This window comes from Xanthomarina maritima, from assembly GCF_008084905.1.
GTDB classification, from domain to species: Bacteria; Bacteroidota; Bacteroidia; order Flavobacteriales; family Flavobacteriaceae; genus Xanthomarina; species Xanthomarina maritima.
The window spans coordinates 16,132-131,474 of sequence record NZ_VSFC01000032.1 but is presented as its reverse complement, the minus strand read 5'-3'; the positions used below and the strand labels follow the sequence as shown (position 1 = coordinate 131,474).

Here is a 115,343-nt window from a genome sequence, read left to right as displayed (position 1 = left end):
TTAGCTACATTCCAATCCTCTTTCATTATAATAACCTTTTCAACTTTTTCATGTTTTTCAAGATTAGGATTAATGCTATTTACTGTAGCAATCAACCCTTCAACTAATTGTGCTTTCAATTTTATTTTGCCAGTTTCAGATAAGGTTATTAAAGCTATGGGTTGAGGTATTCCTGTTCCTACAATACATATTTGCTCAATATCTGTATTACTTGAAAGCATTAATTCTATATGTGAAGGTGAAATGTATTTTCCTTTATCTGTTTTAAATTGATCTTTTACACGACCAGTAATAGTAAGAAACCCATCGTGATCATACTCGCCAATATCGCCAGTTTTCAAATAGCTTTCTTCATCAAATACATCTGCAGTTGCTTCTGGGTTTTTATAATATCCCACCATCAAGCAATTATTTAGCAAACATATTTCTCCTTCAGCAGATAGTTTTGCTTTTACTCCCATTAACGGTTTACCAACAGTACCAATTTTGGAAGCCTGTGGTGTATTAAAATGAGAAACACAACAATCTTCTGTCATGCCATACCCTTGATGAATAACTATTCCTAACTTTCTATACCATTTAACTAAACTAGAAGCAATAGGAGCAGCAGCAGATACTATAAATACAGCTTCTTTTAAACCCAGCTTTTGTCTTAATTTATTTTTAACTATCGAGTTTAAAATAGGAATATTTAATAAAATATTCAATTTTTTTTGAGGCATAGAGTCCAGTATTTTGTCTCTAAATTTGGTCCAAATTCTAGGAACTGCAAAGAAAATGTGAGGTTGCGTGTCTTCCAGATTTTTAGCAAATGTCTCTAAAGACTCTACAAAAGATATAGATGCACCTAAAGTTATTCCAGAATTACACATGGCACGTTCTGCTACATGTGCTAATGGAAGATATGAAAACATTCTAATATGCTCTTGCAATTGCATAACCTCTCTAAAAGTTTTAGAGCTTTCAGCAAAGTTATTTACCGTATGCATTACTCCTTTAGGATTTCCAGTAGTTCCAGACGTATAAATAATGGTATGTAAATCGTCATGCTTTGGAATATAAACATCCTGCAAAGGACTATGTTTTTGAACTAAATCTTCCCACAAATCTCCTTCATATCTACCAAACATGCCAACACTAATCATAGGCATTTTTGGAATGCCTGATTTTTGAGTTTCAAAATTTTCCAATTTCCCTACAATAATCGCTTTTGTTTCACTATGCTCTAAAATTTGTTTTATAGACGCATCATTTAAAGTTGGATAAATAGGAATAGACACATGTCCAGCCATCATAATAGCAATATCTGCCATCATCCAATGTGCGCAATTATTAGATAATATAGCAACATGACTTCTGTTAGGCAAATGATAAGATTGTATAGCAGAAGCTATTTTTCGAGCCTCTTCACCTGCTTCAGCAAATGAATAGGTTTTTATTTTACCATGAATTGGTTGCTTTAAAAAAATATTTTTTGGTGCTTTTGCTTCCCAATATAAGAAAGCTTCCAATGGTGAGTGAAAGTCTGGCATTTGTTAGTTGGTTGAATTTCTTAAAGATACTAAAGATATTTTTATTCTATAATTACTTCCAAAGAATTATAAACAAAAGTATCTGGCAGTTATTTTAAAGAGACAACTAAATTCTCACCTAGTTTGTTATTATTATTTATTTACTTGGAAAGTTTAATAACGCTTTCAATTCAATAAATCTAGGATTATTTTGAATGTCTTCACTTAAAAATAAATCTAAACCATACAAATAAACACTTGGTGATTTTTCTTTAATACTTTTTTCCATCCAATAAAAAAATAAATCTAAATCGTCTTTAATTAAATAAACGAAACTAACAGCAACTGGGTCGTTATAATTTGTTTCATTAACTTCGCTTAAATAATTAGTAATGGCAGTATATTTTAATTCATCAAAATTACATACACCATATATTTCTATAAATGTACTCTCTAATAAATCACCTCCTCTGCCATTAATTAGGCTTCGTGCTTTATTCGTGTCTTCTAATGCTAAATCACATTTATGTAGAAACATTCTGGTATAGCCTCTTTTTATATAACCCCAAATCCAATTTGGATGAATATCTAGAGCTTCACTAAAAGCTAGTTCTGATGTTTCAAAATTCCGAGCCAATAAATTAACCCAACCTAAATTATGAAGACTTGAAATAGATATAGGGTCTAACAATATAGCTTTATCAGCTAAAATTAAAGCTTCATCATATCGTTTCATTGCTGCTAAAAATGCCGAATATCTAATTAAAGCATTTACATTTAGAGAATCTAAATCAAATGCTTTTTTATAAGACGCTTCTGCTTCGCTCCAATTAAAATCTCCATAAAATTTAATAGAACCATCAACAACATAAGCTTCAGAATATTCTGGATCTAAAGCTATTGCAGTTTGAACCGCCATTCGAGATTCATTGAAAATTTCATCTCTTGTTGCTGTAGAAAACATAGCTTGGATAATTTTTTCATTTGCAATAGCAACGTAAGCTGGCACAAATTTCGGATCAATTTCAATAGCTTGCCTAAAGTGATTTAAAGCTTTTTCTGCTTCCTCAGATGTAGAACCATAACTTAAAGCGCGACCTTTCATATAATGTGCTTGTACTTCAGGATTATTGCTTTTTAATTGTTGTTTTGATTGATTTTCTTTTCTTGAAGAGCTTGGTAAAGATTTCAATAAAGAATTAGTAATAAGATCTTCAAGTTCCACAACATTATTATTTTTAAATAAAAACTTGTCTCCCCAAATTTGCGTTCCATCACCAACATTAACTAACTGACAATTCACCATCAATTTATTATCTAATTGTTCAATTCTACCTGAAAGCATTAAATCAGCATCCAACTTTTTTTGTACTCCTTGAGCATTTCTATCTGATTCGTTAAGTATGAAAGTTGAATTGCGAGATAAGACTCTTAAATTTGTTAATCTTGATATATGATTAATCAGATTTTCTGGAATTCCATCAGATAAATAAACAAATGATGCATCATTTGTTTTATTTTCAAATGGTAAAACTGCTAATTTTCTAAAATTAATTGATGCCTGAGATTTAGAATAATTATTAAAATCTTCAGCATTTGCCCAATAAAAACTAGCATACAAAACAGTTATAATTGTTATCAAACCATAAATTAATTGTTCTTTTCGGGTTACTTTTTGAATACCTTTCTCTCCATGATTCCAATTCCATAAAACTGAAATAAAAAAGCCTCCAATTAATAGTATTAGGGTTAGGGTTAGCATTTTTGAGTTTAACCCATATTTTGAAATAAAAAAATCTACTGCTTGAAGAATAATAAAAGAAGCTGCTGGATAGGCTACAAAAGACTTCCAAACTTGGCGATTCTTTAATTTATCAATAAATGAAGTATTCATATATAGCTAATATCTGAATTTTATTAGTAATTACATATAAATTAAATAGTTAATTATTAAAACGAATAGTCAAAGAATAATAAATATTTAAAGTACTTCGGAAAAAATTAGCTGTAACTTTGCAGACAATTAAAAATGACATACTATTTGTCATTCTACAAATACAATATATGTCATTTAACAAATTAGGTCTTTCTGAAGCTATTCTTAAAGCTGTCAGTAAAAAAGGATACAGTGAGCCATCTCCAATACAACAAAAAGCCATTCCACCCATTTTACAAGGAAAAGATGTTTTAGCATCTGCACAAACTGGAACTGGAAAAACAGCTGGTTTTACATTACCAATGCTTCAAATACTTTCGGAAAGAGAAAAGTCTAAATTCAGACCTATTCGTGCTTTAGTATTAACACCAACACGAGAATTAGCAGCTCAAGTGTATGCGAATGTTAAAGAATATAGTGAGTTTTTAAACATAAGAAGTGTTGTTATTTTTGGAGGTGTAAATCAGAAACCACAAGCTGCTGCCATACGTCAAGGAGTTGATATATTAGTTGCAACTCCAGGAAGATTATTAGATTTAGAAAGTCAAGGGGTTTTATCATTAAAACGCATTGAAATTCTAGTTTTAGACGAAGCAGATAGAATGCTAGACATGGGATTTTTACGCGATATTGAACGAATTATGGATAAAATGCCTGCAAAACGTCAGAATTTAATGTTTTCTGCCACATTTTCAAAAGATATTAGAAAATTAGCAAATGGTATTTTACACCATCCTATTCAAGTGGAAGCGACTCCAGAAAATTCGACTGTTGATGCTATTAATCAAAAAGTATATCGTGTAGCAAGTGGTAAGAAAACAGATTTAATCATTAAGTTAATTTCTGATGGTAATTGGAAACAAGTATTAGTTTTTACTAGAACGAAACATGGAGCCAATAAACTTTGCAAAAAAATGGTAAGTGCTGGAATATCGGCAGCTGCTATTCATGGCAATAAAAGTCAAGGAGCCAGAACTAAAGCATTAGCAGGTTTTAAAAACGGAAGTGTTCGTGTTTTAGTTGCAACAGATATTGCTGCTCGTGGGTTAGACATTCCTTTATTGCCACATGTTGTTAATTTTGAACTTCCAAATATTTCTGAGGACTACGTTCATAGAATTGGTAGAACAGGTCGAGCTGGAGCAAGTGGCGAAGCTATTTCATTAGTTAGTGCAGATGAAACAACCTATTTAAAAGATATTGAAAAATTAGTAGGCATGAAAATTCCTAAAGAAATTTTGGAAGGTTTTGAGCCAGATCCAAATGCTTCAACAGAACCTAGAAAACAAGGTGGAGGAAGAAATTCGCGTTCAAACAATAATAACAAACGCTCGCAAAATTCAAACAAATCTAACAACAGTAACAAACCAAGTAATTCTAGACGTCCTAAAAGAAACAAAAGACGTTCGGAAGACAGAAGAAATTAATAAATGACTCAATCTCTTAAAGAAAAAATAGTAGACGTTTGCAATAAAAAGATTGAACAAAATGGTCCAAATGTTGGCTTATCTTTTTATGCTTTTTTTTCTAATAAGAACGATAACCCTGAATTACTTATGGAAACTGCAACTTGGTGGATTTTAACTCATAAGTTAGACCATTTTGAAAAAGCTGTAAAAATTAAAAAACTAGTTTTAGAATTATAAATGGAAACACAACCAAACAATCCGTTGCATGGAATAAAATTAGAGCAAATAGTTACTGACCTTGAAGCGCATTATGGTTGGGAATATATGGGACATAAGATTAATGTTCGTTGTTTTCAAGATAACCCTTCAATAAAATCGAGTTTAAAATTTTTAAGACGAACACCTTGGGCTAGAACAAAAGTTGAAAACATGTATTTAAACATGTTGAGAAAAAAGATATAATCTATTTTTTATTGACTCCCAATTTGTATCCAAAAGCTAATTTTGCTTTAGATAGGTTAAAAGTATATTTATTACCATGATCTAAATTAGTTGCATAAAAACCATCGTTATAAATTAGTGTTAAGTAATATCGCTTGGCATTATAACCCAAAGCCAACGTGTAATCTAATTTATAAAGCATCGGTTTTAAAGGTTTATAAGTGTCATCTTGTATCTCTATGTGTTTATTCATTAGCGCTATTCCTGGCATAATATTACACGATGCAATAAAGTTTTTAGGTAACATAAAAACAGATAAAAACCCTCCTAAAACTCCTACTGCTGCACTATTATATCGCTTAATTTGCGCATACTCGTCAAAATACAATTCACCATTTTCAGGCATGATATCATTATCAGCAGAAAAATAATCGTACACCCCAAAAAGTCCAAGTCCTCCTGTAATGTAAACACTTTTATTTCTTTTAGCTAAACCAGCTTTTAAGAGCGAATATGAAAACTCTATTTCAGATAAGGTAAAAAGATAATTAAACCCAACAGTTACAGATCTAATATCACTTCTAAACTCAGTAGGTTCGTTAAAATCATTTTTAATATTAAACCCTTTATAGGTCTGTACAAACCCATTGACATAATGGTTTTTTCCAGCAATTAAAGTGCCTTGCGCATCAAACCGATTGGTAACATCTTCTTTATTTGTTTTTAAATTAAAAGCTATATCTATTAAAACCTTACTACTGGCAAAACCAAAACCAATACCATACTTATTGTTAGGTACATATTTTAATTTTGAATCATCATTTCGAATACTAAACTTTTTAACCTTATAATTAGAAAATAATCGAAGTGAATAGTTTTTAATATTTCGATCTATAAATAACGAATCTGCTATTTGCATAACACTTATAGATTCATTATTCTTTCTTAAAGAATCTGCATCTTTTAATATTTGAGACTGCACTGAAGCCGAAACTATAAAAAATAAAATAAGCAGGAAGAATCTATTTATCATGTAATATAAAACAACTAAATTTGAGTGTATTTATTTCGTTCAAATCAACAAAAGCTAAAATTACATTAATTCAACTAATATGCAACTTGTTTTCGCAACCAATAATTTAAATAAACTTAAAGAAGTTCAACGTTTAATTCCACAACAAATAAAACTCCTAAGTTTACAGGATATTGGTTGTTTAGAAGATGTTCCTGAAACCCATGATACTATTGAAGGCAATGCCATTCAAAAAGCCGAATATATAAAAAAACATTATGGCTACGATTGCTTTGCAGACGACACAGGTTTGGAAGTTGAAGCTTTAAACAATGCTCCTGGTGTTTATTCGGCACGTTATGCAGGACCTCAACGTGATGCTACAGATAATATGAACAAGCTTTTAGACGAACTCAATCTCTCTAGTAACCGACAAGCCCAATTTAAAACAGTTATAGCTTTACATTTAGATGAAAAATTACACACTTTTACTGGTATTTGTAAAGGAGATATTACTACCGAAAAACATGGCGAACAAGGGTTTGGTTACGACCCTATTTTTAAAGCCAAAGGGTACACAAAAACCTTTGCAGAAATTTCTTTAGATGAAAAAAACCAGATTGGACATCGTGGAAAAGCAATAAAACAGTTGGTTAATCACCTTAATAAGATGTAATTATTATGTTTCATTCAAAAAGTTTATTTGCTAATAAGTTATATTTGAGTTTATATTACAAGTTGTGTGTAATTTTGGAGCAACTTATTGAAAATTGAATCAACTAAAACAGATTAAATAACAGTAATTTATTGATTGAATAAAACAGTTGCTATCACCTCATATAATTCAAACTTACATTTGAACTAGTATAAACAACAAACAATCAATACGTTTAATCTATATGAATTGCACCTACTTTCTATATTTTAGGGATTTCAATTGATATATCCATTATGTTGCATCGATTGTTTATTAGATTTTATTTTTCTTATTATTATTATCTTTATCCTTAATTAAATTTCCAACTTTATGAAAAAATTATCGTTAAAATTTGTAACAACATTCATTGTTCTGCTATTTTTAGTAGGCTGTGAACAAAAAAAAGCAGTCGTCTCTTCAGATGAGCCTACAGAAGCTGAGTTAATGCGTGGCTTTAAAGGAAAGATTGAATTAGACACCCGTGATTCCAAACCAGATTGGGAACCATTTCTTCCTAAGAAGGCACCAAAAGGAGCCCCAAACGTTCTTTTTATTTTATATGATGACACAGGGCAAGCTGCATGGTCTCCTTATGGAGGTCGCATCCAGATGCCAACATTAGACAAACTTGCTGCCGATGGGTTATTATATACGCAATGGCACACTACTGCATTGTGTGCACCAACGCGTTCTACGCTGCAGACTGGACGCAATCATCACTTGAATGGATTTGGATCAATTACCGAAACCGCTAGCGGATACCCAGGATACAACGGTCGCTTCCCTAAGCAAGTTACAACCGTTGCTGAAGTCTTACAAAATAATGGTTATGCTACTTTATGGGTTGGTAAAAACCATAATGTGCCTGAACAAGATGTTGCTCCTGGAGGATATCGTGGTGAATGGCCACTAAATCAAGGTTGGGATCGCTTCTATGGATTCCTTGGTGGTGAAACCAATCAGTGGTTTCCTGACTTAGTAAAAGATAATGATTTTATTGATCAGCCATATATGCCTGATGATGGTTATCACTTATCCAAAGATCTTGCTGACCAAGCAATTGAAATGTTACGTAATAAAGATGCATCCAATCCTTCTAAACCATTCTATATGTGGTTTAATCCAGGAGCCAATCATGCACCTCATCAAGTTCCTCAAGAAGAAATAGATAAATATAAAGGTAAATTTGATGATGGATATGATGCTTATCGTACATGGGTAACTGCGCGTATGAAAGAGAAAGGGGTTATACCAGAAAATACAGTTAATACAGCCATTAATCCTATTCATGGTGATTTAGCGAATAAACTAGATCAAGTACGCCCTTGGGATTCCTTAAACGACAATGAAAAGAAACTTTTTAACCGTATGGCTGAAGTATTTGCTGCCTATTCAACATATACAGATGCGCAGGTTGGACGTGTTATTGACTATTTGAAAGAAACTGGTCAATACGAAAACACACTTATTATATATGCTGCAGACAATGGCACCTCTGGAGAAGGCTCTCCAGATGGTTCTGTTAACGAAAATAAGTTATTTAATGGCTGGCCAGATACATTGGAGGAAAACATGAAGTACATTGACAAATTAGGAGGTCAAGACACTTATGAACACTTCCCTACCGGATGGGCATCTGCATTTTCAGCACCTTATAAAATGTTTAAGCGCTACGCCGAATATCAAGGAGGTACTGCTGATCCACTAATTATTTCATGGCCTAAAGGCATTAAGGCACGTGGCGAACTGCGTCACCAATATCACCACTCAGTAGATATTGTACCAACAATCTTGGAAGTGATTGGTCTTGAAATGCCAGAGGTTAACCATGGTGTAAAACAGTATCCATTATCAGGTGTTTCTATGGCTTATACTTTTGATGCTAAACCAGATGACCCAACAGAGAAACATGTACAGTATTACGAAATATTTGGTACACGAGGAATTTGGAAAGATGGTTGGCATGCAGCGGCTATCCACGCACCTATTAACGGTACTAGTGACTTTGATCAAGATAAATGGGAACTTTATAACTTAGAAGAAGATTGGTCACAATCAAAGGACCTCGCTGCTCAGCATCCTGAAAAATTAGAAGAATTGAAAAAACTTTGGATGGAAGAAGCAAAAAGAAATAATGTGTTGCCATTGGATGACCGTGTAGCTGTTGAAATCCTAGGTACTCCTCGTCCATCTGACGAAGCTCCGCGTGACACTTACATTTACTATCCAGATACAGAACCAGTTCCAGAAGGTGTAGCCGTTAATGTGCGTGGTCGTTCATACAAAATTGTTGCAAACGTTGAAGTTACAGATAATTCTGAAGGTGTAATTTTCGCTCACGGATCACGATTTGGTGGACATTCACTGTTCATTAAAAATAAGAAACTGTATTATGTTTACAACTTCTTAGGTATTGCTCCAGAACAGGTGTTTGAATCAGACATTACATTAAAACCTGGCAAATACACCCTTGGAATGGAATTTAATATGACTGGCAAAGGTGAACATGGAAAAATTCTTGGTAATACTAATCTATATATTAATGATAAGGTAGTAGCCTCTGGTAACATGCAAACTCAACCAGGTAAATTTACACTTTCAGGTGACGGATTGTGTGTTGGGTATGATAGCGGTGATGCTGTTAGTGCTTTGTATAAATCTCCTGCTAAGTTTACAGGTGGTCAAATTCAAGGTGTTGCGGTATCTGTAAAAGGAGAACCTTACGAAAACCTAGAATCTGAAGCACGACGTGCTATGTTGAGTCAGTAAAAATTATTTTAAATAACAGACCTTGAATATCAAGGTCTGTTATTTACTTTTTCTTTAGCTAAAGATTATTCCTCATTTCTTCATTGTTTATTAAATACTAATACATATGTCGGCGTATAAATATTAATACCTGAAACTGTTGTTGAATTATTTAATATTTAATTACCCGAAAATGCCACTTACAAATATAATTTAGTAAATGAATACCCTTGGATGACTATTCGTGGTGATTTTCCAGATAATGACTATAAATTTGGCATTGAATCTTACTTACAGGAAACTGTCTGACTTCAATGTATTGCCTATTGTGCGAGGCATACAAATTTCGTTGTATTATGTTTATTTAATACTTCATTACAATTTTCACAGAAAAGAGCTATTATATATCTATCTGTTTTGATGATAACTATTCTTGAATCTTCTTCCTTTCATTTTCGTAAGGCTCTGTTGCTGGAGACAGATAAATTGTTCTAAACATGAATAAAGTTTGTGTTCCACATTATTCAAATTAGTATTACATTCCAAAATTTTAAAAGTAGGTAACTATGATAAATCAAATAGCCTTCTAATAAGCTAAATCAATGTTTACTTATTATATTAATGTAAAATTGTTAATTATGTTTTTGTTTATCAACTAAGGCTACTTGTTTTACACTCGTCATTTACCACCCTTTTGACGCGTCCTGAATAAAGCACTTTTTCAGGCTAAAAAATTATTTACCTTATTCATAATTCAAACAAAAGAATACTGTATTGTAGCTATGTATGCACACAGATATTTAAAAGAAATAAGATAAATATTAGTAAGACCCAAGGAAATATTGCTATGAACCAACTTGTATACTGACAGGAATATCACATGTCTGAACGCTTAAACGGCAACTTAAAAGATGAATTTTATTTCGACAAGACCTTTAAAAAGGTGGATTATGCCAAAAGAGCTGCAAAAAATGCCATTAATTTATACAATGAAGTAAGATTACAATTATCTTTAGACTTTATAAAACCTAATATGGTGTACCTGCCCGACTGGCAAGCAGGTAAATTTTCAGCTTAATTTCAATTTTAATCTATAGACATATTTCAGGATGAGACACAAACCACTAATCTATGATTAAATTCTTTAGAAAAATTCGACAAAACTTGTTTATGGAAAATAAAACTGGAAAGTCTACCTTGCCGGTAGGTAGGTATTTGAAATATGCTATTGGCGAAATAGTACTGGTTGTTATTGGTATTTTGATAGCTTTACAGATTAATAACTGGAATGAAAACCGAAAAAATAAGATTGCTGAAGCTGATTATTACTGTTGAATTTTAGATGACTTTGAATTAAATGAAAAAATAATTGATGAAACTTCTAAACTGACAACCAACAAAATAAAATTCTGCAAAAAACTTTTAAGAGATTTAAACAACATACCAAATGATAGAAGTAAAATTCTAAATGATTTTGTTGTTGCTGTAAGACAAGATGTTTTTGTACCTAGTACAATTACTTTTGACGATTTAACATCTTCAGGACAATTGAAACTATTAACAGACATTAAATTAAAAAACAGACTGATTGAGCATAGTACATTTATAAACAATACTTTAGATCTACTTCAAGAAAATAGGAATGAACTTATTAAAAGAATGATGGACTATGAATCCACAATTGAATTTGGGTATCAAGATATTGATAATTTAAACCAAGAACTCGATGAAGAAATTATTGCTCTATTTCCAAAAAATAACTGGACAAATAACCCTAATCACGCAATATTCTTAAAGTTTCAGGATAATCTAGTATTTATGGTTGCCATGTTCATAAGACAGAAACAACATCTTTATAATCTAAAAAAGGAAATGCAAGAACCTATTGAATTATTAAAAGAAAAAAAGTGTAAAAAACGAAAGCACAACAACGTGTAGATTAATTACTAAATTTCAAGCTAAACAAAAGGCATTGTATTTTTATTTACAGTGCCTTCTGTCTACACTTTATAACATATCTATCTTCATATTAATATGCATCCATTTAGTTGGAACAGAATCTGATTCTCCATAAACAATTTTATCATAATCAATTCCCCAATCAAGTAAATTCATTTGTCCTTCTACTACTAGAGAACTAGCCATCATGTCCTTTGGATATCTAATTCCAGTTACAAATAACTTAACATCTTTTTCTACTCCTTTTATTGACAATTTACCATTAACCTGATACCAATCAAGTCCCATAGTATAAACTTGAGTGGATTTGAAAGTCATGTTATCTTTATTCTCGTTAATAAATAATCCAGGTGTTTTTACTCTTTCTGTTAATTCGTCTCCAGCACATACATTAAACGTGTTTGGGTCTACTTCAAAAGAGATTTCCATGTTTTCAAGAGGATTGCCAAAGTCAAGCCTTTTAGAAACATCGACTTTTAAATTCTCAACAATTCCTCTAAAAGGTGTGCTGCAATGTCCATGTGTTACAAACAAATTAATAGTCTGAATTTGATTGGTTACTTTCAATAGAACGGTTTCATTTTTTGGTAAAACCGAAGTGCTTTTAGTATAGCCACTAACAACAATAATAATTAATAAGGCAACAAATGACCATACAATATTTTTGATTTTCTTCATGATATAATATTTATTATTTCTACGAATATAAGACGAGTATCTTTTTAAATCTGTCAAATAAATGTAAAAAAAGTGTAAATTTATGTGTTTGAAACTCAAATAGGATTCTTCTACAAATTATAAAAAATCGAATCTAAACTCCTAATTTAAAGATTCTTAAAGTCTCTATATTAAAATCTCAAATAAATACGTACCTTTGCACCTTGAAAATTCCTCAGAGTGAGGATGTGTTACTAGAAGTTTAGGTTTAAGTATGTCGATTCACTTCTTTTGTAACACTACAAAACATAATCGATTACTTATTAAACACGAATGAGCACATTCCAAGATTTAGGTCTTAATGAAGATCTATTACACGCAATTACAGATTTAGGCTTTGAAACTCCAAGTGAGGTCCAAGAAAAAGCAATCCCAATTTTATTAGAAAAAGACACAGACTTAGTAGCATTAGCGCAAACAGGAACAGGTAAAACTGCTGCTTTTGGCTTTCCAATGCTTCAAAAAATTGATATCGATAGCCGAACAACTCAAGGATTAATCTTGTCTCCTACTCGCGAACTTTGTTTGCAAATTACAAACGAGATGAAACAATATGGTAAATATTGCAAAGGCCTTAACGTTGTTGCCATTTATGGTGGTTCTAGCATTACAGATCAAGCACGTGAAGTAAAACGTGGCGCACAAATTATTGTTGCTACTCCTGGTAGAATGAAAGATATGATTAGTAGACGTTTGGTTGACATCTCTAAAATACAGTACGCTGTTTTAGATGAAGCCGATGAAATGCTAAACATGGGTTTTAAAGAAGATATAACAGATATTTTATCGCATACACCAGCAGATAAAAACACCTGGTTGTTTTCAGCAACAATGCCTAAAGAAGTTGCTACAATTGCAAAAAAATTCATGAAAAGTCCACAGGAAATTACTGTTGGAAATAAAAATGAAAGTACCAATCAAGTCTCTCATGAGTATTATTTAGTGAATGCTAGAGACAGATACCAAGCTTTAAAACGTTTGGCAGATGCTAATCCAGATATTTTCTCTGTAATTTTCTGTCGTACAAAACGAGATACTCAAAAAGTAGCCGAAAACTTAATTGAAGATGGTTATAGTGCAGGTGCTTTACATGGCGATTTAAGTCAGAACCAACGTGATTTAGTCATGAAATCTTTTAGAAATCAACAAATACAAATGTTGGTTGCAACAGATGTCGCTGCTCGTGGTATTGATGTAGACGATATTACTCACGTGATTAATTACCAATTACCTGACGAAATTGAAACTTACACACACAGATCTGGACGTACAGGACGAGCTGGAAAAACTGGTGTTTCTATGGTTATAGTTTCTAAAAGCGAAGTACGAAAAATAAAAAGTATTGAGCGTATTATTAACCAAAAATTTGAGCACAAAGAAATTCCAGATGGCATGGAGATTTGCGAAGTACAGTTAATGTCGCTTGCTAATAAAATTCATAACACAGAAATCAATCACGAAATTGATAAGTATTTAGATAGTATCAACGAACTTTTTGCAGATACTACAAAAGACGAATTGATTAAAAAATTCTTTTCGGTAGAGTTTACCAGATTCTTTAATTATTACCAGAAAACTAAGAACCTAAATGTATCAGATACTTCTCGTGGAGAAGACAGAGAGCGTGGAGGAAGAGGTTTTAGTGAAGGTTCTAGTGGACCTCGTTACTTTATAAATGTAGGTAGAAAAGATGGTTACGATTGGATGAAATTGAAAGATTTCTTAAAGGAAATTTTAGACCTAGGAAGAGATGATGTCTTTAAAGTAGACGTGAAAGAAAGTTTTTCTTTTTTCAATACAGAGGAAGAGCATAAAGAAAAAGTATTAGCATTCTTTACAGATTTTAAACATGAAGGACGTTTTGTGAATGTTGAAATTAGCGAAGATAAAGGAAGAGGCACTAGCCGAAACAAAAGACGTCGTGATGGTGGAGGAAGTAGAAGACGTAACGATGATAAGCCAAGAGGTGACAGGCGTTCAAGTTCTAGTAATGATAAACCAAGAAGTGATAGGCGTTCAAGTTCTAGAAGCGATGAAAACAGAAGCGAAAGAAGAAGCTCTAATACTGAATCTCGTTCAAGACGCTCAGACTCTGGATCAAGCTCAAATTCTGCCAGACCAAGACGTTCTAGACGTTAAACCTTTTTGTTAATTTTAAGTCAAAATATAAGATACCTAAATGTATTCTCGTTTAGTTTAGTACTTTTATACTCAAATTGCTTTAATGAAAAAACTTTTTTTTCTTTTTATTCTTTTAATTAGTACCACTTTTACATATAGTCAGGAAGACACTACAGTAAAAGGAGTTGTTATTAATGCTTCTGAAGGAATCCCTTTAGAAAGTGTGAATATTGTTAATTTAAATCAAGTAAAAGGAACGATAACAAATGCTAGAGGTGAATTTGAAATAAAAGCGAAAGCAACAGATACGCTTCATTTCTCGTATTTAGGGTTTAAATCTATTAAAGTACGTGTTACAAACGACTGGATAAAATTTGGAAGCTCAACCATTCAATTAACCGAATTGGCATTTGCTTTAGAAGAAGTTGTTATTAACGAATTTAAATTAACAGGTTTTCTTGAAGTTGATATTAAACAAGTGCCTATTAATACAAATTATAGGTATAATATTTCTGGGCTTCAAACAGGTTATGAAGCTGGAGGTTCATCTACAAATGCTGTAACTCGAGTCCTTGGTGCTGTATTTAATCCTGCCGACTTTCTGTATAGCATGTTTGGCAAACAACCAAACGAAATGCGTAAGTTAAAGCAAATGAAGCAGGATGATGAAATTAGAACCCTTCTTGCCAATAGATTTGATAGAGAAATGCTTACAGCACTATTACAAGTAGATCGTGCAGATTTAGATGAAATAATCAGGCAATGTAATTATTCTAAAAACTTTATTCAAACAGCAAACGATCTTCAGATTTTAGATGCTATTAGCGAATGTTATGAAGAATATAAAGTTTTAAGTAGGAGTAAGAATAAAGGAAGACTATAAAAATAAAAAGCGAAAGATAATCTTTCGCTTTTTTTATGTTCTAGAATGTAAAGCAATTCTATTCCCTTCGGTATCTATAAATGCAGCCATATAGCCATGCTCTGCCGATATTTGTGATTTTGGTTGATAAATAGTTCCACCTGCTACTTCTACTCTATCTAATTCATTTTGTACATTTTCACTTATAAAATAAACCAATGTTCCTTCTTGACTTGGCAAATAAGTATCTTGTTTAATTAAGGTACCTTGAGCTCCTGGCACCTCTCCTCGATCTGGAAACCATCCCATTAATATACCACCAAAATCATGTATAGAAATCTCAACTTTAAAAACAGTTTCATAAAATTTTTTGGCTCTTTCCATGTCATTTACTGGCACTTCAAACCAACCTATCATATTATGTTTCATACTCTTATTATTTTTCTAATATGTCTTTTAAACTGGCTAATCCTTCTTCAAAATCTTTACCAACCGCTTTTTCAAAATTAAAAAACAACATGAAAATATTCATAGGTATTGGATTATTACCTGTAAAACCCCAAGTAACATTGGTTTGGTTCGCATCTACTTCAGTCACTTTTATATAGGCATCTGAAGTTGATTTCCAAGGCTTAAAAAACCTAAGTTGAGTTTTAATTTGCTCATTATGTTCAACATGAAGAATTTCTTGCTCTCCTGATCCAACTTCTTTATTACCATCCCATTTAGCAACAAAGCCAACTTCTCCATCTATTCCAACAGATTCTTGTTTCATATGTGGGTCTTTCTTTTTCCAAGGAGACCAATTATCTTGGTTTTTTACAAATTTTAAATACTGAAAAACCTCTGGAAGTGATTTGTTTATAATAACACTTCTATTTACTTCGTATTGCTTTGGAGCTATTAAAGCTAAAAGAATAATTAAGCCTATTAGTCCGAGTATTATGTAAAGGAAAATCATGATTATTAGATTGTTAGTTCTTATAAATTTACAAAAATTATTTTTTATAAAAACAGGTTACTATCTCGTCATAGCTTTTTATTGTTTTTTTAATCCAATCTAATCTCTTCTCTTGTTGCTCTTCTATAGATAATTGCCAAGAAACATCTGATAATCTTAATTTAGTTGTAACATGTTGCAAAATAATAGCTGCTGATACAGAAATATTCAAACTTTCAGTAAATCCTGACATGGGAATTTTAAGAAAGCAATCAGCTTCATCTAAAACTTCTTGAGACAGGCCTTCTGTCTCTCTACCAAAGAAAAAACAAGCTTTTTGTGTAATATCAAATTCATGTAACAAACAATCTTTTGTATGAGGTGTTGTTGCTACAATTTGATATCCTTTTTGTTTTAAATCTTTTATAGAATCTTTAACAGAGTGGTATCTGTTTAAATCTACCCATTTCTGGGCTCCCATGGCTATTTCTCTATCAATACGTTTAGTATTGGTTTCTTCAATAATATTGACTTCTTGAATTCCAAACACATCGCAGCTTCTAATAACTGCACTTGTGTTGTGCAGTTGATACACATCTTCTGTGGCTATTGTAAAATGCTTGGTTCGTTGTGAAAGTACTTTGTCGAATCGTTGTCTTCTATTTTCTGTTAAATAAGTTTCTAAATATTCAAGAAGTTTTAAATCTACCATGTTTTAAAAATAAAAAAACCTGATCTATCATCAGGTTTTAAATTCAAATTTATTTTAGGTTAATCATTTGAACCAATGTTTCCTTGGGCAATAACTGTAGGCTGCACATTGTTTAAATGCACTTTTATATTTCCATTAACACCTAAGACATCTGTAAATCCAAATGGAGTATCATCATCTAATGTAGCCAAATTAGTTTGACTGATTCCAGTATTTCCATCTACAGGACTAAAAGAAAACAAAACAGTTCCTGGTGTATCAACATCATTGGAATACATAAAAGCTGGATGAATACCATCTATTGGTGTGTTTTGTAATAAAATGACTGCTAAAGCTTCACCACTAGTTCTTCCATAAAAAGTAGCGCTACCACTAATTCCAGACATATCAACTTCGTTTAAATTATACGAAATAAAATCACCTGTAAGCTCATTTTCTCCAATATCACCTTGCGCAATAATAGTGTCTAAATTCATATCACTTTCATGTACATTAATGTAGCCATCAAAACCTATAATATCTATATACAAAAAAGAAGTAGCATCGTCTAATTCTTTTACATTGGTATAACTTTTACCTGTCTCTCCATTAACTGAATTGAAGGTAAATGCAATATCTCCACCTTCTACAGCAGTATTAAAATGTATATGTGCAGGGTGCAGCTCTCCTATAACCGTATTTAATAATTGTATAACTGCTAGAGATTCACCATTTTCGCGTTCAGAAAAAACAGCTGTTCCAGAAATTCCAGGAATGTCTTTTTCTCCTAATGTATAGGTTTTTGAAACTCCAGTTAATTCATTCTGACCAATATCTCCTTGAGCAACTATTATATTTAATTGAGATTCGCTTTCATGTACATTTATATAACCATCAAAACTCATCAATTCATCATAGGTAATAGGTGTTCCATCATCTAAAGTTGTAAAAGAAATGGTACTAAATCCTGTATCACCATTAACTGTTCCTAATGTAATTGCAATGGCTCCACCTTCAGCTGCAGTATTATAATGAATATGTGCAGGATGCGAACCTCCTGTTGGAATAGCTGTAAAGTCTAATTCTACTGTAGTTGAATTATCATCGTTTTTAATAAATTTAGCTATACCAGAAACGTTATTATCATCAATAGAACTTAATGAAAATGATTTAGAGATTTGACTAGAAGGGAGTGGTGTTATATTATCGTCCCCACTACAATTAAATAAAAATACTAGTGGCAAAACTAAAAATAGAGATTTAAAAATATGTTTCATAATCCATATTAATTTATTTGTAATATTACACATAATATATAAATTTTTAAAGTCTGAAAGCAGACCTTTTTAATTTTATTTTACGAATTTTAAAATAAAGCCTATAAAAATGAAACATATAGTTGTACTTACAGGAGCTGGAATAAGTGCCGAAAGTGGTATTAAAACATTTAGAGATGCTGATGGTCTTTGGGAAGGACATGATGTTATGGAAGTAGCTTCACCTGAAGGATTTGCTAAAAACCCTGAATTAGTTTTAAATTTTTATAACGAAAGAAGGAGACAATTATTAACTGTTCAACCAAATGATGCACATATAGGTTTAGTTAATTTAGAAGCTAAATTTAAAGTAACAATAATTACTCAAAATGTAGACGATTTACATGAGCGAGCTGGAAGCTCAAATATAATTCATTTACATGGCGAATTATTAAAAGTAAGGAGTAGTTATTTTGAAAATGACATTAAGCAATGGAATCAAGATATTTGTTTAGGTGATTTATGCGAAAAGGGATTTCAGCTTAGACCACATATTGTATGGTTTGGTGAAGCTGTTCCTAAAATTGAAGATGCCATTGTTAAGTGTGAAACTGCTGATATTCTAGTTATAATTGGTACATCTATGCAAGTATATCCAGCTGCAAGTCTTTTAGATTTTGCTCCAAGAAATATTCCTATTTTTTATATAGACCCAAAACCTGCTGAAATAAATAATAAAAGAGTCACAGTCATTTCAGAAACTGCTACACAAGGAGTTAAACAGCTTTTAAAAATGTTATAAAACTGAAGGAAAATATATTAGTTTTTCTTTTTCTTCTTTTTAGGTGGCATAGTTCCAAATACTTTATCCCAAAACGTATTAGATACACCAAAGGCTTTATTAGGATATTTATAATGGTGTAAACTATGGTGGTGCCATAATTCTTTAAATCGTTTTGGAGGACGCATCACATGAGTAGCTCTATGAACAAAAGAATACATTAAATAACCAATAAAAAAACCTGGGAAAAAACCGTAAACTAATTGTGAAAAGCCTGCAATCCAGAATATTATAAAAAACATTCCAAATAACAAAGAAGCTAAAATAATTCCAGGAACGGGTGGCATTAATAATCGCTCTTTATCTGTAGGGTAATTATGATGCGCTCCATGCATGATAAAATGAAACCTTTGTGACCATTTAGCCTCTGTAACCCAATGAAAAACATAACGATGCAACATGTATTCTGCAAAAGTCCAAAAGAACAAACCAAAAACAAATAAGCCTAGGAAAGACCAAACGCTTAGACCCATTACTCCAATAGCTATGTAAACTAAAAATGCATTTACCAATCCGTAAACAATTATATTAGAAACTGGATCTGTTTTTGTAAGCCGCTCCAGTATGGGATTTTTAAATATTTCAGCTTGACCTGTTTGAAAATCAGTAGTTACTTCTGGTTTCATTTTAATTAAAATTTATTTTATGCAAAATTATAAAAATTTAGAATATATTGTTAAAATAAATTCTATCTAGAATAATTAGGAGATTCTTTAGTAATTGTTACATCATGTGGATGACTTTCATTAATGCCAGATGCTGTAATTTTAACAAACTGACCTGTTTCTTTAAGAGTTTCTATATCTTTAGATCCACAATAACCCATACCTGCTTTTAATCCTCCAACGAACTGATGTATACTTTCATTAAGTTCTCCTTTATATGGAACTCTACCAACAATACCTTCTGGTACTAATTTTTTGATATCGTCTTCAACATCTTGAAAATATCTGTCTTTACTACCTTGTTTCATAGCTTCTACCGAACCCATACCACGATATGACTTAAATTTTCTTCCTTCGTAAATAATTGTTTCTCCTGGACTTTCTTTGGTACCTGCTAATAAAGAGCCAAGCATCACACAATCAGCACCAGCTGCAATGGCTTTAGGTATGTCTCCAGTATAACGAATTCCTCCATCAGCAATAACAGGAACTCCAGACCCTTTTATGGCTTCAGCAACCTCTAAAACTGCTGAAAATTGAGGGAATCCAACACCAGCTACAACACGTGTTGTACAAATAGATCCTGGACCTATTCCAACTTTTACTGCATCTGCTCCTGCTTCAACTAAATACTTAGCTGCAGCTCCAGTTGCAATATTTCCAACGATAACATCCAATTTTGGGAATTTTGATTTTAATTCCTTAAGCACAGAAACTACACCTTTTGTATGTCCATGAGCAGTATCTACAATAACAGCATCTACACCAGATTTTACTAATGCTGAAGTTCTTTCAACAACATCTGCTGTTACTCCTAAAGCAGCAGCAACACGTAAACGACCAAAAACATCTTTATTAGAAATAGGCTTCTGTGTTAGTTTTGTTATGTCTCTAAAAGTAATTAAACCAGCCAACTTGTAGTTATCATCAACAATCAATAATTTTTCAATTTTGTTTTGTTGCAAAATAACTTCTGCTTGCTCTAAAGAAGTTCCAACAGGGGCAGTAACTAAATTTTGACTAGTCATTACTTCAACAATTGGTCTGTTATTATTTTTTTCGAATCGTAAATCTCTATTTGTTACAATTCCTTTTAATGTACCAAGTTCATCAACAATTGGAATCCCTCCAATACTATGCTCTGCCATGTTTTGCTTAGCATCAAAAACTTTTGCATCTAAAGTTAGAGTTACTGGATCTGTAATCATCCCACTTTCAGCACGCTTTACTTTTCTAACCTCATTTGCTTGATCTTCAATACTCATGTTTTTATGCAATACACCTATTCCACCTTCTCGAGCCATAGCAATAGCCATAGCACTTTCTGTAACCGTATCCATAGCAGCAGAGACTATTGGAATGTTAATGGTAATGTTTTTAGTAAACTTTGTTTGAATATTTACTTCTCTAGGTAATACTTCTGAGTATGCAGGAACTAAAAGGACGTCATCGTAGGTTAAACCTTCTCCTACAATTTTGTTTGAATGTGATGTCATGTTGCAATTACATTTATAATTGCGTGCAAATATACAATATTAATAACGATAATAGATTTATGCTTACATTAAATTAATCATAATTATTAATACAATAGGTCCTTAGGGTATTTATAGCGTAGTTATATCTGTTTTCTTTATCAGATAAATCTCCTGAAAAAGCAACTTCTTTAGGTACAATGAAGGTGTAAATACCTTTACCTTGTGCCATTTTATCAATAGTCTTCAATGTTTTGGCATCTATTCCATTATATATTTCTTCCAGCCAATTGTATTGTTCTTTATAAATTATTGATTCATCCCAAGTTAAAGCGTCTTCTTTATTTAATATTGATTCTGAAAAATATAACTTTTTTATTATACTAAATGCCTTATTGAAAACCGTTTTACTTCCTTTTGTTGCATATAGTTTTACCTCTTTTCTAGTGAACATATTAAAAGGGAAGGAATTGATGTTTTCTAATTTATTTGAAATGAAATGTGCCATTTTTGGCCATACTACATCTCTTTCATTTAAAGTAGTATATAACCACAAATAAAAATCGGTTCGCTCTTTTATTGTTAAATATTCTGCTGGTAAGTTATGTTTTAGATTATATTCATTTGCTTGTTGCCAAACCAAGGTATTGTTTTTTCTGTCTTTACTAAGCCAATCTGAAGGTTCTAATAGTATCTTTCCGGATATCTCATGATACTCCTTTAAGTTTTTATATTCTTTAGAATAACTTATTGTGGTTAGAGAAAGAAAAAATAAATAAAAAAATGACTTCATATGGATTAAATGAAGTCTAAAAATACAAGAATATTCTAAATATTTACTTTTTTAAAAAATAATAGTTGTTTCAGAATTATCAATATTGAAACAGTAAAAGTGAGTGTCATTAAAATACCTGAAAGCATGACAATATATTTCATCCATGAAAGGCCTAACCAAAGTAAATAAAGACCTCCAAAAGTAAGGGTAACAGACAGAAATGGCTCTATAATTAAAAATAGCTTTAGCTTGCTATTTAGTTTGGTAGTACTTAGTATTAAACCCACTAAAAAGAAAATAATAGACATTGATAATATGTGATTATGAACCAACGTAAGCATTTCTTGCTCGCTTTTTTTAAACTTCATAACCATAGCATCCTCATTAGATTCATTTCCTAAATATTGTTCTTCAATACCATTTGGTTTTGTTGTAGATGTTTCGCCAACAAAAAGTAAACCTGTATAAAAACCAATACTTAATACAACAATAAATGCTGCAATTAAAAGTTTAATTTCTTTAGGTAACGTATAAATTAATCCATTGAGTTGCATATTATATAATGTCTTTTTCATGAAGTATTTTAATTGACTTCAGTAAGTTATTTATAGCAGTTGTCATGGATCTTACTGAAATTGTAGCACCAGAAATAGCCATAATATTTTCACCATAATTTAAGGTGTCGTTTTGTGTTTTGCCAACAAACTGTTTTAACCAACGTTTACTTCCAATTTCTCCACCATAATCTTCTCTATATATTAAAACCTTAGTGTTAACTACCACCAATTCTAAATCTAATAAAACTAAATAGTCAAATTGATCTGTTTTACTTGGTGCTTTTGAAACATAAGCATAACCTAACAGCTTATTATCAGATAGAATTTTAAAAAAATTATTAGCTTCAAATATTGAAGGTAAGTCTATAGAAATGGCACGAGGAACGTTAAAAGATTCAAATTGGAATGCTTCAATCTCAAACGTTTCAGAAATTTCCTTATCAACTTTCTTTTGAATATTTTTAGGCAAATGAATATTTTGATAAGCCATAAAAACCATAAGAATAATTATATATTTCAAATTCATGTTGCAAAGGTATTTAAATGTTTACAGTTACCAATTAAAATGCCAAATAGCTAGAGAGAAATTAAAATTCTACTCTAGCTAAAGGACAATTAAAAACTAATTCTTGAATTAGAACCATACTCCAATTCCAAAATTTAATTGGTTAGGTAGACTATTATTAGTGGCATCATTCTTAAATTGATAATCTGCTTTAACAACAGCTCCTGGAGTTAATTTATAGCTTAAACCTAATGTCCATTCACTTCTGTTAAACGCATCGTTAACAAGTAAATCTCCTTCTACTTTAGAGTTAGTGTCATAATCTTCATAACGTGCAAAAGCGTAAAGTTGCTGTTTTTTTGTTAATGGTAATAAATTAAAAGAGGCTTCTAAATACCATCCTTGCATAGCACTTCCTAGTCCTTGAGTTGGATCAGCATCTAAATCGTAATACAATTCGTTATAAGCTTCAGTATCTGATAAACCAGCATAAACAATCTGTCCACGTGCAGCTAATCTTTTATATGCATATCTAGCATCAAATCCTACCATAGATAATCCAACACTAGAACCATCAATATCTTCCACATCATCTTGAGCTTGAGAACGACCAAAATATCCAGCTAAACCTAAACGCAATCCTGGAAGTCCGTAGTAATCTAGTTTAGCAGAAAAGTTTGGAGATTCTACTGTAGATTGAATTCCTTTTTGTCTTCCGTTTCTTAATCCATCTTTTCCTCCTAAAAGCTTATCTCCATTAACAGAAGCAAATCCTGTAAATATATAGGCTTGATATCCTAAAGAAATCTCATTAAATCTTCCAGCTACACCTACACCAATTTCTCTCCAAGTTGTTGGTACAATACTTTTGTCCATACTAGGTCTTTCAACTCCATTAAACGTTGTAGGTTCATGATATTCGTTAACAATTCCCATAGGAATTAACATAAGTCCTCCACGAAGATTAACATGATCTGTTAAACTATACTGTAAAAAAGCCTGTTCTACATAAACTTCTTCAACATGTTCTAATTCTATTTCAGTTACAAATTGTACTCTATCACTAAATTTGTAACCAAATAATAAAACTAATCTTTGAACATCTAATTCGCCATTATTACCTTCTGGCTGATTGTAAGTGATTTCTCCATAACCACCAACTGTTACCCCAGAACTAACGTTTCCTGATAAAATACGTTGAGCAGCGTTTTCTTGTTGTTGTGGATTTGTATATAATGAATCTGGAACTGTTTGGGAAAATGTAATAGCTGAAATTAACAAAGCTACTACCAATAATACATTTTTCATTTTAGTTGACTATAAATTTATTTTTATTTAGACTTGTTATAAATAGTGAATTAATTCTTCGACAAAAATAGTATAGGATTTTAAATACGCAAAGCTTATTTAGATTAATTTAAAATAAAAAATGTGATTAAATTTTAACTTACTGAAGATGTGAAGTATAGACTAAAATATAATTAGTGATAAACAGTAAATATTTTGGTTGCTTCATTATAAGCACTTTCAAAACTAAGGGCATTTAGGTTTGAAATCTTCTTCTGAGTAAAGTAAGAAAGTAATTTTTCGGTAGGCATATTACCAGTTAATTCATCTTTTGCCATTGGACAACCTCCAAATCCTTGAATGGCACCATCGAATCTATTACATCCAGCTTTAAAAGCTGCATCAACCTTTTCAAACCAAGTTGTAGGAGTAGTATGTAAATGTGCACCAAATTCTATATCTGGATAATTAGGTATCAAATTAGAAAACAAGTAGTTTATATTTTCAGGGTTAGAACTTCCAATGGTATCGCTTAAAGATAAAATTTTAACTCCCATTTTAGATAATCTTTCTGTCCACTCACTTACTATATCAACATTCCAAGGATCTCCATAAGGATTTCCGAAACCCATAGAAATATAGACTACCACTTCTTTATTTGCTTTATCTGCTACTTCAAGTATTTCACTTAATGTAACCACAGATTGTGCAATAGTTTTATGTGTATTTCTCATCTGAAAGTTTTCAGAAATTGAAAATGGATACCCTAAATAATCTATTTGTTGATGCACAGAAGCATCTTGAGCACCTCGAGTATTAGCTATAATTGCTAACAATTTACTCTGAGTTTTACTTAAATCTAATTGGTCTAATACTTGAGCTGTATCAACCATTTGAGGAATGGCTTTAGGAGATACAAAACTACCAAAATCTATGGTGTCAAATCCTACTCGTAATAAAGATTGAATGTATTGCACCTTTTTTTCGGTAGGAATAAAGTCTCTAATTCCTTGCATGGCATCTCGAGGACATTCAATAACTTTTATTTGATCTGACATTTTTAAGACTTTGGAAATGTAAAAATAGTATTATTTTATTTAAAGCAATATGAAAACTGTAATACCTACAAACACTATAATTTGTAGCCATTTAAAAAACAAACCTACTTGATGATGCTTTTTCATATAACTTGAAATAGTTCCTGCAAGCAAAGCTATGGAAGAAAAAATAATGAATGAAACAGCCATAAATAAAATCCCTAAAATATAAAATTGAGTAATTTGACTAAGTGTATTACTAAAAAGAAACCCTGGGAATAAAGCTAAAAAAAACAAAGATACTTTTGGGTTTAAGACATTCATTAAAAACCCTTGCTTAAAAAGTTGAAATATACTTTTCTTTTCAACATGATTTGAGTTTAAACTTAAATTTGAATCACTTTTATAAACCTTATACGCTAAATACAATAAATAAGCAGCTCCAAATAGTTTTAGAATAAAATATATATACTCGTTTTCTTTTATAATTACCGACACACCAAAAGCAACTAATGTAGTATGTACCAAACACCCAGAAATTAACCCTGAGACTGTTGCCAAACCATATTTCTTACCATTACTTATACTCTGCATTAGTACATAAATATTATCTGGTCCAGGTGAAATTGCTAAGGCAGAAGTAGCAAAAATAAAAGATATAAGAGTGTCGTAGTTCAATAGTTATTTTTCTAATATCGCTTTATTAATGTCCTTAATTAGTTTTGGTCCTTCATAAATAAAGCCTGTATAGAGTTGAATTAAATCTGCTCCTGCTTCTAATTTCTCTAAAGCATCTTTAACTGAATGAATGCCTCCAACTCCAATTATAGGAAAAGCTTTATTGCTTTTTTCTGCTAAAAACCTAATAACTTCAGTAGAACGATTAGTTAATGGCTTTCCGCTTAGACCACCAATTTCATTTTTATTTTCGCTAGTTAAACCTTCTCTAGAAACAGTAGTATTTGTAGCTATTACACCTTCTATATTTGTGTCTCTAACAATGACAATTATATCTAACAATTGACTATCTGTTAAATCTGGAGCTATTTTTAGTAAAATAGGTTTCTGCTTGAATTTTTTATTATTTTCTTCTTTTAAAGTTTGTAACAGTCTTGTAAGTGGCTCTTTATCTTGTAATTCTCTTAGATTAGGAGTGTTTGGAGAACTTACATTTACTACAAAATAATCTACATGATCAAATAATGCATGGAAGCATTTTTTATAATCTTCAACAGCTTCTTCATTTGGAGTAACTTTATTTTTACCAATATTCCCTCCAATTATAACACCATTGTTTTTCTTAAGTCGTTTTACAGCCTCGTCTACTCCACCATTATTAAAACCCATTCTGTTAATTATAGCATTATCCGATTTTAATCTAAATAAGCGTTTTTTAGGATTTCCGTCTTGAGGTTTAGGAGTTAGTGTTCCTATTTCAATAAAACCAAAACCAAAATTACTTAACTCATTATAAAGTTTTGCATCTTTATCAAAACCTGCTGCTAAACCTACTGGGTTCTTAAATTTTAATCCAAATAATTGTCTTTCTAAGCGCTTGTCTTGAACAAAATATAACTTTCTAAATAGGCTTGGAATAAATGGTATTTTACTTATAAAACGAATAAAAGAAAAAGTAAAATGATGAATTTTCTCCGGATCGAAAAGAAAAAATAGAGGTCGAATTAACAATTTATACATGACAGATTTTTGAAATGCAAAAATACAATTCTAAATACATAATTAATTATATCTATTGTAATTATTCTTTTAAATGAGAATGTCTGATATACTTTTCAACAACTACTGCAGTTACAATTACCATATAAAACTGTCCTAACATAGCAAAAAACATAGTTGTTTTTTGGGCAATATCTGAAATAGGAGTAATATCACCATAACCAATAGTCATTAAAGTTATATAACTGTAGTATAATAAACTATCTAAGTTATCTGTTATTGTACCTCCTTCTATTAATCCTTTAAAAGAATTTGGCTCAGCTAATTCAATACTAAAAAATACAAAAAAACCAATAAGCCCAATAGAAATATATCCACTCATTAATCCAAAAATAACATTTCTGTTGACCTTTTCAGATTGCCATACTTGTCGGACAATTTCAAATGTAATTAAACTATAAAAAACAAAATAGATAGCAACTTTTATGTAATCAATAAGATCTTTTTCATTGTTACCTATAAATCTATACAAAAACACAATTACAGCTATTATTAACAATAATATACTAATCTTTGATTGTTCACGATTTCTTGAGAAAATAACATAACCAGATGAAATATTGATTAAGAATAATAGATGTGAAATAATTTCTGTAAACAATACTTTTGGGAATACTATCGACCCAAAAAGTATAGCTATTTGGCTAAAAAAGAATAGTTCAAATCGATATGTGTAAAGCCGTTTAAACCTCATCTTTTAATCTTCCATTAAAGATTCGTTAAATTTATAATTGTTATAACTAATTTCATATAACAAACTATAAAATGAAGGTATAAATAATAGCGTAATAAAAGTACCAAATAATAAACCAACCATGATTCCAACTGCCATTCCTTCCCACATTTCTCCTCCACTTAAATATAATGGTATTAATCCTAACACAGTTGTAAAAGTTGCTAATAGTATAGGTCTAAAACGTTGTAAACAGGCTGCAATAATTGCATCTTGAATAGGTCTTTTTAAATCGGTTTCTTCAATTTGAATTCTATCAATTAAAACAATCGCGTTATTAATTACAATTCCTGCTAAAGAGATAACACCTAAAAACGGCATAAAACCAAATGGTTCTTGAAATATTAACAAACCTATTACTACACCAATAATACCTAATGGAATTGTTGATGCTACCATAATTGTTTTTCTTACAGAATTAAACTGAATTATCAATAGCATAATGATAATGAATCCTGAAAGTGGTAAATAACCCACAACTGCTCCCATATTTTCAGCAGTGCTTTCAGCATCTCCACCAAATCTATAGGTATATCCTTCAGGCCAAGATTTTGATTCTTCCACAATCCAAGGGGTCACTTCTTTCATAATTGCATTGGCATTCCCATCTTCATTTAATTCACTACTTACAACTACTGTTCTATCAATATCTAGACGTTTAATTTTAGCATATTGCCATTCTGGAACAATGGTAGCTACCTGACTAAGAGGAACGCTTTTACCTGTACCTTGAGCATATATATTTAAAGTTTCAATGGATGCTAAAGTTTGTTGTTGACTAGCATCACTACGCATTAAAATAGGTATGGATTTATCGTCTTCTCGGTATTCTCCTGTTTGAAAACCATCTAAAACAGTTTGTAAGGAAGTAGCTATATCTTGGTTTGAAACTCCTGCTAATCTTGCTTTATTTTGATCTATATCTACTACAAACTTTTTACTTTTTGGTCCCCAATCATCTTTTACATTTTTTGTTCCAGTAATTGATGACAATTTTTGTTTGGTTTGTTCTCCTAATTCTGCTAGAATATCAGGATTTTCACCAGAAATTTTAACCTCAATAGGTGTTCCTCCTCCACCAGAGCCTAATAAACTAACTTTTATATCTGCTTCAGGAAATGCACTATAACAATAAGTATCTAATTTTTTTACAATTTCTGTATTATAAATAGCATCAGATACATTTATTAACATATGAGCATAACTTGCATCAGGTTCGTCTGGTGTATATCCTAAATCATAAGATTCAGGTCCAGATCCAACATAAGCAGACCAATCTGTAATTCCATTTACTCTATTTTCATTTACTAGTAGCGAATCTCTTAAGTATACTTCTAATTCTTTTATTAATTCTTCTGTTCGTTCAATTCGAGTACCTTGAATTAAATTAATATCAACAGTAACCATGTTTCTATCACTATCCGGAAAGAAAAGAAAAGGTATTTTTGTGAACCCCAGAAGAGATAAAATAAATAACCCGACAATAGTAATTAAAACCGTTTTTTTATAAGCCAAAGCATAAAGAATTAAATCTTTATATTTTTCTTTTAATTTATAGATTATTTTATCAATAGAGCTAGGTTTACGCTCATCTACAGGTTTTACTTTTAAGAATAAGTAGCATAATAATGTAATAACCGTTAATGCTATAAACCAAGAAGATAATAATGCTAATGATATAACAACAAATATTGGACCTACAATATCTCCCATTGTTGACTGAGCTAAATAAAAGGCTAAAAAGGCAGCAGAAGTTGTTAAAGTTGAAATTAATAAAGGTGTAAATAGTTCTCCACAAGCTTCAATTGCTGCTGTTTTAGCTGGAGTTCCTTTTTCCATCTTTACCATAATAGTTTCTGCAACAACAATGGCATTATCAACCATCATACCTAGAGCCATAATAAGAGCTGCCAAAGTAACTTGGTTTAATCCTATGTCTAAAACTCCCATTAGAAAAATAGTTGTTATAGTAACCATTGGTATTAAACTAGCAATAATGGTACCTGTTCTCATTCCTAAAAACAATAACATGACTAAGAGTACAATTACTATTGACTGAATTAGATTTACAATAAAATCACTAATCTTAACATCGATATAAGTATCTAGAGATGCTAACCTTATTAATTCTAAACCAACAGGTAATTTTGCTTGCCAATCTGCTACAACTGTATTTATATCTTGCCCTAATTGAATGACATTAGCTCCTTCTTTTAAACTTACGTGAATTGAGATGGCTTCTTTACCATTTACTGTAACTATTTGTGTAGGTGGATCTATATAACCTTTAACAATGGTCGTAATATCTCCTAAATAAACCATTTGCGTTCCATCTCCAACTTGAATTAGGGTGTTTTTAATATCTTGTACAGAGTTAAAATTTCCAGTTGGTTCAAGAATTATACGCTCACTTTCTAAATTTACTTGACCTCCAGAACTTAAAATGTTTGTTGCAGCAATTGCCGATTGTAATTTTGAAGCAGATAAACCATATTCTTTTAAACGTGCATTATCGAATTCAACAAACACACGTTCGTCTTGAACACCGCCTAATTCAACTTTTGCTGCTAATTCGAGTTTAATAAGGTCGTCCTTTATATCGTCTACATATTCCTTAGATTCAGCGTAAGAATATCCGTCTGAAATTATACCAACTGCAATTCCAAATACTTCTCCTATCCCATCATCATCTAAATATGGAACAACTCCATTAGGTAAACCATCTATAGCGTCTAATTTACGTCTTAAACGATCCCAAACTGCTTGCAATTTTTCAGGTTTTACCTCATCTTTTAATTCAACAGTAACAACAGATAATCCTGAACGAGAAGTACTGGTAACCTCTTTTAATTCAGGTAATTCTTGAGATACTTTTTCTACTTTATCAGTAACTAAAAGTTCAACACGTTCTGGACTTGCACCTGGGAAATTAGTAACAATATTAGCTGTTCTTACAGTGTATGGTGGCATACTATCTCTTGGTAGAGAATTGTACATTACAATTCCCATTAGCACCACTGTGACTAGTATTGTAAATGTTATTCTATTGCGCTCTATGGAAAACTTTGCTAAATTCATATTTGCGCTTAATTTAATTTAACTTTTTGTCCATCTAGAAGGGTTTGCAATCCTGCAGTTGCTATTTTTTGACCTTCTTCTAATCCTGTTTTAATAATAAATCCTTCAGAAGTTAATTCGCCTAGTTTTACAGGCTGTTTTTTTATAGTGTAACTATCTTCTGAGCCTTGGATTAAAAACACAAATCTGTTGTCGCCATCCTCACCAACACTTACTGGTGGAATAACCAATTGCTTTTCGTTTGAAACAACTGACCCAAAATCAAAAACGACACTTGCTGCCATTCCACTCTTAATTCGTTCATCTTTATCAATAATGGTTACTCTTATTGGGTAAGTTGATGTATTATTATCTAAGGATGACGATACTTCAGAAACTAGAGCATCAAATATTTTATCTTCAATTGCTGTAAAAGAAACTTTTACTGGCATGTCTTTATGAACATTATTAATTACACTTTCTGGTAATCCTATTTCAATTTCAATTGCTGTACCTGCATTTAAAACTCCTATAGTTTGACCTGGGGACACATTTTCATCAACTTCTGCAACTACAGAGGCTATAGAGCCATCTTCTGGTGCATATAAATATCCGAATTTTATTTGTTCCTCTTGAATTGCAACACTTCGTTTTGATGATTCAAAACTTGCAACTGCTGTTCTATAAGAATTCTTTGCAGATTCATAATCGCTTAAAGATGTACTCCCTTTTTCAAATAAAGTCCTTACTCTATTTAAACTTAATTTTGCTGTATTCATTTGAGATTCAGCACTATTTTTAGACTCAATAGCACTTTCATAATTAAGTCTAGCTTGCACATTATCTAGTTGTGATAATAAATCACCTTTTTTTACTTTCTGACCTAGTTTCATGTCAAGCATTACAATAATACCAGTGTTTCTAAAACTTAAATTTATAATCTTCTCTGTTTTTGCTGTACCACTAAATCCTCTTGTTTTTTCTCCACCAGATAATTTAACTTCTGTGTATTTTACAGGTCGAAATACTTCTTTAGTTACTTCTTCATTTTTTTTTCCACAACTAGAAATCAATATCAAGCCTGCTAGGGATAGTAATTTAAACATTTTTATATACTTCATAATTCTTTTATTAATTGTCAGTTAAGTTATTTTCAAATTCTAAAAAACGAGCAATAAATGCTTGTTTTTCCTCTTCAGTTTCAAGTAAAAAGAAATTCCCTAAATATCTTTCTAATTGTAAGGAACTTAATAAATAATTATATGTTGCTGTTGAACTTTCTAATTGGGCTTGTAAATAATTGTTTTGTGCATCTAATAATTGCACAATATTTACTGCTCCATTAGCATAAGATGTTTGCGTTAAATCTAATACTTCTCTTGCTGTTTCTTCAAACACTTTAGATAACTCAATATTTGAAATTTGGTTTATAAGCTGTAAAACAGCATCGTTGATATTTCTCTCAATAGTTAATTTATAACTTTCTGTAGTTGTTTGTATCTGCTCCTTTTGAATGGTGGCAATTTGCTGATTTATATTTTGTTTGTTTTGATTAAATATAGGAAGAGACAAACTCACACCAACATTATAAAACCCATCTGGTGGTGTAGTAAATATAGGAGGAAACGTACTTCCTTCTCCAGATCTACTAAATGTATAATTGTATTGTCCTTGTAATGCTAAGGTTGGTAAAAATCTTCCTGTTCCATATAGTTTTTCACTTCTTTCTGTTGCTTTTAAATTAAAGTCGAGAGACTTTAATTCTGGTGAATTTGCTAATCCTTCTTGAACAAGAAAAGCAATAAAAGGTTCTCTAAGTTTAGGACTATCTAAAAACTCACTAAATTGATGATAATTATAATTTTTAAAAACACCTTCGTTTAATTCGGTATCATTTACATCTATTTTAGTTGAAATAGGATTGTTTAATATTTCATTTAATTGTAAATACCCTTGTTGAAGTAAGTTGTAAGCTTCAATATCTTGCTGAACGTTCTGAACAAGTTCACTTCTAAACCTTAAAACATCTGATTTACCAGTCTGTCCTGCTTCAAAATTCTGTTCTGCTATTTGTAAGTTTCGCTTTGTTAAATCTAAGTTTTTATTCTGTATTAGAAAATTTGCTTTTAAAATAAGTGCATTAAAATAAGCTGTTGTTGCATTAAAAACCGTATTTAATTCTTCACTATTATAATTCTCTTTTTGAGCTTCATATAAAGCTTTTTGTATGCTAATATTTGCATTAGCAGATTCAGAAAAAATGGTTTGAGACAAAGAAATATTCCCACTTGTTGTTAATTCTGGGTTTTGTCCATTAGAAGCTGCTGCCATTTCAGGATCTACATAGTTTCCAGAAACACTCCCAAAAACATCTGGCAAATAATTACTTTTAGCATATTTTACATCCTCATCTGAAATTAACACATCTTGCTTAAATGTTTTAAGAATTAAATTTTCTTCAATAGATTCTTTCATAACGTCTACTAAAGAATACTTTTTATCAACATACGTTAATGAAAAATCTCCAACAAAATTTGTTGATGGAACTAAACTATATTTAAGTGGAATTCCAATTCTATTGGCTGTATTAATATTTAGAGTTAAGCTTTTATTTAATTCCAATAACGTTGAAACTTCTTCAAACTCTTCGCCAACTACAATAGACTCTACACTTAATGCAACTCTTCTATAAAATTGTTCGTAACTTGATTGGTCATTATTAGTAGCTAATAATCCAAATTCTACATCTCTGGCATGTGTTGAAGTAAAAGATGCTATTTTTTTATCTATTAAAACTTCTGCTAAGCGTTTAATTTCATTTTCCGTAAAATAAAAACCTCCTACCAGATATACTGCATCAAACCCATCTACATTATTTATTATATCTTCTAAATTTTTATACGTTATAAATTCTAAATCTACTTCTAATTCTTTTTCTATGTCTGTAAATACTTGATCAACAATTTCACTATTTAAAAATTCTTGTTCAATAAGAACTCCAATTCTTTTAGGGGCTACTAGTTCATTTAAAATATGTAAATCTTCTTGATATGATAGTATGGTAACAATTGAAGTAAAATTTTTAATTTTTTTAGGAGAACTAAATTGCGATCTCTCTAAAAGTTTATCACTTACTACACCAAATAAAATAGTTGGTTTTTCATAAGTATTTATTTCAGTTAAAACTTCATTGTTAAAGTTACCAAAAGCTATAATAATATCTACTTTATTAGTAATAAGTTTATAATTTTCTAATGCAAGTTGTTCGTTATTATTATTAACAAGTCTGTATTCTTTAGAAAATTCTATAATTGCATCTTCACCTACTACATCTGTAATTTCTTCCTCAAGATGGTCTAATAATAAATCTGTTTCGACTGAGCTTTTATCTAAAAGAAATCCAACTTTAAAAGTTTTAGTTTGACTAAAACTAATTGCATTTATTGCAAATAAAAAAATGATACATAATATGAAGCGCATTTCTCTGTTATTTTTAGGCTTAATTTTGATAAAAATAATATTTAATTAATTACAAACACCGATAAACGATGGTGTTTTTTAACTTTTTTACTTTACTAAAAGTATACTAAGAAACAAGTATAGAAGAAAACCAATCCCAATATTTAGAATTTTAATAGTATTTTTGAACATCTAAACTAACATAAATTCTCATTATCAAATGATAAACAAACAACACATTATAAATCGATTTATAAGCTATGTAACTATCGATACAGAGTCCGATCCAAAAAGTGATACCACACCAAGTACAGCCAAACAATGGGATTTAGCCAATAAATTAGTTAAAGAACTAAAAACTATTGGTATGCAAGATATTACTATAGATAATAACGCATACATTATGGCAACGTTACCAAGTAATGTATCTCACCATGTTCCAACCATAGGATTTATTTCGCATTTTGATACCACACCAGATTTTACAGGAGCCAATGTAAAACCACAAATTGTTGAGAATTATAATGGAAAAGAAATAATTTTAAATGCTGAAGAAGACATTGTATTATCACCAGATTATTTTGAAGACTTATTACTTTACAAAGGTCAAACACTTATAACTACAGATGGCACAACCCTTTTAGGAGCTGATGATAAAGCTGGAATTACAGAAATTATTTCGGCTATGGAATACTTAATAAATCATCCAGAAATTAAACATGGTCCTATTCGTGTAGGTTTTACTCCAGATGAAGAAATTGGTCGTGGTGCTCACAAATTTGATGTTGAAAAGTTTGGAGCAGATTGGGCTTATACCATGGATGGCAGCCAAATTGGCGAATTGGAATATGAGAATTTTAATGCTGCTGGAGCTGTTGTAAAAGTAAAAGGAAAAATTGTGCATCCTGGTTATGCTAAAGGAAAAATGGTGAATTCTATGTATATAGCAACCGAGTTTATAAACTCGTTACCAAGACTAGAAACACCAGAACATACAGAAGGTTACGAAGGCTTTTTTCACTTATACTCTATTCAAGGTGAAGTTGAAGAGACGGTTTTAGAATACATTATTAGAGATCATGATAGAGAACATTTTGAAGCCAGAAAAGAAGTCATGTTAAAATTAACCAACGATATTAATGAGCAATATGAAAGAGAGGTAATTACTACGGAAATAAAAGATCAATATTTTAATATGAAAGAAAAGGTAGAACCTGTTATGCACATTGTAGATATTGCTGAAGAAGCTATGAAACAATTAGACATCAAGCCATTAATTAAAGCTATTCGTGGTGGCACAGATGGTTCTCAATTAAGTTATATGGGATTACCTTGTCCTAACATTTTTGCTGGAGGCCACAACTTTCATGGACGTTATGAATATGTTCCAGTTGAAAGCATGATAAAGGCCACTGAAGTTATTTGTAAAATTGCTGAGTTGACAGCACTTAAAAAATAAATTTACTAGTTTGAAAAAAATATCCTCTGTAGAAGAATACATTGAAAACCATGCTCAATTTGGTGAATCATTAAATATCCTAAGAGATATTATTAATATTACCGAATTGGAAGAAACCATTAAATGGAGTTCTCCTGTTTATGCTTTAGATGGTAAAAATGTAGTTGGACTTGGTGCTTTTAAAAATCATTTTGGAATTTGGTTTTTTAATGGAGTCTTTTTAAAAGATGGAAACAAGCTTTTAGAGCAAGCTCAAGAAAAAACTAAAGGATTAAGACAAATGCGTTTTAATTCTATAGATGATATTGATAAAAATATTGTTTTAGCTTATATAAAAGAAGCTATAGAAAACCAGAAGTTAGGCAAAGAAATAAAACCAGAACGCAAAGGTAAATCGGTTACTATCCCTAAAGAACTTTTAAATGAGTTAAATGCTAATTCAGCCTTATTTGATGCCTTTAAATTGCTTACACTAGGAAAACAACGTGAGTATTGCGAGCATATAGAAACAGCAAAAAAAAATGCTACTAAATTATCTAGAATAGAAAAAATAAAACCAATGATTTTAAAAGGCATTGGTTTACATGACAAGTATAAAAATTGCTAGCTAGTCTACAATAAAAAACGATAATTCAACGATAACAAAAAGGACTTTCTATTACCCAATATACCACCTTCCGTTCTTAACTGCCAATGTTTGTTAAATTGAAATTGGGCTCCAAGAATACCATTCCATTTTTGTTCCACTTGTTTATCAAGACCATACTTAATTATCGCACTTCCATCTGCCGCTTCCAGACGATCTATAATTGGTGTTAGAACACGATCGGCAATTACTTTTTCTGGAATGGTAGCTTCATTATCATACCAATCATTATAATTAGCTACAATTTGATCCCTTTTAGTACCATCTGAAGACGGTAAGGCTTCACTTAATAATAACTGCCCAGAAGTATCATTTCCTGTTTCCATAAACATAGCACCTACCCAAACTGCAAAATTACTTTGAGGTTTGTTATTAAAAACGAAACTGTGTCCAATTCTAATTCCAACAACTCTAACTGGAACTGCTTTATCTAATAATTCCGGTTTATTCCAAGTAAAATTGGCATCCAATGAGAAAAATACAGGTCCTAATCCTCCAGCTGCCATGATTCCAATACCGTAAGTAGATATATTTTGTTCAACAACCGAACGCAAATTTATTGGATAAACTAAATTTACTTCTGTTCTTGTTTGTCCATATCCTAAAAGGCCATACACGTTTAGAAAGGGAAATACCCAAACATCTGGTCGGAAATTGACACTATAAGATGTATTTGTATTATTACCAAATTGAATAAAATCAATAGGTGTTAAACCTATATCAACATTACTTGTTTCAAGACCTAATTGAAGGTTAGTAATAGATATTCCTTGATCCATCCAAACAAAATTAGCCATAACGCCAATAGGATAAGGTATATCGAATCCTTTAGAATATGCTTTTTTTCCCCAAATAGGAAAAAACTGATCATAATTTACATGTTTTAAGCTGTCTCTATAGGCTTCGAATTTAGGTCTAATTTTAGTTTTTGGTTGTTGCGCTTGAATTGACTGAACAAAAAAGCAGGCAATTAAATTTATAAGAATAAGGTGTTTCAATTTCATATTTAACTTTTCAATTCAGATTTTAATGGTGTTTTAGTAGTATCCTTACTTTCACGTGCTTTCATACTTTTTTTAGCTCCTATTGGTCAAGTAACAGATAGAAACAGATACCAAAAAATAATTTATTATTTAACTATATATACTAACTGAATCTACATATACTCCATCTTCATTTATTAAATCAACTCCAGCTGCTTCTATATCAGATTCACTAAATTTATTGATTCCTAATTTATATTTCACCAATACATTGGTAAATATATGGATTTTTTTTACTTTGAATAAAATAAAATCCAAAATAAAAGTTGTAAATATATAGGAAGCATCCAATCCTGATATGGCTGACCAATTTAAACCACCTTCAATTATAAATTCTAAATCTGTAGAATTTAATTTATCTCCAAATATCAAGGATAAAAGTACTTGAGAAGTTGCTGTATGAATTGCAAACAAAAGAATTAAACTACATAGAATTATTTTTTATGATTACAAATTTTAAAGTACTAATATTGCTGATTTATATAAAAAATACAAAAAAACCATTCAAACAAATGAATGGTTTTTTTTTAAAAATTTACATGTAATATTATTTTTCTATTTTATTGAGTTTTTTACTCATTTCCATAGAAATTGCAGATTTATCGAATTTAATTTTTCCTGCTAATGTTTCAATAACACAACTAGCATCATTATCATTTAATTCAACAACCTTACCATGCATGCCACTTTTGGTAATTACTTTATCGCCACGTTTTAATTCTGCAGCGAATTTTTTTTCTTGTTTTTGTCGTTTCATTTGTGGTGCAATCATAAAGAAATACACAACTACAAACATTAAAATAAACGGCAAAAAACTACTAATACCTTCTCCCATTTAATTAATCGTGGTTATGACCTTCGTGACCAGGTTGCGTACTAGATTTTTTTGGTGCTCCAGCTGCAGGTGCTGCCATTGGGCTACCTCCAATTGCAGGAGCTTGAGCTTGTGCTTTTACTGGTGCATTAGGATCTGGCTTTACAAAAGCAGAAATAGTTACAGTTTCTTTACCAGTTTCAGTATTTGCAGTAATTGTAACTGTTTTAGATACTTTATTTGCTCCTGATCCATTAAACTTAACTGTAAAATGTCCTTTATCTCCTGGATTTAATGGCTCTTTACTCCAGTCTTGAGGAACGGTACATCCACAAGAACTTTTAATATCTGTAATTACTAAAGGAGATTCTCCTGTATTAGTGTAATTAAAAACAGTTTCTACATTCTCTTTAGCTTCAATTTCGCCAAAATCATGTGTTGTTTTGTCAAATGTAATTACTGGAAATTTTGATGAATTAGCATCTCTTTCTGCTGCAACTGCAACATTTTCTTCATTAATTTTTTTCGAAGCATCTTCTTTACAAGAAGTAAATGCTATTAAACATAGAGCTGATAACCCTAAGATTGCTTTTTTCATAATAAATTATTTTTTTAAATTAAGATTGTAAAAGTAATAATTATTTCTAATTACATCAACCCTCTACCTGTTTTATTTAAAGTATCGCTTTCTTGATATTCTTTAACTAGCTTATCCAAAATACCATTTATAAAAATACTACTCTTAGGAGTAGAGTATTCTTTGGCTATTTCTAAATACTCATTTATAGTTACTTTTACTGGTATAGTCGGGAATTTTTGTATTTCGCAAATAGCCATTTTTAAGAGCACTGTATCTAAACTTGCTATTCTTTCTGTGTCCCAATTTTGTGTTTTATCTTGAATTATTTCACCGAATTTAAATTGATTAAGAAGCGTTTTTTTAAATAAATCTATGGCATATTCATTGTCTTCTATATCTTTATATAGTTTTGGTAAAAAATATGCTTCATTAGACTGTTCTTTAACCTTGCGCAATAGTTTTAAAATGGCAGTGTTTACAACTGGCAAATCGTCTATCCAAGTTAAGTTTTTATCTTCAAGATAGTCGTATAGCTTATTATTTGGAGCTATAATTTCGCTAAATATATCAATAACAAACTTTTTATCTTCTTTAAAATTAGATGTTTTGGTTTGCATATATTCAGAATATAATTCGCTTGCTAAAATTTCACGAAAAATAATTTCAACGTATTCTGAATCTAACTCCCAATTACTAATTTTTCGTCGTTCGAATTCGTCATTAAGAAGAACATTGTTTTTTAACATAAGAAGCACCTGATTGTTTATCAGCTTCTTATTTGGATTTTTCTCCTCTTTTGTTGCTAAATGTTTTTTACTCGATTTTTCTAAATGGTCTTCTGCTCTTTTTTGAACTTCAATAAGTAAAGACATCATTAATAAATACAAGTTGTAAATATTATCTAGACTGTATAATAAGAACTTTTGTTCTTTATCAAAACTATCGCTTTCTCCTCCTTGAAAGGAATAAATAGTTTGCATGACTTTTATTCTAATATGTCTTCTGTTAAGCATATGTACAAAGAACTTTAATAAATTAATATGTTTTTGAAATTAACTTAAAAGTTGATTTCAATTTAATTTTTAATTAAAGAGGCGAAAGTTAAGATCAACTTTCGCCTCGCAAAAATAATATTATTTTAAAGAATTATCTCTTATTCTCTTTTTTTCTTGTCTCAATTCTATTTTGAGCAATGTTCAATGCTGCGTGATTTGTAGTAATATTATGTGTTTTAGCATTAGTTAATATCTCTAACGTTGTGTTATAAATATTCTCGGTTTTACGCATAATTTCTTTTTTATCGTAACCTTCTAACTCTGCATACACATTAATAATTCCACCTGCATTAATTAAAAAATCTGGTGCATAGACAATATTTCTTTCTTGAAGTATCTTTCCATGCTTTTCTTCAACAGCTAATTGGTTGTTTGCTGCTCCGGCAATCACTTTTGCTTTTAATTTATAGATGGTATCATCATTTATTGTTGCTCCAAGTGCACAAGGTGCATAGATATCCATATCCTCAGAATACAAGTCGTTTCCACCATAAATGGTAACACCATATTTCTTTTTAATAGCTTCTAGACGATCTTGGCTAATATCTGCAATAGTTACTTTAGCCCCTTCGTCTACTAAATGCTCTACAAGTGCTTCTCCAACATTACCAATACCTTGAACAAAAATGTTTTTATCTTCTAATACATCTGAACCAAATTTAAATTTAGCTGCTGCTTTCATTCCCATAAAAACACCATAAGCAGTTATAGGAGATGGATTTCCAGCTCCACCTAATTCTTCTGAAATACCAGTAACATAAGGTGTTACTTGTCTTACCAAATCCATATCAGATGTTTCCATTCCAACATCTTCAGCTGTAATATATCTTCCACTTAATGAATGAACAAATTCACCGAATTTTTTCATCAACTCTGGAGTTTTTTGAGTTTTAGCATCACCAATAATAACGGCTTTACCTCCTCCTAAATTTAAACCTGTAATTGCAGACTTAAAAGTCATTCCTCTTGATAAACGAAGTACATCGTTTAAGGCTTCCCATTCGTTGGTATAATTCCACATTCTAGTTCCACCAAGTGCTGGACCTAATACTGTATTGTGGATTCCAATTATTGCTTTTAATCCTGTATCTTTGTCGTTGCAAAACACAACTTGCTCATGATTATCAAATGAAAGTTGACCAAAAACTGGGTCTGCTTTGTGAAGTTCGTTTGCGTTGATAACGTCTGTAACCATTTAATTATTTATTTAATGTTAAAGGTTGTGTTTAATGATTTTTTAAAAACAACGCGCAAAATTAATCCATTATTAAGGTTTACACAAATTATTAATGATAAAATGCGAAATTGTTAAAAACTTTATCTGTTTTAAAAAGCTAAATGAAAGAATTACAACACCTTAATAAGTATTTTTTTAAATATAAATGGCAACTAATTATTGGTATTTTAATTACCATCGTTTCAAAAATATTTCTCTTATTCACTCCTGAGCTTATTGGCTCTTCTATAGATGTTGTTAACGACTATATTCAAGGTGTTATTACAGATAAAGCTGTTGTAAAAAAAGAATTGCTAATTAATATTCTATATATTATTGGAGCTGCTTTAATAACTGGAATTTTGACATTTTTTATGAGACAGACTATTATTAATGTCTCTCGATATATTGAATTCGATTTAAAAAATGAAATCTATCAGCATTATCAGAAACTCTCACTAAAGTTTTATAAAAATAATAGAACTGGAGATTTAATGAATAGAATTAGTGAAGATGTTGGACGTGTACGTATGTATGTTGGCCCAGCGATTATGTATAGTATCAACACCATTACTTTATTTGTTATCTCTATTGGTTTTATGTACAAACAAGCTCCTTCATTAACATTATATACTATTATTCCTTTACCAATATTATCGTTTATTATATATAAATTAAGCAAAGAAATTCATAGACGCAGCACGATAGTTCAAGAATATTTATCTCACTTATCTTCTTCAACACAAGAAACCTTTAGCGGTATTTCTATTATAAAAGCTTACGGTTTAGAAGATCAAACTTCTAATAATTTTAATGAATTATCTCAAACCAGTAAACAGAAGCAACTAAACCTTGTTAAAATAAATGCTTTTTTCTTTCCAATGATGATTTTACTTATTGGTATAAGTAATTTGATTGTAATTTATATTGGAGGATTACAATACATTAATGGCGAAATAACATTAGGTGTTATTACCAAATTTATTATTTATGTAAATATGTTAACTTGGCCTGTAGCTACAGTAGGTTGGGTAACTTCAATTGTTCAGCAAGCAGAAGCTTCACAAAAACGAATTAATGAGTTTTTAAATATAACACCTGAGATTAAAAATACCATATTAGAACCATCAAAAATCACTGGAAATATAGAATTTAAAAATGTTCATTTTACATATAGCGATACCAATATTGAAGCTCTAAAAGGAATTTCGTTTATTTTAGAACAAGGTAAATCTTTAGCTATTATTGGTAAAACTGGCTCTGGCAAATCAACTATTTTAGATTTAATTGGAAGACTTTATGATATTGATTCTGGTGAATTACTAATAGATAACACACCTATAGACAAACTAAATTTAACTAGTTTAAGAGATAGTATAGGCTATGTACCTCAAGATGCTTTTTTATTTTCTGACACAATAAATAACAATATTAAGTTTGGAAAAGAAGATGCAACAGAAGATGAAGTTATTCAAGCAGCCAAATATGCCCAAGTACATAAAAATATTATGGGTTTCTCTAAAGGTTATAATACTATTTTAGGCGAAAGAGGCATCACACTTTCTGGTGGACAAAAACAACGTGTTTCTATTGCAAGAGCCATCATTAAGGATCCAAAAATTCTATTACTAGACGATTCCCTTTCTGCTGTAGACACAGAAACTGAAGAGAAAATTTTAAAACATTTAAATAATTTGGCTAAAGATAAAACTACAATAATTGTAAGTCATCGTGTTTCTTCTGCTAAAAATGCTGATAAAATAATTGTTCTAGACAAAGGGAAAATAGTTCAATCTGGAAGTCATGAATCTTTATTAAATGTTGATGGCTTTTACAAACACCTTTATTTAAAGCAGCTAAGTGAAACTTCTAGCACTAACAATTAAACTTGTTAAACACTTCATTTTCACTATATAGAAGTAAAGCTTTCTTAATTAATTCAATAAGAATAAAAGAAATAACATAATTTGTTGGTTGGTAAATGTTTTTTTTAGATTTTTGAAAAACTATTTTAATAACAATACGATTATGAATAATAATGATATGATGGAGAAAGAAGAGATTTTTTCTAAAGTATTAAGAGCTGGAAGAAGAACATACTTCTTTGATGTTAGATCAACAAAAGCAGGAGATTATTACTTAACTGTTACAGAAAGTAAGAAATTTACAAACGATGATGGATCGTTTCATTATAAAAAACATAAAATCTATTTATACAAAGAAGATTTTACTGAGTTTAATAGTATTTTAAACGAAATGACCGATTACATCATTAATGAAAAAGGGGATGAAGTAATTAGCGAGCGTCATCAAAAAGATTTTAAAAAAGAATATGAATCAGAAACTGAAACTGTTGAAGCAAAATCTGAAGGTGATACTTCAACAGATAAATTTACTGATGTAGATTTCGACGATATTTAGAAACATATATCTCTTATAAAAAATCCATTGCACATGCAATGGATTTTTTATTGTTATTCGTTAAAGTTTTACACTTAACAAAGCAATTAAAAAGACAGTAATAAAATAAGTTAAACCATATATTAAACCTAAATTAAATACAAAAATTAAACTACAAAATAATATCCAAATAGGCACTAGAGTTATAGCTATAGTAAATCTAAAAGTTGCTATAAACTCTACTTCTTTAATTTTTGGTTTTATATAAAATCTCCAGATTATAAAAGGTAAAATCAAATTTAAAATTAGAATTCTAGTAAAAAACTGCTTTATCAAATTATTCCCTTTTATTGGTTTTGATTCACATTCATGAAAATTAGATTCTATACACCTATTTACTTTTTTTGGGCTTAAATAATCAACATTTAAGGCATGCAATTTTTTAATAGTTTCATTATAAGTGTTGTCTTCAATATGCGTTGTTAATTCTTTAATTTTATATTGAACGGTTTGCCTTAAAGCTACAATCTCTTCATTTGAAAATTTTGATACTATAGATTTTGTTGAAATTGGATTTCCATAATATAAAGCAACACTATCTCCAAAAGTTGTTCCTTCTTGATAATTAATTCCAACAGGAATCATTTGTAAATCTATATCTGGATACGCACTTAAAGTTTCAAATATTATTCTTGTAAACCCTTTACTTAAAGGTCTTACGGTTCTATTGATATGATGATTTCCTTCAGGGAATAAAGCAACAGCTCCATTTTTTTTAAGCTTCTCAGTACAAGTTTTAAAAATATAATTGTTTTTACTAATAGTACTCCAACCATCTCTAACTCTGTAAACAGGCAACATGTTGACACTATGTAACAATTTAGATACTAAAGGTTTTTTAAACACACTAGCTCTAGTTAAAAAATAAGAAAATCTACCAGATGTAGTAGCTATAAGTAAGGCATCAATTAAAGCATTTTGATGATTGGATAGAAAAATAACTGACTTCTCCTTTGGAATCTTACTTTCTTTAACGACTTTAATTTTTTTATAATAAAAGAATAATCCAATAGTTAAATAAATTCTAACAGTATGTAACCAGAGTTTTTTCAAGATAGTTCTAGTATTTTCTTATCCTTTGTAGACCAATAATATGAAATAATCAACCCGGAAACTATATGCCAAACACCCCAAAATGCTGCCATAAGTGCCATACCTCCTAACCCATTAAAAAAAGTAAATATTAACAACAAGCCTAAACCAGAATTTTGAATTCCAGTTTCTATCGCTAAAGTTTTCTGGTTTTCGAATGATAAATTGAAAACTTTAGCTATTGTAAACCCTAATAATATAGCTATTAAATTATGTACAATTCCAATTCCAACAACATGATGAGCATATTTGTTAAATACTTCTAGATTATTATAAAAAGCGATAACAACAATTATAACAAAGATTAAAATTGAAAGTGGTTTTAATCGCTTTGAAATTAAAATAGCAAGTTTATCATATTTAGCTCTAAAAAGCATTCCTAATATTAATGGTATTCCAAGAATTAAAGTCACTAATTTTAAAAGCTCGAATGGATTTAATTCTACCTGCTTTAATAATTCTGATGTTGGCTCATACAAATATCCATAAAACTGAAAGTTAAAAGGTGTCATAAACACAGCTATAAATGTGGCAAAAGCTGTTAAACTCACCGAAAGGGCTGCATTTCCATTTGCCAAATGCGTCATAAAGTTTGAAATATTTCCACCTGGACATGCAGCAACCATCATCATACCTAAAGCAATACTTGGTTGCGGCTTTATTAATATAATGAGCAAGAAAGTAATAAATGGTAACAAAACAAATTGTAGTAAAACACCAATTAAAACTAGCTTTGGTTGTTTAAATAAACGTTTAAAATCGTCAGGTTTTATTCCTAAAGCAACACCAAACATAATAATAGCTAATGCAACATTTAAAACCCAAAGCCCTTGATTATCAAAATTAATTTTTACGTTGTCTAGTTCTTGCATAGATTATAAAACAGTTGAACCATTTTTAACTTTTATTTCAGGTTTTAAAAGTATAACATCTTTTCCGTCAACTGCTCCTAAAATCAGACATTCACTCATAAAAGATGCAATTTGTTTTCTGGGGAAATTTACAACTGCAACAATTTGTCTGTTTAATAAATCTTCTTTTTTATAAAGTGTGGTTATTTGTGCCGATGATTTTTTAATACCTAATTCTCCAAAATCTATAATTAATTGATAGGCTGGGTTTCTTGCTTCTGGAAAATCTGCAACTTCAACAATAGTTCCTACGCGTAAATCTACTTTTACAAAATCGTCAAATTGAATGGTACTACTAGTCATTTAAATTTAAGTTAGTTGGTAAATTATATAATAAATTGCAATATAAGTATATCCAACTAATTCTTGACCATTTGGAATATTGATTATAAAATTGTAGTTTCTATTTGTAATATTAATGTAAAAAAATTATGGCAAGAACTCCTTCAAATATGATTCCCATAGGAACAAAAGCTCCAGACTTTAAATTATTAGATACAGTATCAGGAAAGTTATTCACTTTAAATGAATTAAAAGGACTACAAGCAACAGTAATCATGTTTATTTGTAATCATTGTCCTTTTGTAAAACATGTAAATAACGAATTAGTTACTTTGGCAAAAGACTACAAAAGTAAGGGTGTAAACTTTATAGCTATTTCAAGTAACGATGTTGAGAATTATCCTGAAGATTCGCCAGAATTAATGAAACAAAACGCTATAAATCAAGGCTTTATTTTTCCATATTTGTACGATCAAACCCAAGAGGTTGCAAAAGCATATGAAGCTGCCTGCACTCCTGATTTTTATGTATTTGATAAAAATTTAAAATTGGTTTATAGAGGGCAATTAGACAATTCAAGACCTGGTAATGATATTCCTGTAACTGGAGCAGATTTACGTCATGCCATACATTGTATTATTGAAAACAAAAAAAATACACATACTCAAAAACCAAGTATAGGTTGTAATATTAAGTGGAAAGAATAATAATTTATTTGTTTTTCTCTTCAATCCATTTACTTAGATACTTCGTGCTTTGCATACTTTGATGTAGCAGCATTTGTCCTGTAAAATTGTGAATTCGATGACTTTCTAATTGATTGATAGTAACTTCTATTCTATTTTTAAATTTTTTCTGAAAGTGTGATTTTTGGAAACGATTGTAAATAATCTCAAAGCCGTTTGTCTGCTTTTCCCTCCAAACTTTTTCATCTGTATATAATAAGACACAATTGTTTGCAAATTCTTGTGAATCATCTTCTATAAAACCATTTGGTTCCAGCCTTCCAAACATGGCTTCTGCTCCAATTGTTGTAGTTACACAAGGTGTTCCGTTTTGTATAGCATCAATTAACTTACCTTTTAATCCTGCTCCAAACCTTATTGGAGCTAAACATACTTTTGAATTTTGCATCACTTCTGAAACATCTTCAGCAAAGCCTTTAATTAAAAAACCTTCCTTTTCGTTATGTAATTGATTTACTTTTTGTGGTGTATAAGCTCCATAAACATGTAATTCTGCTTTTGGCAGCTGTTTTCTAATAAGTGGCCAAATGGTTTCTTTTAAATACAATACAGCATTATAATTTGGTTCATGAAGAAAATTACCAATAGAAATAAAATGTTGTCTTGTTTCAAATTTAGGAAGTTTTTCGATATTAGACTTTGATATTTTTTCTAATAAAAAGGGCAAATAACACAATAGAGATTCAGGAACTTGAAAATCTGTTTTAAGTATAGCCATTTCAGCTTCCGAAATAATCAAACTTAAATCACATCTATAAATACTTGCTATTTCACGCTTTGCAGTCTCATTAAATAAATAAGATAAACTGAACGGCTTCTTATCTTTTAAGGCCAATTGTCTGCCTTTTCGTAAACCATGTAAATCTTCAGTGTCTAATATTCGTAATGCATTTGGACATTGTTCTGCTACTCGCCAGCCAAATTGTTCTTCCATCATAAATCTATCGAACAAAACCACATTTGGATTTACATTTTTAACAAATACGTCAAAACTTGAATTATTAAGCTCTATGGAAACTTGTTTTACATTAATACTTTTAAGGTTAAAAGCATTGTCGCTTTTAGCACAAGGACTAGCAAAGGTTACTTTATAATTTTCAGATTGAAACAATTGAATAAGTTGCAACATTCTACTACCAGCAGCAGAGCTTTTAGGTTCTGGCCAAACGTATCCAATAATTAGAAGTATTTTACTCATAAAATTTATTCTGGTCTTGGCTCTAAACTGTATTTAAATCGTACTTGTTTAGCCCATTCCACTATATCTTTTATCTGAGAATCTGAAAGTTTTGCTTCTGTATGTGTCCATGTATAGGAAGGTAAAGGCATTTCTTTTTCTTCAACCATTTCTATAAGTTCTTCAAACTTATGGTCTTTTTTCTTTACAGAATTCCCTTCCCAATTTGACATATCAAAATGTTTTTTTCCATGTTTAACATGGTCTGCCATCCAATAATTAACTGGTGTTATATTACTATACCAAGGATATCTTGTCCTATTCGTATGACAATCGAAACAACTTTCCTTTAAAATAGCTTTGATGTTATCTGGAGGATTTGTTTCAGTTAAAAAAGGTTCTACCGAAGCTAAATCTCCTTCGTTTTTTTCTGGCCCAAAAAATTGAGCAATAATTATTACAATTAGTAATAAGAGTAATATCTTTTTAATAATTTTCATTTTAACTATTTTTAGAAATTAAAAATAAGAATTTATTGTGACTAAAGATCAACTTTATAATGAATTAAATTATGTGAATCATTCTCGTGAAAAACGAATTTACTATGCAAATTTAATTATTAATAACCCTGAATTACTTCCAGAGTTATTAAATATTTTGTTTCTGGTTAATGATAAAGTTTCTTGTAGAGCTGCTTGGGTTCTAGAGTTTATGTGTGGCGACAAACTGGAATACCTAATTCCATATTTAGATACCTTTACTTTAAACATGCATAAGGTTCATTTAGATTCTGCTGTGAGACCTATAGCCAAAATATGTGAATATTTAGTAAAAGCTTTTTATTCAAAAAAAACGAATAAAATTCAAACAGCATTAAAACCTATTTATATTGAAAGAATTGTAGAAGTATGTTTTGATTATATGATAAATGATGAGAAAATTGCTCCAAAAGCCTATTCTATGAATACTCTTTATTTACTTGGCAGAGATATTGATTGGATTCATCCTGAATTAGTTATGATTTTAGAACGCGATTTCCAAATGCAGAGTTCCGGATTTAAAGCTAGAGCAAAGCACATATTGAAAAAGATTAAAAAGTAGTTAAATAACTTCAAAAATTCATAAATCAAAAAATCGTCTATAGCAAATCATTTTCTTATCTTTGCATCTTCTAAAAACAACACAGAACATGTCTTTATCACCTCTTAATGCTATTTCTCCTATTGATGGACGTTACAGAAATAAAGTAAACGAATTAGCTCCTTATTTTTCGGAAGAAGCATTAATAAAATATCGTGTACAAGTAGAAATTGAATATTTTATTGCTCTTTGCGAGCAACCTTTACCTCAGCTTGAATCTTTTAATTCTAAATTATTTGATGAGTTACGTGCTATCTATAAAAAATTTACACCTATAGATGCTTCAGCTATCAAAGAAATTGAAAAAGTTACTAATCACGATGTAAAAGCTGTTGAGTATTTTATAAAAGATAAATTTGATGCTTTAGGCATTTCAGAATATAAAGAATTTATCCACTTTGGATTAACATCTCAAGACATTAACAATACAGCCATTCCATTAAGTATTAAGGAGGCTATGAACAATGTATATGTTCCTGAATATTTTATTCTACATAAAAAACTAAAAGAATTATCTGAAGAGTGGGCAAACATTCCAATGTTAGCAAGAACACATGGTCAACCTGCTTCTCCTACGCGATTAGGAAAAGAAATTGCTGTGTTTGTTGTTAGATTAGAAGAACAATTTAATTTACTAAACGATATCCCAAGTGCTTCGAAATTTGGTGGAGCCACAGGGAATTTTAATGCACATAAAGTAGCTTATCCAAACATTGATTGGAGAGCTTTTGGCAATAAATTTGTACAAGAAAAATTAGGTCTACAACATTCGTATCCGACAACACAAATAGAGCATTACGACCATATGGCTGCTTTGTTTGATTGTTTAAAGCGCATCAACACCATTCTAATAGATCTAAATAGAGACATTTGGACTTATGTGTCTATGGATTATTTTAAGCAAAAAATTAAAGCTGGTGAAGTTGGTAGTTCTGCCATGCCACATAAAGTAAACCCAATAGATTTTGAAAATAGCGAAGGTAATTTAGGAATTGCTAATGCTGTTTTTGAACATTTGTCTGCTAAACTTCCTATTTCAAGATTACAAAGAGATCTAACAGATAGTACTGTTTTAAGAAATGTAGGTGTTCCTTTTGGACATACACTTATAGGATTTAAGTCAACATTAAAAGGCTTAAATAAATTATTACTTAATGAAAGTAAATTTGCTGAAGATTTAGAAAATAATTGGGCTGTTGTAGCAGAGGCAATTCAAACCATCTTACGTCGTGAAGCATATCCAAATCCTTATGAGGCCTTAAAAGGCTTAACAAGGACTAACGATAAAATTAACCAACAATCTATTTCAAATTTTATTGATACCTTAGAGGTTTCAGAAACTATTAAAAAAGAATTAAAATTAATTACACCAAGTAATTATACAGGAATATAAACTTATGCTTACAGATAAACAATCTCTAATACTTTGTGCCATTGTTGTCTTTGGATTTTCTATCTCTGGAATGATAGGTATATTAGATAATTATGTGATTGTTGCTGTATTAGTAATTCTTTTTTTATTGATTATAATTAATATTTTTATACAGAAACCTGATGAAGAATATAATGAAGAAATTCTAGATGGTGAAGTCAAAAAATCGAATCCAAATATAATTAATAACGATAATATTTAAAAAAAGGCTTCTAAATTTAGAAGCCTTTTTTAATACTAACTTTAACTAATTATTTATTTAAAAAAATCTGTAATTCCATTTAATTGAGATTCATCAAAATCTGCATTTTGCAAAGCATCTACAAGGCTTACCATTTTTTCAGGACGCATATCATTACCTAAAATTCTTACTATTCCAAAACCTAAATCGTTTGAGCTAGCAAAAACCACAAATTCATCTGCTGTATCATCATCTCCAATGTATTTTACTATAATTTTAGCTGCTTTATCGTTGAATTCTATAAGGTCGTTGTACTTTTTATTGTTCAAAATAGATTTCACTTTAGAAAGTTCTAAAGTATAGTCCTCTAGATTGTTTTCTTTAATCTTATAACCTAAAAAGTTTAATCTTTTAACAGAATTATAGGCTTCCTTTTGGTCTTCAGACAAAGTTGTTTCGTCTATTTTAACTATAGTTGTTGGTACATCTGCAGATATAAAATCTGGCGTTTCTTGATTATCTACAAAATAAGTTTGTAGAGATTCGCCATTATTACAACTTACTAGCACGATACATGCTAGTAAGCTGAATAATAACTTTTTGATTGATGAATTCATATTTATTATTTTTTATTATTCTTTTCTAGATGCTCACTTCCCTCAATATTCATTTTTTTGGTAAGCTTAGAGATTTGATTTAGGTCTATGTCTCCAGTTAAAGATACGACTACAGTTTCAAACTCACGTTTTTCGCCATTCATATTAATATTTGCGTCTTTAGTAATGGCACTTAAACCATCAACAAACATTAAGAATTCACTAACATGATCTTCATCTTTACCTTCTTTCACATAAAAAGTCATATTTACACCATCATCTTTTACAACCATTAATTCTTCTAAAGAATTTTTACGAGATTGAACCCATTTAGAAACATCTCCAGAGATGGTTTTATTATCTGTTGTAATGACCTTAAAACTGGTAATACTGTTAACCATTTTAATGTATTCCTGCGCTTCTGGATCATCTGAATTGATATCCATTTTTGCTAACATTTGAAACATTTTTGGTTTAATAGACACATACGTTACATCTGGATTTTCGCTGTATTTCGCAAAAATATCTTGTGCCATAGATGTTAATGGAAATAACATGATTGCCATTAAAAAAAGGATTGCTTTATTCTTCATTTTACTTGTTTTTAATTTATTTATTGTTTTCATTTTGTTCGTTTTATTGTGCTGAATTTATTTCAGTATTGATATTTATTTAAAAATTATTTTTGTTGAATTTTCCATTTCATTTAGGTAACCAACTTTAGACATACCATTATCTAAACCGTTTAGATAACTTACTTTTTGTGTTCCTTTATTTAAACTGCTTGAAATTAACTCTAAAGACTTCACCACTTCGTTATAAGCCATCATTGGGTCTTCGTATGTTCCTAAATCTTCTTCTTGTTGAAACATTGGCATACTAAAATAGAAACCTAACATAAGAATTGCTACTGCTGCAACCGAAATCCATTTGTAATCAAAGATTTTTCTAGTTTTTAATGGAACGGTTTTGGTAAACGTTTCTTTTTGGCTAATTGAAAAATATGCAAACATGGGCTTATACATTTCTAAATGTGGCGCTACAGTTTCTTGAGAAAAATAGTTTTTTAACTGTTGCTCTTCTTTAAGAGTTGTTTCTCCGTTTTCGTACTTTTCAAGTAACTTTTCTATATTATTTTGTACCATAACTATGTGTATTAGTTAATTGCTCTCTTATTGATTTTCTTGCCCTAGATAAGGCTACTCTTACTGCTGTATTATTCATATCTAACATGTTTGCAATCTCATCTAAATCGTATTGTTCTATATCTCTTAATTGAATGACCATTTTTTGTTGTTCTGGCAAATCCTCTATAATTTTTGCTACCCAATTAACACTATCATTTAATTCAATTTGTTTTTGCAAAGACGTATTCTTGTCTTGATAATTGCTATGTACAATTTTTAAATTCTGTGCATGTTTAGATTTTAATTTATCTAAACAAAAATTCTTAGTCATTGTCATAGAAAATGCTTCCACATTTTTATAGTCTTCAATTTTTGCTTTATTATTCCACAATTTCAACAAAATTTCTTGCGTAGCATCTTCTGCTTCCTCTTTCGAAACCAGCAAACGTTTTGCTAATCGAAAGACTTTGTCTTTAAATGGCATGACTATATTTAAAAATTCAGCCTGTGTCATAATTTTGTTTGGTTCTACAGTTGGTTTATGCCTGTTTATTATTACGACGAAACACTTGTTGTTTTGTTACAAAAAATTTTTAATCTAAGATAAAGTAAGTATTTTTAAACTGAAAAAGAACATTTTAAAGTTATGAAAAAACAATTCTTAATTTTCATTACAATATTTAGTATCACGTTATTTGCTGGATGTTTTGAAGACTTAGACGACAACCCTGTTTCTACAAAAGAATTAAACGATTTTGTCTGGAAAGGCTTAAACAAATATTATTTATACAAAGATAATTTACCTGATTTAGCAAACGATAGATTTACAAATTCTGAATATGATAACTATTTAAATAGTTTTTCTTCACCTGAAGATTTATTTGAAAGCCTTATGTACCAAAGACAAACTATTGATAGATTTAGTTGGATAACCGATAACTATATTGAATTACAACAACAGCTAAATGGCACAACTTACAATAACGGAATGGAGTTTGGCTTGGTTAGGTTTTCAAGCACAAGCTCTGAAGTTTTTGGTTATGTTCGATATATTTTACCAAATACAGATGCTGAAATCAAAGGCTTACAACGTGGCATGATTTTTCATGCAGTAAATGGTACTTCACTTACTATTGATAATTACAGAAACTTATTAAATCCGAATAATTACACGATAAATCTTGCAATTTATAATGATAATGGAACTTCAGACACTGAAGATGATTTTGTAGAGCCTACTAATGAGAGCATCTCATTAACAAAAGCACCTTATACCGAAAATCCGATTTTTATTTCTGAAATCCTTCAAGTTGCAAACCAAAATGTTGGCTATTTAATGTATAATGGTTTTACCAGAGATTTCGATTCTCAATTAAACGACACCTTCAATTATTTTCAATCTCAAAACATTCAGAATTTAGTATTGGATTTAAGATACAATTCTGGAGGCTCAGTAAATACGGCTATATTATTATCAAGTATGATTACTGGACAATTTACAGGTCAGGTTTTTAATACAAATCAATGGAATACTGATATTCAAGCCCAATTAAACCCTAATGATTTAATAAATAATTTCATAAGTAATGATGAAGGAACTCCATTAAACAGCTTGAGTCTTGGTAAAGTTTATATTTTAACTACTAAAAGCACTGCTTCAGCTAGTGAATTAGTAATAAATTGCTTAAATCCATATATAAATGTGGTTCAAATTGGTGATAATACAACTGGAAAATATCAAGCTTCTATTACTTTATACGATTCACCAGACTTTAGCTATAATGATGTAAATCCGACCCATACTTATGCCATGCAACCTTTAGTTTTAAAAACATTAAATGCTGTTGGAAATACAGATTTTATAAATGGACTTACACCTACTTTTATGGTTAAAGAAAATTATGGAGATTTAGGAGTTTTAGGGAATCCTGATGAAACTTTATTAGCTATTGCTTTACAACATATTGAAGACACAGGACGCATTTCTTTACAACCATTAAGTTCCTTAGAAATAATTGGAGATAGTAAAGATTTTACTTTAACCAAAAATAGAATGTATATTGATAGGAATTAATTTAAACCTTTCAGGTCTTTAAAACCTGAAAGGTATTATTCTTAAAAATATTTTATAAAGTTAAACTAAACCCAAGATTAACATTTCTACCTTTTGTAGAATAACCATATAGCTCTTGGTAATCTTCATTAAAGATATTAGTGACATTAGCAAATAGTTTCATTTTGTTATCTAAAATAGTATGACTGATGTAAAAATCCAATAAATTATAACTATTTAAAGACACTTCTTCATTCATAAAAGTTAGATTATTATAAAACGAATCTGTTCTCTCATCAGTAAACTGATAGGATAAACTCATAAATGTTTTTTCACATACTTGAAAACCTAACAAGCCATTCACTTTAAATTCAGGAATTCGCAAACTTAAGTCTTCATCTACATGTGTATAAGTTGCATTAGCTGTTAACTTCAATGTTTTAGTAATGTTGTAATCTGCAACCAATTCTAAACCACTAGCAGTAAATTCTTCATTTACATTTTGATATTGATATACAAAGCTTCCTAAATCAACAAATTCTATAAAGTTTTTTTCTTCTCTAGTAAAGTAAACTACACTCACTGTTGCTTTGTCTAAAAATTGCACTTCTGCTCCAACTTCAAACGTCGCATTTTCTTCAGGTTTTAAATCTGTATTACCATATAAAGGATCAAAAAGTTGATATAACGAAGGTGTAATATAGGCTGTACTATAACTAGCTATTCCTTTTAAATAACCAAAGTTGAAATCTTTTTTATAGGAAGGATTTAAGCTATAAACCAAATGACTTCCATATTCACTATGATTATTTAAACGAGCTCCAGCATTTACATTCAAACCAAAATCTGAAATATAAACTACATTAGCATAAGGATCGATATTGGTATATTCTGCGACATCTGGATTGACACTTTGCTCAAAAGATGTGCCTCCAAAAGGAATGGAAAAGCTTTCCATGTTGTTTTGTTGCACATTTAGTCCCAACACTGTGTAAAACTTGTCATTAAAATTGTATTTATTAAAAACATCTGCAGTAAAACTTTCTGCATTGTATAAGGCTGGAAAACTAGATTCTATATCTCTTTCTACCTTATTATAAGCTGCATTTAAAGTGACACTTCCATTTTTATAAGCATATTCGGGTGAAAGCCCATATCTCAGTTGTTCAGTAGTTGAAAGATCGTTGGTATCAACTCCTGAGAACCCATCGTCAAAATCGGCTTTAAACTTATCCCAACTTCCATAAACAGTCAATTTAAAAGCATCCGAAAACTTATAACCTAATTTTAGATTTCCATTGATAACATTAAAAGCATCAGATTCTGTTCCATTTGCTAGAGACGACAAACCATCTGTATACTGATTTCCAAAACTAGCCAAATAATTAAAGTTGTCTAAAGTTCCATTAATGGATACATTATTTTGGAAATTATTTATTGCATAATTGTTATCATCTTGAGATTGATTGGTTCCAAAAAGACTTCTGAAATTAGCAGAAATAGCTTTTTTGGAAGCTTCCTTTAATTTTATATTAATAACTGCTGTTGCTGCTCCAGAACCATAAAGTGTACTTGAAGCTCCTTTTAAAATTTCAATAGACTCAACTTGATTGGCATTCAATAAACGTAGATCGTAATCGTTTGCAATTTGCGAAGGATCTGATACAACAATACCATCTATTAAAATAAGAACCTGTCTGTTTTTCCCTCCTCTTACATAATAATTTAAATTTTGTCCAGCATTGCTATTAGCCCCATTAATTTCAATTCCTGTTGTGGTATTGATAATTTCAGCAAGAGATTTTCCTTGTAATTGTTCTAATTCTTTCTGCGTAATTTTAGTAATTACTTTTCCTGAATTTTCACGTTTTAAATTAAATTTAGAATCTGTAATTACTACTTCATCTAATTGTTCCACAGAAGTTAAATCTGTTTGTTGCTGTGCAACAGTAAATAATGACATACTACAAAGTACACCAAAAACAAATGTTTTTTTGTTCATTTTAAATTAATAATTGCTCGAGAATAGCATGAAAATCACACCTAACTTTTGTCCCGAAAGTTTGACTTATTTTTTGTTGAAAATGGCAGGTCTCCTGACTTGTTTTATGCTATTGAACCTTCCCAGTTTTTAAAAACCAGTGGTTAAATATGAAGTAATAACATCTCAATTAAGAGGTACCCAAACAATATGGGTATAAACTTACAGTTGCGGGAACAGTTTTGGAATTGATTATAATAATCGCACCAAATTCCCTTTTAATTGGCGAAGCCATGCCGAACTTGTTTCGGGACCTTATAAATAATCCTCGAAATAATTCTTTTGTGGCATCATCAAACCAAAATTCGCTGCAAAAGTAATAGAATAAAAAATGTATATCTAAGAAAGATTACTTTTTCTTGTTGAGTTTGTAGATAAGATAAATAAACCCAACTAAAAAATGGAAGATTATTATTCCAGCTACTATATATATTGTTAAATTTGAACCGTCTCTCATGGTTTTTATTTTGTATAAAAATAAAAACCAATCCAATAATAGACAGTTACAAATGTTACATAATATATGGTTTTTAGATATTTTTTATTAAGTCTTTGTTTGGTTTTTATTAATTGTAAAAACAAACAACCTGAGTCTTCTGTGATTTTAGATGTATCTAAAGTAAAATTGTCTTATGCTAAAGGGTTTGAAATAACGCATCATGAAAACTTCAGCACTTTAACTATTAAGAGTCCTTGGCCAAAAGCCGAAAAAGCGTATCGTTATGCATTGGTTCATAAAAATATGATTCCAAAAATCACTTTAAACAAAGATGAATTTGATGGTATCATTACCATTCCCATTGAAAAAATAGTAGTGACTTCCACCACGCATATTCCAGCTTTAGAATTATTGGAAATTGAAGAAAGCCTGATTGGTTTTCCAGGAACAGATTATATCTCTTCAGAAAAAACAAGATTTAGAGTTGATAATGGAAGTATTAGAGAATTAGGGAAAAATGAAAGTGTTAATATTGAAGTCTTGTTAGAAATAAAACCAGATTTAGTTATCGGCTTTGGTATTGATGGAAACAATAAAACGTTTGAAACCATTAAAAAAGCTGGAATTCCGATTATTTATAATGGAGATTGGGTTGAACATTCACCTTTAGCAAAAGCTGAATGGATTAAATTTTTTGGTGTTCTTTTTAATAAAAGACAAAAAGCCGATTCTATATTTAATACCATTGAAAAAAACTATTTAGAGGCTAAATCGTTAGCATTGCAAGCCAAAAATAAGCCTACTATATTAAGTGGAGCCATGCATAAAGACAATTGGTATTTGCCAAATGGCACAAGTACAGAAGCAGACATTTTAAAAGATGCTAATGTAGATTACTTATGGAGTAATACAAAAGGAAGTGGCAGTTTGGCATTAAATTTTGAAGTGGTTTTTAAACAAGCCAAACATGCTGACATCTGGATCAATCCATCGTATTACACATCTTATAAAGATTTAGAAAGTGCCAACCAACATTATACAACATTTGATGCATTTAAAAACAAAAGCATCTATACCTTTGCTAACACAACTGGAGCAACTGGAGGTGTGTTGTATTACGAATTAGGAATTGCCAGACCAGATATAGTATTAAAAGATATTATTAAAATTTGTCATCCTGATTTATTAACAGATTACGAACCTTACTTTTATAAACCTTTAAATTAATTGCCTCATTCTAATACATATAAAATTACATTTTTAGTTTTAATACTTGTATTAATAGCAACTTTTTTTACTAATATTAGCTTAGGCTCTGTATCAATTCCTTTTAAAACTGTTTTTGGAAGTTTAATTGGTATTTCAGACAATTATATTATTCAAAATTATAGATTACCAAAAGCCTTAACTGCTATTTTAGTTGGATCTGGATTAGGTATTTCAGGCTTATTAATGCAAACGCTTTTTAGAAACCCTTTAGCTGGTCCATTTGTTTTAGGAATTAGCTCTGGAGCTAGTTTAGGTGTTGCTTTAGTTATTTTAGGTTCCGGAATTTTTGGAGGTGTTTTTGCTGCATTTTTAGTTTTTAAATGGACAATAGTAGTTGCTGCAAGTTTAGGTAGTTTCTTAGTGCTTTTAGCTATCTTGATTGTTTCTGCAAGAATCAGAGATACTATGGCTATTCTTATTATCGGACTTATGTTTGGCAGTATTACAGCTGCAGTTGTAAGTGTTCTTTCTTATTTTAGTTCTGCCGAATTATTGCAACAATACATTTTTTGGGGTTTTGGAAGTTTAGGAAACTTGTCCTGGAACGAAGTTTTTATATTTTTTATTATTTATAGTTTTGGAATATTATTAAGTATCCTTTCCATCAAAGGATTAAACACCTTATTATTAGGAGAAAATTACGCTAAAAGTCTGGGTTTAAACATTAAACAAAGTAGGTTTATTATAATTATTGCAACCAGTTTATTAGCTGGAACCATTACGGCTTTTGCAGGACCTATTGCTTTTATAGGTTTAGCCATTCCACATATAACCAGACAGGTTTTTAACACATCTAACCACAAAATATTATTGCCAGCAGTCTTTTTATTTGGAGCAATTATCATGCTTATTTGCGATAGTATTGCGCAAGTTCCAACAAGTGATTACACCTTACCAATAAATGCAATAACCTCTTTAATTGGAGCTCCTGTTGTTATTTGGTTATTGGTTAGAAAACGTAAAATGATATTTTAATGAATAAAACAGAACAACATATCATTTTAAAAACAGAAAGTCTTTCTATAGGTTATAAATCTAAAAAGACTCATTCTGTTATTGCTTCAAACATTCAAATAGAGCTTCAAAAAGGTGAACTTATTGGATTAGTTGGAGCAAATGGTATTGGAAAATCAACTTTGTTACGAACGTTAACTCATATGCAACCTAAACTTTCAGGAGACGTTTTATTAAATGAAAAACCTATTGCTAACCATTCGAATTTAGAATTGGCTAAAGTGATGAGTCTGGTTTTAACTGAGCCTATTGCTTCGAAAAATTTATCGGTTTTTGAATTAGTTTCTTTAGGAAGACAACCCTACACTAATTGGGTGGGAAACTTAACAACGAAAGACTTAGAAATGGTTAACCATGCTTTAAACCTAACCCATATTGAAACTTTAAAACACAAAAAATGTTTTGAGTTAAGTGATGGACAACTTCAAAAGGCTTTGATTTCACGAGCTTTAGCTCAAGATACCGATTTAATTATTCTGGATGAACCAACCACTCATCTGGACATGTATCATAAAGCTTATATTTTAAAACTGCTTCAAAAACTCGTTAAAGAAACCCATAAAACCATTCTGTTTTCTTCACATGAAATAGATTTAGCCATACAACTTTGCGATAAAATGATTGTTATGACAGAAGATGATGTTGTATCTGATTCTCCATGTAACCTTATTTCCAAAGGGACTTTTGAAAAACTATTTCCAAAAGACCTTATTTCATTCGACAAAAAAACAGGTAGCTTTCGAGTAAATAAATAAATTATTCCCGTATTTCATATATTAATTCAGTAACTTTACCTTATTCATTTCCAGTGCCTTAAACTGCTTTCAATAAATACCTATTTTACTTATTGCATTATTAACCATTAATCCAAAAAGTCATGAAATTCAAAGTGGGTTTAATCTTTATCACAATATTATCTATTATAGGTTTTTTATTTTATCAATTCAATAAAGAAGAAGCATTCGATTATTCAAAAAAAGTAGGCATGAACGCTATTAAGTGTACGCCTGCAAAGTTTCTTTTAACTGATGTTGATACAACCAAACAAATTTCACCACTCTTCGAAAACCTTGGAAATCATAATTATAAAGTAAGCACCAATAACGACTTAGCGCAACAGTTTTTTAATCAAGGCCTTAGATTAACTTACGCTTTTAACCATGCTGAAGCCCATCGTTCTTTTATGGAAGCAGCTCGATTAGATCCAAGTTTAGCTATGGCTTTTTGGGGACAAGCTTATGCTTTAGGTCCAAACATCAATGATCCTTTGCCAGATGATGAACGTAAAGCAAAATACAACGAAGCTATTGCAAAAGCTGTAAGTCTTTCTACTAATGCCTCAGAAAAAGAACAAGCTTTAATAAATTCTTTAACACACAGATATTCTTCAGATCTAGAAAAAGAAACTTCAGATTTAAATATGGAATATATGGAAGCCATGACAGAAGTAGCAGAAGATTATCCAGAAGATTCCGATATTTTAACCCTATATGCAGCTTCCATTATGAATACTGTTCCTTGGAATTATTGGGATAAAGAAGGTAATCCGTCGCCACATATTGCTGAAGCAAAAACAGCATTGGAGAAGGCAATGGTTTTAAGTCCGGATAATCCTGGAGCACATCACTATTATATCCACATGGTTGAACTTCCTAAACCAGATTTAGCCGTTCCAAGTGCAGACAAACTAGGCTTATTAATGCCTGGTGCAGGACATATTGTTCATATGCCATCTCATATTTATATTCGTGTTGGACGCTATAAAGATGCCGTTCTTGTTAATCAGCAAGCCATATTAGCCGATGAAGATTATATCTCGCAATGTTACGCTCAAGGCATGTATCCACTTGGATACTATCCTCATAATATTCATTTTTTATGGTCGGCATCTAGTCTTTTAGGAAATAGCGAGATTGCCATAGATGCTGCAAAAAAAACAGCTGAAAAAGTTCCTATTGGCGAAATGAAAGAATTGCATTTTTTACAAAATTTTGCTGCTACTCCACTTTTAGCTTACACGCGATTTGGTAAATGGAATGATATTCTAACGTATCCTAAACCCAATGATAGTATTAAATACTTAAATCTTATATGGCACTATACAAGAGGTGTTGCATTTGTTAGAAAGAATAATTTGAAGGATGCTAAAGAAGAACTTGAAGCGATACAAGTTCTAGTTGTAGATCCTGAAATGGAAACTATATATGCTTCTGGATTTGATAATGGAACTTCTATTGCAAAATTAGCCTATGAAGTTGTTGCAGGTGAAATTGCTCAATTAGAAGAAAATTACAATTTAGCTATAGCCCATTTTAAAACTGCAGTAGAAATGGAAGACAATTTAATTTACAACGAGCCAGCTGCATGGTACATACCACCTAGACAAAATTTAGGTGATGCCTTATTAAAAGCTGGAAAATACAGTGAAGCAGAAAAAATATATCAAGAAGATTTAGACGATTTAAGACAAAATGGTTGGTCTTTAATGGGACTGTATGAAAGTTTAATGGCACAAGAAAAGTTGGATGAAGCTGCTGCAATTATGCAAGAATTTAATACAGCCTGGCAAGATGCTGATATAGAAATTAAAACGTCTGTCCTTTAAAATTATATTGAATATAACTTCTTTTAATGCTTTTTATCTTCAAAGTAAAAATTTATCTTTGGGTAAACTTCTTTTTAAATGAACGATAATCTTATTCTCATTCTAGTTATTTTAATTTCTGGTGGTATTGGTGCTTATCTAGGCATGACTATTACTAAACTTAAAAATAAAGGAGAACTGAGTACTCTGGAAGAACGCCAAAAACAGTTAAGTCAAACTATTGATAATTTAAAACAGGATTCAAATAAAATTGAAATAGAGCGTAATGAAATTAGAAATGAAAAAGAGCTCTTAAATTCTGAATTAACCAGACGTAACACAGAATATGAGAATCTTCAGGAAAAAATCAAAGAACAAAAAGTAGAAGTTGAAAAGCTGCAAGAAAAATTTTCTAAAGAATTTGAAAATTTGGCAAATCGCATATTAGATGAAAAGTCAAAGAAATTCACTTCACAAAACAAAGATAATCTAGATGCTATTTTAAAACCATTGGAAGAAAAAATCAAGCATTTTGAAAAACGTGTGGAAGAAACCAACAAAGAAGATATTACCAGAAGTGCCGATTTACGAAGACAAATTTTAGGTTTGAAGGAGCTTAATGAGCAAATGAGTAAAGAAACCAACAATTTAACCAAAGCCTTAAAAGGAAACACAAAAATGCAAGGAAATTGGGGAGAATTGGTACTAGAACGTGTTTTAGAACGAAGTGGTTTAAAAAAAGACAGCGAATATTTTGTGCAACAAAGTTTTACTACAGAATCTGGAAAACGTGTTATGCCAGACGTTATTATTTCTTTACCTGGAGATAAGAAACTAATTGTAGATTCTAAAGTATCTTTAGTAGCCTACGAGCGTTATATTAACGAAGTAGAAGATTCTGAAAAGGCAACTCACTTAAAAAATCATTTACTATCTGTACGAAAACGTGTAAACGAATTGGGCGAAAAAAACTACCATCAAATTTACGAGATGGACAGTCCGGATTTTGTCTTATTATTTATTCCTATAGAATCGGCTTTTGCCATTGCATCTATGGAATATCCTGCACTTTATTCAGATGCGTTTGAGAAAAATATCATTATTGTTACACCAACTACCTTGCTTGCTGTTTTAAAAACTATAGATAGCATGTGGCAAAATGAGAAACAAAAAGCCAATGCTATAGAAATAGCTACTCAAGCAGGCAGACTTTACGATTCGTTTGTAAATTTAACCGACGAACTTCTCAAAGTTGGAAGCCAAATAGGAACTGTACAAAAATCTTACGAAAATGCTATGATTAAGCTAACTGGTAAAGGAAATTTAATTAAACGTGTTGAAACATTAAAAGCTTTAGGTGCTAAAGCTAGTAAACAACAAAATGAGAAACTTCTAAAACGTGCTGAAAACTCAGACATTGAAAATCTTTAAACTCATGAAAAAATTTCTAATTAAATTCTTTATTACCTTTATTTTAATTCTCGTAGGATATTTTGTATTTATCTATTTTGCAACTTATAGTGAAGGTATTCGAGCTGGAGAACTAGTTAAATTTAGCAACAAAGGTATTGTTATAAAAACATGGGAAGGACAAATTAGCCAAGGTGTTTCTGAAGCACAATTATTTGAATTTTCTGTAGAAGACAAAGAAACAGAAGTGATTCAAGATTTAAAAGACCTTCAAGGAAAATATGTCAAACTCCATTATTTTGAACGCTATAAAAAACTATTTTGGTTAGGAGACACCAAGTACTATATTACTAAAGTGGAAGAAGATAAAGAAAGAAGTAATAGAAGATTATAAAAAATATTCTTAAAACTTCAGTCCATTCTAATATTTCTTTTTTCATCTATTACCCTATTTCAATTTATGATAGATAGTTTTTCTACTATAATTTCTAGCTCAACTTAATAACAAACATAAATCTATTTATAATAAAGCTTGATAATAAATTTGCTTTTTTCAAAATTTATATTAATTTTATTATCACGCTTAAAGTGGATATTTTAAATTATCATGCTAAAAGTAGATATATCTATATATCCCTAATTATAACGAAATGTTTTGAAATTATTAAATAATTAAACATAATGACAAGTGTAATTACTGGAGACATAATAAAATCTCGTAGCATAGATAACCCAAAATTGTGGCTGGAGACATTAAAAAATGCATTAGTTAAAATAGAGAGTGATGCATCTTTATGGGAGATATATAGAGGAGATAGCTTTCAAATTGAGATTAGAGAAATTGAGAAAAGCTTTATGGCTGCCTTATATATTAAAGCCTGTATAAAAAGTATAAAAGGATTAGATGTAAGACTAGCCATAGGGATAGGAAACATAAGTTATATTGGCGAAAATATAACAGAATCTCAGGGAGAAGCATTTCAGAATTCTGGAGAAACTTTAGAAAGTCTTAAAAAGGTGAAACAAAATCTCAAAATAAAGACTTCAAACAAACAACTAAATAAAGAATTAAATCTTTACTTTAAATTAGCTTTACTAAGTATGGATCGATGGACAGTAAACTCTGCTGAAATTGTGAAATTAAGCATAGAGAAACCTAATACTATTCAAGAAGAATTAGGGAAATTAATAGGTATTAATCAAAATACCGTAAGCAGAAGACAGAAAAGAGCAAATTTAGATGAGATTTTAGAATTAAATAGTATGTATCAATATAAGGTACAACAAGAATTATGATACTATTAATAAAACTATTTTTGGCACATTTAATTGGTGATTTTGTTTTTCAGACTAAAAAATCGATAAAACAAAAAGAGAGGTTGAAACTAAAGTCTTCAGCTATTTACATTCATATTGGTATTCATATTATTTTATTATTCTTATTACTTTGGGATATAACCCTCTGGCCAATAATTCTTACCATTGGAGTTTCACATTTTTTTATAGATGCTTCTAAACTAGTTTTTCAAAAGAAAAAAACTAAAAGACTATGGTTCTTTTTAGATCAATGTCTTCATATAATCATGATTTTTGTAGCTTACTTTATATTTATAGACCATAGTTTTAAAATCTCATCTATATTTACTCAAAACAACTTACTTCTTATAACTTGTGTACTTTTTTTAACTCGACCTGTTTCTATTATAATGATGGTTGTTTTTAGTAGATGGAATATAGAAAAATTAACTAGTGGAAACGAGTCTCTAAAAGATGCTGGCATGTATATTGGCATGTTAGAAAGATTATTGGTATTTATCTTTATAATAACAAATCATTGGGAAGCAGTTGGATTTTTAATAACAGCGAAATCTGTATTTAGATTTGGAGATTTAAAAGAAAGCAAACACCGAAAATTAACTGAATACATTTTAATTGGTACTTTAATTAGTTTTGGGATAGCAATCTTAACAGGAATTCTATATCTAAATTTGAAGTAAAAAAATACCATCAGAAATCTGATGGTATTAAGATTATATATTTATTAAAATTACAGTTTAATAAATCGTTTGGTAATCGATTGTTCTCCTGAAGACACTCTAACTAAATAAACTCCTGAATGCCATTTAGATACTGAAATTTTATTATTTAGAGTACTAAGTGAATTTGAGTATATTTTTTTACCTAAAATGTCGAAAACTTCAACATGAGTATTATTGTTAAACTCAGGTAAATTAATATTAAGATGTGTTTTTCCTGGATTTGGATAGATTTTAAAATCTGCTTTTGTAAAAACTGGAGTACTTAATGTAAATGATTCTCTAGTAAATCCTCTATTTGATATGCCATGCCAACCTAAAGTATAAGTAGACGTGTCCTCAAATGACCAAACTAAATCTATAGATGAAGCTGAAGTTGAAAACACATGGTCGTTAGTATTTCCTGTATTTGGTAATCTTGTAGCAACAATATTTCTTTGTCCGCTAGAGGTTGTATTTGAAATAATTGTCCAATCTTGTTCTGCATCTAAAGCAGGTTCTGCACCTACTCCTAAAAAAGATCTATCAGTAAGCTTAAATGTTCCATCATTTAACCAAATAACAACATCTTTTCCAGCAGTCATACTTGCTGAATCAAATCCTAATCCTAAGTATTTATTATCTGGACCACTTAACGTTAATGTTACTAATGAAGCAGTAACATCAATTTGAGCTGTATATAAAAAACTTCCATTATTAACTAATTCAATTACACCAGTAGAATAGGTTTGACTGAATGAAAGAGAGGTGATAAAAGTGAAAATTCCAATTAAAGAAAAAGTAATTTTTTTCATAATCATTTATTTTTCTAATAATTCAATTATAGATTTATTATTATCCATTAAAGCATAGTCTAAAGCTGTTTTATCTCTACTATCTTTTAAGGTAACATCAACATTATAATCCATTAATAATTTGATAATAACATCATTATTTAATAATACAGCATAATGCAAAGGTGTTGTTTTATTTACATCTGCTATATTTGGGTTTGCTCCATTTTCTAATAATGTTTGCACTAACAAAACATGCCCTTTAAATACAGCTGCCATTAAAGGAGTACCATATTTACTGTCTCCATTAATATTATTTACATGTTTTATTAAAAATAATCCAACTGCTTCATTTCCATTATAACAGGCCAAAGTTAAGGGTAAATAACCTTCATCATTAGGCTTATTAATAGTGTCAATGTTTATTGCCATTAACTTCTTAACTTCATCAACAGTTCCAGCACGTGCTACATCAAAAATATTATTTTGAGCAAATGTGATTATTGACATAAAAAAACATCCAAATAATAAAATTTGCTTCAGATTCATTTAATAGACTTGATTTTTTATGCTAAAGTAGTAATTAATAGCAAAATAACAGATACCTTTTATCTAATATAACCTTTACTTGCTCAAATACATTTTACGTCTAGAATACAAATTATAGAACTCATCATCTTTTAAACTCTCAATAAATAAAATGCTTTCTCCAGTACTTTTCATCTCTGGACCTAGTTTCTTATTCACATTATGAAACTTATTAAAGGAGAAAACAGGTTGCTTAATAGCATATCCTTTTAATTGTGGATTGAAATTAAAATCTGTTACTTTTTTCTCTCCCAACATCACTTTAGTTGCATAATTCACATAAGGTTCTCCATAAGCTTTAGAAATAAATGGGACTGTTCTTGATGCTCTTGGGTTAGCTTCAATAATATAAACAATATCGTCTTTGATGGCAAATTGAATATTGATTAATCCAACAGTATTCAAAGCTAATGCAATTTTCTTAGTATGATCTTTAATTTGCTGCATTACAAATTCACCTAAATTAAAAGGTGGTAAGGTAGCATTACTATCTCCTGAATGGATTCCACATGGCTCAATATGCTCCATAATACCTATTATGTACACATTTTCCCCATCACAAATAGCATCAGCTTCAGCTTCAATAGCACCATCTAAATAATGGTCTAAAAGTAATTTATTGTTTGGAATACTACGTAGCAAATCTACTACATGTTCTTCCAATTCATTTTTATTGATAACAATTTTCATTCCTTGCCCTCCTAGTACATAAGAAGGTCTAACTAGGATTGGAAAATTTAATTTATCTGCAACAGCTAGAGCTTCTTCAGCTGTAGTTGCTACATCAAACTCAGGATAAGGAATGTTATTTTCTTTTAAAATGTTTGAAAAACTTCCTCTATCTTCTGCTAAGTCTAGAGATTGAAAGGTAGTGCCAATTATTTTAATACCATATCTATCTAGTTTTTCTGCTAATTTTAAAGCTGTTTGGCCACCAAGCTGCACAATAACGCCTTCAGGTTTTTCGTGCTTTATAATATCGTATATATGTTCCCAAAATACTGGTTCAAAATATAATTTATCTGCTGTATCAAAATCAGTTGAAACTGTTTCTGGATTACAATTAATCATAATAGTTTCGTATCCACATTCTGATGCTGCTAAAACACCATGAACACAGCAATAATCGAATTCTATTCCTTGTCCAATTCTATTAGGTCCTGACCCAAGAACTATAATTTTCTTTTTGTCTGAAACAACACTTTCATTTTCAGCAAAGCGTTTTCCGTTAGTTGTTTCAACATCGCTTTCAAAAGTAGAATAATAATATGGTGTTTGCGCTTTAAATTCAGCAGCACAAGTATCTACCAATTTATAAACACGATTAATTCCTAATTCTTCACGTTTATTATAAACTTGACTTTCTAAACAGCCAAGCATGTGAGCTATTTGTCGGTCTCCATAACCTTTTTGTTTGGCTTCAAGCAATAAATCTTTTTGAATAGTATCTATTTTGAAAGTGGAAATTTCCTTTTCTAGTAAATATAATTCTTCATATTGTTTTAAGAACCACATGTCTATTTTTGTAATCTCGTGTATTCTACTAAGAGGAATTCCCATTTGTATAGCATCATATATTACAAACACGCGATCCCAACTTGCATAAGTTAATTTACTTATAATCTGATCATAATTTTTGTATCCTTTTCCATCTGCGCCAAGCCCATTTCGCTTAATTTCTAATGATTGGGTTGCCTTATGCAGTGCTTCTTGAAACGAACGTCCTATTCCCATAACCTCTCCTACAGATTTCATTTGAAGACCAAGAGTTCTATCACTTCCTTCAAATTTATCAAAATTCCATCTAGGGATTTTAACAATAACATAGTCTAAGGTTGGTTCGAATAAAGCTGAAGTAGATTTAGTAATCTGATTATCTAGTTCATCTAAATGATAACCAATAGCTAATTTAGCTGCAATTTTTGCAATAGGATAACCTGTAGCTTTACTTGCTAAAGCTGAAGAACGAGATACACGAGGATTGATTTCAATAGCAATAATATCTTCGTTTTCGTCTGGACTTACAGCAAATTGCACATTACATCCTCCAGCAAAATCGCCAATACTTCGCATCATATGGATAGCCATATCACGCATTTTTTGATAGGTTCTATCACTTAATGTCATAGCAGGAGCTACTGTAATTGAATCTCCTGTATGGATTCCCATAGGATCCATGTTTTCAATAGAACAGATAATTACTACATTATCATTTGCATCACGTAATAATTCAAATTCATATTCTTTCCAACCTATTAAGGCTTTATCAATCATGACTTCGTGAATTGGTGAAATCTCTAATCCTCGAGTTAGTAATTCATCAAAATCTTCTTCTTTATATACAAAAGATGCACCTGCTCCACCTAAAGTAAAAGATGCACGTATAACTAATGGGAAACCAAATTCCTGAGCAATTTCTTTCCCTTTTAAATAAGAGGTAGCAGTGGCTTGAGGGGCCATTGGAATACCAATTTTTAGCATCAACTCTCTAAACTGTTCTCTATCTTCTGTTATGTTAATAGCATCAATATCAACACCTATTATTTCAACCCCAAAATCTTCCCAAATGCCTTTTTCGTCTGCTTCAATACATAAATTTAAAGCTGTTTGTCCTCCCATAGTTGGTAAAACAGCATCTATTTGAGGATGTTCTTTCAATATTTGAACAATAGATTTTGTAGTTAAAGGCAATAAATATACATGATCAGCCATAGAAGGATCTGTCATGATGGTTGCTGGATTAGAATTAATTAAAATAGTTTCTATTCCATCTTCTCTTAAGGATCTTAATGCTTGGGTTCCAGAATAATCAAATTCACATGCTTGACCAATGACTATTGGACCAGAACCAATAATTAAAATAGATTTAAGGTTTGAATTTTTAGGCATTTTTAAGTATTATATTGTTATAGATGTGTTTGCAAAATTAATGAATACTAGATACAAAAAAAGGCGTTACCGTAAAGTAACACCTTTTATATATTAACAATTGTTAATCATTATTTTTTATGTCTAGCTTCTGAAGATACAGATATTTTCTTTCTTCCTTTAGCTCTTCTACGAGCAAGCACTTTTCTACCATTGGCAGAAGCCATTCTTTCTCTAAAGCCATGCTTATTCTTTCTCTTTCTTTTTGACGGCTGAAATGTTCTTTTACTCATTACTTATATCTTTAAAAATCTTCTTTATTATATCTAAATAATCTGTTTTATCCCTTTGTCTAAAACTGGGGGCAAATATACAAAGCCTTTTTTATTTCACAAACCTTATTTTAAAAATATTTTTTCAATAAAATTTTAGTTTCTTTGTACTCCAAAATTAATCCTTGTTTTATGAACCAATTAGTTCTAAAAATAACTGTCTTTTTTTTACTTGTTTCCAGTTTTATTTCAAGTCAAAACACATTGGAATACAAGCTTAATATAGGTGATAACATGATAGTTACACAGACATCTACTCAAGATGTTGTGCAAGACTTAAATGGTTCTAAACATGAGATAACTAATAATTTAGAAAGTAATTATACGTTTATAATTAAATCCATTACAGATAGTTCCTACGTTATTAATTTTAAATTTGATAGGTTTAAATTGTTAACAACATCAAATATCTATGGTGAATTAATGAATATTGACACAAATAAAAGCATAGAAAAAGACGATTTAGAGGCAAAAATATTTTCAGGATTAACAAAATCTACTTTAAAAATGGAGATGTTGAAAACAGGGAAAATCTTAAAAGTATCTGGATCAGAAGCTATGATTAACAAAATGGTAACTGATGCTGGAATTGAAGATGAATTCACCAAAGAACTTATGATTGAAGCTATGAAAAAAGAATTTGGTAATGAAAGTCTTGCCAGAAGCTTTGAACAAATGACATATATCTATCCATCAAAAAAAGTAAGTATCGGTGATACTTGGACAAATAATTATTCTGGAGCTTTAAAGGCTAAAAACATTTGGACATTAACCAATTGGGGTAATCAAATCGAATTATCTGCTAAAAGTAATGTTACTATGATAACTGAAGAAGATTCCCATATAATGACATTAAAGGGCACGCAAAATACAAGTGTTTTTGCAAATAAAAAATCTGGAATAGCTGAATTAATAACTGTAACCTCTAAAGCAAATGGAACTACAGTTATGAAACAAATGAATGGCACAGAAATACCAACTAATATAAAATCTAAAACAACATATAAAATCAAAAAACATGTACAATAAAATATTTAAATTAATAATTGCAGGGCTTATAATTGCTTTTGGAATCTTTCAATTCACCGAAGGATTAATTGGTAATGGAATTATGTATCTTCTTTTATCTACTATTTTTATTTTTCTATATTTTAAAAACGAATTTATATTACTTGCTTTTTTACGCTTAAGAAAACAAGATTTTGTTGGAGCTAAAAAATGGCTTGATAAAATAAAGAGTCCTGAAAGCGCTCTTGTAAAAAAACAACAAGGCTATTATAACTATTTACATGGTATTATGATTTCTCAAGAAAACATGAATGAGGCTGAACGTTATTTTAAAAAAGCAGTAAGTTTAGGTTTATCTATGGATCATGATATGGCTATGGCTAAATTAAATCTAGCTGGAATAGCTTTTAGTAAACGTAGAAAAAACGAAGCAAATATTCTTCTTAAAGAGGCACAAACCCTAGACAAAAGAGGCATGTTGAACGAACAAATAAAAATGATGAAAGACAACATGAAAAAAGCACAAATGCCAAATCAGCATTTTGGTGGACATAAACAACAAAGAGCTGGCAAAAGAAGATAAGGTAAAAAAAAAGCCTTGACAATTGTCAAGGTTTTTTTTTAATCAGTTTTATAGTATCCTTCTTTAGGAATATCAATAAAATATTGTTTTCTAGATTTATTGTTTAAGTTAGGTTCTCTTAACCAAGGGTTGTGTATTTTTAAAATCTTATAATTTATGTTAAACCTTTTAGCAAATGCAGTGAAATCGGTTACAGCTGTATCTACTTCAACTTTATAAGTTGGAACTTCTGTATATAAATCTTTCTCTCTAAAATTGAACCCATACTTATCTGGATGAGACAATATTTCTTTTAGTGCAACAATTCTAAACAGATATCTTCCTGTTTCTTCACCTAAAAGTAAATCGTAATAATCATTTACCTCTTGTTCTTCTAATCTTCTAGAAACTCCTGAATTCCCTGCATTATAAGCAGCTGCAGCTAAAGTCCAAGATCCTAATTGTTCTTTAGATTTTATTAAATACTGACAAGCTACTTCTGTTGATTTTTCTAAATGATAACGTTCATCAACATTATCATTAACTTCTAAACCATATTCTCTTGCAGTAGCAGGCATTATTTGCCATACACCTCTTGCTCCAGCAGGTGAGACAGCATTGGTTAATCCACTTTCTATAACTGCTAAATATTTAAAATCGTCTGGAACACCATTCTTTTTAAGAATTGGCTCTATTACTGGAAAATATTTATGAGCTCTTTTAAACATTAACAAACCATTAGATTGCCAATAAGTATTAACTAGTAACTCTTTATCCATACGTTCGTAAATATCTGGATTATCTAGAGGCAATGCTTCGCCTGCAAAATCTAAATATTCAGGGATTTGTAATGCATAGACATTATAGTCATTAATTAATTTTTTCTCAAAATTTTCGTCTGTAGGCGCATCTTGTAAAGCATAAACAAATAACATTGTTAAGCTTAATAACCCAAAAAATGCAAACACATTTTTAAACCATTTCATCTGTAAAAAGTTTTTATAAAATTACGAAAAATACAGCAATTTTTAGGCCAATTTTTCATCTAAAATAATTTTTGGTAAATTTTCATTAAACCATTTATATTTATTAATAATCATTACATGAGTACCTCCTTTTACAGTGATACAGTCTCCTAAACAACGATGTGGAAAAACAGCATCTTTTTCTCCATGGATATGAATAGCTTCTGGAATTGGCTTGTTTTGATTCCAACAAATAACTTGTTTGATAGACCAATCTAAGTATTGTTTATTAGTAACAGAAAGGTATTTTCTATATAAAGACACACGTTTCTTTACGGTTTTTCCAAATGTGTACTTTGCCAATGCATCAATATTATTTACTAAGCTAGTTGGTAAAATTTTATATGCTTTAGTTATTCTGGCTAGTTTCATCCTTTTTGGCAATTCATGTTTTGTTTTAACACTAGAAACAACTATTAGTTTTCTTAATTTAATAAGCTTACTTATTTCTTGAGCTATAATTCCACCAAAAGAAACACCAATTAAAACCACATTTTCATGTTTAATATTCTCAACCATACGATTTGAATAATCTTCAATTGTCTCATTATCAACAGGAATTAACCATTCTAACACATGCGTTTGAAACTTGCTTTCAGGCAATTTAATGTTCTCAAAAATTAATGGACTAGCAGCCATTCCTGGCACAAAATAAACATGTATGATATCTTGACTCATAAGCTTTTAAGTAGGTAAATAATGATTTTATACAATTTTTTTTTGTAAATTTGCGTTACAAAACTATTGAAAAATAGTACTGACTCCTAAAATTCTCTTTAAATAAAAAACATTCTAATTATGATTGAGGCATCTGAACTTGTGGACAATGACTTTTTACGTCAGTATGAAATTAAAATTGATGAACATTTAGCAAAAATTGAATATTCACTACAAGAACGAAAGATATTTTTAACAAAATTGATTATTCCTGATGAAATAAATTCAGAAGAATTTCAAAAAGAATTTTTAGTAATTGTTTTTAAAGATATCGAAGATCGAAATTTAAGTGTAGTACCAACTAGTCCTGAAATAGCAAAATTTGTAAGAAAGAATAGAAAATATAAACGCATGCTTCCTGTTGGAGTAAGAATTTAAATCTAAAAAAACCGAAGTTAAAACTTCGGTTTTTTTTTATCCTGCTAATTCTTTAATAAATTCTAATCTTACCAATCCATCTTCGTCAATTTTTGTTAACTCAACTTCATGTAACGTATTTACTAATTCTGGATTCCAAGGCGCTTTTACTTTTACATAATTGCCTGTAAATCCTTGAATATATCCTTCTTTATTTTCACTTTCAAACAACACCTTTCTTTTAGTTTTTAATTGGCTTTCGTAAAAGGCACGACGTTTTTTAGCAGATAAACCTCTTAACATCTTACTTCTTTTTGTTCTAATATTTTTTGGAACAACACCTTCCATGCCTGCTGCCAAAGTATTATCTCTTTCAGAATAAGTAAATACATGCAAATAAGAAATATCCAATTCGTTTAGAAAATTATAGGTTTCTAGAAATAATTCATCTGTTTCTCCAGGAAAACCTACAATAACATCAACACCTATACAAGCATGAGGCATCACTTCTTTTATTTTAGCAACTCGATCAACGTACAATTCTTTCATATATCTTCTACGCATTTGCCTTAAAATTTGGTTACTGCCACTTTGCAATGGAATATGAAAATGTGGTACAAACGTATTGCTTTGAGATACAAATTCTATAGTTTCATTTTTCAATAGATTAGGCTCTATGGAAGAAATACGCAATCTCTCAATACCATCTACTTTATCTAACTCTTTAACTAACTGATAAAAAGTATGCTCGTGTTTTTTATTACCAAATTCACCTTTGCCATAATCTCCAATATTAACACCAGTAAGAACGATTTCTTTGATGTTCTTTTTAGATATTTCTTCAGCATTTTTTAAAACATTTTCTAGAGTATCGCTTCTAGAAATTCCCCTTGCTAATGGAATAGTACAATAGGTACATTTATAATCGCAACCATCTTGAACTTTTAGAAAAGCCCTAGTTCTATCACCAAAAGAATAGCTTCCTACATAAAAATCTGCATCTCCAATTTCACAAGAATGTATTTCACCTAAATCGTTTTTAGATAAATCGTTTAAATAGCTTGTAATTTTAAATTTTTCAGTAGCTCCTAAAACCAAATCAACCCCATCTACATCTGCTAATTCTTGAGGTTTTAATTGTGCATAGCAACCAACAGCAGCAACAAACGCTTCGGGATTTAATTTTTGGGCTTGTTTTACAATAGATTTAAAACGTTTATCTGCATTTTCTGTTACAGAACATGTATTGATGACATAAATATCTGCTACTTCATTAAAATCGACACGATTAAATCCTTCATCATGAAAATTTCTAGCAATAGTAGATGTTTCAGAAAAATTAAGTTTACAACCTAAGGTATAAAATGCGACTTTTTTTCTCATATAATTATTGAATCATTATAAAAAAAATATTCTCTGAAGCAACTTATAACCAAATTTTAGAACTATTTAGATTTATAAATTAAAATGTAAAAGCAGAAAATATTTTAATGCGAATGCAAAATTAACGAAAAAGAGCCCTTTAACCTGTTAAAGAGCTCTTTTTTTATTAGAAAAAAAGAAATCCTAATTAATATTTTATTATTTTTCTGGTAATACTTCCTTTTGAAGTTTCAATTTTCAACAGATAGACGCCAGAATTTAAACTTGATGTATCTAAATCTTTTTTATTATTAACTTGCAAAACTACTTGACCAGTAATAGAATACACTTTAGCACTAATCATTTGAATAGAATCATGAATATCAATATGAAGATCGTTTAGAACTGGATTTGGATATACTGAAACTTTATCTAAACTGAATTCTTCTATTCCAAGAAGATTACCAACCACATTCATTACATATTGGTTGTCAGCAAAACCAATTGAAGCAGTTGTTGAAGGAGCATTTATATTACACCCAGTTGATTTTATATAACTATCATCATTTTGACCTCCTGCATTTATTCCAGGGAAAAAAGTCTCACCTATATTAGTGCCACTATCACCAGCCAATACTTCAAATGCAATGGTAGAACCAGCTGGGATTATTGCTGTAATTGGTACAGATATTAAAGACAGATCGTCAGCAGAATTTGATACATGTGTTGCAGATTGCACTAAAGTTAAAGTTGCAGTTGCTAAATTATCTGTACTTGCAGTATAAATATTTACTGTAATTACTTTCCCATCATCTGCTGAACCTTGACCATATTCCACCGAACTAATTTGAAAATCTTCAGTTACAGCAAAATCAGCAAGATTATATGCTCTATAAAATGAATTTTCACGATACTCACCAGATGCTGAAGACCAACAAGCTACACCTCCATCTGTAACATTATTTGGGTCTACAGATTGTGTTAATGTAATTTGAGCATTTGAAGGAAAAATAAATAAAGTAAATAATAAAAAAAGAATGTAATAATTTTTCATAATTTTAAAATTTCGGATTAATAACATATTAAATATAGTCTTTTTATCTTATAAATGAAATTTAAACACCTGATTTTCTTACTCCTATTAAATTGCTCTTCTCAAAAAGAAAATTTACCCTCTGTTTTCAGATATAATGAACACAAAAATATTGGCTCATTAGACCCAGCTTTTGCAAAAGATAATGCAGATATTTGGGCAATAAATCAACTTTTTAATGGCTTAGTACAAATGGATGAAAATTTAAATATCCAACCTTCTATAGCTAAAAGTTGGATTATTTCAGAAGATGCTCTTTCATATAAATTCACTATTAGAAACGATGTTTATTTTCATAAACACTATTTATTTGGAAAAGATTCCACCAGAGTTGTCAATGCATTAGATTTTGAATATAGTTTCAATAGATTGTTAGATGAGAACATAGCTTCACCAGGCAGTTGGGTTTTAAATAAAGTAGAAAATTTTAAAGCTATAAACGACTCTATTTTTCATATTAAATTAAAGCAACCTTTTCCAGCTTTTCTTGGTTTATTAACAATGAAATATTGCTCGGTTGTTCCTAAAGAAATTGTGAGTCATTATAAAAATGATTTTAGATCAAACCCAATCGGTACAGGACCATTTAAGTTTAAACGTTGGGAAGAAAACATAAAATTAGTTTTTAGAAAAAACGAAAATTACTTTGAAAAAGATAGTAATGGACATAAGCTTCCATATTTAGAAGCCATTGCGATTACCTTTTTACCAGATAAGCAAAGTGAGTTTTTACAATTTGTTCAAGGCAACATAGATTATGTTTCAGGATTGGATGCTTCTTATAAAGATGAAATTTTAACTGCAAATGGCAAATTAAGAGACATCTATTCTAAAGATGTAAATATGCTAAGAAGCCCATATTTAAACACAGAATATCTTGCCTTTTTTATGGATTCTAGCATTCCTGAAATTCAATCTATATATATCCGAAAAGCTGTAAATCATGGATTCGATAGAGAAAAAATGATGATTTACCTTAGAAATGGTATTGGAATTCCTGCATATGGTGGTTTTATACCTAAAGGACTACCAGGATTTGATGATTCTATTGGTTATACATTTCAACCTGAGAAGGCAAAACTATTGATTGAACAATTTAAAATTGAGTCAGGCATACAAAACCCAGAAATAACAATAACAACAACTAGTAATTATTTAAGTTTTTGTGAATATATACAACGTGAACTCCAAAAAATAGGACTTCAAGTAAATGTTGATGTAATCCCAGCTGCTACCTTAAAGGATGCAAAAGCCAATGGTAAATTAGACATGTTTAGGGCTAGTTGGGTTGCCGATTATCCTGATGCAGAAAACTATTTATCTCTTTATGATAGTAAGAATTTCGCTCCAAATGGACCAAATTATTCACATTTTAAAAACAATGTTTTTGATGATTGGTATCAGCAGGCATTTACCGAAACAAACACTTTACAAAGAGAAATACTTTACACAAAAATGGATAGTTTAGTTATGGCTGAAGCTCCAATAGTGCCTTTATTTTATGATGAAGTTGTAAGGTTTACTAGAAAGAATATTATAGGTCTTGGAATCAATCCAATAAATTTATTAGAATTAAAACATGTAAGAAAAACGAATGATTAATCTCTTCTAAATCTTTTTGTTTCTTCAAATACATGCTCTAAAATAGCAGCATCTTGTTCTGAAAACTCTATTTCTCTACGAGACATAACAACTTTTGCTACCTCAAATGCTTTTTTAGTTAAAAACGTTGTAAAACCATTACTTCCACCCCAAGAAAAGCTTGGAACAAAATTCCTAGGAAAACCACTTCCAAATATATTGGCACTAACACCAACAACTGTTCCTGTATTAAACATGGTGTTAATACCACATTTACTATGGTCTCCCATCATCAATCCACAAAATTGCAATCCAGTTCTAGCAAAACTTTCTGTTTGGTAATCCCACAATTTTACTTCCGCATAGTTGTTTTTAAGATTAGAATTATTTGTATCTGCTCCAAGATTACACCACTCACCTAATACAGAATTTCCTAAATAGCCATCATGACCTTTATTTGAATAACCAAAAATAACTGAATTAGTTACTTCTCCTCCAACTTTGCTATATGGACCAACAGTAGTAGGTCCATAAATCTTAGCAGACATTTTTACTGTAGCTCCTTCACATAATGCAAAGGGACCACGAATCATACTGCCTTCCATAATTTCGGCATTCTTCCCAATATATATTGGTCCATTTTCTGCATTTAAAGAACATAAAGGTAATTTGGCACCTTCTTCAATAAAAATTTCTGTTCTGTTAAAAGCAACCGTCATTTCTGGAATAGGCTGAGACTGTCTGCCTTTAGTTAGTAAGTCAAAATCTTCTTGAATAGCTTCACCATTTTTAGAAAATATATCCCAAGTATGCTCAATTTTCAATACATGATCATTGTACTCTATAGCATCGTAACTATTCAAGTCTATTTTTTCTTGCGTGTTTTTGGTGTAAAATGCTATGACATCTTCATTTTTAAAAATAGCTTGATTAGCTTCTAAACTTTTTACCATTTCAACTAATTCTAAATTCGGTAAAAAGGATGCATTAATCATAATGTTTTCTTCCATTTCTACCATTGGATACTTATTAGACAAATATTCTTCAGTAACTGTTGTAGTTGTAAATTCCAAATAAGCTTCCCATTTTTCTCTTATGGTCAAAATTCCAATTCTAATATCAGCAACTGGACGAGTATATGTAAATGGCAACAAATTGTTTCTTGAAGGACCATCAAAAAGAATGTAGTTCATGTGAAGTTAAAGTTTAAGTTATTTATAAACCAGAATTAGTCTATTCAAAAGTAACGTAATTATAGCAACAAAAAAAGCCTCCAGAATAAATCTGAAGGCTTTTAAATAATATAATTTAGCTAAATTACTTTTTGAACTTAGCGTATTTGTTTTTGAATTTATCAATACGACCAGCAGTATCTACTAGTTTAGATTTACCAGTGTAAAATGGATGAGATGTTCTTGAAATCTCCATTTTTACTAATGGATATTCAACACCATCAACTTCTATAGTTTCTGCTGTATTTGCAGTAGATTTAGTTAAAAAAACATCATCATTAGACATGTCTTTAAATGCTACTACTCTATAATTTTCTGGATGTATATCTTTTTTCATCGCTTAAAGCTTTAATATCTTTCACAAATTTTGAGGTGCAAATTTAGGAATTTTTTATAAATGAACAATACTTTTATTTTTATTTTTTTAAGAATTATAAATTTTCAATAATAAGCTGTAACGTTTTCCTATATTTGTTTACTAACTAACTATAATCTTAACTAAACAAAAATATAATAAAAATGGAAAAATCCTTAAAAACCTTATCGATAAATAATGGTCTAGTTTTAGGCCTAATATTATCGGTTATAACAGTATTAATGTATGCTCTAAATTTAGATTTATTCACTAAATGGTGGGTAGGAATTATTTTATTTTTCTTATCATTAGGAATTGCTACCTATTCTGCAATAAAATTCAAACAACATCAAGGATTTCTTACTTTTAAACAGGGCTTTAGTTCCTACTTTATTACTGTTGCTGTAGGAAGTTTTATTGCTACAATTATTGGAATTGTTATTTTCACTTTTGTAGATCCAGATGCTGCAACCTATTTAAACGAACAAATACTTATAATGTCTAAAGAGGCTATGGAAGGATTTGGTGCTCCTCAAGAAACTATTCAAGAAGCACTTATGAAGGCTGAGAAAGTAAACAATTTTGCTTTAGTTGAACAATTAAAAGCATTTGTTTGGAGATTGTTGTTTTATAGTATCTTTGGGCTTATTGTTGCTTTAATAGTAAAGAAAAACGATCCTGCCTCAGAATAATTTCTCTATTTTTGTAAAGCGATTTATAAAAAAATACATGAATATATCAGTAGTTATACCACTACTTAATGAACAAGATTCATTAAACGAATTACATGATTGGATTGCAAAAGTTATGCAATCCAATCATTTTTCATATGAAATTATTTTTATTGATGATGGTAGTACTGATAAATCTTGGAAAACCATAAAACAGTTATCTCAAAAAGATTCCAATATAAAAGGTATTCGGTTTTTAAAAAATTTTGGAAAATCTCAAGCTCTACATGCTGGTTTTGAAAAAGCTCAAGGAGATGTTGTTATAACTATGGATGCAGACCTTCAAGATAATCCAGAAGAAATTCCAGAACTATATAACATGATTATTTCAGAACAATATGATATGGTTTCTGGTTGGAAGAAAAAACGTTACGATTCTGTTATTTCTAAAAACCTTCCTTCGAAATTATTTAATTATGCGGCTAGAAAAACCTCTGGTGTAAAACTTCATGATTTTAATTGTGGTTTAAAATCTTACCATAAAAATGTGGTTAAAAACATAGATGTAAATGGCGAAATGCACAGGTACATTCCAGTATTAGCCAAAAATGCTGGCTTCACAAATATTGGAGAAAAAGTGGTACAACATCAAGCTAGAAAATATGGTGTAACTAAATTTGGAATGGACCGGTTTATTCATGGTTTCTTAGACTTAATTACCATTTGGTTTTTATCTCGTTTTGGCAGAAGACCTATGCATTTATTTGGAGCTTTGGGCGTTTTAATGTTTGCTATTGGTTTTGCTTTTGCCATATATTTAGGAATAGATAAATTATTTCTAAATCCGTTTGGAAGATTAATTACGCAACGTCCTCAATTTTATATTTCTTTAGTAACCATGATTATTGGAACTCAATTTTTTGTGGCAGGATTTTTAGGCGAAATAATTCTTAGAACCAAACAGGATAAAAAGCGTTATTTAATTAAAGACCAACTGAATTTATAATACCCAAACTAATTAGAAGTAATTTCATCTTATCTTTTTAGAATTACTTATTTTTGCATCACATTTTTTTAAACATGATATACATTGAACCGGAATTATTAGAAAGAGTAAATACATGGTTAACACCTGCTTTTGATAATGATACGCAAAAACATATAAAAAAATTAATTGCTTCAAATCCAAAAGAACTTAAAGAAAGTTTCTACAAAAACTTAGAGTTTGGAACTGGTGGTATGCGTGGTGTTATGGGAATTGGTACTAACAGAATTAATAAATATACTCTTGGGAAAAACACACAAGGATTAAGCAATTATTTACATCAATCGTTTCCTAATGAAACACTAAAAGTAGCCATTGCTTTCGATTGTAGACACAATAGTCAATCACTAGCAAAACTGGTAGCCAATGTATTTTCTGCCAACAACATTCAGGTTTACTTGTTTGAAGATTTACGACCAACACCAGAACTGTCATTCACGTTAAAACATTTAGGTTGCCATTGTGGTATTGTACTAACAGCATCTCACAATCCTCCAGAATATAATGGTTATAAAGTATATTGGCAAGATGGAGGTCAATTGGTACCACCTCAAGATGCCGAAATTATAATTGAAATAAACAACTTAGACTATTCTGAAATCAAATTTGAAGCTAATAATAAGTTAATTCAATATATTGGAAAAGAGGTTGATGAAGTTTTTATTAATGCGTCTATAAAAAATGGAAGTTTCAACACAGCTCAACAAGCCAAAGACAACATAAACATTGTGTTTACATCTTTGCATGGGACTTCTATAACCATTATTCCAGACACCTTAAAACAAGCTGGCTATAAAAACGTCCATATAGTTGAAGAACAAGCCGAGCCTAATGGCGACTTTCCTACTGTGGCTTCGCCAAACCCTGAAGAACCAGAAGCCTTAAAAATGGCTTTAAATTTAGCAGATAAAGTTGAAGGAGACATTGTAATCGGTACAGATCCAGATAGCGATAGAATAGGAATTGCAGTTAGAGATTTTAATGGAAATATGGCCTTGCTTAATGGAAATCAAGCCATGCTAATGATGACAGATTTCTTATTAAAACAATGGCAATCTCAAGGAAAAATTAAAGGCAAAGAATTTATAGGCTCGACCATAGTTTCAACTCCAATGATGAATGTGCTTGCTAATGCTTATGGTGTAGAATGTAAAATTGGATTAACCGGTTTTAAGTGGATTGCTAAAATGATCAAAGACTTTCCAGAACTAGATTTTGTTGGTGGTGGCGAAGAAAGTTTCGGTTTTATGGTTGGCGATTTTGTTAGAGATAAAGATGCCGTAACTGCTTCTCTACTCGCTTGCGAAATTGCAGCTCAAGCTAAAGCAAAAGGCTCTTCACTTTATAACGAATTAATCAAACTTTATGTTACACACGGTTTATATAAAGAACGCTTAATATCAATCACTAAAAAAGGCATTGAAGGTGCTCAAGAAATCAAGCAAATGATGATTGATTTCAGAAAAAAACCACTTACTGTTATTAACAATTCTAAAGTAATAAAAATTGAAGATTACCAAAGTTCTATAGCCTTAAACCCAATTTCCGGAAAAGAAGAAGCTATAACTGTACCAAAATCTAATGTGTTGATTTATTACACTGAAGATGGCAGCCAAATAGCCTTAAGACCTAGTGGTACTGAACCAAAAATTAAGTTCTATATTAGTGCAAACACGAAATTAGAATCTGAATCAGATTTTATTGAAGTTGAAAAGCAATTAGAAACAAAAATCGATGCCATTATAAACGACATGAAACTAAACTAATGGATTATATCAAGAAACTTTCTCGTTTTATTAAACCTTATAAAAGCTATGCTGTTTTAAATATAATATGTAATATATTCTATGCCTTATTTAGCACATTAGCTATGGTTTCTTTAATGCCTATGATAAATGTTCTTTTTGGAGAAAGCGAAAAAGTATATAACAAACCATTATATAAAGGAGTTAAACACTTAAAAGATTACCTTGAAAATTATTTAAACTATATAGTTACAACAACTAGTGAAAACGATGGGCCACAAAGAGCATTGTTTTACATGATTGTCTTAATTATAAGTTTATTTCTTCTTAAAAACATATTTAATTATTTAGCCTTATTTTTCATTACATTTTTAAAAAATGGTGTTTTAAGAGATTTAAGAGATGAGATTTACTTAAAAGTTATAACCTTACCCATTTCTTTCTATTCAGAAAAAAAGAAAGGAGACATTATTGCAAGAATTTCTGGAGATGTTACTGAAGTAAAAAATTCCATGCTTTCGGTTTTAGAGCTAATAGTAAAAGAGCCTTTAACCATTTTATTTGCAATAATAGCAATGTTTGCTATTTCTACTAAACTTACCATCTTTGTATTCATTTTTATTCCAGTAGCTGGATTAATTATTTCTAGAATTGGTAAAAGCTTAAAAAGAAAATCAGATAAAGTTCAAAGAGAACAAGGAGTCTTTTTATCTACTTTAGAAGAAACTCTAGGTGGATTAAAAGTCATTAAAGGATTTAATGCTGAATCAATATTTTATTCAAGATTTAAAGAATCTACAAATAGGTTCTACAACTTTTCTAATACTTTAATGAATCGCCAGAATTTAGCATCACCTACAAGCGAATTTCTTGGTATTGCCACTATAGCTGCTTTACTTTGGTATGGTGGTAATATGGTAATGGTGGAACAAACATTATCTGGTGGTGCGTTTATAGGATATATGGCTTTAGCTTATCAAATATTAACACCTGCAAAAGCTATAAGTAAAGCAAGTTATCAAGTAAAGTCTGGAAATGCAGCAGCAGAACGTGTACTATATGTATTAGAAACAAAAAGTTCTTTAGAAGATTTACCTGATGCTATTATTAAACAGGACTTTGAGAAGGAAATTACTATAGAAAATATATCTTTTAAATACGAAGATGATTTAGTTCTAAAAAACTTTTCAGTCAATGTTCCTAAAGGCAAAAGTATAGCTTTAGTAGGTCAATCTGGAAGTGGTAAATCAACAATAGCAAATTTAGTTACTCGCTTCTATGATGTTACTGAGGGTTCAATAAAAATAGATGGTATAGATATAAGGAATTTAACAAAAAAATCACTACGTAGTTTAATGGGTTTAGTTACTCAGGATTCTATTTTATTTAACGATACAGTTAAAAACAATATTCTATTAGGTAAAGAAAACGCAACAGATGATGAAGTTATTGAAGCTCTAAAAATTGCAAATGCTTGGGAGTTTGTTAAAGACCTTCCAAAAGGAATTGAAACTAATATTGGAGATTCTGGAAACAAGCTATCTGGAGGTCAGAAACAACGTTTAAGTATAGCCAGAGCTGTTTTAAAAAACCCACCAATTATGATTCTAGACGAAGCTACATCAGCCCTAGATACTGAAAGTGAAAGATTGGTACAAGTGGCATTAGAGAATATGATGAAAAATAGAACATCTATTGTTATTGCACACAGACTTTCAACCATTCAAAATGCTGATACTATTGTGGTAATGCAGAAAGGTGAAATTGCCGAACAAGGCAAACATAACGAATTGATTGCAAAAAATGGCATATACAAAAAATTAGTAGACATGCAGAGTTTTGATTCTTAAAAATAAAATATCCTTATAAAATTAAAAAAAGGGCAACACTTACGTATTGCCCTTTTTTGCTATTGTTAGATTTGGGGAAAACTAACAATTAAGTAGGTCGGTTGGTGTAAACATAAAACAAAATTATAAAATAACCAAATAAAATTTACACTTCATCGTTTTAACAATGCAGTTCATCGATGTTTATCAATTTATTGCTTTGATTTACAGTTATTTAACTTTTTAACATTTTTTTACATTAAACTATCCGTATTTTGAGAAGTCTAAAACTAAAATAATCAAGTGATAGAAGAATTAATCCTATTAGAAGATCTTAAATCAAAAAACAATAAAGAAAGCGCTTTTAGAGAATTAATCTCTCTATATAAGGAACGCTTATATTGGCATATTCGTCATATTGTTAAATCTCATGACGACACGGATGATGTACTTCAAAATACCTTTATAAAAATCTATAAAAATATTCATAACTTTAATGGAGACAGTAAACTCTATTCTTGGATGTACAGAATTGCTACCAACGAATCTTTAACCTTCATAAAGCAAAGAGCAAAGCATGTACAAATGCCTAACCATGACATGCAACAATTAGCTATAGACAATCTAAAAGCAGACATTTATTTTGAAGGAGATGAAATTCAACTTAAATTACAACAAGCTATTGCCACTTTACCAGAAAAACAACAACTGGTGTTTAATATGAGGTACTTTCAAGACATAAAGTATAAAGATATGGCACAAATATTGGATACGAGCGAAGGTGCTTTAAAAGCATCATACCACATAGCAGTAAATAAACTAGAAGACTATTTAACTAACCATTAAACTTTTATAAAAAAATATAGTCTAAGTATTAAGATGAAAAAGAACTACATAAATAACAAAGAAAATTCAGGATTTAAAGTTCCACCAGATTATTTTAATAATTTGGAAGATACCATATGGTCTCAAATTCATCTAGATAAAAAAATTAAAAAAACAAGTTTTAAAGTACCTGAAAATTATTTTGAATCTCTTGAAGACAAAATTCTCAGTCAAGTTTCAAAGAAGAAAGAAAGTAAAGTTATTTCTTTATTTTCAAAACATAATATGATTGCAATTACCAGTGTGGCTGCAACCATTGTATTACTCTTTAATCTGAATATTTTCAACAAGAACATCAGTTTTGATACTATTGAAACTGAAGCTTTAGATAATTATGTGACTAATCAAGAATTTGAAACTTTAGATTTAGAAACTGAAATTATTGAAGATATAGACATTTCCTCTTTTATTTTAGAAGAGTCCATTAGCAATGCATCACTGGAAAATTATTTATACAACATATCAGAATTAGAAGATTTTATTTCTGAATAACTTATTTAAAAAATGAAACAATTAATTATAATAACAATCCTTACTTTATTTAGCTTATCTGGCTTTTCTCAAGATAAACACGAGAAAATTGAAGCTCTTAAAACAGCTTATATAACAGAACAATTAAATTTAACTTCTTCTGAAGCTGAAAAATTCTGGCCCATTTACAATACTTTCGAAGATCAAAAAAATGCATTAAAAAAAGAAGCGCATGAAGTTAGAAACGAGAGTAATATTGAGAATCTAACTGAAGCCCATGCAAAAGCCATGCTAGAGGAAATGAAATCTTTAAACAATAAAAGAAGTGAAATTTACAACAAACTTATAACCGATTTACAAAAAGTTATTTCGGCCAAAAAAATTGTACTATTAAAAAAGGCAGAAGACAATTTTAAACGCAAAATGTTTGAGGAATACAGAAAAAGACATCATCAAGAACGAAAAGAAAAACCTTAAAAAAAAAAGAGAAGCCAATGGCTTCTCTTTTTTTATTTAAACGTTAATTTACTTATTCGTTTTTGACCAGCAGCATAAGCCACACTATCATTTAAAAACCGAAGTGTGTAAAAACCTTCCTTACTTAAACTTTTCCAAGACAAGCCTCCATCTTTACTGTAATCAATTCCTTTAAAACCTACTGTCACTAACTCCTTCCCTTCTCTATTTGGAATGTACTGTACACAACTTCTATAACCAGGAGCTTCTCCAGAAGCTACTAACGTCCAAGTTTTTCCTCCATCAGTAGTTATTATTTTATTAGACTTATTATAGTCAGGATTGGTATAATCTCCTCCTATGGCAAAACCATTCATTTCATCATAAAATTCAATTGAGTAAATACCTTCTGTCTCTTTTGCTTGTATAATTGGTGTTTGTTCAACACTCCAAGTTTCTCCTTTATCTTTAGAGAAATAAACTCTACCAGCTGTTGTGGCAACCCAAGTATTACTTCCTAAAATAGCAATATTGGTATTACTAGCTGCAAAAGCACCTTCACCCTCTATACCTTCTGGCAACAAATCACAAGGTAGTTTTTTCCAGGTATTTCCTCCATCTCTAGTAATAATAATACTCAAACACTCATCTATTGTATCTCCAATAGCAATACCTTCTAGATCATTCCAAAAAGACATAGAGTCATAAAAAACGTTTGGATGTTCTTCAAAATAAACCAATTCCATGTTGCCTTGATCTCCAGTTTTAAACAACATGGCTGGACTTCCTACATTCAACATAAAAAAATCAGAAGTGGTATGTGCAACAGATCTAAATTCAAGTTGTAAGTAATCGTATACTTGCTTAGAAATTTGCCAACTATTTTTCTTTGGATTATAAAGTCCATAAGCTCCATTATTTGCAGCAAAAACAAGACTGTTATCATCTAAAACGTCTATGGCTCTTATGCTAAGCAAAGAATCTTCTAAAATGGTTTCAATTTCAACAGTATTAAAATCTCTTGGAATAAAAGTTTCTTTCTTTTCACAGGAACACATTAAAACAACTAAAACAACTACTATAATACGCGTCATATCTAAAAATAAATTAACACTATAAATGTAGTTTATTAGGCTTAACTAAGCAACAAACAGCTAAACAAGTAACAATTAAAAAAACATTCGTGAATTCATCTCATTTAACGTAACTTTGCAAGCTTATAAAATTAAAATGAGATTACACAGGAATTTATGTTTTGCAACAATTGATGGATTAACATTAATCTTCAATGAAGGTCAATATGCAGATAAAGTTATTCAACAATTATTAAAACGTGATAAACGTTGGGGAGCTCGAGATCGTGCTTTTGTTGCTGAAACTACTTACGAAATTGTTAGATGGAAGCGTTTATATTCTGAAATTGCTGAAGTAAAAGAACCTTATAGTCGTGAAGATTTATGGCGAATTTTTGCTGTTTGGGCAACTTTACGTGGCATTAAATTACCTGATTGGAAATATTTCGAAAACACGCCAACTAGAAAAATAAAAGGTCGGTTCGATGAGCTTTCTAAAATCAGAAAATTTAAAGAGTCTATTCCAGATTGGTTAGATGAGTTAGGCGAAAAAGAACTTGGAAAAGCTATTTGGACTAAAGAAATAGCTGCTTTAAACGAGCAAGCAGATGTAGTTCTAAGAGTAAACACGTTAAAGACTACAAAAGAAAAATTACAGTCAGAATTATTCGATTTAGACATTGAAACAGAGATTCTAAAAGATTATCCAAACGCTCTTAAATTAAAAGAACGTGCCAACGTATTTACTACTGAAGCTTTCCAAAATGGACATTTTGAAGTCCAGGATGCTTCTTCTCAATTAGTAGCAGAGTTTTTAAATGTAGAACCAGGAATGCGTGTCGTAGATGCTTGTGCTGGAGCTGGAGGAAAAGCATTGCATTTAGCCTCTCTAATGGATAACAAAGGGCAAATTATTGCCATGGACATTTACGATAATAAATTAAAAGAATTAAAGCGTAGAGCTAAAAGAAATGGCGCTCATAATATTGAGCCAAGACATATAGACTCTACTAAAGTTATTAAAAAACTATATGATAAAGTCGACCGTGTTTTAATAGACGCTCCATGTTCTGGAATTGGCGTGTTACGTAGAAATCCGGATGCCAAATGGAAATTGCAACCAGACTTTATTGAAAATATAAAACAAACACAACAAGACATACTTCAACAATATTCTAGAATGGTAAAAGCAGGAGGACAACTTGTGTATGCAACTTGTTCTGTTTTACCTTCAGAAAATCAAAATCAAGTTGACAAATTTTTAACATCTGAAAACGGAAAAGGTTTTACATTTGTAAAAGACAATAAAATCTTATCTCACAAATCTGGTTTCGATGGGTTTTATATGGCATTATTAGAAAAGAAAAAATAAAAACGAATGAAGCATTTTTACACCTTACTATTATTATTAATTTCAGCAGCAACTTTTGCTCAAATTCCAGTTGGATATTACAACTCAGCTACTGGTACTGGTTACACCTTAAAAACGCAATTACATAATATTATTGACGACCATAATGATCAAGGATATAATGCTATGGATGGTTTTATTGCTACATATGATCGTGATAACTATTACGATTCTAATGGAAGTAATACTATTTTAGATATTTACTCTGAAATTCCTAATAACGGTAATAATACGCCTAACGATCCTTACAACTTCATACCTATCACAGATGAATGTGGAAATTACAGTAGTGAAGGTGATTGTTATAACAAAGAACATGTAATCCCAAAATCTGTTTTTAACGATCAAACACCAATGTATAGTGATGCTCATGAATTACTACCAACAGATGGTCGTGTCAATGGTTTTAGAGGAAATGAACCTTTTGGTGTAGTTGACGATGCGCAACTAGACCCAAACGAACAAAATGGAATTACAAATCCAACACAAAATGGGTCTAAACTAGGAAACAATTTAAATAGTGGATATTCTGCTGGTTATACTGGAAAAGTTTTCGAACCAATTGATGAATTTAAAGGTGATATAGCTCGTATTTATTTCTATTTCGCTACTCGTTATGAAGATCAAGTAAGTGCTTGGGGAGGTTTTGCCATGTTTAATGGAACTTCAGATCAGGTTTTCGATAATACCTTTTTAAGTATTTTAATGACTTGGCATGAAATGGATCCAGTATCTGAAAAAGAGATGGATAGAAATAATAATATATACTATCACCATCAAGGTAATAGAAATCCATTTGTTGATCATCCGGAGTGGGTAGCTCTAATTTGGAATCCAACTCCAGATACAGAAGCTCCAACAAATCCTGCAAACTTAGTGGCTTCCAATCCAACAGACAACACTATTTCATTAGCTTGGACAGCCTCAACAGATAATATTGCAGTAACATCTTATGATATTTATGTAGATGGAACAAACAGTTTCAACTCTACAACAAATTCGTTTACAGTAACTGGGTTAACTGCTGACACTAACTATTGTTTTACTATTAAAGCTAAAGATGCAACTGGTAATGAATCTGGTTTTAGTAATGAATCTTGTGAAATGACTACTGATAATGGTACTGGTAATTCAGTTGAAATTTTCTTTACCGAATATATGGAAGGTAGCTCAAATAATAAAGCACTTGAAATCTCAAACTGGTCTTTCAGTCCTGTTGTAGATCTTTCAGTTTATACTATCAAATTAAGCTCTAATGGTTCACCAACTTGGACTGCTACATATAATTTTCCAACAAATGCCACTATTAATTATGGGGAAACTTTTGTAATAGCTAATGGTTCTTTGGCAGTTTGTACAAATGTTGTGGACGATTTTAATAATACAATTACATCCTTCAATGGAAATGATGCTATTGGATTATTTAAAAACGATGTCCTTATTGACATTATTGGAACATTAGGTGATGCAACCGTTTTTGGTGAAAATGTTACGTTAGTAAAATCTCCAAGTTGGTATCCAACTCCAAGTACTACTTTTAATATCAACGATTGGGTTTCTTATCCATCAAATACGTGTTCAGATTTAGGCCATACAATCTTAATTTTATCTACAGACAATTTTACTTCTGAAGATTTCAACATTTATCCAAACCCTGTATCAGACATCCTGAATATCCAACTTAAAAACCCTAATGAAACTCAAATAGAAATTTACAATATTTTAGGAAAAAGAGTCTTGACTAAAACAATTAATCAGTCGCAAATTATAAATATTGAAAATTTAAATTCAGGCATTTATATATTGAAATTCACTCAAGGCAATTCCACCATAAGTAAGAAACTTATAAAGAAATAAATATAAAAGCGACTTTAATGAGTCGCTTTTTTTATGTTCAAAACCTCGTGAATAACTCTACATTTTCAATAATTTAAATTGTAATTATTACGCTGAAAAAAAGTAAATTTGCACTTTATTAAACACAACTTTAACAAAAACATAATGATTCATTTCTTCGGAAACCAAAACAGTAAAGTTTTTGCTGTTCAAGCAACAAAAGAATTATCAACTGAAACCATCTCTAAATTAGTGTGGTTATTTGGCAACCAGCCAAAAATAGAACAAGCATCTCTGTATGCTTTTTTTGTTGGGCCTCGTGCAGCCATGATTACACCTTGGAGTACAAATGCTGTTGAGATTACTCAAAACATGGGAATTGAAGGTATCGTTAGAATTGAAGAATTTGAAGCAGTTTCTGAAGATTTCAAAGATTTCGATCCAATGATTTCAGAAAAATATCAAGGCTTGAATCAAGACTCGTTTACTATCAACATTCAGCCAGAAGCGATTCTTAATATTGAAGATATTTCGGCCTACAATCAACAAGAAGGCTTGTCTTTAAACGACGAAGAAATAGAGTATTTAGAAGGTGTCTCAAAAAAAATAGGGAGAAAATTAACAGATTCTGAAGTATTTGGATTCTCACAAGTGAATTCAGAGCATTGTCGTCATAAAATATTTAATGGTATATTTATAATAGATGGCATTGAAAAACCGACATCGCTATTCAAACTCATCAAAGAAACATCCAAACAACATCCAAACGATATTGTTTCGGCTTATAAAGATAATGTGGCCTTTGTAAAAGGTCCAAGAGTAGAACAATTTGCTCCAAAAACAGCTAACAAACCAGACTATTACCAAGTAAAAGAATTTGATTCTGTCATTTCCTTAAAAGCAGAAACTCATAATTTTCCAACTACTGTAGAGCCTTTTAATGGTGCTGCAACAGGTTCTGGTGGAGAAATTAGAGATAGATTGGCTGGAGGAAAAGGCTCTTTGCCATTAGCTGGAACAGCAGTGTATATGACATCTTATTCCAGATTGGAAGAAGCTCGTCCATGGGAACAAAAAATGGAAGCTCGTCCTTGGTTGTACCAAACTCCAATGGATATTTTAATTAAAGCATCTAATGGAGCTTCAGACTTTGGAAACAAATTTGGGCAACCATTAATTTGTGGTTCAGTTTTAACGTTTGAGCATGAAGAAGATGCTAGAAAACTTGGTTTCGATAAAGTAATCATGCAAGCAGGTGGTATTGGCTATGGCAAAGCAGATCAAGCTTTAAAAGACACTCCTAAAGTTGGTGATAAAATAGTAATTCTTGGTGGCGAAAATTACAGAATAGGTATGGGTGGAGCTGCAGTTTCTTCGGCTGATACTGGAGAATTTGCTTCTGGAATTGAATTAAATGCTGTGCAACGTTCCAACCCAGAAATGCAAAAACGTGCTGCCAATGCTGTTCGTGGCATGATGGAAAGTGATGAAAATTTTATCGTTTCTATTCACGATCATGGAGCTGGTGGACATTTAAATTGTCTATCAGAATTAGTTGAAGATACTGGAGGCCTTATCGATTTAGACAAATTACCAGTTGGAGACCCAACCCTTTCAGCTAAAGAAATTATTGGAAACGAATCTCAAGAAAGAATGGGATTAGTTATTGCTGAAAAACATATTGATACGTTACAAAAAATTGCTGAACGCGAACGTTCTCCAATGTATACAGTTGGAGATGTAACAGGAAACGATCGTTTTACTTTTGAATCTAAAACCAAAGGAGACAAACCAATGGATTTAGCTCTTGAAGACATGTTTGGTAGTTCTCCAAAAACTATCATGACAGATAAAACAGTTAACAGAATCTATGAAGAAGTTAGCTACAATTCGAAAAACTTCTTAGACTATTTAGATCAAGTGTTACAGTTGGAAGCTGTAGCTTGTAAAGATTGGTTAACAAACAAAGTAGATCGATGTGTTGGAGGTAAAGTTGCCAAACAACAATGTGCTGGACCATTACAATTGCCTTTAAACAATTGTGGTGTTATGGCTCTAGATTATAAAGGAAAAGAAGGAATTGCTACCTCTGTTGGTCATGCGCCAATTTCGGGATTGATTTCTCCAACAGCTGGAAGTAGAAATGCCATTGCAGAATCGCTAACCAATATTGTTTGGGCACCTTTAAAAGAGGGTTTAAAAAGTGTGTCGTTATCAGCAAACTGGATGTGGCCTTGTAAAAATGAAGGTGAAGATGCAAGACTTTATGAAGCCGTAGAGGCTGTTTCAGAATTTGCAATCGAATTAGGAATTAATGTTCCTACTGGAAAAGATTCGCTTTCTATGAAGCAAAAATATCCGAAAGAAGAAGTTATTTCTCCTGGAACTGTTATTATTTCTGCTGCAGGAAACTGTAATGATATTACAAAAGTAGTAGAGCCTGTTTTTCAGAAGAATGCTGGAAATATCTATTATATTAATCTATCGCAAGACGATTTTAAATTAGGTGGTAGTTCATTTGCGCAAGTATTAAATAAGATTGGAAAAAACACTCCTACAATCACAAACGTAAATTTCTTTAAATCCACTTTTTACGTGATTCAACAATTAATTAAAAACAATAAAATTGTTGCAGGACACGATGTGGCTTCAGGTGGATTAATTACAACTTTGCTAGAATTATGTTTTGCTGATGTTAATTTAGGTGCCGAATTAGACTTATCAGAATTAGCCGAAAAAGATTCAATAAAACTTCTATTTTCTGAAAATTCAGGAATTGTTTTTCAAGCAAAAGATAATTCAGTAGAACAAATTTTAGCAGATGCAAAAATTGAATTCTTCAACATTGGAAAAGTAACAGATTCTGATGTTTTAAGCGTCATTAACAACCAAGAAGTATTTACGCTTACAGTTTCTAGGTTGCGTGATGTTTGGTTTAATACCTCTTTCCTACTCGATCAAAAACAAACAGCAAATAATTTAGCTAAAAACAGATTTGATAATTATAAAAATCAACCTTTACAATTTATATTTCCAAATCACTTTACAGGAAAACTAAAAGACGTCATTGCGAACGAAGTGAAGCAATCTGCTGATGAGATTGCCACGTCTCAAGCTCCTCGCAATGACAGAAAGCGACCAAAAGCAGCTATTCTTCGAGAAAAAGGCAGTAATAGCGAGCGTGAAATGGCAAACGCCATGTATTTAGCTGGTTTTGATGTAAAAGATGTCCATATGACCGATTTAATAACAGGACGTGAAACTTTGGAAGATATCCAATTTTTGGGTGCTGTTGGTGGATTCTCAAACTCTGATGTTTTAGGGTCTGCAAAAGGTTGGGCTGGTGCCATAAAATATAATGACAAAGCAAATCAAGTTATAAATAACTTCTTTAAACGTAACGACACACTTTCGGTTGGTATTTGCAATGGCTGTCAACTGTTTATGGAATTAGACCTCATCAATCCAGAACATGACGTTCATGGAAAAATGACCTATAACGATTCGCATAAACATGAAAGTTCATTTACTTCAGTAAAAATACAAAAAAATAATTCAGTGATGCTTTCAACTTTAGAAGGTAGCACATTAGGTGTTTGGATTTCACATGGTGAAGGAAAATTCAGTTTGCCTAAATCTGAAAATCAATACAATATTGTTGCAAAATATGGTTATGAAAAATATCCAGCAAATCCTAATGGTTCAGATTTCAATACAGCTATGATGTGCGATAAAACAGGAAGACATTTAGTAACCATGCCTCATATTGAACGTTCAACCTTTCAATGGAACTGGGCAAACTATCCTCAAGGCAGAAAAGACGAAGTCTCACCATGGTTGGAAGCTTTTGTAAATGCCCGTAAATGGATTGAAAACAGAAAATAATTTTTTTAAAGAATTATAAATCAAGGAGCTCGAATTTTTACAAGCTCCTTTTTTTGTACTGTTAATTAATTATCACATTTTTTTCATATTTTGCAAGTCTTCTAATTAGAATAGACTGATGACAGATATAACTAGAATTTTTGATTTTCCTTATTATCAATTAAAAACATATAATTTAGAAAAAGCATTTACTTCAAAATATCATGGTAAATGGCAATCTATTTCAACTCAAGAATATATAAATCAAGCTAATGCTATTAGTCGAGGTTTGCTACGCTTAGGAATTCAACCAAACGACAAAATAGCTGTTATTTCTACAACCAATAGAACCGAATGGAATATTTTAGACATTGGTGTGTTACAAACTGGTGCTCAAAATGTACCTATCTATCCTACTATTTCCAAAGAAGATTACGAGTATATTTTAAACCATTCCGAAGCTACCTATTGTTTTGTTTCAGATGCTGGAATATTAGAAAAATTGAATCCTATCAAAGCCAATACTAAATTAAAAGGTATTTATACGTTTGATGATATTGATAATGAAAAAAATTGGAAAGAAATCTTAGAATTAGGGAAAGACTCAAGCAATCAAAATGAAGTAGAAGCTAGAAAAAATGCTGTGGCTTCTAACGATTTAGCGACTTTAATTTATACGTCAGGAACTACCGGAAAACCAAAAGGGGTTATGTTATCTCATAACAATTTAGTTTCAAATGTTTTGGATAGTGAAAAACGAGTACCATTTGATTATGGACAATCCAAATCGTTAAGTTTCTTACCTGTTTGTCATGTTTTTGAACGAATGATTCTTTATTTATACCAATTTTGTGGTGTAGAAATATATTTTGCAGAATCAATCGAAAAAATGAGTGATAACCTAAAAGAGGTTAAACCTAATGTCATGACAGCTGTTCCTCGATTGTACGAAAAAGTATATGATAAAATTGTAGCAAAAGGAAGTGAATTATCTGGAATAAAGAAAGCACTTTTCTTTTGGGCTGTAAATTTAGGTTTAAAATACGAACCTTACGGAGCAAATGGCTGGTGGTACGAGAAACAACTTAGTCTTGCAAGAAAACTTATTTTTAGTAAGTGGAAAGAAGGTTTAGGTGGCCAATTAGATTTAATGGTTTCAGGTAGTGCTGCCTTACAACCAAGACTAACTAGAGTTTTTGCAGCTGCCGAAATGCCTATCATGGAAGGTTATGGCCTTACAGAAACATCACCAGTAATTTCAGTAAATGATCAAAGAAATGGAGGATTTAGAATAGGAACTGTAGGACGAATTATTGATAACATAGATGTTAAAATTGCTGAAGATGGCGAAATTTTAGTGAAAGGTCCAAACGTAATGCAAGGCTATTACAAAGAACCTGAAAAAACTGCCGAAGTTATGACAGGAGATTATTTCCATACTGGAGATATTGGAGAAATAGATAGTGATGGCTTCCTTAAAATCACAGACCGTAAAAAAGAAATGTTTAAAACCTCTGGTGGAAAATATGTGGCTCCTGCACTTTTGGAAAACCAGTTTAAACAATCGCGTTTTATAGAACAAATCATGGTAATTGGCGAAGGTGAGAAAATGCCTGCTGCTTTAATTCAGGTTAATTATGAATTTATTGAAGAATGGGCTAAACGCCATGATATCAAATTTAATTCAAATCAAGATATTGCTTCAAACCAAATACTAAGAGATAGAATTCAAGAGGAAATTGACGAAGCCAATAAAAAATTTGGTCATTGGGAACAAATCAAAAAATTTGAAATAACACCTAATGCTTGGACTATTGAAGATGGTCACCTTACTCCAACTATGAAAATGAAACGGAAGGTTATAAAAGAAATTTACAAAGACCTCATCGAAAAAATATATCGCTCTTAAACCAAAACTCCTTTTTTTATACAAAGGAGTTTTTTTTTATTTCAACTCTTATAAAATTTTATTAATTTATTATGCGTGCATAATAAAATTTATTATCTTTGAGTTTCTTAATACGAATACATGAAAGATAAAACCATCGATTATATTCTAAGAACCACGTGGTTAGCTGTTCAAAAAATGTACAACGAAGAAGCTTCAAAATTCGAAAGTACTATGGCTACCGGATTTACATTACTCAGCATCGATCCTGAAGAAGGTACGCCTTCAACCTCACTTGGGCCTAAAATGGGAATGGAAGCAACCAGTCTTTCAAGAATATTAAAAACCATGGAAACTCGTGGTTTAATTGAAAGAAAACCTAATCCAGAAGATGGTCGTGGCGTTTTAATTTATTTAACCGATTTTGGAAAAGAGAAAAGAGCATACTCTAAAGATCGCGTATTAAAATTTAATGAAGCCATTAGAAAAAATGTCCCTTTAGAGAAATTAATCACTTTTTACGAAGTTGCAGATACCATAAACGATTTAATTTCCAATAAGAAAATATACACCAACGAAGTAAATAATATAAAGTATTAATAGATAAATCATTTAGAATAAAATGAGTACAAGACGAATTAAAAAAATAGCAATCATTGGCTCTGGAATTATGGGATCTGGTATTGCATGTCATTTCGCCAATATTGGTGTAGATGTGTTGCTACTGGACATTGTTCCAAGAGAACTTACCGATGCCGAAAAAGCTATAGGATTAACATTAGAAGACAAAGTTGTTAGAAATAGAATTGTAAACGATTCGTTAACAACTTCTTTAAAATCGAAGCCCTCACCTATTTACCATAAATCGTTTGCCAATAAGATCACTACTGGAAATTTAGAAGATGATATTGCTAAGGTAAAAGATGTGGATTGGATTATGGAAGTTGTTGTTGAAAGACTAGACATAAAAAAACAAGTCTTTGAAAAACTTGAAAAACACAGAACTCCTGGAACCTTAATCACCTCCAATACATCTGGAATTCCTATCAAATTTATGAGTGAAGGACGAAGTGACGATTTCCAGAAACACTTCTGTGGAACTCACTTTTTCAATCCAGCTCGTTATTTAAAATTATTCGAAATCATTCCAGGACCAAAAACAGATGCGTCAGTTCTTGATTTCTTAAATGAATATGGCGAAAAATTCTTAGGAAAAACATCAGTTATCGCTAAAGATACGCCAGCTTTTATTGGAAACAGAATTGGAATCTTCGGAATTCAAAGTTTATTCCATCAAGTAAAAGAAATGGATTTAACGGTTGAAGAAGTCGATAAACTAACTGGTCCTGTTATTGGTCGTCCAAAATCGGCAACTTTTAGAACCGTTGATGTGGTTGGTTTAGACACCTTGGTACATGTTGCTAATGGTATTTACGATAACTGCCCAAATGACGAGGCTCATAAACTTTTTAAGCTTCCTGATTTTATCAATACCATGATGGAAAACAAATGGTTAGGGAGTAAAACTGGTCAAGGGTTCTATAAAAAAGAAGGTAAAGAAATCAAGACCTTAGACTTAAACACCCTTCAATATAGAGATAAAAAATCTGCAAGATTTGCCACTTTAGAATTAACCAAAACAGTCGATAAAGTTATTGACCGTTTTCCAATTCTAATCTCTGGAAAAGATAAGGCTGGCGAATTCTACAGAAAGAATTTTGCGGCGATGTTTGCCTATGTGTCAAACAGGATTCCAGAAATTTCAGACGAACTTTATAAAATAGACGATGCTATGAAAGCTGGATTTGGTTGGGAACATGGTCCTTTCCAAATTTGGGATGCTATTGGAATTGAAAAAGGTATCGAATTAATGAAAGCTGAAGGTTTAGAACCTAATGCTTGGGTAACAGACATGCTGGCATCTGGAAACAAATCATTTTATACGGTTAAAGATGGAGCAACGTATTTCTATAATATTTCTTCAAAAACACAAGAAAAAATTCCAGGACAAGATTCCTTTATCATTTTAGATAACATTAGAAAATCTAAAGAAGTCTTTAAAAACTCTGGTGTCGTTATAGAAGATCTTGGAGATGGTATTTTAAACTGTGAATTTCAAAGTAAAATGAACACTATTGGTGGTGATGTTCTTGCTGGATTAAACAAAGCTGTGGATTTAGCTGAAAAAGATTTCGCTGGGTTAGTTATTGGTAACCAAGCTGCCAACTTCTCTGTTGGTGCTAACATCGGAATGATATTCATGATGGCTGCCGAACAAGAATATGACGAGCTTAATATGGCTATCAAGTATTTCCAAGACACAATGATGCGTATGCGTTATTCATCCATTCCAACAGTTGCTGCCCCTCATGGGATGTCACTTGGTGGAGGATGCGAGCTTTCTATGCATGCTGACAAAGTTGTTGCAGCAGCCGAAACTTACATTGGACTTGTTGAGTTTGGTGTTGGTGTGATTCCTGGTGGTGGAGGCTCAAAGGAAATGGCTTTAAGAGCTTCAGACACCTTTAGAAAAGGTGATGTAGAATTAAATGTCCTTCAAGAATATTTTTTAACTATCGGAATGGCAAAAGTAGCAACATCTGCTTATGAAGCTTTCGATTTAGGAATTCTTCAAAAAGGAAAAGATGTTGTTGTAGTTAATAAAGACAGACAAATTGCGACTGCAAAAGCGTATGCAAAATTAATGGCTGATGCTGGCTACACACAACCTGTAAAACGTACAGATGTAAAAGTTCTTGGTAAACAAGCTTTAGGTATGTTCTTAGTAGGAACAGATTCTATGGAAGACAGTAATTACATTAGTGAACACGACCAAAAAATAGCTAATAAATTAGCTTATGTTATGGCTGGAGGAGATTTATCGGAACCAACCTTAGTAAGCGAACAATATTTATTAGATATAGAACGTGAAGCTTTCTTATCACTTTGTACAGAAAGAAAAACATTGGAAAGAATTCAACACATGTTGAAAACAGGTAAACCACTTCGCAATTAATTGTAAGGAGAATTGAATCCTTAGTATTAAGTAATTAGACAAATGCATAAAGTAGAAGATATAAAAATATGGAAGAAGTCAATAGAATTGGCTAAAGCTGTCTATTTACTTATTTCTGATTTGCCTTCTGATGAAAAATATGGGTTAAGTTCTCAAATAAAAAGAAGTTCTATTTCTATATCTTCAAATATTGCTGGAGGTGCCGGAAGAAACTCTCAAAAAGAATTCAAACATTTTTTGAGTATAGCAAATGGTTCAGTATATGAATTACAAACTCAATTAATACTAATAATAGAATTAAATTTAATAACCAAAGAAAAAGTACAACCAGTAATTGATTTATGTATTGAAATTCAGAAAATGAATTATTCATTTCAACAAAAACTTAATTCTCAATACTAATATCTCAATACTCAATACTATAAATAAATGAAAAACGCATATATAGTAAAAGCATATAGGACAGCCGTAGGTAAAGCTCCTAAAGGCGTATTCCGTTTCAAAAGAACTGATGAACTGGCAGCAGAAACCATCAAATACATGATGAAAGAATTGCCAAATTTAGACCCAAAACGCATTGACGATGTCATTGTTGGTAACGCTATGCCTGAAGGTTCTCAAGGATTAAATATGGCTCGTTTAATTTCATTAATGGGATTAGACATTGTAGATGTTCCTGGAGTAACTGTCAACCGTTTTTGCTCTTCTGGAGTAGAAACTATCGCTATGGCTTCTGCTAAAATTCAGGCAGGAATGGCAGATTGTATCATTGCAGGAGGCGCAGAAAGTATGAGTGCAGTACCAATGACAGGTTTCAAACCAGAATTAAACTACGACATTGTAAAAGCTGGACATGAAGATTATTATTGGGGTATGGGAAATACCGCTGAAGCGGTTGCAAAACAATTCAACGTGTCACGTGAAGACCAAGATGAGTTTGCTTACAATTCTCATATGAAAGCATTAAGAGCACTTTCAGAAAATCGTTTTCAAGACCAAATCGTTCCGATTGATGTCGAACAAACTTACATTGATGAAAACGGAAAAAAAGCAACAAAAAAATATACTGTAACTAAAGACGAAGGCCCAAGAGCTGGAACAAACAAAGAAGCTCTAGCAAAATTAAGACCCGTATTTGCTGCTAATGGCAGCGTTACTGCTGGAAATTCATCGCAAATGAGTGATGGAGCAGCTTTTGTTATGGTAATGAGTGAAGACATGGTTAAAGAATTAGGTTTAGAACCAATAGCTCGATTAGTAAATTATGCAGCTGCAGGTGTAGAACCAAGAATCATGGGAATTGGTCCAGTAAAGGCCATTCCAAAAGCATTAAAACTAGCTGGTTTAAAACAAGACGATTTAGCACTAATAGAATTAAACGAAGCCTTTGCTTCACAATCGTTAGCAGTTATTCGTGAGTTAAACTTAAACCCAGATATAATTAACGTGAATGGTGGAGCAATTGCACTTGGCCATCCACTTGGTTGTACAGGAGCAAAACTTACAGTACAGTTATTTGATGAAATGCGCAAACAGAATATGAAAGGTAAGTATGGAGCAGTAACTATGTGTGTAGGAACTGGACAGGGTGCATGTGGCATATTCGAATTTTTAAATTAATACTTAAACTTAACACAATTATAAAAATGGAAGCAACAGAAAAAGACATCTTACGTGGAGGTCAATTCTTAGTTAAAGAAACAAAATGTGAAGACGTTTTTACTCCTGAAGATTTTTCAGAAGAGCAAAAAATGATGAAAGAAGCCGTTATGGAGTTCAACGAACGTGAAATCATTGCACATAAAGCTCGATTTGAAGCAAAAGATTATGCATTAACTGAAGAAGTAATGCGTAAAGCTGGTGAACTAGGTTTTTTAGGTGTTGCTGTACCAGAAGCTTATGGTGGATTGGATATGGGATTTGTATCAACTCTATTAGTTTGCGATTATATATCTAGTGGAACAGGATCTTTTAGTACTGCATTTGGTGCACATACAGGAATAGGAACGATGCCTATTACGCTTTATGGAACTGAAGAACAGAAACAAAAATATGTGCCTAAACTAGCTACAGGTGAATGGTTTGGAGCTTATTGTTTAACGGAACCTGGAGCAGGAAGTGATGCCAATTCAGGCAAAACTACTGCTGAACTTTCAGCTGATGGTAAAAGTTATAAAATTAACGGACAAAAAATGTGGATTTCAAATGCAGGTTTTTGTCGTTTAATGATTGTTTTTGCTCGTATTGAAAATGATAAAAATATTACAGGTTTCATTGTAGAATACGATAAAACTAATCCTAATGGTATTACGCTTGGTGAAGAGGAACACAAACTAGGTATTCGAGCTTCTTCAACACGTCAGGTATTTTTTAACGACACAGTTGTTCCAGTTGAAAATATGCTAGCAGGTCGTGGCGAAGGTTTTAAAATTGCCATGAATGCACTTAACGTAGGACGTATAAAATTAGCAGGAGCTTGTTTAGATTCACAAAGACGTATCTTAACAACTGCTGTTCAATATGCAAATGAACGTAAACAATTTAACACACCTATTGCAGACTTCGGAGCTATCAAGTACAAATTAGCTGAAATGGCTGCAAGTGCTTATGCTGGCGAATCTGCGACTTATAGAGCTGCAAAAAATATTGAAGATAGAATTGCTTTACGTCAAGCTGCTGGAAATTCACATCAAGAAGCAGAACTTAAAGGTGTAGAAGAATACGCAATTGAATGCTCTATTTTAAAAGTAGCAGTTTCTGAAGATGTACAAAACTGTGCTGATGAAGGCATTCAGATTTTTGGTGGTATGGGATTCTCAGAAGAAACACCAATGGAAGCTGCATGGAGAGATGCCAGAATTGCCAGAATATACGAAGGGACAAACGAAATTAACCGTATGCTCTCTGTTGGTATGTTAGTTAAAAAAGCCATGAAAGGACATGTAGACTTATTAGGCCCTGCACAAGCTGTCCAAGATGAATTAATGGGAATACCTTCATTTGATACTCCAGATTATTCAGAGCTATTTGCTGAAGAAAAAGAAATGGTTGCAAAACTTAAGAAATTATTCTTAATGGTTGCAGGTGCTGCAGTTCAAAAATTTGGCCCTGAATTAGATGGTCATCAACAATTATTAATTGCTGCTTCTGATATTTTAATTGAAATCTACATGGCAGAATCTGCTATTTTAAGAGCAGAGAAAAATGCAAAACGTTTTGGAGAAGATGCTCAAGTTGTACAAATAGCCATGGCAAAATTATATTTATATAATGCGGTTTCTATCGTTGAGAAAAATGGAAAAGAAAGCATCATTTCTTTTGCTGAAGGAGACGAACAACGTATGCTACTTATGGGTTTAAAACGTTTTGTGAAGTATACAAACTACCCAGATATTGTAGATTTAAGGTTAGCCATTGCAGAAAAAGTGAAGGCAGAAAATAAATATTGTTTTTAAATTAAGTTTAGTTAGAAGGAAAAAAGTCGATTCAAATAGAATCGGCTTTTTTTATTTTCATTAATTTAGTGCAAAATTTCATCCATGAAGATCACTCTTTTAAGCATCATAAGCATATTCTTAGCATCAATTACAACTCAAGCTCAAGAGTTGCTTTCTGAAAAATACAGCTTTACACATCAAGACACCTTGCGTGGTTCTATAACTCCAGAACGTGAATGGTGGAATTTAACATATTATCATTTAGATGTAAAAATTTTACCTGAAACAAAGACAATTTCTGGAAAAAACTCCATCCAATATCAAGTATTGAAACCTTATTCCGTTATGCAAATTGACTTACAGGAACCGTTAAAAATAACAAAGGTGATTCAAAATGATGAAGAATTAGATGTTAGACATGACGGAAATGCGCATTTTATAACATTAATAGCAGATCAAGAAAAAGGAAGCATCCAATCTGTTGATGTGTTTTACGAAGGAAAACCAAAAGAAGCTAAAAATGCACCTTGGGATGGTGGCTTTTCATGGAAAGAAGATAAAAATGGCATTCCTTTTATTGCAACTTCTTGCCAAGGTTTGGGAGCTAGTGTATGGTGGCCAAATAAAGACCATATGTACGATGAGGTTGATAGTATGCTTATAAGTGTAAATGTTCCAAAAAACCTAACAAATATTTCAAATGGAAGATTGATAAGTACTGAGAAACATAGCGATAATACAGTAACAACAAATTGGTTTGTTGAAAACCCTATTAATAACTATGGAGTAAATGTAAATATTGGAGATTATGTTCATTTTTCTGAAGTATATCAAGGTGAAAATGGTCCCTTAGATATGGATTATTATGTATTGCGTGACAATTTGGTTAGAGCAAAAAATCACTTTACTGATGCTCCAAAAATGATGAAAGCATTCGAACATTGGTTTGGACCATATCCATTTTATGAAGATGGATTTAAACTAGTTGAAGTCCCATATTTAGGTATGGAACACCAAAGTTCAGTTACTTATGGGAATCAATATAAAAAAGGGTATTTAGGAAACGATTTATCTGGAACTGGTTGGGGTTTAAAATTCGATTTTATTATTATTCATGAAGCTGGTCATGAATGGTTTGCAAATAATATTACTTACAAAGATATTGCAGATATGTGGATTCACGAGAGTTTTACTAACTATTCTGAAAACTTATTTGTAGAATACTATTACGGAAAAGGTGCTGGTGCAGAATATGTAATTGGCACGCGAAAAGGCATTAAAAACGACAGACCAATTATTGGATATTATAATGTGAACAAAGAAGGTTCTGGAGATATGTATCCAAAGGGAGGTAATATGCTACATACTTTAAGACAACTTATTGAGGATGATGAAAAATGGCGTCAAATTTTAAGAGGCTTAAACAAAACTTTTTATCACCAAACGGTTACAACTCAACAAATAGAAGATTATATAAGTCAACAATCTGGAATAGATTTAACTCAATTTTTCAACCAGTACTTAAGAGACACTAGAATCCCAATATTAGAATATACTGTTAAAAACAATGAGTTAACATATAGATGGAGTAACATTGTTGAAAAATTCGACATGCCTATTCAAGTAACAATTGATGGTAAGGAACAATGGATCTTTCCAAATGCCGAATGGAAAACCCTACCAATTGAAGATGATAGTATTGAAATAGACTCAGATTTTTATGTAGACTCCAAAAAGCTATAACTTCGATGTCTATTCCTGAAATATATTTTAAATCTGATAATGAATGGCGAGATTGGTTGTTACAAAACCATGACACATCAATTGGAATATATCTAATTTTTTATAAAGTAGCTCATGAAAAAGAAAGTATGCGCTGGGAAGAAGCAGTTAAAGTAGCATTGTGTTTTGGATGGATAGATTCTACAGTTAAGAGTCTTGGTAATGGTAAAAGACGTCAATATTTTACACCTAGAAACCCAAAAAGTGTTTGGAGCGCTTTAAACAAAAAATATATTAAAGAACTTAAAAACTCTAATCTTATACACAAAAGTGGATTTGAAAAAATTAAAATTGCTAAACAAAATGGTTCCTGGACTGCTTTAGATGATGTAGAAAAAGGAATAATCCCTGAAGACTTACAAATAGAATTTAATAAAAATAAAGAAGCATTTTATAACTATTCAAACTTTGCTCCTTCTTATAGAAAGAGCTATTTGTATTGGCTAAATCAATCAAAAAGAGTAACTACTAGGCAAAAACGTATTGTAGAAATTATTGAATTATGTAAAGCAAATATTAAAAATAGAAATGATTGGTAATCTATTCGATACGCTTTAAACCTTCTAAATCTTCTAATTTTATTTGTTTACCAGTTGTAGAAATTAAGCCTTCTTTTTTGAATTGAGATAACACCCTAATGGCAGATTCTGTAGCAGTTCCTACCACACTTGCATAATCTTCTCTAGAAAGTACCACATTTAAAATACCATCCTTATTAACCCCAAAGTTTTTATGAATGTATAATAAAGCTTCAGCTAAACGCTGTTTAACAGATTTTTGAGCCATGTTCACAATAACATTATCAGATTCTTTTAAATCGTGAGCCATTTGTTTTAAAACATCCATTGAAAAATCTGAATTATTCTTTAAGTTTCCAAAAATTTCAACTTTTGGAATAAAACAAACTTCCATATCATTTAACGCAACAGCACTTAAGTTTACAGATTCATCACTAATTAAAGAACGCTGACCAAGTAAATCTCCTTTTACCACTAATTTTACAATCTGGTCTTTGCCATTGGCACTTAATTTAGAAAGTTTACATATTCCGTCTTTAACGCAATATACACCATTAAGCGTCTCGCCTTCTTCAAAAATAATTTCACCTTTCTTTATGAACTTAGAAGTCTTACAACCAGATATTCTTAACAACTCATCCTTTGTTAAAGCTTTTAAAGAATTAAACTGTCTAATAATACATTGCTCACACTTACTACTCATACCTATTTTTTAAAGTTGTAAAATTAAACAAAACATGACAATTATCATATCTAAATTCTTACTATCTTTTAACCTTTGCAAAAGGTATAAATGAGCATATAATTTTTATGGAACATTCTTCGTGTTTCCACTGTGGTGATTCTTGTAATAATCAAGCTATAATCTTTCAAGAGAAATCTTTCTGTTGTAATGGCTGTAAAACCGTATACGAGATTTTCTCTGAAAACGACTTAACCTGTTATTACGATTTACAAACATCTCCAGGAGCCATCCCTAAAGAAATACAAGGGAAATATGATTTTTTAGAACAACAAAATATCATCGAAAAATTAATTGAATTTGATGATGACAATGTTCAAATAGTTACACTATACATACCTCATATTCATTGTAGTTCATGTATTTGGATTTTAGAAAACCTCAACAAACTAAATCCTGGAATTTCTTCTTCTCAAGTTAATTTTGGCAAGAAAAATGTACGTGTATCTTATATTTCGAATAACTGTACTTTAAAAGAGGTTGTTTTATTAGTAAGTGCTATTGGATATGAACCTTATATAAGTTTAGACGATTTCAAAACAGGAAACAATAATGTAAACAGATCCTTAATCTACAAACTTGGAATTGCAGGTTTTGCTTTTGGAAATGTCATGTTTTTATCTTTTCCAGAATATTTTGAAGTTGGCGAATTCTGGTTAGAACAATACAAACATTTGTTTCGTTGGCTCATGTTTGCTTTTTCAGTTCCGGTTGTATTTTATTCTGCTCAAGATTATTTTATTTCAGCGTATAAAGGCCTTCGTTCTAAAATGTTAAACATCGATGTTCCTATTGCTCTTGGAGCTGCTGTTTTATTTTTAAGAAGCACCTTTGAAATTATTTTCGACTTAGGCTCTGGCTTTTTCGATAGTTTAACTGGTTTGATATTTTTCTTATTACTAGGCAGATTTTTTCAACAAAAAACATATGCTTTTTTATCTTTTGAAAGAGATTATAAGTCTTATTTCCCAATTGCAGTTACTAAAGTTTCTACTGAAGGAAAAGAAACACCAATTCAGGTTTACGATATTAAAAAAGGTGATAGATTACTTATAAGAAACGAAGAATTAATTCCAGTAGATGGTATTTTAATTAGTGGAATAGCTTCCATAGATTATAGCTTTGTTACAGGAGAATCTGAAACTGTATCAAGAGTATCTGGAGATAAACTTTTTGCTGGTGGAAAACAAACATCTGGTGTCATTGAGATGGATGTTTTAAAAACAGTAGAACAAAGTTATCTAACACAACTTTGGAGTAACGATGTGTTCAGTAAAAACAAAGAAGATGGGTTTACAACACTAACAAATGTTATAAGTAAAAGATTTACAATTACAGTTTTAAGCATTGCTTTTATTGCAACAGCTTATTGGTTGTTTGTAGATTCTTCTAAAGCTATCAATGTCTTTACAGCCGTTTTAATTATTGCGTGTCCATGTGCCATTGCGCTTTCTGCTCCTTTTACTTTTGGGAATTTATTACGCATTTTTGGAAAACTTAAGTTTTATGTAAAAAATGCTTCAGTAATTGAACAATTAGCTGAAATAAACACTATTATTTTCGATAAAACTGGAACTATTACTACCAATAAAAAAAGCACTGCTACCTATGAAGGTGAAACACTTTCAACTTCTGAAGAAATACTCTTAAAAAATACGCTTCGTGGTTCAAACCATCCTTTAAGTCGATCGCTTTATAATATTTTAGACGAACATCATATTATTGCTTTAAATTATTTTGAAGAACATATAGGAAAAGGTATTGAAGCCTCTCATAACAATACCAACATTAAAATAGGCTCTGCTAGTTTTGTTGGAAGCACTTCAGATTCTGCAGTTTTAAATACAACGGTTCATATTAGTACAAATAATATTTACAAAGGAAAATATACGTTCTATAATAATTATAGAACGGGTTTATCGAAACTTTTTAATAAATTGAAAAAAGATTACGATTTAGTAATTTTATCAGGAGATAACGAAGGAGAGCAAGAAAATCTAAAAAAATTATTACCTTCGAAGACCAAGCTAATATTTAATCAAAAACCTGACGATAAGTTGGAATATATTAAGTACCATCAAATAGAAGGAGCCAAAATACTCATGGTAGGAGATGGACTTAATGATGCTGGTGCATTAGCCCAGAGTAATGTAGGGATTTCAATTTCAGAAAATGTCAATGTATTTTCACCAGCTTGTGATGCCATTTTGGATGCTACAAAATTTAATCAACTATATAAATATATAAAAGCATCAAAAAATGCCATTAAGATAATAAAGTGGAGTTTTGTACTCTCTTTTATTTATAATATTATAGGTTTATATTTTGCTGTAACTGGACAATTAGCTCCAGTTATAGCTGCTATATTAATGCCTTTAAGCTCTATTAGTATTGTAGTATTTACAACCATTGCTACAAATCTATTAGGAAGAAAATTAGAATGATTACAAATAAAACGAATATGACAATTATCATGTTTTAAAAACCATGATGAATGTAATTTTGAATCTTAACTTCAGTTAGGTATGAGTGTTATTTACATCTTATTAAGTATCAGCATTATAGTTGCTGTTCTGTTTTTTGTTGCATTTATAGTTGCTGTAAGAAGTGGACAGTTTGATGATGGTTACACTCCTTCAGTAAGAATGCTTTTTGAAGATGAACTAGTAAAAGAACAAACTAAAACAACAAATAAAAAACCAAAAAAGACTAATTAAACTATTATGGAAGTACAACAGTTTTACTACGATAATAAAATCGTAAAAAATTTCCTTTACGCTACTATGCTTTGGGGAGTTGTAGGAATGTTAGTAGGATTATTACTAGCATTTATGTTTTTATTCCCTAACCTAACCGATGGCATTTCTTGGTTAAGTTTTGGTCGCTTAAGACCTTTACATACAAATGCAGTAATTTTTGCCTTTGTAGGGAACGCCATTTTTGCAGGTGTTTATTACTCAACACAGCGTTTACTTAAAGCTAGAATGTTTAACGACTCCTTAAGTAAAATTAATTTCTGGGGTTGGCAATTAATAATTGTTGGAGCTGCTATTACCTTACCTTTAGGTTATACAACATCTAAAGAATATGCAGAATTAGAATGGCCTTTTGATATTGCTATTGCTGTTATTTGGGTGGTATTTGGAGCCAATTTAATTGGAACCATGATTAAAAGAAGACAACGACATTTATATGTTGCCATCTGGTTCTACATTGCAACCTTTGTTACTGTGGCTGTACTTCATATTTTTAATAGTTTAGAGCTTCCTGTAAGCGGATTAAAAAGTTATTCTGTTTATGCAGGAGTTCAAGATGCTTTGGTTCAATGGTGGTATGGACATAATGCTGTTGCCTTTTTCTTAACAACTCCTTTCTTAGGGTTAATGTATTATTTTGTACCAAAAGCAGCCAACAGACCTGTTTATTCATATAGACTTTCTATAGTTCACTTCTGGTCTTTAATCTTTATTTACATTTGGGCTGGACCTCACCATTTATTATATACTGCTTTACCAGAATGGGCTCAAAATCTTGGTGTTGCATTTTCAGTCATGTTGTTGATGCCTTCATGGGGAGGAATGATAAACGGACTATTAACCCTTCGTGGTGCTTGGGATAAAGTCCGTACAGATCCTGTTTTGAAATTCATGGTTGTAGCTATCACTGGTTATGGTATGGCAACTTTTGAAGGACCTATGTTATCACTTAAAAATGTGAATGCTATTGGTCACTTTACCGATTGGATTATTGCTCACGTTCACGTAGGTGCTTTAGCTTGGAACGGATTCTTAACCTTTGGTATGATTTATTACTTAGTACCAAAACTATTTAAAACAAAATTATACTCTATAGGTTTAGCCAACCTACATTTTTGGATTGGTACCTTAGGGATTATTATTTATGCCTTACCAATGTATGTTGCTGGATTTACTCAAGCAAGTATGTGGAAACAATTCAATCCAGACGGAACTTTAGTTTATGGAAACTTTTTAGAAACTGTTACTGAAATTATGCCAATGTATTGGATGCGTGCCATTGGTGGAACCTTATTCTTAACAGGTATGCTAATAATGGTCTACAACGTAATTGTAACTATTAGAAAAGGAAGTGTTGTTACTGATGAATTAGCTGAAGCTGCTGCTCTACAAAATGTTTCTAAAAAACGTGTTGCTGGAGAAGGATGGCATACTTGGATTGAACGTAAGCCAATAAAACTTACAATCTATGCTACCATTGCTATCTTAATTGGTGGAATTGTACAAATAGTTCCAACTATTATGGTGAAATCTAATATTCCAACTATAACAAGTGTAAAACCATATACACCTTTAGAATTAGAAGGTAGAGATATTTATATTCGTGAAGGTTGTGTTGGATGTCACTCTCAAATGGTTCGTCCGTTTAGAAGTGAAGTAGAACGCTATGGAGAATACTCTAAAGCAGGAGAATATGTTTACGATCATCCATTCCTTTGGGGATCTAAACGTACTGGACCAGATTTACATCGTGTAGGTGGAAAATATTCAGATAACTGGCATTTAAATCATATGTACGATCCACAAAGTACATCTTCTGGTTCCATTATGCCAGCCTATCAATGGTTAGTAAGAAACGAATTAGACAAATCTGATACTGAAGCTAAAATGAAAACTATGGTAAAATTAGGTGTACCATATACAGAAGAAGACATAGCTAATGCGCAACAACATATGCTAGATCAAGGAACTCAAATAGAGAAAAACCTATATGCTGATCCTGATTTTGCTGAAACATATGAAGCAGACAAACAAGCTGGTGGAGCAGATTTTATTGAAATGCGTAATCGTGAAATTGTAGCTATGATTGCTTATTTACAGAGAATAGGTACAGATATAAAAGCAACAGATTTAGAAGATTCATCCACTCAAAATTAATAAGCTATGTTAAAATTTGTAAAAAACCATATGGATAGTATTGCAGGCATAGAAATATTCCCAATCATTTCCTTACTTATATTTTTCATCTTCTTTGTTGTTTTATTTTGGTGGGTTATAACTGCTAAAAAAGACTATATAAAAGAAGTGAGCAACATACCATTAGATAACCAAAAAGAAAATTTATTATGAGACATTTAATCCCATCATGGATAAGAGTACCTCTTGTATTCTTTATCATTTTCGGACTAGTAGAATACTTCGTAGAATCAGGAGAAAAACCAGCTTTCATAGAGTATCCAATGGTTCTTTTATTCTTGGTATTGATTCTCTTTGTAATTATTGCTATTGAAGCTATTGTGAGTTCTTTAGAGAATATTTTATACCAAAGCTTAGACGAAGAAAGTAAAACTAGATATGATGCTATAGAAACTAAAACTCCAAAATTTATTGCATGGATACAAAATACCTATAAAAAATCATTAGGGCAAAAACCTATCAAAGAAGAACATGAAATTATATTAGATCATAATTATGATGGCATTCGAGAATTAGATAATGATTTACCACCTTGGTGGTTATATGCTTTTTATGCTTCTATTATTTTTGGAGTTATTTATTTAGTAAGATATCATGTTTTCAATGGTGAAAACCAATATGATGAGTTAGAGACTGAATATGTTGAAGCAAAAATTGCCATAGAAGAATACAAAAAAACTGCAAAAGACTTAGTTGACTTTAATACTGTTGAGCTACTAACTAGTGCTTCTGATTTAAGTAATGGTAAAGCTATTTTTGAAGCAAACTGTGTTGCTTGTCATATGTCAGATGGTGGAGGTGGAATTGGACCAAACTTAACTGACGAATATTGGATTCTTGGAGGAGGTATAAAGAATGTCTTTAAAACAATTTCTGAAGGTGGTCGAGATGGTAAAGGTATGATAGCTTGGAAACAAAGTTTAAAACCATCAGAAATTGCTCAAGTATCAAGTTATCTTTTACAATTTCAAGGTACTACTCCTGCTAAACCAAAAGAAGCAGAAGGTGATGTTTGGCAAGAATAAAAATTAAGATTACAAAAACTAGAATCAAGAATTAAGACCACATCTTCCAACCTAATTCATCTTAATTCTTGATCCTTTTAATCTAAAGTTATGGAAAGCCCAGAAAACGAATCATTTAGAGACTCCATTGGCACGTTAACGGAAGATGGAAAACGTGCATGGGTATATCCCAAAAAACCCAATGGTAGATTTTACGAATACCGTAAAATAGTTAGTTATTTCTTATTAGCCTTTTTTATTGCTTCGCCATTTATTAAAATTAATGGCAATCAATTTTTAATGTTCAATATATTAGAAAGACGTTTTAATATATTCGGATTTCCTTTTTGGCCACAAGACTTTCACTTGTTTGTGGTATCCATGATAATTGGTGTCATTTTTATTGCCTTATTTACAGTTAGTTTTGGTAGAATTTTCTGTGGATGGATTTGTCCTCAAACCATTTTTTTAGAAATGGTATTTAGACGCATTGAATATTGGATTGATGGAGATAGAAACAAACAACGCAAACTAGATAAACAAGAATGGAATGCAGAAAAAATTAGAAAGCGTAGTTTAAAATGGTTTATATTTTTACTTATTTCTTTTATAATTGCTAATGTCTTTTTAGCTTACTTAATAGGTAGTGATAAACTTATTCAATATATTACAGATGGTCCATTAGAGCATACTGGCACTTTATTTCCTTTATTAATATTTACAGCTGTTTTCTATTTTGTATTTGCTTGGTTTAGAGAACAGGTTTGTATTATTGCTTGTCCTTATGGCAGATTGCAAGGTGTGCTTCTAGATAACAAATCTATTGTAGTTGCTTACGATCATAAAAGAGGTGAAGGTGAAAATGGTAGAAAGAAATTCAGAAAAAATGAAAATCGTGAAGCCTTAGGGCATGGAGATTGTATTGATTGCTTACAGTGTGTGCATGTGTGCCCAACAGGAATTGATATTAGAAATGGAACACAATTAGAGTGTGTAAACTGTACTGCATGTATAGACGAATGCGACCATATTATGGAAAGCATTAATCTTCCTAAAGGGTTAATTAGATATGCTAGTGAAGCTGAAATTGAAAATAAAGAAAAGTTTAAACTTACAGCTAGAATGAAAGGTTATATAGCTGTTCTAATTATTTTAACTGGTGTTCTTTTTGGAATGTTAGCGTTAAGAAATGATTTAGAAGCTACTGTTTTAAGATTACCTGGACAGCTATACGAACACAAAGAAGGCGATATTATTAGTAACGTATTCACCTATAAATTGATAAATAAGACTACCAAAAATATTGAAAATGTTAGTTTTAAGCTTAGAAAATATAAAGGTAAAGTTATACTTGTATCTACATTAGATAGTTTTAATGTTCCAGAACAGGGTTTAGCAGAAGGTACACTGTTTATTGAAATTAACAAAAATGAATTAAAAGGAGATAAAAATAAATTAATGATTGAAGTTTATAGTGGAGATGAATTAATAGAAACTACAACCGTTAACTTTTTAGGACCTAGAAGTTATCATTAAAAATCAAAGCCATGAAAATTAATTGGGGAACAGGAATTGTAATAGCTTTTATATGTTTTATAAGCTTTATCATGTATTTTATTATTAAAATGAATACAGACAGTAAATACGATCATGATTTAGTTATAGAAGAATATTACCAAGCAGAATTAGGCTTTCAAGAAGAAATAGATAAAGAAAATAATTCTAATAAATTATCTGAAAACATTAGCTGGAAGAAAACTGAAGATGGACTGTTAATCCTTTTTCCTGAAAATTTAGATGTACAAAAAATTACAGGAACAGTATATCTTTATAGAACTTCTAATAAAAAATTAGATTTCGAAATGCCAATTACCTTGTCTGAAAATACTTTGCTCATACCTGAAAATCGATTGTTGAATGGTCGATGGAACCTGAAAATTGATTGGCAATATAAAGACACTCCTTATTTGTATAAAAAAGAAATTATGTATTAATGCTTTGGTCTGCTATTATACTAGGTCTTCTGGGTAGTTTTCATTGTATTGGCATGTGTGGACCTATAGCATTTATGCTTCCTGTAGACAGAAGTCACTCATTTAAGAGAATTATTCAAATAGTTACCTATCATTTTGGAAGACTGTTAGCTTATAGCTTAATAGGTCTTGTTTTTGGGTTAGTTGGTAAAAGCTTATATATTTTTGGGGTTCAGCAACAATTATCAATTTTAATAGGTGTTTTAATGGTTTTAATTGTTTTAATACCAACAAAGACCTTTAATAAATATAACTTCTCTAAACCTATTTATAAAGTTATTTCTAAAGTGAAATCTGCATTAGGCCAGGCTTTAAAAAAGAAAACAGCAGATACTTTTTTAACCATTGGCTTTTTAAATGGCTTTTTACCTTGTGGTTTGGTTTATATGGCAGTATTTGGATCTTTAGCCTCAGCAAGTGCATTTCAAGGAAGTTTATATATGTTTTTATTTGGTTTGGGTACTATTCCTTTAATGACTACAGCTATTTACTTAGGTAAATTTTTAAATGCAACCATCAAGCAACGCATACAAAAAGCTATTCCTGTTTTTGTGGTTATTATTGGATTACTATTTATAATTCGTGGTTTGGGTTTAGGTATACCTTACCTCTCTCCTGCTCCAGTTGTTGAAATGGTTGAAGGCGACATGGATTGTGATATGTAAAATCAGCTATAAATTTTCACAGAAATACTAAGTTAATATATTCAAGGAATTTTCAGGTATGAAAATTCAGTTGTTTATTCAGCTGTTGTAGGGTCTATAATAGTTGATACTTTAGATACAGAATTTGCTGGAAATCCACCTTGAGATGCATGCTCTCTAATCATCTCTTCGTTTGGAGCATTGTAAACACAATAAACCTTGTCTGTAGTAACATAACTATGAACCCATTGAATTTGTGGTCCCATTTTGTTTAATACACCACAAGACGTTTGTGCTATTCCTTTTAATTGCTCAGTTGTTAAACTTCCAGCTCCTGGAATTTCTCTCTCAATAACATATTTAGGCATAATAATTAATTTAAAATCCTACTCTTATGGTTTTTCGGTTTCACCCCGTTTTTGAAAATGGTTTCTGGATTCCATTTTAAAGTTATTAAAGATAAGATTTTTTATGATTGAAAATTAATTTAAGTTATAGATTTTTTATTTGTAAAGCACTCATTTTCTTATGATTTAGCACTAAAAAAAGCATTTTTTATATACAGAGTTGCCAACAGGCTTTTTTTCCGTTTTGCTTTTAATTAGATGAATGTTTTTAGTGTTGTTTCGTAAAGTTTATATAAGTATTATAAGTTCGGATGCAAGAATTGTTTTAGCGGATGCGAGATTTGTTAAAGTGGATAGAACATTTATACTTGCGGACGCGAGAATTTAAAATGCAGACGCAAGAATTGTTAATGCGGATAGAACATTTATACTTGCGGACGTGAGAATTTAAAATGCGGATGCATTAATTTAAAAAGTAGTAACTCTAATATAAAATGTGGATGTTATAATTTAAAATGAAGTCGCTCCAATCTAAAGCAAAGTTGCAAGAATATAAAGTTAAGTCAAGAGAATTCTAAATGAAGTTGCAAGAAAATAAAGTCAAGTCGCA

General features: G+C 30.9%; 107 protein-coding genes, 1 pseudogene and 1 riboswitch (1 of these 109 running past the window's edge). Of the genes and pseudogenes, 58 read left to right on the top strand and 50 right to left on the bottom strand.

The features are described 5' to 3' along the window. Positions 1 to 1,532: the 5' portion of an AMP-binding protein gene (locus FVF61_RS07045; protein WP_148454768.1), read on the bottom strand. Its footprint begins 109 nt before the window's first position; the window shows 1,532 of its 1,641 coding nt (coding positions 1-1,532); the start codon lies at positions 1,530 to 1,532; the stop codon falls past the left edge of the window. A gap of 136 nt (positions 1,533 to 1,668) precedes the next feature. Then, complete coding sequence (locus FVF61_RS07040; RefSeq protein ID WP_148454766.1) at positions 1,669 to 3,405, bottom strand: tetratricopeptide repeat protein; 1,737 nt, start codon at positions 3,403 to 3,405, stop codon at positions 1,669 to 1,671. Between the two features lie 170 nt (positions 3,406 to 3,575). On the opposite strand from FVF61_RS07040, the gene FVF61_RS07035 reads away from it, so the two are divergent. From FVF61_RS07035 to FVF61_RS07025, 3 genes are read left to right on the top strand one after another with little or no spacing between them, the layout of a single operon-like run. Further along, complete coding sequence (locus FVF61_RS07035) at positions 3,576 to 4,874, top strand: DEAD/DEAH box helicase (protein WP_148454764.1); 1,299 nt, start codon at positions 3,576 to 3,578, stop codon at positions 4,872 to 4,874. A 3-nt stretch (positions 4,875 to 4,877) separates the two neighbouring features. After that, positions 4,878 to 5,093, top strand: coding sequence for a DUF6500 family protein (locus FVF61_RS07030; RefSeq protein WP_148454762.1), 216 nt, complete (start codon positions 4,878 to 4,880; stop codon positions 5,091 to 5,093). Continuing rightward, the gene (locus FVF61_RS07025) at positions 5,094 to 5,318 is read left to right on the top strand and encodes a VF530 family protein (protein WP_148454760.1); all 225 of its coding nucleotides are present in this window, start codon (positions 5,094 to 5,096) and stop codon (positions 5,316 to 5,318) included. 1 nt (position 5,319) lies between these two features. Here the strand turns inward: FVF61_RS07025 and FVF61_RS07020 are convergent, their stop codons facing one another. Beyond that, a complete protein-coding gene (locus FVF61_RS07020; protein ID WP_233586731.1) occupies positions 5,320 to 6,330 on the bottom strand; it encodes a DUF4421 family protein in 1,011 nt (336 codons plus the stop codon). A gap of 79 nt (positions 6,331 to 6,409) precedes the next feature. Between FVF61_RS07020 and FVF61_RS07015 the strand changes: the two genes are divergently transcribed. The 5 genes and pseudogenes from FVF61_RS07015 to FVF61_RS06995 all read left to right on the top strand — a co-directional run bounded on the left by FVF61_RS07015 (position 6,410) and on the right by FVF61_RS06995 (position 11,692). Then, positions 6,410 to 6,985 (top strand): non-canonical purine NTP diphosphatase, encoded by a 576-nt coding sequence (locus tag FVF61_RS07015; protein WP_148454758.1) that lies wholly within the window; start codon positions 6,410 to 6,412, stop codon positions 6,983 to 6,985. A 351-nt stretch (positions 6,986 to 7,336) separates the two neighbouring features. Next, entirely contained in the window at positions 7,337 to 9,775 is a 2,439-nt protein-coding gene (locus tag FVF61_RS07010) for an arylsulfatase (RefSeq protein ID WP_199757284.1), read from the top strand. Between the two features lie 859 nt (positions 9,776 to 10,634). After that, a complete protein-coding gene (locus tag FVF61_RS07005) occupies positions 10,635 to 10,832 on the top strand; it encodes an integrase core domain-containing protein (protein WP_148454756.1) in 198 nt (65 codons plus the stop codon). A gap of 53 nt (positions 10,833 to 10,885) precedes the next feature. Then, positions 10,886 to 11,056: pseudogene (locus tag FVF61_RS07000) on the top strand (DUF6090 family protein); the annotation flags it as partial. A 246-nt stretch (positions 11,057 to 11,302) separates the two neighbouring features. After that, positions 11,303 to 11,692 carry a hypothetical protein gene (locus FVF61_RS06995; RefSeq protein ID WP_148454752.1) on the top strand — a complete coding sequence of 130 codons (390 nt, stop codon included), beginning with the start codon at positions 11,303 to 11,305 and terminating at the stop codon, positions 11,690 to 11,692. 69 nt (positions 11,693 to 11,761) lie between these two features. Here FVF61_RS06995 and FVF61_RS06990 read toward each other — a convergent pair whose 3' ends face one another. After that, the gene (locus FVF61_RS06990; protein WP_148454750.1) at positions 11,762 to 12,391 is read right to left on the bottom strand and encodes a YceI family protein; all 630 of its coding nucleotides are present in this window, start codon (positions 12,389 to 12,391) and stop codon (positions 11,762 to 11,764) included. 312 nt (positions 12,392 to 12,703) lie between these two features. Here FVF61_RS06990 and FVF61_RS06985 point away from each other — a divergent pair, with 312 nt between their 5' ends. Next, positions 12,704 to 14,569: a DEAD/DEAH box helicase gene (locus FVF61_RS06985; RefSeq protein WP_148454748.1), complete on the top strand. Its 1,866-nt coding sequence runs from the start codon at positions 12,704 to 12,706 to the stop codon at positions 14,567 to 14,569. Positions 14,570 to 14,654: 85 nt separating this feature from the next. After that, complete coding sequence (locus FVF61_RS06980) at positions 14,655 to 15,434, top strand: carboxypeptidase-like regulatory domain-containing protein (protein WP_148454746.1); 780 nt, start codon at positions 14,655 to 14,657, stop codon at positions 15,432 to 15,434. A gap of 33 nt (positions 15,435 to 15,467) precedes the next feature. On the opposite strand, the gene FVF61_RS06975 is transcribed toward FVF61_RS06980, so the two are convergent. From FVF61_RS06975 to FVF61_RS06960, 4 genes are read right to left on the bottom strand one after another with little or no spacing between them, the layout of a single operon-like run. After that, positions 15,468 to 15,842, bottom strand: coding sequence for a VOC family protein (locus FVF61_RS06975; RefSeq protein WP_148454744.1), 375 nt, complete (start codon positions 15,840 to 15,842; stop codon positions 15,468 to 15,470). Positions 15,843 to 15,849: 7 nt separating this feature from the next. Beyond that, entirely contained in the window at positions 15,850 to 16,374 is a 525-nt protein-coding gene (locus FVF61_RS06970; RefSeq protein ID WP_148454742.1) for an SRPBCC family protein, read from the bottom strand. Positions 16,375 to 16,411: 37 nt separating this feature from the next. Next, entirely contained in the window at positions 16,412 to 17,065 is a 654-nt protein-coding gene (locus FVF61_RS06965; protein WP_148454740.1) for a TrmH family RNA methyltransferase, read from the bottom strand. 59 nt (positions 17,066 to 17,124) lie between these two features. Beyond that, positions 17,125 to 18,321 (bottom strand): CHRD domain-containing protein, encoded by a 1,197-nt coding sequence (locus FVF61_RS06960; protein ID WP_148454738.1) that lies wholly within the window; start codon positions 18,319 to 18,321, stop codon positions 17,125 to 17,127. A 109-nt stretch (positions 18,322 to 18,430) separates the two neighbouring features. Here FVF61_RS06960 and FVF61_RS06955 point away from each other — a divergent pair, with 109 nt between their 5' ends. Further along, positions 18,431 to 19,102 (top strand): SIR2 family NAD-dependent protein deacylase, encoded by a 672-nt coding sequence (locus FVF61_RS06955; RefSeq protein WP_148454736.1) that lies wholly within the window; start codon positions 18,431 to 18,433, stop codon positions 19,100 to 19,102. Between the two features lie 17 nt (positions 19,103 to 19,119). Here the strand turns inward: FVF61_RS06955 and FVF61_RS06950 are convergent, their stop codons facing one another. From FVF61_RS06950 to FVF61_RS06890, 13 genes are all read right to left on the bottom strand, one after another. Continuing rightward, a complete protein-coding gene (locus FVF61_RS06950) occupies positions 19,120 to 19,767 on the bottom strand; it encodes a sterol desaturase family protein (protein ID WP_148454734.1) in 648 nt (215 codons plus the stop codon). Between the two features lie 62 nt (positions 19,768 to 19,829). Continuing rightward, positions 19,830 to 21,302 (bottom strand): IMP dehydrogenase, encoded by a 1,473-nt coding sequence (guaB, locus tag FVF61_RS06945; RefSeq protein WP_148454732.1) that lies wholly within the window; start codon positions 21,300 to 21,302, stop codon positions 19,830 to 19,832. 73 nt (positions 21,303 to 21,375) lie between these two features. Next, positions 21,376 to 22,074, bottom strand: a complete 699-nt coding sequence (locus FVF61_RS06940; protein ID WP_148454730.1) for an Insecticidal toxin complex protein — start codon at positions 22,072 to 22,074, stop codon at positions 21,376 to 21,378. A 35-nt stretch (positions 22,075 to 22,109) separates the two neighbouring features. Next, positions 22,110 to 22,610, bottom strand: coding sequence for a hypothetical protein (locus tag FVF61_RS06935; protein WP_148454806.1), 501 nt, complete (start codon positions 22,608 to 22,610; stop codon positions 22,110 to 22,112). Between the two features lies 1 nt (position 22,611). After that, on the bottom strand, positions 22,612 to 23,139 hold the full coding sequence (locus FVF61_RS06930; protein WP_148454728.1) for an FMN-binding protein: 528 nt from the start codon (positions 23,137 to 23,139) through the stop codon (positions 22,612 to 22,614). 108 nt (positions 23,140 to 23,247) lie between these two features. Beyond that, positions 23,248 to 24,426, bottom strand: a complete 1,179-nt coding sequence (locus tag FVF61_RS06925; protein WP_148454726.1) for a porin — start codon at positions 24,424 to 24,426, stop codon at positions 23,248 to 23,250. Between the two features lie 173 nt (positions 24,427 to 24,599). Next, positions 24,600 to 25,463, bottom strand: a complete 864-nt coding sequence (locus tag FVF61_RS06920; protein WP_148454724.1) for a hydroxymethylglutaryl-CoA lyase — start codon at positions 25,461 to 25,463, stop codon at positions 24,600 to 24,602. A gap of 39 nt (positions 25,464 to 25,502) precedes the next feature. Then, positions 25,503 to 26,120: a LysE family translocator gene (locus tag FVF61_RS06915; protein ID WP_148454722.1), complete on the bottom strand. Its 618-nt coding sequence runs from the start codon at positions 26,118 to 26,120 to the stop codon at positions 25,503 to 25,505. Between the two features lie 3 nt (positions 26,121 to 26,123). Next, positions 26,124 to 27,140 (bottom strand): quinone-dependent dihydroorotate dehydrogenase, encoded by a 1,017-nt coding sequence (locus FVF61_RS06910; protein ID WP_148454720.1) that lies wholly within the window; start codon positions 27,138 to 27,140, stop codon positions 26,124 to 26,126. A gap of 61 nt (positions 27,141 to 27,201) precedes the next feature. After that, positions 27,202 to 27,873 carry a potassium channel family protein gene (locus tag FVF61_RS06905; protein ID WP_148454718.1) on the bottom strand — a complete coding sequence of 224 codons (672 nt, stop codon included), beginning with the start codon at positions 27,871 to 27,873 and terminating at the stop codon, positions 27,202 to 27,204. A gap of 3 nt (positions 27,874 to 27,876) precedes the next feature. Next, positions 27,877 to 30,990 carry an efflux RND transporter permease subunit gene (locus tag FVF61_RS06900; RefSeq protein WP_148454716.1) on the bottom strand — a complete coding sequence of 1,038 codons (3,114 nt, stop codon included), beginning with the start codon at positions 30,988 to 30,990 and terminating at the stop codon, positions 27,877 to 27,879. Positions 30,991 to 30,998: 8 nt separating this feature from the next. Then, a complete protein-coding gene (locus FVF61_RS06895) occupies positions 30,999 to 32,090 on the bottom strand; it encodes an efflux RND transporter periplasmic adaptor subunit (protein ID WP_233586729.1) in 1,092 nt (363 codons plus the stop codon). Positions 32,091 to 32,100: 10 nt separating this feature from the next. After that, positions 32,101 to 34,449, bottom strand: coding sequence for a TolC family protein (locus tag FVF61_RS06890; protein ID WP_148454714.1), 2,349 nt, complete (start codon positions 34,447 to 34,449; stop codon positions 32,101 to 32,103). A 199-nt stretch (positions 34,450 to 34,648) separates the two neighbouring features. Between FVF61_RS06890 and pepT the strand changes: the two genes are divergently transcribed. Together pepT and FVF61_RS06880 are read left to right on the top strand one after the other, a co-directional pair. Further along, positions 34,649 to 35,887 carry a peptidase T gene (gene pepT / locus FVF61_RS06885; protein WP_148454712.1) on the top strand — a complete coding sequence of 413 codons (1,239 nt, stop codon included), beginning with the start codon at positions 34,649 to 34,651 and terminating at the stop codon, positions 35,885 to 35,887. 10 nt (positions 35,888 to 35,897) lie between these two features. Beyond that, on the top strand, positions 35,898 to 36,494 hold the full coding sequence (locus tag FVF61_RS06880) for a YdeI/OmpD-associated family protein (RefSeq protein ID WP_148454710.1): 597 nt from the start codon (positions 35,898 to 35,900) through the stop codon (positions 36,492 to 36,494). 5 nt (positions 36,495 to 36,499) lie between these two features. On the opposite strand, the gene FVF61_RS06875 is transcribed toward FVF61_RS06880, so the two are convergent. The 6 genes from FVF61_RS06875 to FVF61_RS06850 form a co-directional block, all read right to left on the bottom strand. Then, a complete protein-coding gene (locus tag FVF61_RS06875) occupies positions 36,500 to 37,537 on the bottom strand; it encodes a hypothetical protein (protein WP_148454708.1) in 1,038 nt (345 codons plus the stop codon). Between the two features lie 129 nt (positions 37,538 to 37,666). Continuing rightward, a complete protein-coding gene (locus FVF61_RS06870) occupies positions 37,667 to 37,990 on the bottom strand; it encodes a hypothetical protein (RefSeq protein WP_148454706.1) in 324 nt (107 codons plus the stop codon). A 133-nt stretch (positions 37,991 to 38,123) separates the two neighbouring features. Next, entirely contained in the window at positions 38,124 to 38,411 is a 288-nt protein-coding gene (yajC, locus tag FVF61_RS06865) for a preprotein translocase subunit YajC (protein ID WP_148454704.1), read from the bottom strand. Between the two features lie 4 nt (positions 38,412 to 38,415). Further along, the gene (locus FVF61_RS06860; RefSeq protein WP_148454702.1) at positions 38,416 to 38,988 is read right to left on the bottom strand and encodes a DUF1573 domain-containing protein; all 573 of its coding nucleotides are present in this window, start codon (positions 38,986 to 38,988) and stop codon (positions 38,416 to 38,418) included. Positions 38,989 to 39,038: 50 nt separating this feature from the next. Beyond that, positions 39,039 to 39,983 (bottom strand): transcription antitermination factor NusB, encoded by a 945-nt coding sequence (gene nusB / locus FVF61_RS06855; RefSeq protein ID WP_148454700.1) that lies wholly within the window; start codon positions 39,981 to 39,983, stop codon positions 39,039 to 39,041. A 133-nt stretch (positions 39,984 to 40,116) separates the two neighbouring features. After that, positions 40,117 to 41,220, bottom strand: coding sequence for a Glu/Leu/Phe/Val family dehydrogenase (locus tag FVF61_RS06850; RefSeq protein ID WP_148454698.1), 1,104 nt, complete (start codon positions 41,218 to 41,220; stop codon positions 40,117 to 40,119). A 143-nt stretch (positions 41,221 to 41,363) separates the two neighbouring features. Between FVF61_RS06850 and FVF61_RS06845 the strand changes: the two genes are divergently transcribed. Together FVF61_RS06845 and FVF61_RS06840 are read left to right on the top strand one after the other, a co-directional pair. Next, positions 41,364 to 43,127, top strand: coding sequence for an ABC transporter ATP-binding protein (locus FVF61_RS06845; RefSeq protein ID WP_148454696.1), 1,764 nt, complete (start codon positions 41,364 to 41,366; stop codon positions 43,125 to 43,127). Positions 43,128 to 43,269: 142 nt separating this feature from the next. After that, a complete protein-coding gene (locus FVF61_RS06840; RefSeq protein WP_148454694.1) occupies positions 43,270 to 43,662 on the top strand; it encodes a PUR family DNA/RNA-binding protein in 393 nt (130 codons plus the stop codon). Between the two features lie 60 nt (positions 43,663 to 43,722). Here FVF61_RS06840 and FVF61_RS06835 read toward each other — a convergent pair whose 3' ends face one another. From FVF61_RS06835 to FVF61_RS06825, 3 genes are read right to left on the bottom strand one after another with little or no spacing between them, the layout of a single operon-like run. Next, positions 43,723 to 44,754, bottom strand: a complete 1,032-nt coding sequence (locus tag FVF61_RS06835) for a lysophospholipid acyltransferase family protein (RefSeq protein ID WP_233586728.1) — start codon at positions 44,752 to 44,754, stop codon at positions 43,723 to 43,725. Then, positions 44,751 to 45,665, bottom strand: coding sequence for a bile acid:sodium symporter family protein (locus FVF61_RS06830; protein ID WP_148454692.1), 915 nt, complete (start codon positions 45,663 to 45,665; stop codon positions 44,751 to 44,753). The genes FVF61_RS06835 and FVF61_RS06830 overlap by 4 nt, the downstream gene beginning before the upstream one ends. A 3-nt stretch (positions 45,666 to 45,668) precedes the next feature. Continuing rightward, positions 45,669 to 46,007, bottom strand: a complete 339-nt coding sequence (locus FVF61_RS06825) for a tRNA-binding protein (RefSeq protein ID WP_148454690.1) — start codon at positions 46,005 to 46,007, stop codon at positions 45,669 to 45,671. A 128-nt stretch (positions 46,008 to 46,135) separates the two neighbouring features. Here FVF61_RS06825 and FVF61_RS06820 point away from each other — a divergent pair, with 128 nt between their 5' ends. Further along, positions 46,136 to 46,693: a thioredoxin family protein gene (locus FVF61_RS06820; RefSeq protein ID WP_148454688.1), complete on the top strand. Its 558-nt coding sequence runs from the start codon at positions 46,136 to 46,138 to the stop codon at positions 46,691 to 46,693. 4 nt (positions 46,694 to 46,697) lie between these two features. Here the strand turns inward: FVF61_RS06820 and FVF61_RS06815 are convergent, their stop codons facing one another. Both FVF61_RS06815 and FVF61_RS06810 read right to left on the bottom strand, forming a co-directional pair. Then, on the bottom strand, positions 46,698 to 47,930 hold the full coding sequence (locus FVF61_RS06815) for a glycosyltransferase family 4 protein (RefSeq protein ID WP_148454686.1): 1,233 nt from the start codon (positions 47,928 to 47,930) through the stop codon (positions 46,698 to 46,700). 5 nt (positions 47,931 to 47,935) lie between these two features. Continuing rightward, positions 47,936 to 48,409 carry a heme-binding domain-containing protein gene (locus FVF61_RS06810; protein ID WP_148454684.1) on the bottom strand — a complete coding sequence of 158 codons (474 nt, stop codon included), beginning with the start codon at positions 48,407 to 48,409 and terminating at the stop codon, positions 47,936 to 47,938. A 37-nt stretch (positions 48,410 to 48,446) separates the two neighbouring features. On the opposite strand from FVF61_RS06810, the gene FVF61_RS06805 reads away from it, so the two are divergent. From FVF61_RS06805 to FVF61_RS06795, 3 genes are all read left to right on the top strand, one after another. Further along, the gene (locus FVF61_RS06805) at positions 48,447 to 49,010 is read left to right on the top strand and encodes an adenylosuccinate lyase (protein WP_148454682.1); all 564 of its coding nucleotides are present in this window, start codon (positions 48,447 to 48,449) and stop codon (positions 49,008 to 49,010) included. 88 nt (positions 49,011 to 49,098) lie between these two features. Next, positions 49,099 to 50,442, top strand: a complete 1,344-nt coding sequence (purB, locus tag FVF61_RS06800) for an adenylosuccinate lyase (RefSeq protein WP_148454680.1) — start codon at positions 49,099 to 49,101, stop codon at positions 50,440 to 50,442. A 4-nt stretch (positions 50,443 to 50,446) separates the two neighbouring features. Continuing rightward, positions 50,447 to 50,683, top strand: coding sequence for a hypothetical protein (locus FVF61_RS06795; protein WP_148454678.1), 237 nt, complete (start codon positions 50,447 to 50,449; stop codon positions 50,681 to 50,683). 53 nt (positions 50,684 to 50,736) lie between these two features. Here FVF61_RS06795 and FVF61_RS06790 read toward each other — a convergent pair whose 3' ends face one another. The 4 genes from FVF61_RS06790 to FVF61_RS06775 form a co-directional block, all read right to left on the bottom strand. After that, a complete protein-coding gene (locus tag FVF61_RS06790) occupies positions 50,737 to 51,279 on the bottom strand; it encodes a DUF4252 domain-containing protein (RefSeq protein ID WP_148454676.1) in 543 nt (180 codons plus the stop codon). Positions 51,280 to 51,284: 5 nt separating this feature from the next. Further along, positions 51,285 to 51,851 (bottom strand): DUF4252 domain-containing protein, encoded by a 567-nt coding sequence (locus tag FVF61_RS06785; RefSeq protein ID WP_148454674.1) that lies wholly within the window; start codon positions 51,849 to 51,851, stop codon positions 51,285 to 51,287. A 75-nt stretch (positions 51,852 to 51,926) separates the two neighbouring features. Then, a complete protein-coding gene (locus FVF61_RS06780; protein WP_148454672.1) occupies positions 51,927 to 52,403 on the bottom strand; it encodes a hypothetical protein in 477 nt (158 codons plus the stop codon). Then, on the bottom strand, positions 52,390 to 52,899 hold the full coding sequence (locus FVF61_RS06775) for an RNA polymerase sigma factor (protein ID WP_148454670.1): 510 nt from the start codon (positions 52,897 to 52,899) through the stop codon (positions 52,390 to 52,392). Before FVF61_RS06775 ends, FVF61_RS06780 begins: the two co-directional genes overlap by 14 nt. 132 nt (positions 52,900 to 53,031) lie before the next feature. On the opposite strand from FVF61_RS06775, the gene FVF61_RS06770 reads away from it, so the two are divergent. Continuing rightward, complete coding sequence (locus FVF61_RS06770) at positions 53,032 to 54,459, top strand: S41 family peptidase (RefSeq protein WP_148454668.1); 1,428 nt, start codon at positions 53,032 to 53,034, stop codon at positions 54,457 to 54,459. Between the two features lie 52 nt (positions 54,460 to 54,511). On the opposite strand, the gene FVF61_RS06765 is transcribed toward FVF61_RS06770, so the two are convergent. Continuing rightward, positions 54,512 to 56,440, bottom strand: a complete 1,929-nt coding sequence (locus FVF61_RS06765) for a TonB-dependent receptor plug domain-containing protein (RefSeq protein WP_148454666.1) — start codon at positions 56,438 to 56,440, stop codon at positions 54,512 to 54,514. Positions 56,441 to 56,507: 67 nt separating this feature from the next. Further along, a riboswitch (cobalamin riboswitch) is annotated at positions 56,508 to 56,740 on the bottom strand. A gap of 262 nt (positions 56,741 to 57,002) precedes the next feature. On the opposite strand from FVF61_RS06765, the gene FVF61_RS06760 reads away from it, so the two are divergent. The 8 genes from FVF61_RS06760 to FVF61_RS06725 all read left to right on the top strand — a co-directional run bounded on the left by FVF61_RS06760 (position 57,003) and on the right by FVF61_RS06725 (position 65,192). Further along, positions 57,003 to 58,145: an ABC transporter substrate-binding protein gene (locus FVF61_RS06760; RefSeq protein WP_148454664.1), complete on the top strand. Its 1,143-nt coding sequence runs from the start codon at positions 57,003 to 57,005 to the stop codon at positions 58,143 to 58,145. After that, positions 58,146 to 59,162 carry a FecCD family ABC transporter permease gene (locus FVF61_RS06755; RefSeq protein ID WP_148454662.1) on the top strand — a complete coding sequence of 339 codons (1,017 nt, stop codon included), beginning with the start codon at positions 58,146 to 58,148 and terminating at the stop codon, positions 59,160 to 59,162. It begins immediately after the preceding gene. Then, positions 59,162 to 59,956: an ABC transporter ATP-binding protein gene (locus FVF61_RS06750; protein ID WP_148454660.1), complete on the top strand. Its 795-nt coding sequence runs from the start codon at positions 59,162 to 59,164 to the stop codon at positions 59,954 to 59,956. Before FVF61_RS06755 ends, FVF61_RS06750 begins: the two co-directional genes overlap by 1 nt. 122 nt (positions 59,957 to 60,078) lie before the next feature. Next, complete coding sequence (locus FVF61_RS06745) at positions 60,079 to 61,806, top strand: tetratricopeptide repeat protein (protein WP_148454658.1); 1,728 nt, start codon at positions 60,079 to 60,081, stop codon at positions 61,804 to 61,806. A gap of 78 nt (positions 61,807 to 61,884) precedes the next feature. Beyond that, positions 61,885 to 63,216 (top strand): DNA recombination protein RmuC, encoded by a 1,332-nt coding sequence (gene rmuC / locus FVF61_RS06740; RefSeq protein ID WP_148454657.1) that lies wholly within the window; start codon positions 61,885 to 61,887, stop codon positions 63,214 to 63,216. Positions 63,217 to 63,220: 4 nt separating this feature from the next. Then, the gene (locus FVF61_RS06735) at positions 63,221 to 63,589 is read left to right on the top strand and encodes a 6-phosphogluconate dehydrogenase (protein ID WP_148454655.1); all 369 of its coding nucleotides are present in this window, start codon (positions 63,221 to 63,223) and stop codon (positions 63,587 to 63,589) included. Positions 63,590 to 63,876: 287 nt separating this feature from the next. Next, entirely contained in the window at positions 63,877 to 64,491 is a 615-nt protein-coding gene (locus FVF61_RS06730) for a transcriptional regulator (protein WP_148454653.1), read from the top strand. After that, a complete protein-coding gene (locus FVF61_RS06725; RefSeq protein ID WP_148454651.1) occupies positions 64,488 to 65,192 on the top strand; it encodes a DUF3307 domain-containing protein in 705 nt (234 codons plus the stop codon). The genes FVF61_RS06730 and FVF61_RS06725 overlap by 4 nt, the downstream gene beginning before the upstream one ends. A gap of 50 nt (positions 65,193 to 65,242) precedes the next feature. On the opposite strand, the gene FVF61_RS06720 is transcribed toward FVF61_RS06725, so the two are convergent. The 4 genes from FVF61_RS06720 to rpmH form a co-directional block, all read right to left on the bottom strand. Then, positions 65,243 to 66,025, bottom strand: a complete 783-nt coding sequence (locus FVF61_RS06720) for a T9SS type A sorting domain-containing protein (RefSeq protein ID WP_158635191.1) — start codon at positions 66,023 to 66,025, stop codon at positions 65,243 to 65,245. A 6-nt stretch (positions 66,026 to 66,031) separates the two neighbouring features. Further along, positions 66,032 to 66,553, bottom strand: a complete 522-nt coding sequence (locus tag FVF61_RS06715) for an ankyrin repeat domain-containing protein (RefSeq protein WP_148454647.1) — start codon at positions 66,551 to 66,553, stop codon at positions 66,032 to 66,034. A 75-nt stretch (positions 66,554 to 66,628) separates the two neighbouring features. Continuing rightward, a complete protein-coding gene (carB, locus tag FVF61_RS06710) occupies positions 66,629 to 69,481 on the bottom strand; it encodes a carbamoyl-phosphate synthase large subunit (protein ID WP_148454645.1) in 2,853 nt (950 codons plus the stop codon). A 110-nt stretch (positions 69,482 to 69,591) separates the two neighbouring features. Beyond that, positions 69,592 to 69,753, bottom strand: a complete 162-nt coding sequence (gene rpmH, locus FVF61_RS06705; RefSeq protein ID WP_148454643.1) for a 50S ribosomal protein L34 — start codon at positions 69,751 to 69,753, stop codon at positions 69,592 to 69,594. Positions 69,754 to 69,924: 171 nt separating this feature from the next. On the opposite strand from rpmH, the gene FVF61_RS06700 reads away from it, so the two are divergent. Together FVF61_RS06700 and FVF61_RS06695 are read left to right on the top strand one after the other, a co-directional pair. Further along, complete coding sequence (locus FVF61_RS06700) at positions 69,925 to 70,821, top strand: DUF6263 family protein (protein WP_148454641.1); 897 nt, start codon at positions 69,925 to 69,927, stop codon at positions 70,819 to 70,821. Further along, positions 70,811 to 71,383, top strand: a complete 573-nt coding sequence (locus FVF61_RS06695; protein WP_148454639.1) for a tetratricopeptide repeat protein — start codon at positions 70,811 to 70,813, stop codon at positions 71,381 to 71,383. Before FVF61_RS06700 ends, FVF61_RS06695 begins: the two co-directional genes overlap by 11 nt. A 38-nt stretch (positions 71,384 to 71,421) precedes the next feature. Here FVF61_RS06695 and FVF61_RS06690 read toward each other — a convergent pair whose 3' ends face one another. Both FVF61_RS06690 and FVF61_RS06685 read right to left on the bottom strand, forming a co-directional pair. Next, on the bottom strand, positions 71,422 to 72,348 hold the full coding sequence (locus tag FVF61_RS06690; protein WP_148454637.1) for a lytic transglycosylase domain-containing protein: 927 nt from the start codon (positions 72,346 to 72,348) through the stop codon (positions 71,422 to 71,424). Positions 72,349 to 72,390: 42 nt separating this feature from the next. Then, positions 72,391 to 73,065: a YqiA/YcfP family alpha/beta fold hydrolase gene (locus FVF61_RS06685; RefSeq protein ID WP_148454635.1), complete on the bottom strand. Its 675-nt coding sequence runs from the start codon at positions 73,063 to 73,065 to the stop codon at positions 72,391 to 72,393. Between the two features lie 120 nt (positions 73,066 to 73,185). Between FVF61_RS06685 and FVF61_RS06680 the strand changes: the two genes are divergently transcribed. After that, positions 73,186 to 73,482, top strand: a complete 297-nt coding sequence (locus tag FVF61_RS06680) for an N-acetyltransferase (protein ID WP_148454633.1) — start codon at positions 73,186 to 73,188, stop codon at positions 73,480 to 73,482. A gap of 36 nt (positions 73,483 to 73,518) precedes the next feature. Here FVF61_RS06680 and mtaB read toward each other — a convergent pair whose 3' ends face one another. Continuing rightward, positions 73,519 to 74,844 (bottom strand): tRNA (N(6)-L-threonylcarbamoyladenosine(37)-C(2))-methylthiotransferase MtaB, encoded by a 1,326-nt coding sequence (gene mtaB / locus FVF61_RS06675; RefSeq protein WP_148454631.1) that lies wholly within the window; start codon positions 74,842 to 74,844, stop codon positions 73,519 to 73,521. Between the two features lie 187 nt (positions 74,845 to 75,031). Continuing rightward, positions 75,032 to 75,877, bottom strand: coding sequence for a T9SS type A sorting domain-containing protein (locus tag FVF61_RS06670; RefSeq protein ID WP_158635190.1), 846 nt, complete (start codon positions 75,875 to 75,877; stop codon positions 75,032 to 75,034). 54 nt (positions 75,878 to 75,931) lie between these two features. Between FVF61_RS06670 and FVF61_RS06665 the strand changes: the two genes are divergently transcribed. After that, positions 75,932 to 77,518, top strand: a complete 1,587-nt coding sequence (locus tag FVF61_RS06665; protein ID WP_148454627.1) for an ABC transporter substrate-binding protein — start codon at positions 75,932 to 75,934, stop codon at positions 77,516 to 77,518. On the opposite strand, the gene FVF61_RS06660 is transcribed toward FVF61_RS06665, so the two are convergent. After that, entirely contained in the window at positions 77,515 to 78,690 is a 1,176-nt protein-coding gene (locus FVF61_RS06660) for a GlmU family protein (RefSeq protein WP_148454626.1), read from the bottom strand. The genes FVF61_RS06665 and FVF61_RS06660 overlap by 4 nt on opposite strands. 124 nt (positions 78,691 to 78,814) lie before the next feature. After that, positions 78,815 to 79,066 carry a type B 50S ribosomal protein L31 gene (locus FVF61_RS06655; RefSeq protein WP_148454624.1) on the bottom strand — a complete coding sequence of 84 codons (252 nt, stop codon included), beginning with the start codon at positions 79,064 to 79,066 and terminating at the stop codon, positions 78,815 to 78,817. A 182-nt stretch (positions 79,067 to 79,248) separates the two neighbouring features. On the opposite strand from FVF61_RS06655, the gene FVF61_RS06650 reads away from it, so the two are divergent. The 7 genes from FVF61_RS06650 (at position 79,249) to FVF61_RS06620 (ending at position 86,207) form a co-directional block, all read left to right on the top strand. Beyond that, entirely contained in the window at positions 79,249 to 79,776 is a 528-nt protein-coding gene (locus FVF61_RS06650; RefSeq protein ID WP_148454622.1) for a DUF4199 domain-containing protein, read from the top strand. 37 nt (positions 79,777 to 79,813) lie between these two features. After that, positions 79,814 to 80,761: a glycosyltransferase family 2 protein gene (locus FVF61_RS06645; protein WP_148454620.1), complete on the top strand. Its 948-nt coding sequence runs from the start codon at positions 79,814 to 79,816 to the stop codon at positions 80,759 to 80,761. A gap of 74 nt (positions 80,762 to 80,835) precedes the next feature. Beyond that, positions 80,836 to 82,566: a phospho-sugar mutase gene (locus FVF61_RS06640; protein ID WP_199757283.1), complete on the top strand. Its 1,731-nt coding sequence runs from the start codon at positions 80,836 to 80,838 to the stop codon at positions 82,564 to 82,566. Further along, entirely contained in the window at positions 82,566 to 84,395 is a 1,830-nt protein-coding gene (locus tag FVF61_RS06635; RefSeq protein ID WP_148454618.1) for an ABC transporter ATP-binding protein, read from the top strand. Before FVF61_RS06640 ends, FVF61_RS06635 begins: the two co-directional genes overlap by 1 nt. 282 nt (positions 84,396 to 84,677) lie before the next feature. Beyond that, positions 84,678 to 85,220: an RNA polymerase sigma factor gene (locus FVF61_RS06630; protein ID WP_148454616.1), complete on the top strand. Its 543-nt coding sequence runs from the start codon at positions 84,678 to 84,680 to the stop codon at positions 85,218 to 85,220. A 33-nt stretch (positions 85,221 to 85,253) separates the two neighbouring features. Next, positions 85,254 to 85,751 carry a hypothetical protein gene (locus FVF61_RS06625; protein ID WP_148454614.1) on the top strand — a complete coding sequence of 166 codons (498 nt, stop codon included), beginning with the start codon at positions 85,254 to 85,256 and terminating at the stop codon, positions 85,749 to 85,751. Between the two features lie 12 nt (positions 85,752 to 85,763). Beyond that, positions 85,764 to 86,207, top strand: a complete 444-nt coding sequence (locus FVF61_RS06620) for a Spy/CpxP family protein refolding chaperone (RefSeq protein WP_148454612.1) — start codon at positions 85,764 to 85,766, stop codon at positions 86,205 to 86,207. A gap of 32 nt (positions 86,208 to 86,239) precedes the next feature. Here the strand turns inward: FVF61_RS06620 and FVF61_RS06615 are convergent, their stop codons facing one another. Continuing rightward, entirely contained in the window at positions 86,240 to 87,280 is a 1,041-nt protein-coding gene (locus FVF61_RS06615; protein WP_148454610.1) for a WD40/YVTN/BNR-like repeat-containing protein, read from the bottom strand. Between the two features lie 136 nt (positions 87,281 to 87,416). On the opposite strand from FVF61_RS06615, the gene FVF61_RS06610 reads away from it, so the two are divergent. The 11 genes from FVF61_RS06610 (at position 87,417) to FVF61_RS06560 (ending at position 105,032) form a co-directional block, all read left to right on the top strand. Beyond that, positions 87,417 to 88,631 (top strand): RsmB/NOP family class I SAM-dependent RNA methyltransferase, encoded by a 1,215-nt coding sequence (locus FVF61_RS06610; RefSeq protein WP_148454608.1) that lies wholly within the window; start codon positions 87,417 to 87,419, stop codon positions 88,629 to 88,631. Positions 88,632 to 88,637: 6 nt separating this feature from the next. Next, positions 88,638 to 90,527 (top strand): endonuclease, encoded by a 1,890-nt coding sequence (locus FVF61_RS06605; RefSeq protein WP_148454606.1) that lies wholly within the window; start codon positions 88,638 to 88,640, stop codon positions 90,525 to 90,527. Positions 90,528 to 90,671: 144 nt separating this feature from the next. Further along, on the top strand, positions 90,672 to 94,391 hold the full coding sequence (purL, locus tag FVF61_RS06600; protein ID WP_148454604.1) for a phosphoribosylformylglycinamidine synthase: 3,720 nt from the start codon (positions 90,672 to 90,674) through the stop codon (positions 94,389 to 94,391). A 118-nt stretch (positions 94,392 to 94,509) separates the two neighbouring features. After that, on the top strand, positions 94,510 to 96,279 hold the full coding sequence (locus tag FVF61_RS06595; protein ID WP_148454602.1) for an AMP-dependent synthetase/ligase: 1,770 nt from the start codon (positions 94,510 to 94,512) through the stop codon (positions 96,277 to 96,279). Between the two features lie 120 nt (positions 96,280 to 96,399). Continuing rightward, positions 96,400 to 96,858 (top strand): MarR family winged helix-turn-helix transcriptional regulator, encoded by a 459-nt coding sequence (locus tag FVF61_RS06590; RefSeq protein ID WP_148454601.1) that lies wholly within the window; start codon positions 96,400 to 96,402, stop codon positions 96,856 to 96,858. Positions 96,859 to 96,880: 22 nt separating this feature from the next. Next, entirely contained in the window at positions 96,881 to 99,274 is a 2,394-nt protein-coding gene (locus tag FVF61_RS06585) for a 3-hydroxyacyl-CoA dehydrogenase/enoyl-CoA hydratase family protein (RefSeq protein ID WP_148454600.1), read from the top strand. A gap of 42 nt (positions 99,275 to 99,316) precedes the next feature. Next, positions 99,317 to 99,676 (top strand): four helix bundle protein, encoded by a 360-nt coding sequence (locus FVF61_RS06580; protein WP_148454599.1) that lies wholly within the window; start codon positions 99,317 to 99,319, stop codon positions 99,674 to 99,676. Between the two features lie 27 nt (positions 99,677 to 99,703). Next, the gene (locus FVF61_RS06575) at positions 99,704 to 100,894 is read left to right on the top strand and encodes an acetyl-CoA C-acyltransferase (RefSeq protein WP_148454598.1); all 1,191 of its coding nucleotides are present in this window, start codon (positions 99,704 to 99,706) and stop codon (positions 100,892 to 100,894) included. 26 nt (positions 100,895 to 100,920) lie between these two features. Beyond that, a complete protein-coding gene (locus tag FVF61_RS06570; protein WP_148454596.1) occupies positions 100,921 to 102,729 on the top strand; it encodes an acyl-CoA dehydrogenase family protein in 1,809 nt (602 codons plus the stop codon). A gap of 84 nt (positions 102,730 to 102,813) precedes the next feature. Further along, complete coding sequence (locus tag FVF61_RS06565) at positions 102,814 to 104,454, top strand: M1 family metallopeptidase (protein WP_148454594.1); 1,641 nt, start codon at positions 102,814 to 102,816, stop codon at positions 104,452 to 104,454. A gap of 5 nt (positions 104,455 to 104,459) precedes the next feature. Next, positions 104,460 to 105,032, top strand: coding sequence for a YdeI/OmpD-associated family protein (locus FVF61_RS06560; protein ID WP_148454592.1), 573 nt, complete (start codon positions 104,460 to 104,462; stop codon positions 105,030 to 105,032). A 1-nt stretch (position 105,033) separates the two neighbouring features. Here the strand turns inward: FVF61_RS06560 and FVF61_RS06555 are convergent, their stop codons facing one another. Beyond that, on the bottom strand, positions 105,034 to 105,714 hold the full coding sequence (locus tag FVF61_RS06555) for a Crp/Fnr family transcriptional regulator (protein WP_148454590.1): 681 nt from the start codon (positions 105,712 to 105,714) through the stop codon (positions 105,034 to 105,036). A 107-nt stretch (positions 105,715 to 105,821) separates the two neighbouring features. On the opposite strand from FVF61_RS06555, the gene FVF61_RS06550 reads away from it, so the two are divergent. From FVF61_RS06550 to FVF61_RS06515, 8 genes are all read left to right on the top strand, one after another. Continuing rightward, complete coding sequence (locus FVF61_RS06550) at positions 105,822 to 108,197, top strand: heavy metal translocating P-type ATPase (protein WP_148454588.1); 2,376 nt, start codon at positions 105,822 to 105,824, stop codon at positions 108,195 to 108,197. Between the two features lie 81 nt (positions 108,198 to 108,278). Further along, a complete protein-coding gene (gene ccoS / locus FVF61_RS06545) occupies positions 108,279 to 108,470 on the top strand; it encodes a cbb3-type cytochrome oxidase assembly protein CcoS (RefSeq protein WP_148454586.1) in 192 nt (63 codons plus the stop codon). 6 nt (positions 108,471 to 108,476) lie between these two features. Further along, complete coding sequence (gene ccoN / locus FVF61_RS06540; protein ID WP_148454584.1) at positions 108,477 to 110,666, top strand: cytochrome-c oxidase, cbb3-type subunit I; 2,190 nt, start codon at positions 108,477 to 108,479, stop codon at positions 110,664 to 110,666. 6 nt (positions 110,667 to 110,672) lie between these two features. Beyond that, a complete protein-coding gene (locus FVF61_RS06535) occupies positions 110,673 to 110,858 on the top strand; it encodes a CcoQ/FixQ family Cbb3-type cytochrome c oxidase assembly chaperone (protein ID WP_148454582.1) in 186 nt (61 codons plus the stop codon). Continuing rightward, entirely contained in the window at positions 110,855 to 111,730 is an 876-nt protein-coding gene (locus tag FVF61_RS06530; protein ID WP_148454580.1) for a cbb3-type cytochrome c oxidase N-terminal domain-containing protein, read from the top strand. Before FVF61_RS06535 ends, FVF61_RS06530 begins: the two co-directional genes overlap by 4 nt. 90 nt (positions 111,731 to 111,820) lie before the next feature. Continuing rightward, positions 111,821 to 113,245, top strand: coding sequence for a cytochrome c oxidase accessory protein CcoG (ccoG, locus tag FVF61_RS06525; protein WP_148454578.1), 1,425 nt, complete (start codon positions 111,821 to 111,823; stop codon positions 113,243 to 113,245). Positions 113,246 to 113,256: 11 nt separating this feature from the next. Next, positions 113,257 to 113,703, top strand: a complete 447-nt coding sequence (locus tag FVF61_RS06520) for a FixH family protein (protein WP_148454576.1) — start codon at positions 113,257 to 113,259, stop codon at positions 113,701 to 113,703. Beyond that, positions 113,703 to 114,407, top strand: coding sequence for a sulfite exporter TauE/SafE family protein (locus FVF61_RS06515; protein ID WP_148454574.1), 705 nt, complete (start codon positions 113,703 to 113,705; stop codon positions 114,405 to 114,407). The genes FVF61_RS06520 and FVF61_RS06515 overlap by 1 nt, the downstream gene beginning before the upstream one ends. 74 nt (positions 114,408 to 114,481) lie before the next feature. Here the strand turns inward: FVF61_RS06515 and FVF61_RS06510 are convergent, their stop codons facing one another. Continuing rightward, entirely contained in the window at positions 114,482 to 114,754 is a 273-nt protein-coding gene (locus FVF61_RS06510; RefSeq protein WP_148454573.1) for a DUF4242 domain-containing protein, read from the bottom strand. Positions 114,755 to 115,343 lie beyond the last annotated feature (589 nt).

Excerpts from the sequence above, each read along its gene's own strand:
- FVF61_RS06560 (WP_148454592.1), top strand. The coding sequence starts at position 104,460 with ATGTCTATTCCTGAAATATATTTTAAATCTGATAATGAATGGCGAGAT.
- FVF61_RS06910 (WP_148454720.1), bottom strand. The coding sequence starts at position 27,140 with ATGTATAAATTGTTAATTCGACCTCTATTTTTTCTTTTCGATCCGGAG.
- FVF61_RS06960 (WP_148454738.1), bottom strand. The coding sequence starts at position 18,321 with ATGAAACATATTTTTAAATCTCTATTTTTAGTTTTGCCACTAGTATTT.
- FVF61_RS06515 (WP_148454574.1), top strand. The coding sequence starts at position 113,703 with ATGCTTTGGTCTGCTATTATACTAGGTCTTCTGGGTAGTTTTCATTGT.
- FVF61_RS06795 (WP_148454678.1), top strand. The coding sequence starts at position 50,447 with ATGCTTACAGATAAACAATCTCTAATACTTTGTGCCATTGTTGTCTTT.
- FVF61_RS06695 (WP_148454639.1), top strand. The coding sequence starts at position 70,811 with ATGTACAATAAAATATTTAAATTAATAATTGCAGGGCTTATAATTGCT.
- FVF61_RS06845 (WP_148454696.1), top strand. The coding sequence starts at position 41,364 with ATGAAAGAATTACAACACCTTAATAAGTATTTTTTTAAATATAAATGG.
- FVF61_RS06570 (WP_148454596.1), top strand. The coding sequence starts at position 100,921 with ATGGAAGCAACAGAAAAAGACATCTTACGTGGAGGTCAATTCTTAGTT.
- purB (WP_148454680.1), top strand. The coding sequence starts at position 49,099 with ATGTCTTTATCACCTCTTAATGCTATTTCTCCTATTGATGGACGTTAC.
- FVF61_RS06575 (WP_148454598.1), top strand. The coding sequence starts at position 99,704 with ATGAAAAACGCATATATAGTAAAAGCATATAGGACAGCCGTAGGTAAA.
- FVF61_RS06510 (WP_148454573.1), bottom strand. The coding sequence starts at position 114,754 with ATGCCTAAATATGTTATTGAGAGAGAAATTCCAGGAGCTGGAAGTTTA.
- FVF61_RS06790 (WP_148454676.1), bottom strand. The coding sequence starts at position 51,279 with ATGAATTCATCAATCAAAAAGTTATTATTCAGCTTACTAGCATGTATC.
- FVF61_RS06690 (WP_148454637.1), bottom strand. The coding sequence starts at position 72,348 with ATGAAATGGTTTAAAAATGTGTTTGCATTTTTTGGGTTATTAAGCTTA.
- FVF61_RS06830 (WP_148454692.1), bottom strand. The coding sequence starts at position 45,665 with ATGCAAGAACTAGACAACGTAAAAATTAATTTTGATAATCAAGGGCTT.
- FVF61_RS07040 (WP_148454766.1), bottom strand. The coding sequence starts at position 3,405 with ATGAATACTTCATTTATTGATAAATTAAAGAATCGCCAAGTTTGGAAG.
- FVF61_RS06770 (WP_148454668.1), top strand. The coding sequence starts at position 53,032 with ATGAAAAAACAATTCTTAATTTTCATTACAATATTTAGTATCACGTTA.
- rpmH (WP_148454643.1), bottom strand. The coding sequence starts at position 69,753 with ATGAGTAAAAGAACATTTCAGCCGTCAAAAAGAAAGAGAAAGAATAAG.
- FVF61_RS06620 (WP_148454612.1), top strand. The coding sequence starts at position 85,764 with ATGAAACAATTAATTATAATAACAATCCTTACTTTATTTAGCTTATCT.
- FVF61_RS06595 (WP_148454602.1), top strand. The coding sequence starts at position 94,510 with ATGACAGATATAACTAGAATTTTTGATTTTCCTTATTATCAATTAAAA.
- FVF61_RS06955 (WP_148454736.1), top strand. The coding sequence starts at position 18,431 with ATGAAACATATAGTTGTACTTACAGGAGCTGGAATAAGTGCCGAAAGT.
- FVF61_RS06815 (WP_148454686.1), bottom strand. The coding sequence starts at position 47,930 with ATGAGTAAAATACTTCTAATTATTGGATACGTTTGGCCAGAACCTAAA.
- FVF61_RS06825 (WP_148454690.1), bottom strand. The coding sequence starts at position 46,007 with ATGACTAGTAGTACCATTCAATTTGACGATTTTGTAAAAGTAGATTTA.
- FVF61_RS06940 (WP_148454730.1), bottom strand. The coding sequence starts at position 22,074 with ATGAAGTCATTTTTTTATTTATTTTTTCTTTCTCTAACCACAATAAGT.
- FVF61_RS06625 (WP_148454614.1), top strand. The coding sequence starts at position 85,254 with ATGAAAAAGAACTACATAAATAACAAAGAAAATTCAGGATTTAAAGTT.
- FVF61_RS07015 (WP_148454758.1), top strand. The coding sequence starts at position 6,410 with ATGCAACTTGTTTTCGCAACCAATAATTTAAATAAACTTAAAGAAGTT.
- FVF61_RS06745 (WP_148454658.1), top strand. The coding sequence starts at position 60,079 with ATGAAATTCAAAGTGGGTTTAATCTTTATCACAATATTATCTATTATA.
- FVF61_RS06555 (WP_148454590.1), bottom strand. The coding sequence starts at position 105,714 with ATGAGTAGTAAGTGTGAGCAATGTATTATTAGACAGTTTAATTCTTTA.
- FVF61_RS06810 (WP_148454684.1), bottom strand. The coding sequence starts at position 48,409 with ATGAAAATTATTAAAAAGATATTACTCTTATTACTAATTGTAATAATT.
- FVF61_RS06785 (WP_148454674.1), bottom strand. The coding sequence starts at position 51,851 with ATGAAGAATAAAGCAATCCTTTTTTTAATGGCAATCATGTTATTTCCA.
- FVF61_RS06975 (WP_148454744.1), bottom strand. The coding sequence starts at position 15,842 with ATGAAACATAATATGATAGGTTGGTTTGAAGTGCCAGTAAATGACATG.
- FVF61_RS07025 (WP_148454760.1), top strand. The coding sequence starts at position 5,094 with ATGGAAACACAACCAAACAATCCGTTGCATGGAATAAAATTAGAGCAA.
- carB (WP_148454645.1), bottom strand. The coding sequence starts at position 69,481 with ATGCCTAAAAATTCAAACCTTAAATCTATTTTAATTATTGGTTCTGGT.
- FVF61_RS06585 (WP_148454600.1), top strand. The coding sequence starts at position 96,881 with ATGAGTACAAGACGAATTAAAAAAATAGCAATCATTGGCTCTGGAATT.
- FVF61_RS06930 (WP_148454728.1), bottom strand. The coding sequence starts at position 23,139 with ATGAATTTGAAATATATAATTATTCTTATGGTTTTTATGGCTTATCAA.
- FVF61_RS06890 (WP_148454714.1), bottom strand. The coding sequence starts at position 34,449 with ATGCGCTTCATATTATGTATCATTTTTTTATTTGCAATAAATGCAATT.
- ccoG (WP_148454578.1), top strand. The coding sequence starts at position 111,821 with ATGGAAAGCCCAGAAAACGAATCATTTAGAGACTCCATTGGCACGTTA.
- FVF61_RS07030 (WP_148454762.1), top strand. The coding sequence starts at position 4,878 with ATGACTCAATCTCTTAAAGAAAAAATAGTAGACGTTTGCAATAAAAAG.
- FVF61_RS07020 (WP_233586731.1), bottom strand. The coding sequence starts at position 6,330 with ATGATAAATAGATTCTTCCTGCTTATTTTATTTTTTATAGTTTCGGCT.
- nusB (WP_148454700.1), bottom strand. The coding sequence starts at position 39,983 with ATGCTTAACAGAAGACATATTAGAATAAAAGTCATGCAAACTATTTAT.
- FVF61_RS06820 (WP_148454688.1), top strand. The coding sequence starts at position 46,136 with ATGGCAAGAACTCCTTCAAATATGATTCCCATAGGAACAAAAGCTCCA.
- FVF61_RS06685 (WP_148454635.1), bottom strand. The coding sequence starts at position 73,065 with ATGAGTCAAGATATCATACATGTTTATTTTGTGCCAGGAATGGCTGCT.
- ccoN (WP_148454584.1), top strand. The coding sequence starts at position 108,477 with ATGGAAGTACAACAGTTTTACTACGATAATAAAATCGTAAAAAATTTC.
- FVF61_RS07010 (WP_199757284.1), top strand. The coding sequence starts at position 7,337 with ATGAAAAAATTATCGTTAAAATTTGTAACAACATTCATTGTTCTGCTA.
- pepT (WP_148454712.1), top strand. The coding sequence starts at position 34,649 with ATGATAAACAAACAACACATTATAAATCGATTTATAAGCTATGTAACT.
- FVF61_RS06840 (WP_148454694.1), top strand. The coding sequence starts at position 43,270 with ATGAATAATAATGATATGATGGAGAAAGAAGAGATTTTTTCTAAAGTA.
- FVF61_RS06875 (WP_148454708.1), bottom strand. The coding sequence starts at position 37,537 with ATGAAATTGAAACACCTTATTCTTATAAATTTAATTGCCTGCTTTTTT.
- FVF61_RS06635 (WP_148454618.1), top strand. The coding sequence starts at position 82,566 with ATGGATTATATCAAGAAACTTTCTCGTTTTATTAAACCTTATAAAAGC.
- FVF61_RS06925 (WP_148454726.1), bottom strand. The coding sequence starts at position 24,426 with ATGAAAAATGTATTATTGGTAGTAGCTTTGTTAATTTCAGCTATTACA.
- mtaB (WP_148454631.1), bottom strand. The coding sequence starts at position 74,844 with ATGAGAAAAAAAGTCGCATTTTATACCTTAGGTTGTAAACTTAATTTT.
- FVF61_RS06985 (WP_148454748.1), top strand. The coding sequence starts at position 12,704 with ATGAGCACATTCCAAGATTTAGGTCTTAATGAAGATCTATTACACGCA.
- FVF61_RS06645 (WP_148454620.1), top strand. The coding sequence starts at position 79,814 with ATGAATATATCAGTAGTTATACCACTACTTAATGAACAAGATTCATTA.
- FVF61_RS06750 (WP_148454660.1), top strand. The coding sequence starts at position 59,162 with ATGAATAAAACAGAACAACATATCATTTTAAAAACAGAAAGTCTTTCT.
- FVF61_RS06680 (WP_148454633.1), top strand. The coding sequence starts at position 73,186 with ATGATTGAGGCATCTGAACTTGTGGACAATGACTTTTTACGTCAGTAT.
- FVF61_RS06700 (WP_148454641.1), top strand. The coding sequence starts at position 69,925 with ATGAACCAATTAGTTCTAAAAATAACTGTCTTTTTTTTACTTGTTTCC.
- FVF61_RS06850 (WP_148454698.1), bottom strand. The coding sequence starts at position 41,220 with ATGGTTACAGACGTTATCAACGCAAACGAACTTCACAAAGCAGACCCA.
- FVF61_RS06920 (WP_148454724.1), bottom strand. The coding sequence starts at position 25,463 with ATGTCAGATCAAATAAAAGTTATTGAATGTCCTCGAGATGCCATGCAA.
- yajC (WP_148454704.1), bottom strand. The coding sequence starts at position 38,411 with ATGGGAGAAGGTATTAGTAGTTTTTTGCCGTTTATTTTAATGTTTGTA.
- FVF61_RS06950 (WP_148454734.1), bottom strand. The coding sequence starts at position 19,767 with ATGAAACCAGAAGTAACTACTGATTTTCAAACAGGTCAAGCTGAAATA.
- FVF61_RS06590 (WP_148454601.1), top strand. The coding sequence starts at position 96,400 with ATGAAAGATAAAACCATCGATTATATTCTAAGAACCACGTGGTTAGCT.
- FVF61_RS06610 (WP_148454608.1), top strand. The coding sequence starts at position 87,417 with ATGAGATTACACAGGAATTTATGTTTTGCAACAATTGATGGATTAACA.
- FVF61_RS06535 (WP_148454582.1), top strand. The coding sequence starts at position 110,673 with ATGTTAAAATTTGTAAAAAACCATATGGATAGTATTGCAGGCATAGAA.
- FVF61_RS06520 (WP_148454576.1), top strand. The coding sequence starts at position 113,257 with ATGAAAATTAATTGGGGAACAGGAATTGTAATAGCTTTTATATGTTTT.
- FVF61_RS06640 (WP_199757283.1), top strand. The coding sequence starts at position 80,836 with ATGATATACATTGAACCGGAATTATTAGAAAGAGTAAATACATGGTTA.
- FVF61_RS06780 (WP_148454672.1), bottom strand. The coding sequence starts at position 52,403 with ATGGTACAAAATAATATAGAAAAGTTACTTGAAAAGTACGAAAACGGA.
- FVF61_RS07005 (WP_148454756.1), top strand. The coding sequence starts at position 10,635 with ATGTCTGAACGCTTAAACGGCAACTTAAAAGATGAATTTTATTTCGAC.
- FVF61_RS06670 (WP_158635190.1), bottom strand. The coding sequence starts at position 75,877 with ATGAAAAATTATTACATTCTTTTTTTATTATTTACTTTATTTATTTTT.
- FVF61_RS06655 (WP_148454624.1), bottom strand. The coding sequence starts at position 79,066 with ATGAAAAAAGATATACATCCAGAAAATTATAGAGTAGTAGCATTTAAA.
- FVF61_RS06900 (WP_148454716.1), bottom strand. The coding sequence starts at position 30,990 with ATGAATTTAGCAAAGTTTTCCATAGAGCGCAATAGAATAACATTTACA.
- FVF61_RS06860 (WP_148454702.1), bottom strand. The coding sequence starts at position 38,988 with ATGAAAAAAGCAATCTTAGGGTTATCAGCTCTATGTTTAATAGCATTT.
- FVF61_RS07035 (WP_148454764.1), top strand. The coding sequence starts at position 3,576 with ATGTCATTTAACAAATTAGGTCTTTCTGAAGCTATTCTTAAAGCTGTC.
- FVF61_RS06965 (WP_148454740.1), bottom strand. The coding sequence starts at position 17,065 with ATGGTAGATTTAAAACTTCTTGAATATTTAGAAACTTATTTAACAGAA.
- FVF61_RS06660 (WP_148454626.1), bottom strand. The coding sequence starts at position 78,690 with ATGAACTACATTCTTTTTGATGGTCCTTCAAGAAACAATTTGTTGCCA.
- FVF61_RS06990 (WP_148454750.1), bottom strand. The coding sequence starts at position 12,391 with ATGAAGAAAATCAAAAATATTGTATGGTCATTTGTTGCCTTATTAATT.
- FVF61_RS06720 (WP_158635191.1), bottom strand. The coding sequence starts at position 66,025 with ATGAAAAAAATTACTTTTTCTTTAATTGGAATTTTCACTTTTATCACC.
- FVF61_RS06765 (WP_148454666.1), bottom strand. The coding sequence starts at position 56,440 with ATGAACAAAAAAACATTTGTTTTTGGTGTACTTTGTAGTATGTCATTA.
- FVF61_RS06605 (WP_148454606.1), top strand. The coding sequence starts at position 88,638 with ATGAAGCATTTTTACACCTTACTATTATTATTAATTTCAGCAGCAACT.
- FVF61_RS06580 (WP_148454599.1), top strand. The coding sequence starts at position 99,317 with ATGCATAAAGTAGAAGATATAAAAATATGGAAGAAGTCAATAGAATTG.
- FVF61_RS06565 (WP_148454594.1), top strand. The coding sequence starts at position 102,814 with ATGAAGATCACTCTTTTAAGCATCATAAGCATATTCTTAGCATCAATT.
- FVF61_RS06895 (WP_233586729.1), bottom strand. The coding sequence starts at position 32,090 with ATGAAGTATATAAAAATGTTTAAATTACTATCCCTAGCAGGCTTGATA.
- FVF61_RS06615 (WP_148454610.1), bottom strand. The coding sequence starts at position 87,280 with ATGACGCGTATTATAGTAGTTGTTTTAGTTGTTTTAATGTGTTCCTGT.
- rmuC (WP_148454657.1), top strand. The coding sequence starts at position 61,885 with ATGAACGATAATCTTATTCTCATTCTAGTTATTTTAATTTCTGGTGGT.
- guaB (WP_148454732.1), bottom strand. The coding sequence starts at position 21,302 with ATGACATCACATTCAAACAAAATTGTAGGAGAAGGTTTAACCTACGAT.
- FVF61_RS06980 (WP_148454746.1), top strand. The coding sequence starts at position 14,655 with ATGAAAAAACTTTTTTTTCTTTTTATTCTTTTAATTAGTACCACTTTT.
- FVF61_RS06650 (WP_148454622.1), top strand. The coding sequence starts at position 79,249 with ATGGAAAAATCCTTAAAAACCTTATCGATAAATAATGGTCTAGTTTTA.
- FVF61_RS06725 (WP_148454651.1), top strand. The coding sequence starts at position 64,488 with ATGATACTATTAATAAAACTATTTTTGGCACATTTAATTGGTGATTTT.
- FVF61_RS06935 (WP_148454806.1), bottom strand. The coding sequence starts at position 22,610 with ATGCAACTCAATGGATTAATTTATACGTTACCTAAAGAAATTAAACTT.
- FVF61_RS06665 (WP_148454627.1), top strand. The coding sequence starts at position 75,932 with ATGAAATTTAAACACCTGATTTTCTTACTCCTATTAAATTGCTCTTCT.
- ccoS (WP_148454586.1), top strand. The coding sequence starts at position 108,279 with ATGAGTGTTATTTACATCTTATTAAGTATCAGCATTATAGTTGCTGTT.
- FVF61_RS06550 (WP_148454588.1), top strand. The coding sequence starts at position 105,822 with ATGGAACATTCTTCGTGTTTCCACTGTGGTGATTCTTGTAATAATCAA.
- FVF61_RS06530 (WP_148454580.1), top strand. The coding sequence starts at position 110,855 with ATGAGACATTTAATCCCATCATGGATAAGAGTACCTCTTGTATTCTTT.
- FVF61_RS06715 (WP_148454647.1), bottom strand. The coding sequence starts at position 66,553 with ATGAATCTGAAGCAAATTTTATTATTTGGATGTTTTTTTATGTCAATA.
- FVF61_RS06905 (WP_148454718.1), bottom strand. The coding sequence starts at position 27,873 with ATGAGGTTTAAACGGCTTTACACATATCGATTTGAACTATTCTTTTTT.
- purL (WP_148454604.1), top strand. The coding sequence starts at position 90,672 with ATGATTCATTTCTTCGGAAACCAAAACAGTAAAGTTTTTGCTGTTCAA.
- FVF61_RS06970 (WP_148454742.1), bottom strand. The coding sequence starts at position 16,374 with ATGATTTTCCTTTACATAATACTCGGACTAATAGGCTTAATTATTCTT.
- FVF61_RS06730 (WP_148454653.1), top strand. The coding sequence starts at position 63,877 with ATGACAAGTGTAATTACTGGAGACATAATAAAATCTCGTAGCATAGAT.
- FVF61_RS06760 (WP_148454664.1), top strand. The coding sequence starts at position 57,003 with ATGGTTTTTAGATATTTTTTATTAAGTCTTTGTTTGGTTTTTATTAAT.
- FVF61_RS06775 (WP_148454670.1), bottom strand. The coding sequence starts at position 52,899 with ATGACACAGGCTGAATTTTTAAATATAGTCATGCCATTTAAAGACAAA.
- FVF61_RS06735 (WP_148454655.1), top strand. The coding sequence starts at position 63,221 with ATGAAAAAATTTCTAATTAAATTCTTTATTACCTTTATTTTAATTCTC.